Below are 114,291 nucleotides of genomic sequence, written 5' to 3' on the forward strand. Positions count from 1 at the left end.
CACCACAAGGGATATCCCGGCCTTCGCTGGGACGACGTGTTTCAGGTCAGGAGCGTGGCGGACGGCGCGTCTCGAACGCGACCCAGGCCCGGCAGAAAAAAGCGGGGCGACCATGACGATCGCCCCGTAGTTCAGGGAGGGACCGGGAGGGGGAACAACCCGGCCACGTCGCCGTCCACAGGGGGAGAGGGAGCGGCGACCCCCACCTCATCGCGCCGATATGTTGCACCAATGTGTCGGAGCCCACGGATCGCCGCAATTCTTCCGCCGATCACCGCACCCGGTGGCAAACCACCACCTCCCCCAACCGTCATCCTGACGAACGTCAGGACCCAGAGCCTCGTGCGTCACGCCGTCGCTAGAGCGCCCGCCCCGCCACCGCGTCGAGCTTAGCCACCAGCGCCGGATCGCGCGCGCCCCGCGCCGTAATGATCGCGCTGTCGAGACAGGTATCGATCGGCGACACCGGACGCTCCGCCGGCAGCCCGCGCAGCAACGCCATCACCATCGCGCGCGCCTTCGCCGCATTCGCACCGAGCTGCGCAATCACCTCCGCGACATCGACCCCCGCCGCCTCCTCGCGCCAGCAGTCATAGTCGGTCACCATCCCGACCAGCGCATAGGGCAGCTCCGCCTCGCGCGCGAGTTTCGCCTCGGGCATCGCGGTCATCCCGATCACGTCGCACCCCCATTGGCGGTACAACCGGCTTTCCGCGCGCGTCGAGAATTGCGGCCCCTCCATCGCCAGATAGGTGCCACGGTCGTCGACCTCGGCACCGGCCTGACGCGCGGCATCGGCGGCATAGCCCGACAGGCGCGGACACACCGGATCCGCCATCGAGACATGCGCGACCAGGCCCGTACCGAAGAAGCTCGACACCCGCCCTTTGGTCCGGTCGATGAACTGGTCGACAATCGTGAAGCTCCCCGGCGGCCGCGCCTCGACCAGCGACCCGACCGACGACACCGCGAGTACATCGGTCACCCCCAGCCGCTTCAGCGCATCGATGTTCGCGCGGGCGTTCAGGTCCGACGGCGCGATTCTGTGTCCGCGCCCGTGCCGCGGCAGGAACGCGACCCCGACAGGCCCGACGCGCCCGGTATAGATCGCATCCGACGGCGCACCCCAGGGCGTCTCCACCGTCTGCCAGCGCCCGTCCTCGATCCCTTCGACCGCATACAGCCCCGAGCCGCCGATGATCCCGATCGTCCAGCCGCTCATTCGGCAAGCGCCCGCGGTCGGGCGTAGGCGAAGTAGATCACCAGCCCGAGCAGGTTCCACAGCCCGAAATAGATCTGCGTCTTCGAAGGCAGGCTGAAGAACAGATACAGGCAGCCGAGGATGCCGATCGCGCCCACCAGCGTTGCCGCCGGCGCGCGAAACGTCCGCACCGCATCGGGCGCACGGCGACGCATCACCAGCATGCACGCACACACCGCGACGAACGCCGCGAGCGTCCCCGCATTGGCGAGCGCCGCGATCTCGGCGAGCGGCAACAGCCCCGCGATCACCGCGACGATCGCCGCGGTGATCCAGGTGATCCGTACCGGTGCACCACGCTTCGACACCTTGGCGAGGCCCAGCGGCAGCAAGCCGTCACGCGCCATCGTGAAGAAGATCCGGCTCTGCCCGAACAGAAAGGCGAGCAGCACGGTCGGCAGCGCGATGACCGCCGACGCGCCGAGGAAGGTCGCGAACCCCGGCCGCCCGATCTCGCGCAGGATCAGCGCGAGCGGCTCGGCCGAGCCCGCGAACCGCGTATAGGACAGCGCGCCCACCGCAGCGACCGCGACGAGGATATAGATCGCGATGCACGCCACCATCGACCCGAGGATACCGATCGCAAGATCGCGGCCGGGGTTCTTGGTCTCCTCCGCCGCGGTCGAGATCGCGTCGAACCCGTAAAATGCGAAGAAGATGATCGCCGCCGCCGCCATCACGCCGCGCTCCGCACCGTCGGGCTGAACGGCCTTGGGAAAGCCGTACGGCATGAACGGCTGCAGGTTCGCGCTGTTGAAATAATGGAGCGCGATGAACACGAAGACGGTCAGCGCGATCATCTTCACCGCCACCAGCACCGCGTTCAGCGTCGCACTCTCGCGCGTCCCGAACGACAGCACGCCCGCAACCACCGCGATGATGACGATCGCCGGCACGTTCAGGACGCCGCCCAGCTCGGGGCTGAGCGTCAGCGCCTCGGGAAACCCGAACGCGCCGCGCAGCAACGGCGCGGCATAACCCGACCAGCCGACCGCGACGGTCGACACGACCAGCGAATATTCGAGGATGAGACTCCAGCCGATCACCCAGGCGATCAGCTCGCCTAGCACGACATAGCTGTACGTATAGGCGCTGCCCGACGCCGGGATCATCGTCGCCATCTCGGCATAGGCGAGCGCCGCGCAGGCACAGATCCCGCCGGCGATGACGAACGACAGGATGACCGCGGGGCCCGCGAGTCCTGCCCCGACGCCGATCAGCGTCAGGATCCCCGTGCCGACGATCCCGCCCACACCCATCGCGACCAGATGCGGCCATGACAAAGTCCGCGCGAGCTGATGCTCGGGCGGCTGCTCGGTGACGATTTTTCGGCGAAACAGACTGGCCACGTAGATCCCCTCGTCATCTGGACGCGGATCATTCCGTTCGGTCCAGCGCGCCACCCCGGCAAGACGCCGGGGTCCAGTTGGCGCCGCCCTTGTAACGCGGTCCGTCCCGTCAGCAACCTTTGCCCGGCCGGGCGGCCGCATGACGGTAACGCCCCCAACCCCTACCGTCATTCCCGCGAAGGCGGGAATCCAGACTGGCAGACCTCGCGATCCATCACCACGGTCTGCCGTTATGGATCCCCGCCTCCGCGGGGATGACGATCAAGGATTCGGAGGCGGACGCCCCGTCAGCTCAAACCGTGAAGCTCTCCCCGCACCCACACGCACCCTTGGCGTTCGGGTTCTGGAACACGAACCCGGCCGTGAAGTCGTCCTCGACCCAGTCCATCGTCGAGCCGATCAGGTACAATATCGACCCGCCATCGACGAACAGCGTGCCGCCGGGCGTGTCGATCCGCTCGTCGAACGGCTTGGCCTCGCTCACATAATCGACCGAATAGGCGAGCCCCGAACAGCCGCGCTTGGGTGTCGACAGCTTGACCCCGATCGACTCCTCCGGCGCACGCGCCATCAGGTCCGCGATCCGCGCATGCGCGGTCGCGGTCAGGTTCAGCGCCGCGGGCCGTGCTCGTAATGTCGTCGCCATGGCTCGTTCCTTCCATCTAAAGCCCCTCCCCTTCAGGGGAGGGGTTGGGGTGGGGCGCCCGACCGGATCGCGCGCTCGCGGTGAGGCCCCACCCCCGTCCCCTCCCCTGAAGGGGAGGGGCAAGTCGTCACAGCATGCCCAGTTCGAGCTTCGCCTCGTCGGACATCTTCTGCGGATCCCACGCCGGATCCCAGACCAGGTTCACCTCGGCGACACCGACACCCGGCACCGCACCGACGCGCATCTCGACCTCCATCGGCATCGATTCCGCGACCGGACAGTTCGGCGTGGTCAGCGTCATCGTGACGACCGCATGCCCGTCCTCGGTCACCTCGACGCCGTAGATCAGCCCCAGGTCATAGATGTTCACCGGGATCTCGGGATCATAGATGTCCTTCAGCGCGTCGATGATCGCATCATAGACCGCACCACCCGGTTCGCCGGGGGAGTCCACCTGCGGCTTCTGCGCCAGGAACCCGGCGAGATAGTCACGCTTGCGCTCCGCATCGCCGTCGGTGTCGAGCACGACACGCGCCTTGGGCGGCGACTGCACCGCCTCGACTTCCTCGATCTCGAACCGATCGCTCATCCAAATATCCTCGTTACTCGCGCGATACCGCGCACCAGCGCATCCACGTCAGCAGGGCCGTTATAGACACCGAAGCTCGCCCGTGCTGTCGCCTCGACGCCCAGCATCTCCATCAGCGGCTGGGCGCAATGATGGCCCGCCCGGATCGCGACGCGCTCTTCGTCCAATATGGTACCGATGTCGTGCGGATGAACCCCCTCGATCGTGAACGAGACGATCCCGGCCGAATCCGCCGGCCCGTAGAGCCGCACCGAATTGATCCCCGACAGCGCCTCGCGCGTCGCGGTGACCAGCGCGGTCTCGTGCGCATGGATCGCGCCGAGCCCGATGCTCTCGACATAATCGATCGCCGCATGCAGCCCGAGCGCGCCGACGATATGCGGCGTTCCCGCCTCGAACCGTCCCGGCGCCGGCGCGTACGTCGTCTTCGCGAACGACACCTTGTCGATCATCGACCCGCCACCCTGATAGGGCGGCATCGCGTCGAGCAGCGCGGGCTTTGCCCACAGCACGCCGATCCCGGTCGGACCGTACAGCTTGTGCCCCGAGAACACGTAGAAATCGCAGCCGATCGCCGTCACGTCGACCGCGATCCGCGGCACCGACTGGCAGCCGTCGAGCAGGATCTTCGCGCCGACCGAATGCGCGATCTCCGTCGCGCGCTTCGCGTCGAGCACCGAGCCGAGCACGTTCGACACATGGCCGAGCGCGACCAGCTTATGCGCGGGCGTGATCATCCGCTCCATCGCGTCGAGATCGATGCAGTGGTCCGCGGTCAGCGGCAGCACGTCGATCGCGACACCGCGCGCCTCGGCGATCATCTGCCACGGCACGATGTTCGAATGATGCTCGAGCATCGACAGCAGGATGCGGTCGCCCGCCTTCAGCTGGGTCCCCGCCCAGCAGGTCGCGACCAGGTTGATCGCCTCGGTCGCGCCGCGCACGAACACGATCTCGTCGGGCGATCCCGCACCGATGAACCGCGCCACCGCCCGCCGCGCCGCCTCGTACGCGACCGTCATGTCGGCCGAGCGCTGGTACACGCCGCGGTGCACGGTCGCATAGGTCTCGCCATAAGCGCGCGTGATCGCGTCGACCACAGGCTGCGGCTTCTGCGCGGTGGCGGCGGTATCGAGATACGCCCAGCCCTCGGGAATAGCCGGAAAGTCCGACACCCGGTCGAGCGGGCGAGTTTCGAGCGTCAGGGTCACAGCGCTGCCTCCAGCCACGCATCCGCGTCCGCGACGAACGCATCGCGCACCGTCTCGTCCGCGATCTGCGCGAACGCATCGCCGACGAACGCACGCGTCAGCAGCGCCTGCGCCTTGGCATGCGGGATGCCGCGGCTCTGCATGTAGAACAGCGCGCGCTGGTCGAGCTCGCCGACCGTCGCGCCGTGCGCGCACTTCACGTCGTCGGCGAAGATCTCGAGCTCGGGCTTCAGATTGACCGTCGCGGTCCGCTTGAGCAGCAACCCGCGCAGCGACTGCACGCCGTCGGTCTTCTGCGCATCGCGTGCCACCTCGACGCGCGCCGCAAGGCTCGCGGTCGACGTGTCCGCCGCGACCGCGCGCCAGATCTGCTTGCTCTGCCCGTTGAGCGCAGCATGCCGCACCGACAGCGCGCATTCCTGCCGCTGGTCGCGCCGGGTCAGCAGGGCGCCGCCATATTCAGCAAACGCATCGTCGCCCGACACGGTGATCGCGCCATCGATCCGCGTCCCCGCATCGCCCGCGCCGAGCATCGTCACGATCAGGCTCGCCCCCGCACCGACATCCGCCTCGTCGCGCACCGACACGAAGCCGGCGGTCTGGAGCAACCGCACCGCACGCGTCAGCTTCGCGCCCGCGCCCAGCGTCATCCGCGTCGACCGGTTCGACCAGCCGGTCCCGACATAGGTCTCGACCACCGACGCCTGCGCGCCGTCCGCGAGGATGATCTCGGCGGGAACATGGTTCTCGCCGCCGGTCGCGATATGGACGATCTGGATCAGCTCGGCCGAAGCGTGCGCCTCGACGCGCAACGACCAGCCATGGCCGGTCGTCCGCGCGCCCAGCACGTGCGTGCCACCCTCGAGCGGCGCGATCGCGACATGCCGAAGATCGCTGCGACCCTCGTCGAGCACGCCATCGACGAATACCGCCCGCGCCCCCTCGAGCTCGAGGAACCACGCGCCCGCCAGCGCCTCACCGCGCGGCAACCCCGCCGCCGCCGCAATCGCCGCCGGATCACCCCAGCGCCACGACTCCTCGCGCGTCGAGGGAAGGTCGAGCAGCATCGTCATGCGGCGATCCCCACATAGCCTTCGCTCTCGAGCTGCTGCGCGAGTTCCTTGCCGCCCGAGCGGACGATGCGCCCGTCGGCGAGGACATGGACGAAGTCCGGCTCCACATAATCGAGCAGCCGCTGGTAATGCGTGATCAGCAGCACCGCCTTGTCGGGCGCGCGCATGATGCGGTTGATGCCGTCGCCGACGACGCGCAGCGCGTCGATGTCGAGGCCGGAATCCGTCTCGTCGAGGATCGCGAACTTCGGGTTGACGATGCCCATCTGCACCATCTCGTTGCGCTTCTTCTCGCCGCCCGAAAAGCCGACATTCACCGGCCGCTTGAGCATGTCGTAGTCCATGCCGAGCAGATCCGCCTGCCCGCGCGCGAGCTTCAGGAACTCACCGCCCGACAGCGCCTTCTCGTCCCGCGTCGCGCGCTGCGCGTTCAACGCCTCGCGCAGGAACTGGACGTTCGACACGCCGGGGATCTCGACCGGATACTGGAAGCCGAGGAACACGCCCGCCGCGGCGCGCTCATGCGCCTCGAGCTCGAGCAGGTCGACGCCGTCGAACGTCACCGAGCCCGACGTGACCTCGTAACCGGGCCGCCCGCCGAGCACATAGCCCAGCGTCGACTTGCCCGCGCCGTTCGGCCCCATGATCGCGTGCACCTCACCCGCATTCACCTCGAGCGAGAGCCCCTTGAGGATTTCCTTGCCGTCGATCTCGGCATGAAGGTTTTCAATTTTCAGCATCGTCATCTTTCTAGCCCCTCCCCTTCAGGGGAGGGGTTGGGGTGGGGGCTGGCAGCGGGCGCCGACCCTTCGTTAAAAGCAGAGGCGATCGCATGCGCGACGCCCTCGATATTCGTCATCACGTCGAAATTGGTCACGCGCACCGTGCGATATCCCCGCGTCAGCAGGAGATCGTCGCGCAGCCGGTCCTTGGCACCGTCATGAGTGTCACCATCAACCTCGACGATCAGTGCCTCGGACGGGCAGAGAAAGTCGGCGATGAACGGCGGCAGCACGGCCTGGCGGCGGAACTTGCGGCCTGAGAGCTGCGAACTGGACAGGATACGCCAGACGCGCTTCTCGGGTTCGGTGGGGTTGCGGCGCATGTCGGCAGCGCGGTCATGCAACGCCGCGATCGCGTTCGCGGAGAGCCCCCACCCCCGGCCCCTCCCCTGAAGGGGAGGGGAGTTGAGGCGCCGATCGGTGTCCTGCGCCGCCAGCATCAGCCGACCGAGCCTTCCAGCGAAATCCCGAGCAGCTTCTGCGCTTCGACCGCAAACTCCATCGGCAGCTGCTGCAGCACTTCACGCGCGAAACCATTCACGATCAGCGCGACCGCCGCCTCCGCATCCAGCCCGCGCGACATCGCGTAGAACAGCTGGTCCTCGGAGATCTTCGACGTCGTCGCCTCATGCTCGATCTGCGCGGACGGGTTGCGGACCTCGATATACGGCACGGTATGCGCGCCGCACTGGTCGCCGAGCAGCAGGCTGTCGCACTGGGTGAAGTTGCGCACGCCCTCCGCGGTCGGTGCGACGCGCACCAGCCCGCGATAGGTGTTGTCCGACCGCCCGGCCGAAATCCCCTTCGACACGATCGTCGAGCGCGTGTTCTTGCCGAGGTGGATCATCTTCGTGCCGGTATCGGCCTGCTGGCGATTGTTCGTCACCGCGACCGAATAGAATTCGCCGACCGAGCCGTCGCCCGCCAGCACGCACGACGGATATTTCCATGTGATCGCACTGCCGGTCTCGACCTGCGTCCAGCTGACCTTCGAGTTCTTGCCCTGGCACAGCGCGCGCTTGGTAACGAAATTGTAGATCCCGCCGACGCCGTTCTCGTCGCCCGGATACCAGTTCTGCACGGTCGAGTACTTGATCTCCGCATCGTCGAGCACGACGAGTTCGACGACCGCCGCGTGCAGCTGGTTCTCGTCGCGCATCGGCGCGGTGCAGCCCTCGAGATAGGAGACGTACGACCCCTTGTCGGCGACGATCAGAGTACGTTCGAACTGGCCGGTATTCTCGGCGTTGATCCGGAAATAGGTCGACAGCTCCATCGGGCAGCGGACGCCCTCGGGGATGTAGACGAACGTGCCGTCGGAGAAGACCGCCGAGTTCAGCGTCGCGAAGTAATTGTCACGCTGCGGCACGACCTTGCCGAGCCACTTCCGCACGAGATCGGGATATTCCTTGATCGCCTCGGAGATCGACCGGAAGATCACGCCCGCGGCCTCGAGCTCCTTGCGGAACGTGGTCGCGACCGAGACGCTGTCGAACACCGCGTCGACCGCGACGCGGCGCTTGGGGGTGCCGTCCTCGTTCAGCGGATCCTCGACCACGCCCGCGAGCATCTTCTGCTCGCCGATCGGGATGCCGAGCTTTTCGTAGACGCGCAGGATCTCGGGATCGACCTCGTCGAGGCTCCCCAGCTTCGGCTTCGCCTTGGGCTCCGCGTAATAATAGGCGTCCTGATAATCGATCGGCGGCACGTTGAGCTTCGACCAGTCGGGTGCCTCCATCGTCTGCCACAGCGCGAACGCCTTCAGCCGCCAGTCGAGCATCCACTGCGGTTCGCCCTTCTTGGCGGAAATGAAGCGCACCGTGTCTTCCGACAGCCCCTTGGGCGCGAATTCCTGTTCGATGTCCGAGGAGAAGCCCCACTCGTACGTCTTGTTCGCGGCGGCATAGGCCTCTGCGTTCCGGGTAGCCATCATTCCATCTCCGCCGCAACGCGGCTCTCTAAAAACTCTGCGATCTCTGCGTCTCTGCGCGAATATGAGATTTTGCGCGCGGAGGCGCAGAGATCGCGGAGAAAGGGGTAAGTCGCTGCACGCGTCATGCGGGCACCGGCGAATTCGGGACTTGCAAAAGGCTGGCGAGCGTCACGCCGGCGAGCGCGCCGCGGACTGCGCCGTTGACCGCGTTCCAGTGCGGCTTCACCTTGCACGTCTGGTCGATGCAGCAATCCTGCGCCGCACCGTCGACGCATGCGGTCAGCGCGATCGGGCCTTCGACCGCCTCGATGATGTCGGCGAGCGAGATCGACGCGGGCGGCCGCGACAGGCGGAAGCCGCCGCCGGTCCCGCGCGTGCTCTCGATCAGCCCCGCCGCCGACAACCGGCTGACCAGCTTCTGCACCGTCGGCAGCGGCACGCCAGTCTCCTCGCTCAGCAGCGTCGCGTTCAGCCGTGCGATACCACCGCAATGACGCGCCGCGGCGCTCATCATCACGACCGCATAGTCGGCTAGGCTGGAAAGACGCATGGTGGCTTGTGAGTCCAATCGGACCGATATGATCCGATTGACAAATGGGCTTTGCGACGGGCAGCGTCAACCCGTCCGCCAGTGCTAACGACTCGCAACTGAGTCCATTTCGCCATTCCCGCGGAGGCGGAAATCCACTCTACCTTTTGCCCCTGCGGACGGATGGATTCCCGCCTGCGCGGGAATGACGGAAGAAGGGTTTGGCCGCCCCAGCCGATCTGGGTAAGAGCGCGCATGGCCTTCTACCACCCGCTTCTCTTCCGCCTCGACGCCGAACGCGCGCATGGCCTGACGATCGCCGCGCTCGCCGCATGGGGCAAGGCGGGCACGCCGCTCGCGCCATCCGTCCCGCGGCTTGCGACCAGCGTGGCGGGGATCGCCTTCCCCAACCCGGTCGGCCTTGCCGCCGGCGTCGACAAGGACGGTCGCGCGATCGACGGGTTCTTCGGGCTCGGGCTCGGCAGCGTCGAGATCGGCACGCTCACCCCCCTGCCCCAGCCCGGCAACCCGAAGCCGCGCATCTTCCGCCTCCCCGAAGACCGCGCGGTCATCAACCGCCTCGGCTTCAACAATGGCGGCCTCGACGCGGCGCTCGACCGTGCGAAAGCCCATGCGCGCGGCAAGGGCGTGCTGGGCATCAATGTCGGCGCGAACAAGGACGCGACCGATCGCACCGCGGATTACGTCCACGGCGTCACCCGCGCCGCGCCGCACGCCGATTACATCACGATCAACATCAGCTCGCCCAACACCCCTGGCCTGCGCGACCTGCAACATGGCGCAGCACTGCGCGACCTGCTCGCCGCCTGCACCGCCGCCAAGGGCACCACGCCGATCTTCCTCAAGGTGGCGCCCGACCTCGAGCCCGCGGACATCGACGACATCGCCCGCGCCGCGATCGACAACCGGATCGACGCGCTGATCGTCAACAACACGACGATCGGCCGCCCCGGCCTGCGCTCGGCGAACGCGATGGAGACCGGCGGCCTGTCCGGCGCCCCGCTCGCCCCCCTCGCCCGCCAGCGCCTCACCGACTTCCGCAAGGCGACCGGCGCGGCGATCCCGCTGATCTCGGTCGGCGGCATCGGCAGCGGTGCGGAAGCCTATGCCCGGCTCCGCGCGGGCGCGAGCCTCGTCCAGCTCTACACGGCGCTGGTGTATGAAGGCCCCGGCCTCCCCGCACGGATGCTGCGCGAGCTCGACGCGCTGCTCACCCGCGACGGCTTTGCCACCATCGCCGACGCGATCGGCGTCGACGCCCGCTGACACATTTCGTCATCCCGGCAAAAGCTGGGATGACGGCGAGTTTGCGGCGGACGCCTTGCCTCGCACCCGATCCGCGCTAGGTTCGCACGCGATGAAGACTCCCCTCCTAGCGCTCGCCCTCCTCCTCCCCACCGCCACCGCCGAAGCCCGCCGGACCGCCCCCACCCCCGCCCCGGCGAAGGATCAGGGCATGGTCAGCGCCGCCGACCCCCGCGCCGCCGAGGCGGGGGTCGAGATCCTGCGCGCGGGCGGCAGCGCGACCGATGCGGCGATCGCGACGATGCTCGCGCTCAACGTCGTCGAGCCGCAAAGCTCGGGCATCGGCGGCGGCAGCTTCTGGGTCAGCCACGCGGCGAATGGCGGGCTCAGCACGATCGACGCTCGCGAAAAGGCGCCTGCCGCCGCCGATCCGCGCTGGTTCTACGCCGCCGACGGCACCCCGCTCAGCCACCGCGACGCGGTCCCCGGCGGTCGCAGCGTCGGCGTCCCCGGCGCGCTGCGCGGCATGGCGCTCGCGCACCGCGCGTCGGGCAGGCTCCCCTGGGCGCGGCTGTTCGACCCCGCGATCCGGCTCGCGACCACCGGCTTCAAGGCGTCGCCGCGGCTCGTCAACGGGATGAAGGCTTATGGCGGCCACATCACGCCCGAAACGCGCACGCTCTTCTCCGCCCCCGACGGATCGCCCGTCGCGATCGGCGCGATGATCAGGAATCCCGCCCAGGCTGCCTTGCTCCAGCGGATCGCCGCCCGCGGCGCCGACAGCTTCTATGTCGGACCCGAGGCACAGAAGATCGTCACCACGGTCAACACAGCCGCGCGCAACCCGTCGAAGATGACGACCGGCGACCTCGCCAGCTATGACGCGAAGACCCGCGCGCCGGTCTGCGTCACCTACCGCGTCCACCGCATCTGCGGCATGGGCCCGCCCTCCTCGGGGGGCATCACCGTGCTGATGATCCTGAAACAGCTCGAACGCTTCGACATGGCCAAGCTCGGCAAGGACAGTCCGCAGGCGTGGCACCTGTTCGCCGAAAGCTCGCGGCTCGCCTATGCCGACCGCGACCTCTATGTCGGCGATCCCGATTTCGTGTCGGTGCCGGTCAAGGGCATGCTCGACCCCGCCTATCTCGCCTCACGCTCGGCACTGATCCAGCCCACCACGACGATGGCCAGCGTCAGCGCAGGCTCGCCCCCCGGCGCCCCGGCCCGGCAATCCGCCCCGGTCAGCGAAGTCCCCGGCACCACCGACCTCGCGGTCGCCGATGCACGCGGCAACGTCGTCGAGGTGACGACCACGGTCGAGGGCTATTTCGGCTCGGGGCTGACCGTCGACGGCACCGTGCTCAACAACCAGCTCACCGACTTCGACACCGTGCCCGAAAAGGGCGGCTATCTCGTCGCCAACCGCGTCGAGGGCGGCAAGCGCCCGCGCAGCTCGATGTCGCCGACGATCGTCTACGGCCCCGACGGCAAGGTCCGGCTCGCGGTCGGCGCCGCGGGCGGCTCGACGATCATCGCGCAGGTCGCCAAGGCGATCATCGGCGTCGTCGACTGGAAACTGTCCGCGCAGGATTCGATCGCGCTCGGCCTGATCTACGCGCCCGGCCATGTCGCCGCGGTCGAGAAGGGCACCGAGCGCGAGGCGATGATCCCCGCGCTTCAGGCGCTCGGCGAGACGGTGCAGGTCACCGCGCTCGGCCTCAAGGCGAACGCGGTCGAGCGGGTGAACGGCCGCTGGGTCGGCGCGGCGGATCCGCGCAGCGAAGGCGTCGGAATCGCGCAGGACGGCACCGTGACCCAGATCCAGCGCGTCGGCGCCCTCCAGCGCGCACCGGAATAGCATGCCCCGCCCCTTTGTCGTCATCCCCGCGCAGGCAGGGATCCATTGGCGCTGACGTCGGTGATCCCACAGGCCGGTCAGCCAATATGGGTTCCCGCCTCCGCGGGAATGACGACGGACCGTTAGCAGACTATACCGCACCAAAGACCGAGCGGCCCCGCGAGGGGACACAGCTCGCAAGAGCGCCCCAGGAGAGACCATGCCCCGCCAGCTCGAACCCTTTCCCAACCTCGTCACCATGTTCTTCGCGCGCGCCGCGGAAAGGGGCGACTCACCGTTCCTCTGGACCAAGCAGAGCGGCGCCTGGGTGGCGACCAGCTGGGCCGACGCCGCGCGACAGGTGGCGAGCCTCGCCACGGCCCTCACCGCGATCGGGCTCAAACGCGGCGACCGGGTGATGCTGGTCAGCGAGAACCGCCCCGAATGGTGCCTCAGCGACCTTGCGATCATGGCGGCGGGCTGCGTGACGGTGCCGACCTATGTCACCAACACCGAACGCGATCACCTCCACATCATCGAGAATGCGGGCGCCTGCGCGATCATCGTCTCGACCGCGAAGCTGGCGAAGACGGTGCTCCCCGCCGTCCTGCGCTCGAACCAGGCGCAGATCGTGATCGGGCTCGAGGACATGCGAGTCCCCGCCGCGATCGACTTCCACAACTGGCACGCGCTGATCGCCGCGCACCCGACGAAGCCCGAGACCGCGGCGGCGCGCGCGACCTTCACCCGCGACGATCTCGCCTGCATCATCTACACCTCGGGCACCGGCGGCGCGCCGCGCGGCGTGATGCAGCATCACGGCGCGATCCTGCACAATTGCGCAGGCTGCGCCGCGGTCATCTCGGAGGATTTCGGCTGGGACGACGAGGTCTTCCTGTCGTTCCTCCCCTTGAGCCACGCCTATGAACATACCGGCGGCCAGCATTTCCCGATCTCCTTGGGCGGCCAGATCTATTATGCCGAAGGCCTCGAAAAGCTCGCCGCGAACATCGAGGAGACGCGCCCGACGATCATGTTCGTCGTCCCCCGCCTGTTCGAGGTGCTGCGCACGCGCATCTCGAAGACGATCGAGAAACAGGGCGGCGCGTCGGCCTATCTGCTCGCCCGCGCGCTCGACATCGGCGCCAGGCGCTATGCCGGCAAGCTCCGCCTGATCGACCGGCCGGCGCAGGCCGCCGTCGCGACGCTGTTCAAGCCCAAGATCGCGAAGAAGTTCGGCGGCCGGCTGAAGGCGATGATCTCGGGCGGCGCGCCGCTCAACCCGGAGGTCGGGCTGTTCTTCGAATCGATCGGCCTCACCTTCCTCCAGGGCTATGGCCAGACCGAGGCCGCGCCCGTCATCTCGTGCAACCGCCCCAAGGCGGGCGTGCGGATGGATTCGGTCGGCCCGCCGCTCAAGGATACCGAGGTACGGATCGCCGAGGATGGCGAGATCCTGGTCCGCGGCGAGCTCGTCATGCACGGCTATTGGCGCAACGACGCCGAGACCGCGAAGGTGCTGAAGGACGGGTGGCTGCACACCGGCGACGTCGGCGAGATCGACGCGCAGGGTCGCATCCGCATCACCGACCGCAAGAAGGACCTGATCATCAACGACAAGGGCGACAATGTCGCCCCGCAGAAGATCGAGGGGATGCTGACGCTCCAGCCCGAGATCGTCCAGGCGATGATCGCCGGCGACAAGCGCCCCTATATGGTCGCGCTGATCGTGCCCGATCCCGAATGGACGCAGCAATGGTGCGCGTCGAACGGCGATGCGTGCAATTTCAGCAGGCTGGCCGAGAACAGCGAGTTCCGGACCGCGCTGGGTCACGCGATCGAACGCGTGAACAAGGATCTGACCGTCACCGAACGCGTCCGCCGCTTCGTGTTGGCGGACGGGCCGTTCACGATCGAGAACGAACAGCTGACGCCCAGCCTCAAGATCCGCCGCCACGTCATTCGCCAGGCTTACGGCGGCCGGCTCGACGCGCTCTACCTCAAGGGCTGACGAACGGGGGGCCGCATCGGGCCCCCCGCCCCCTCAGGCTGCGCCCAGCGGAAGGTTGCTGCGCTTGCAGACATAGGTCGCCAGCTCCTCGCGCAGCGGCAGCCCGGCGATCGGCCGCAACGGACCGTCATAGGCGATGCTCGTCTCGACCAGCGAACGGCGCGGCGCGACGCCCAGGACATGGAACAGACGACGCTCGCAATCGACTTCGGTGCGGGCATAGGCGACGCGGCCGGCATGTTCCTGGCGGATGATCGCGATCACCGTGCCGCCGATCGCCCGGCGCTCGCGCAGCAGGAAATAGCGCGAGGCGGTATCCGACGGGGTCGGGATCAGGTCGCCCTTGACCGTCAGCGCGGGCGGCGCTGGCGCTGCGACCTCGGTTTCGCCCAGATTGCGCAGCGATACGCCCGCAGTGCTCATGGCATTGTTATCGACCGCATCGGTCGACGCCGCGCCCGAACAGGCGGACACGCCCAATCCGCCGGCAACCGCCAGCGCTAACCACGTCTTCTTCATCAATACACTCCCGGGTATGAATCAGGCTCAAACGCCCGCAGCATGACGATCGATCCGGTGGTGCGGATCGATCCCCGCCGCCCGACGTTGCGCGAGGAAATTTTCTTCGGCGAAGGGCGCGCACCGACCGGCACGCGCCCTCCCGGTCCGCTTATTTCGCCGCCGGCTTGGGCACCGCGGCGGGCACCACCGCCATCGTCCAGTCGCGGTCGGGGCGCAAATATTTTGCCGCGACCGCCTGCAGGTCGGCCGGCGTCGTCGACACCAGATCCTCGGCGATCCGCTTGGTCGCGTCGATCCGCCGCGGGTCATAGGTCGCCCCGCCGAGCTGCTGCATCCAGAACTGGTTCCCGGTCGAGGCGCGCATGATATACTGCCCCATCGGCCGCTTGATCCGCTGCAGCTCGTCATCCGCGATCGGCGTCGAGACGAGCTCGGCGGCGATCTTGCGCGCGGTCTCGAAGAAGAACGCGACCTTTTCCGGCGCGACCTGGCCGATCGCGACGAGGCGACCGCCGCTGTTCATCCCGGTCGGCCACTGGCTCTGCACGTTCGGGCTGTAGCTCGCGCCCGCCGCCTGGCGGAGCCGCTCGAACAGCCGGTCGGCGAACACCTGCGCCAGCACGTCGAGGCGACGGCTCTCCGTGATCGCCTCGATCCCGCCCCCGGTCGGCCAGGCGATGACCGCCGCCGCCTGGTTCTGCGGGCCGGTATGCGTGCGCATCACCGGGGTCGCGACATGCGCGGGGAAGCGCACCGGCGCCGCCACCGCGGTCGACGCGGAGCGCGCGGCGATCGCGCCGAAGCTCTTGGCGACCGCGGCGATCGCCTCCTCGCTCTTCACGTCGCCGAACACCGACACCTCGATCGGCCCGGTCTTGAGCAGCGGCTCCCAGAACTTGCGGAAGTCCTTGGCGTTGAGCGCCTCGACCGACTCGCGCGACGGCGTGCCCCAGCGCGGATCGCCCGCACGCAACAGCTTCTCCAGATCACGCGACAGCACGCCGTCGGGCGACGACCCATAGCCCGCAAACGCCGCCAGCGCCGCGACCCGCGCCCGCGCGACCGGGGCCGCATCCCATGCCGGGAAAGCGAGCTTGGCGGCCATCAGCGTCAGCTGGTCGGCATAATCCGCAGGCGAGGTCAGCGCGCCCAGCGTGAACGCGTCGTCGTCGATCCCGAAGTCGAGGCCGATACGACGCCCGGCGGTCAGCTGATCGAGATCGCCCTGATCGAGCTTGCCGATCCCGCCCGCGACCAGCGCGAGGTCGCCCGCCCAGGCCGGACTCGGCTTGTTCGCCGGGATCGCGCTGTAACCGCGCCCGAACCGGACGCGGACATAGACGCGGCCGGTCTCGCCCGTATTGGGGAACAGCAGCAGGCGGGTGCCATTGGCATAGGTCACCTGCTCCATGTCGAACGCGGCGATCTTTTCGCGCGACGCCACGACGCCGGGCTTGCCCAGCGTCGGCAGCGCGGCGAACGTCACCGCATTCTGCTGGCGACGCAGCCCCGCGAGACCCGAGACATCGGCCTTCAGCGCGGTCTCGAGCTTGGCCACAGCGGCGGGGTCAGGCGTGATCGTGTTGACCAGCGCGCGCGTCGCGGTCCCCTCGAAGATCCGCTTCGACGCCGCGAGCAGCGTGGCGGGGGTGAACATGCCCTTCGCCTTGGCGTCCTGCAGGATCTTGTACGACGTCTCGGGTCCCGCGACGGTCTCGCGGATGTCGAGCGCACCGACCATGTCGTCGGCCTGGCGCGCGCCCGCCTCGACCCGCGCGGTCTCGACCTGGGTACGCATGATCGTGTCGAAATCGGCATATTCGCGGTCGACCTCGGCCTGGCTCGGCGCATTGGTCTGCGCGTCGGCGATCACCGCGCGCACGTCCTTCAGCGCCGCTTCCCAGTCGGTCCCGATCGGCACGATGTTGACGCTGGTCAGGTTCGCCGACCGCGACACGTCGTCGATCGACACCCCCGCCTGGAGATAGCTGCCACCGGCGCGCGCGCGCGTCTCGAGCCGCCGGCTGATCAGCCGCGTCGCCAGCACGTCGACCAGCCGCGTCTGGTTCATGATCGCGGTGTCGTCCTTGTACACCCAGGGCCGGACCACGCCGAGCGTGACGACCGCGGGCAGCGACGGCTCGGCGATCGCCTGTGCGGCGGGGGCGGCGGGATCGGGCTTGCCGAAATCGGGCGCCGCGGTGAACGCGCCGACCGGCTTCCAGTCCGCGAAGTTCTTGACGATCAGCCGTCCGAACAGCGCCGGGTCCATGTCACCTGAAATGATGACGACGGTGTTCTCGGGCCGGTACCAGCGATCGTGGAACGCCTTGATGCTCGCGCCGGTCGCCGCCTCGAGCGTCTTGATGCTGCCGATCGGCGACCTGTCCGCGAGCGGCTGGCCGGCGAAGAAGGTCGACCGGATCGCATCGCCGATCCGCACCTGGGGTCCGGGCTGCTCGCGCTGTTCGGCGAGCACCACCGGGCGCTCGGCGGTGACCGTCGCATCGGTCAGCACCGGCTGCTCCATCATCCCCGACAGGATCTTCAGGCTGTCGTCGAGCCCCGCCTCGCTCGCCGAGGGCAGGTCGAGCTTGTACGTCGTCGAGACGGGCGTGGTCTGCGCGTTGGTATCCGATCCGAACGTCGCGCCGAACCGCTGCCAGACGCGCTTGGCCTCGCCGTCGGGGACGTATTTCGAGCCGCGGAACGACAGATGCTCGATGAAATGCGCATAGCCGCGCTCGGCATCGCTCTCGTTCAGCGATCCGGCATCGACGCGCACGCGGACCGACACCTGACCCGGCGGAACGCCGTTCTTGCGCACGGCAAAGCGCAGCCCGTTGGGCAGCGTGCCGAACTTCCACTCGGGGTCGCGGGTGAGATCGCTGCCCTTGTACAGCCACGCGGTCGTGTCGATGCCGGGCAGCCCGGGCAGGGTCGGCGCCTCGCCGGGCATCGCCACGGTCTGCGGCTGGACGGGTGCAGCAGGTGCCGCCGCGGGCGGCTTGGCGCGAGACGCGGGCCGCGTCCCCGATTGGCCGATGGCAGGGATCGCCAGGCACAGCACGAGCGACAGGAAGACGGGAGCGCCGAGCGCGCGGGGGGTAAACGCCATGCCGTCCTGTAGCGCCCCCGGCCGCCGACCGCCAGCGCCGTGCCGTCGCGCGTCCGGCGCCATCATTTCGTCCCATAGCCGCGCTATCTCAATCACCTGCAAGCGCGGATACGGGCGCGCGGTACGAGCGAACGACGAAGAGTGGAGTGCGAATGCAAGCCGAAGTCAGGGCGAAGACCGGGACCGCGACGGGTCCGGCAATGTGGCGAAATTCTGGTCGTGATCACCGCAGCACCCCCCACCGCACCCCCGATCTGACGGTCATTTCGGGTGCGCCCCGGCCCGGCGCGCCGCTCGCGGCGGAACCCGGCCGGCCGCTGATCATCCGCGTCGGCAAGCATCTCCGCGGCGTGTTCGACCGGCTGATCGCGAGCTCGTCGCTCGTCTCGAACGACCCGGTGCTCGACGTCCGCGACTTCGCCTGGACGCAGCTGCTGCGCGAGCATTGGCGCGATATCCGTGACGAGGCGGTCGCGGTCGCGCTGCGCGGCGAGGCCTCGCCCAGTCTCGCGACGATCTCGCCCGATCACCGCGCGATCGCCGAGATCGACAAGTGGCGCTCGTTCTTCCTCTGGGGCTATGGCTATCCGATCGACGAGAATCTGGTGCGCTGCCCGCGGACGCGTGATCTCGTCGCGCAGATTCCCGGCCTCAACAGCGCCTTCTTCTCGATCCTCGCGCCCGGCACGCACATCCCCGAGCATCGCGGCGTGACCAAGGGGCTGATCACCTGTCACCTCGGCCTGATCGTGCCGCGCGACGGCGACGTCCGGATGCGCGTCCACGACCGCACCGTGCGCTGGTCGGAGGGCGAGACCCTGGTGTTCGACGACACCTATAATCACGCGGTCTGGAACGACACGAGCGGCACGCGCGTCGTCCTGCTCATCCAGTTCGAACGGCCACTGCGCAATCCCGGCAAGTGGATCGCCGACGCCTTCCTGAACGTCGTCCGCCGCTCGGCCTTCGTCCAGGACGCGGTCCGCAACATCGGCGACTGGAACGCCGCGGTGAAACAGCTCGACGTCTGACCCGTGCGCCATGCGAGGCGCACCGCCTGTACGATGCGGCAAAGAAGAGTTTGCTTGATCCCTCCGCCCCCCGTCGCCACATGCACCCCATGCTGATCGAAACGGAATCCACCCCGAACCCCGCGACGTTGAAGTTCCTGCCGGGACGCACCGTCATGGAGTCCGGCACCCGCGACTTCGCCACCCCCGAGGAGGCGGAGGCGAGTTCGCTCGCCGATGCGATCTTCCGGCTCGGCGACGTGACCGGCGTGTTCTTCGGGCGCGACTTCGTCTCGGTGACCGCCGCGCCCGGCGTCGCCTGGTCGGATCTGAAGCCCGACGTGCTGGCGATCATGCTCGACCACTTCTCCGCTGCGATGCCGCTGTTCCGCCCCGCGAGCGCAGGCTTCTCGGTGCCGTCCGACGATACCGTGCTGACCGACGACCCCGCCGATGCCGATATCGTCGCGCAGATCCGCGACCTGATCGAGACGCGCGTCCGCCCCGCAGTCGCGAATGACGGCGGCGACATCGTCTATCGCGGTTTCGATAAGGGCAAGGTGTTCCTCCAGCTCCAGGGCGCATGCGCCGGCTGCCCCTCGTCGAGCGCGACGCTCAAGAACGGCATCGAGCAGTTGCTGAAATATTACGTCCCCGAAGTCACCGAAGTGCGCGCCGTCTGATGACCCCGCGCGGTCCCCAGCCCGACGCCGTGCTCGACGCGGTCTTCCGTGAGGCGCGCAGCTATAACGGCTATACCGACCGCCCGGTCGCGACGGCCGATCTGCACGCGATCTGGGATCTGATGAAATGGGGTCCGACGTCCGCCAACCAGCTGCCCGCGCGGCTGGTCTGGTGCGTCAGCGACGAGTCCAAGCAGAAGCTTGCCGACGCGTGCAGCGCGCAGAACCAGCCCAAGATCCTGAACGCCCCCGTCTCGGTGATCATCGGCATGGACACCGAATTTCACGAGCATCTGCCCGAACTGTTTCCGCACGCCGATGCGAAGTCCTGGTTCACGGGCAGTGCCGAACTGCGCGCGACCTCCGCGTTCCGCAATTCGACGCTGCAGGGCGCCTATTTCATCATCGCTGCGCGGATGCTCGGGCTCGACACCGGACCGATGTCGGGGTTCGACGCGGACAAGGTCGATGCCGCGTTCTTCGCCGACACGCCTGCGGTCCGCACTAACTTCATCGCGACGCTCGGCTATGGCGATCCCGCGACGATCTTCGCCAGGTCGCCACGCCCCGACTTCGCGAAGTTCAACAGCATCGCCTGACATGACGCCCTCTTCCCGGAGGGGAGAGGGACTAAAGATATGCGTACGCTGATCATAGAGACGTCCACCGCCGCCTGTTCGGTCGCGCTCGCCGATGATGGCGTGATCGTCGCGCGCACGCATGACGTCGTCGGGCGCGGCCATGCCGAACGGCTCGTGCCGATGATCGCCGCGCTCCCCGGCGGCGGCCGCGCCGACCGCATCCTCGTCGATGTCGGCCCCGGCAGCTTCACCGGCGTCCGCGTCGGCATCGCCGCCGCGCGCGGGCTGGCACTCGGCTGGTCGGCGACGGTCACCGGCTTCTCGTCGCTGCCTTTGGTCGCCGCGGCGGGATTCGACGATCGCTTAACCGATGATATTGCAGTAGTTTTAGAGGGCGGGCATGGCGAGGTCTTCATGCAGTGCTTTGCCGCCGATCTGTCGCCGCGCACCGACATGGTGTCGCTGAAGCCCGACGCGGCGCTCGCGGCGCTGGCGGGGCGGCGCGCGGTCGGCAATGGCGTGCGCTGGCTCGCCGCGCTCGCCGATGATCTCGACCTGACCGAGGCGCTGCCCGATGCGGGCGCCGCGATCCTGCTGCCCGAGACGCTCACCGCGCTGCCGCCCGTCCCGATCTATGGCCGCGCGCCCGATGCGAAGCCTGCCGCGGTCCGTCCGGCGGTGCCGCGCTGATGGCGACCCGCGCCGTGCCCCCGCCCTCCGACGAAGACGCGGCGTCCGCGGTCGTGCTGCGCGCGGGCGACGCGCGCGACCTCGCCATCGTCGACGCGCTGATGGGCGACGCGTTCGACCCCGCGTATGGCGAGGCGTGGACGCGCACCCAGTGCCTCGGCGTGCTCGCGCTGCCCGGCATCCAGCTCGTCCTCGCCTTTGTCGACGATCGTCCCGCGGGCTTCGCGATGACGCGAACCGTGCTCGACGAGGCGGAGCTGTTGCTGATCGCGGTCGCGACCGATGCGCGCCGCCGCGGCATCGGCACCGCGCTGGTCGGCGCGGTGATCGCCGACTGCATCGCCGCGAACGTCGCCACGCTGCATCTCGAGGTCCGCGCGGGCAATGAGGCCGTCGAACTCTACACCGCGCATGGCTTTGCCAAGGTCGGCGAACGCCGTGCCTATTACCGTGGCCGGTCGGGGGTGGCGCATGACGCGCACACCTATTCGCGCGCGATCGGCAGCTGAGGCTTATTGCGAGTCACTATCCCTTTTCGCAACAGCGTTAACCGCCTACATGGGGGTTTACCAAGGGAATGACACATGCCGCGCAAGATCGATCTGGAAGCCCTCTGTAACGAGAAGGGCCTGCGCATTACCGAGCAGCGCCGCGTCATCGCGCGCGTCCTGTCGGAAGCGGATGATCATCCCGATGTCGAAAAGGTCTATGAGCGCGCCTCGGCGATCGACCCCGGCATCTCGATCGCGACCGTCTATCGCACCGTGCGTCTCTTCGAGGAGGCAGGCATTCTCGACCGTCACGATTTCGGTGACGGCCGCGCGCGCTACGAACCCGCGCCCGAGGCGCATCACGACCATCTGATCGACGTCGAGAGCGGCAAGGTGATCGAATTCGTCGATCCCGAGCTTGAGCAGCTTCAGAAGGCGATCGCCGAGAAGCTCGGCTTCCGGCTCGTCGATCACCGCATGGAACTCTACGGCGTCGCGCTGACCCGCAAGGACTGATCCGATCGGGCGCCTGCGTCTCGTCGCGCGGCTCGCGGCGCTGCTGATCGCGCTGCTGATCGCGCTGCCGGTCCACGGGCTGTGGCGGCTGTTCGGCCGGCGATCGCCCTGGCCGCCGCGCTTTCTCGGGCTGGTCGGCCGGATCGTCGGCGCGCGGCGACGGATCGTCGGCACGCCGCTGCGCCATGACGTGGTGTTCGTCGCCAATCATCTCAGCTGGATCGACATCCTGCTGCTGTCGGGCGCGACCGGCACCGCGTTCATCGCCAAGGCCGAGTTGCGCGGCGTACCGCTGGTCGGCTGGCTCTGCACGCTGAACGCGACCATCTTCGTCAGCCGCGCCGATCGCATGGCGGTGACCGCGCAGATCGCGCAGCTTCGCGACACGCTCGCGCGCGACTGGCCCGTTACGCTCTTCCCTGAGGGCACCACCGGCGACGGCGTCACGCTCCTCCCCTTCAAGGCCGCGCTGCTCGCCGCGCTCGACCCGCCCCCGCCCGGCGTCCGCGTCCAGCCGGTCCGCATCGACTATGGCCCCGCCACGCACGAGCTCGCCTGGGTCGGCGACGAACCCGGCCAGCACCACGCCGCCCGCGTCCTGAAACGCCGCGGCAGCTTCGTCGCGACCCTCCACTTCGCCGAACCCTTCGCCCCTGCCGACCACGGCAACCGCAAAGCCATCGCCACCGAAGCCCGCCGCCGCATCGAAGCCCTCTAACTGTACTGTAAGGGGGAGCGCGCTGCCCCCTCCCAGCCCTCAAACACCACCCCGGCGAAGGCCGGGGCCCAGTTGGCAAGGTCGCAGTAACAAAGCGCTGCCCTAAGTCAGCAACGTCCCCCAACTGGACCCCGGCCTCCGCCGGGGAGGTACCCTTGGTGCCGGGGAGCTACTCTTGGTGCCCGGGAGACACCCTCGGACACCACCCCCGAAGACGCCCCTCCCCCCACGCACACAAATTTGGTACGGCGCGCGCATGACCTCGAAACCCAAGACCTATCACGTCAAGTCGTTCGGCTGCCAGATGAACGTCTATGACGGCGAGCGCATGGCCGAACTGATGGCCGCCGACGGGCTGACCCAGGCCGATGCGGTCGATGCCGACATCGTCGTGCTCAACACCTGCCACATCCGCGAGCGCGCGACCGAAAAAGTCTATTCGGACATCGGCCGGCTGCGCAAGGATCAGCTGCGCAAGAACGGCAAGACGCCGATGATCGCGGTCGCCGGCTGCGTGGCGCAGGCCGAGGGTCAGGAGATCTTCACCCGCGCCAAGGTCGACGTCGTCGTCGGCCCGCAGGCCTATCACAACCTCCCCGACCTCGTCGCAAAGGCCGCGGCGGGCACGCCGTCGCTCGACACCGACATGCCGCTGCTGTCGAAGTTCGGCGCGCTCCCGACCCGCCGCAAGGTCGCGCCGTCCGCGTTCCTGACCGTGCAGGAAGGCTGCGACAAGTTCTGCACCTATTGCGTCGTCCCCTATACCCGCGGCGCCGAGATCAGCCGGCCCTTCGCGGCGATCGTCGACGAGGCCAAGGCCCTGGTCGACGCAGGCGCGCGCGAGATCACGCTGCTCGGCCAGAACGTCAACGCCTGGAGCGAGGATGAGCGCGGCCTCCACGACCTGATCCGCGACCTCGATCGCATCCCCGGTCTTGCGCGGATCCGCTACACCACCAGCCACCCCAACGACATGACGCAGGGGCTGATCGACGCGCACCGCGACGTCGAGAGCCTGATGCCGTTCCTCCACCTTCCCGTCCAGGCGGGCAGCGACCGCGTGCTCAAGGCGATGAACCGCAGCCACACTCGCGACTCCTATCTCCGCATGCTCGACCGCGTCCGCGCGGTGCGCCCCGACATCGCGCTGTCGGGCGACTTCATCGTCGGCTTCCCCGGCGAGACCGATGCCGAATTCGAGGACACGCTGAGCCTGGTCGACGCGGTCGGCTATGCGCAGGCCTACAGCTTCAAATACAGCCCGCGCCCCGGCACCCCCGCCGCCGCGATCGTCGAGCAGGTCCCCGAGGCTGTGATGGACGAGCGTCTCCAGCGCCTCCAGGCCGCGCTCAACCGCGACCAGCACGCGTTCAACGCCGCCACCGTCGGCCGCACCTGCACCGTGCTGCTCGAACGCCCCGGCAAGCTCCCCGGCCAGCTGATCGGCAAGTCGCCCTGGCTGCAATCGGTCCACCTGATCGGCGACCACGCGATCGGCGATCTGGTGGAGGTCACGCTCGCGGCGGCCGGGCCCAATTCGCTGACGGGCATCGAACGCATCGCGCAGGCCGCCTGAAAAACCGCCCCCACCTTTTACCACCACCCCGGCGAAGGCCGGGGCCCAGTTGGGGGACGGGCATAACGACGGACGATCCTCCGTTACATCGACCTTCCCAACTGGGCCCCGGCCTCCGCCGGGGTGGTATGGTGATCGTGGCAATTGCGCGCGCCCCGCCCACCCGCTGAGGCTTTCAGGCAACGCCAATCAGCCTTCGCACACCACACCAAAACTACCGCTGTCCCACACCCGAATCCCCTGCCACACTCCCCCTCGATGCAGCTTCGCCCACGCGACTCGAATCATCGCCAGCCAGGCGCCCCGGTGCCGCTTGAACGCGCGGGCTCTCATGCTCATCTCTGGTCGAACGCCATCCCAGGCGTGATGCGTGCCGGCCCGACCATACCCAATCACCGATCCGACACGTCTGCCCCCGAAAGGACCGCATGAGCCGTAAACCCGTTCCCGCCCAGTCCGGTGACCGCGCCCGAGTCGAACTGCTGTTCGACAAGCCCCAACTCCTCGTCCGGCTCTTCGGCCAGTACGACCAGAATCTGGTAGCGCTCGAAAACCGCCTCGGTGTGTACATCACCGCGCGCGGCAACAAGATTGGTCTGGAGGGCACCGCGGAACAGGTCGCCAAGGCGCGCGACGTGCTCCACGATCTCTACGCCCGGATCCAGCGCGGCGAGGATGTCGACACCGGCCTCGTCGACGCGTCGATCGCGATGGCGGACGAACCCGTGCTCGAAGGCATCATCCGCGCCGATGCCGGCGGCGGCGCTGCTCCGCCGATTATGATCCGCACGCGCAAGAAGACGATCGTCCCGCGCACGCCGGCACAGGCGCATTACATGCGCGAGCTGACCAACAACGACATGATCTTCGCGCTCGGGCCAGCAGGCACCGGCAAGACCTATGTCGCGGTCGCACAGGCGGTCCAGCAGCTCATCACCGGCAGCGTCCAGCGCCTGATCCTGTCGCGCCCCGCGGTCGAGGCGGGCGAGCGGCTGGGCTTCCTCCCCGGCGACATGAAGGAGAAGGTCGATCCCTATCTCCGTCCCTTGTACGATGCGCTCTACGACTGCCTCCCCGCCGAGCAGGTCGAACGCCGCATCGCGAGCGGCGAGATCGAGGTCGCGCCGATCGCCTTCATGCGCGGCCGCACGCTGGCCGACGCGTTCGTCATCCTCGACGAGGCGCAGAACACCACGCCCGCGCAGATGAAGATGTTCCTCACCCGCTTCGGTCAGAACAGCCGGATGGTGATTTGCGGCGATCCCAAGCAGGTCGACATCCCCGGCGGCGTCGCCGCCTCGGGTCTGGCCGACGCGGTCCGCCGGCTGGAGGGGGTCGAGAGCATCTCGATGTGCCGCTTCACCGTCGGCGACGTCGTCCGCCACCCGATCGTCGGCCGCGTCGTCGAAGCCTATGAGGGCAGCGACGCCTGATCCCCGCGGCTATCCCGGACGTCCTGGGATAGCCGCCGGGCCGTCCGCATACCGTAAGGGGTGCGGAACTTTGCCACCTGTGTAATGATTTCGTCCTGACGTTTCCGCCGGAAGGACCCGCATGCTCGAAATCGCGCTCTCTTCGGAGGCTCCCTGGCCCGACCAGGACTGGGACGGCCTTGCCCAGCGCGCCGCGACCGCGGCGATCGAACGCACCCCGCACGGCCAGCTGCTGACCGGCGCCGCCACGGTCGAGATCTCGTTCCGGCTCGCGTCCGACGACGAGGTCCACACGCTCAACAAGCAATATCGCCAGAAGGACAAGCCGACCAACGTCCTGTCCTTCCCGATGGTGCAGGCCGATCTGCTCGAGACGATCGCGCAGAATTCGGACGATGGCGAGGTGCTGCTCGGCGACATCATCCTCGCGCACGGCGTCTGCGTCGCGGAAGCCGCGGAGCGCAGCATCTCGGTCGAGGATCATGCGATGCATCTGATGGTGCACGGCACGCTGCATCTGCTAGGCTATGACCATATGGACGACGACGAGGCGGAGGGTATGGAGCAGATCGAACGCGACGCGCTCGCCGCGCTCGGGCTCCACGATCCCTATCTCATCACAGAGGACTGACGACCACGATGGCCGATGGCCCCAATGCCGGAAACGGCGATAGTACCGACAGTATCTGGCGCGGGCTGAAAGGCCTGATCTTCGGCGCTCCCGACGAATCGCTGCGCGACCAGCTCGAGGATGCGATCGACCGGCACGAGGGCGATCCCGCCCCCGATGCCAAGGGCGATCTCACCCCGCTCGAACGCCAGATGGTCCGCAACCTGCTGCATTTCAGCGAGCGGGACGCAGGCGATGTCGGCGTGCCGCGCGCCGACATCATCGCGGTCGAGGAGGAGACGTCGTTCGCCGACCTCGTCAAGCTGTTCGCCGAGGCCGGCCACAGCCGCCTGCCGGTCTATCGCGACAATCTCGATACGATCATCGGCATGGTCCATATCAAGGACGTCTTCACGATCCTCGCGACCGGCGCCGAGCATCCGACGACGCTCGCCGGGCTGATCCGCGAGCCGCTCTACGCGCCGATGTCGCGCGGCGCGCTCGATCTGCTCGCCGACATGCGGCAGAAGCACGTCCATCTGACGATCGTGCTCGACGAATATTCAGGCACCGAGGGCCTCGTCACGTTCGAGGACCTGATCGAGGAGATCGTCGGCGATATCGAGGACGAGCATGACGACGCGCCACAGGTGCTGATGACGCCGATCGACGGCGGCGCCTGGGACGCGGACGCGCGCGCCGAGCTCGAGGATGCCGCCGAACTGATCGACCCGCGGCTCGCCGAGGTCGATGGTGATATCGACACTTTGGGCGGTCTCGCCGCCTTGCTCGCAGGCCATGTCCCGCAGATCGGCGAATGCGTCGATCATCCGAGCGGCTGGAAGCTCGAAGTGACCGAAGCCGACGAACGCCGCGTCAACCGCCTCCGCCTCCACCCCCCGGTGGTGCTGGTAGAGGACGACGACTGACACGAAGGGGGCGGTGCGTCGGCCGACACACGACCCGCCCCCCTTCGTCATTCCCGCGCAGGCGGGAACCCATACTGGCTGACCATCTAACAGCACACAGGCCCTGCCGCTCTGGACTCCCGCCTCCGCGAATGACGAAGCTCGCGGGATACCCAACCGCAATCACGCCATTGCCCCCGCCCGCACTCCCGCCTAACTCTCCTGCATGCGCAAACACATCCTCATCGTGCTCGGGCTGATCATCCTGGTCGGGATCGCCGGGTTCACCTGGCTCGCCTGGCCCGATACCGCCCGGCTCGACGTCAACCAGGTCACCGGCAAGCGGCCCGACATCACCGCGCCGCGGATCCAGATGCTGCCGACGATCGGCGTCGCCAAGGCGGTCGGCTGGCCCAAGGGCGCGATGCCGACCGCGGCGGCGGGGATGAAGGTCCAGCCGTTCGCGGCCGGGCTCGATCATCCGCGCTGGCTCTACCGCCTGCCCAATGGCGACGTGCTGGTCGCCGAGACCAATTCGCCACCGCGTAAAGGTCCCGGCGTCGTCACGACGGTGATGAACTTCCTGATGGGCCGCGCGGGTGCGGGCGTGCCCTCGGCCAACCGCATCACGCTGCTGCGCGACGCGGATGGCGACGGCGTCGCGGAGACGCGCTCGGCCTTCATGACCGGGCTCAACTCGCCCTTCGGCATGACGCTGATGGATGGCCAGCTCTATATCGGCAACACCGACGCGCTCGTCCGCGTGCCCTATACCGAGGGCGCGACCCGGATCACTGCGAAGCCGGAACGTGTCATCCCGCTCAACGGCGGCGGCAACCACTGGGCGCGCAACGTGATCGCCGCCCCCGACGGCAAGACGCTCTATGTCGGCGTCGGCTCGGCGTCGAACATCGCCGAAAACGGCATGGACGCGGAGAAATACCGCGCCAACATCCTGCAGGTCTGGCCGAAGGACAAGAACTGGCGGATCTACGCCGCCGGTCTGCGCAACCCCAACGGCATGGCGATCAACCCCAAGTCGGGCCAGCTCTGGACCGTCGTCAACGAACGCGACATGCTCGGCTCCGATCTCGCGCCCGACTATCTGACCCAGGTCGAATTCGGCGATCACTTCGGCTGGCCCTGGTATTATTGGGGCGGCTATCCCGACGATCGCGTCGAGCCGAAGAACCCCGCGCTCCAGCAATATGCCAAGCGTCCCGACTATGCGCTCGGACCGCATGTCGCCGCGCTCGGCCTGACCTTCGCGAGCGACGCGAAACTCGGCGACCGCTTCACCAACGGCGTGTTCGTAGGCGAGCACGGCTCGTGGAACCGCAAGCCGCTCTCGGGCTACAAGGTCGTCTATATCCCGTTCGGCGACACCGGCTTCCCGGCGGCGAACGCGAAGCCCGTCGACGTGCTCGGCGGCTTCCTCAACAAGGACGGCGAAGCACAGGGCCGCCCGGTCGGCGTCATCACCGACAAGAGCGGCGCGCTGCTCGTCGCCGACGACGTCGGCAACACGATCTGGCGCGTCAGTACGAAGTAAGCGCGGGGAGGCATGAGAACGCCTCCCCTCCCCCCGTCATCCTGACGAAAGTCAGGATCCAGAGTAACACAAGACACCGCCCGCGACCCTGGGTCCTGACCTTCGTCAGGATGACGGACGGGGCCGTATCGACTGGGTGCCACGTAGGGCAAACCCCGCCCCGCAAACCCTCAGCGCAGCAGCTTCGGCCCTTCCTTGCGGATCATGTCCTGCACCTTGCCCGCGAACAGCCCGAGCAGCCCCGGCAGGTCGACGATCGCATGGACATTGTCCTCGAACACCGTGACCTTGCTGCCGATCACCTGCCCCATCGCGCTGACGGTGAAGTGCAGCGTATCGCCTTCCCAGCGGCGATCGGTCACCGATCCGCCGGGGATCTTCGACCCGATCGTGTCGATGCCGCTGTCGAGCCGCGAGCGCACCCCCGCCTTGCCGAGCTTGTGGGGGATATCGACCGAAATGGGATTGGACATTCTTTGATCCTCAGTGTGCGAACAGCATCGCGTCCTGTGCGAACGCCTTGAACTCGAGCGCGTTGCCGCTGGGGTCGCAAAAGAACATCGTCGCCTGCTCGCCGACTTCGCCCTTGAAGCGGACATGCGGCGCGATCCCGAACCGGACCCCCGCCGCCGCGACGCGCGCGGACAGGCTGGTCCAGTCGTCCATCGTCAGCACGACGCCGAAATGCGGCACCGGCACCTGATGCCCGTCGACCGCATTCTCGACCGCGACCGCCTTCGCCGCCGGATCGAGATGCGCGACGATCTGATGCCCGAACAGGTCGAAATCGATCCAGTGGTCACTCGACCGCCCCTCGGGACAGCCGAGCGTCCCCCCGTAAAAGGCCCGCGCGGCGGCGAGGTCATGGACGGGAAAGGCGAGATGAAAGGGGCGCAGCGTCATGCGGGCAGGATAGAGCGGATGATCCCCTGCGTCACCCCGCCCCCGCTATGCGATGATCGCCGACCGTCTGCGGCTCTCCTTCAAAGTATCCCGCCCCCGCTCTTCCCAAGCACCGCCCCCCCTTGTTCTCCCGCGAAGGCGGGAGCCCAGACTGGATCCCCGCCTTCGCGGGGAAACAACTCCACGTGCGTTGCCAGGACGTCACCCCACCACCCCACAACCACCCCGGCGAAGGCCGGGGCCCAGTTGGGGGACGGTGGTAACGAAGGACAGCGCGCCGTCACGGCGACCTTACCAGCTGGACCCCGGCCTTCGCCGGGGAGGTGCAAGGGATGCGGCCTGCACGATGCTATTTGTCGATATAGTACAGGCCGCCCGCAAAGGAGATGGCACCACCCCGGCGAAGGCCGGGGCCCAATTGGGGGACGGTGGTAACAAAGGACATCGCGTCGTCACAGCGACCTCCCCACCTGGGCCCCGGCCTCCGCCGGGGAGGTGCAAGGGATGCGGTCTGCACGATGCTATTTGTCGATATAGTACCAGCTGCCCGCAAGGAGATGGCACCACCCCGGCGAGGGCCGGGGCCCAGTTGGGAGACGGTGGTAACGAACGACAGCGCGCCGTCACTGCGACCTTCCCATCTGGGCCCCGGCCTCCGCCGGGGTGGTGAGAGGGATGCGGCCTGCACGATGCTAATTGTCGATATAGTACCAGCTGCCCGCAAGGAGATGGCACCACCCCGGCGAAGGCCGGGGCCCAGTTGGGGGACGGTGGTAATGAAGGGTTGCACGTCGTCACGGCAGCCTCCCCAATTGGACCCCGGCCTTCGCCGGGGTGGTCATGTGTGGGGGGAGACCCAGGAGTTAGTACCGAGGCCAACGAAAGCTCCCCACCGCCCCACCGCCCCACCGCCCCACCGCACCAACCCCGGCACCCCCATCCAGCCCCGCCGCCACGTCAGATGCAGCCTCAGATATTGCCCGCCCCCCGCCGCCACGCCATAGCGCAGGCGTGACCCGCTCTCCCGCCCGTTCCGCCCTCACCTCCCCCGCGCTCGCCTGCGTCCTGCTCGGCGCGATCGCCGCGACGGGGTTTGCGCCGCTCGATCTCTGGCCGCTTGCGCTCGTCGCAGTCGCCGCGTGGCTCGCGCTCGTCCACGATGCACCGATGCTGCGCCAGGCGCTGTGGCGCGGCTGGCTGTTCGGGCTCGGGCATTTCACCGTGAACAACAACTGGTTCCAGCACGCGTTCGACTTTCAGGACGCGATGCCGCCGGTGCTCGGCTATTTCGCCGCGGTCGGGCTCGCGCTCTATCTCGCGGTGTTCCCGATGGTCGCCGCAGCGCTGGCCTGGCGGTTCGGACGCCGCGCGACCACAACGCCCGACCCCGCCTTCGTCCTCGTCTTCGCCGCCGCATGGATCGCGACCGAGTGGCTGCGCAGCGTGCTGTTCACCGGCTATGCCTGGGATCCGCTGGGGGTGATGTGGCTGCCCGCGATCGGCATCGCGCGGCTGTCCGCCTGGATCGGCACCTATGCGCTGTCGGGGGTGACGATCGTCGCGGCGGGATCGCTGTGGATGCTCAGCCGTCGCCGCGTCGCGATGCCCGCGATCGTGGTGCCCCTGCTCGCGCTCGCCGCGCTGTCGGCGCTGTGGACCGACGCCCCCGCCGCCGCCCCCAACGCCCCGCGCGTCCGCGTCGTCCAGCCCGATATCGGCCAGGAGGATCGCAGCGAATCGGACGGCGAACGCGTGCTGTCCGCACTCGAAAAGCTGTCGGGCACCCCCGGCGCCACCCCCCGCCTCGTCGTCTGGCCGGAGGGCGTGGTGCGCGACTATCTCGAGGATGGCTATCCCTTCTACGCCTATGACTGGTCGAGCCCGGCCTATCTGCGCCGCCGGATCGCGCGGCTGCTCGGTCCCGACGACATCTTGCTGACCGGCGGCACGTCACTGTCGTTCGACCGCGAGGACCGGATCGCGGGCGCGACCAATTCGGTGTTCGCGATCGACGCACAGGCGCGGCTGCGCGGTCGCTATGACAAGGCGCATCTCGTCCCTTACGGCGAATATCTGCCGATGCCGTGGCTGCTGAAACCGCTCGGGCTCGCGCGGCTCGTCCCCGGCGACATCGACTTCACCTCGGGCGAGGGGCCGGGCAACCTGACGCTCGCGGGCTTCGGGTCGATCGGCATCCAGATCTGCTACGAGATCATCTTCTCAGGGCAGACGGTCGACCGCGCGCATCGCCCGCGGCTGTTGTTCAACCCCTCGAACGATGCCTGGTTCGGCAGCTGGGGCCCGCCGCAGCATCTGGCCCAGGCGCGGATGCGCGCGATCGAGGAGGGGCTGCCGATCGTCCGCGCCACCCCGACCGGCATCTCCGCAATCATCGCCGCGGACGGCCGCCTGCTTGCCACCGTCGCGCATGAGACCGCAGGTGCGGCCGAGCTGCCGATGCCGACCGCGCTGCCCGTGACGCTGTTCGCGCGGCTCGGCAATCTGGCGGCGGGGCTGGTCATGGCGGCGATGATCGCCTTGGCCGTTGCCCTGCGCCGCCGCGAACGCTAGAAGGACATATAAAGCTTTCCTTATATGATGCTCCGCGGTGCCCCACCGCCGGGCCTTTTGCGAAGAGGTTTCATGCGCAAGTCCTTTCTCTTCACCTCCGAGTCGGTCTCCGAAGGCCATCCCGACAAGGTCGCCGACCAGATCAGCGACACGATCGTCGACCTGTTCCTCGCCAAGGATCCGCAGGCACGCATCGCCTGCGAGACGCTGACGACCACGCAGCTCGTCGTCCTCGCCGGCGAGATCCGCGGCAAGGGCATCTACGAGAACGACCAGTGGGCCGACGGCGTGCTCGACGAGATCGAGGCGGCCGTCCGCAACACCGTCAAGGAAATCGGCTACGAGCAGTCGGGCTTCCACTGGAACGAGTTCCGCTTCGAGAACAACCTCCACGGCCAGTCCGCGGAGATCGCGATGGGCGTCGATGAGAGCGGCAACAAGGACGAGGGTGCCGGCGATCAGGGCATCATGTTCGGTTACGCGACCGACGAGACGCCGGGCCTGATGCCCGCGACGCTCTACTACAGCCACAAGATCCTCGAGCGCATGGCCGCCGATCGCCATTCGGGCGCAGCCCCGTTCCTCGAGCCCGACGCCAAGAGCCAGGTGACGCTCGCCTATGAGAACGAGAAGCCGGTCCGCGCGACCGCGCTCGTCGTCTCGACCCAGCACGCGCCGGGCTATTCGGAAAAGGGCAAGAACCCCGATCCTGCCAAGTACGCCGAGCTGCGCGACTATGTCATGGGCGTGTTCACCGACGTGCTGCCCGCGGGTTTCATCTCGGACGAGACCGCGATCTACATCAACCCGACCGGCGCGTTCGAGATCGGTGGCCCTGACGGCGACGCAGGCGTCACCGGCCGCAAGATCATCGTCGACACCTACGGCGGCGCAGCCCCGCATGGCGGCGGCGCGTTCTCGGGCAAGGATCCGACCAAGGTCGATCGCTCGGCCGCCTATGTCGCGCGCTATCTCGCCAAGAACGTCGTCGCCGCCGGGCTCGCCCGCCGCTGCACGATCCAGCTGAGCTACGCGATCGGCATCGCCGAGCCGCTGTCGGTCTATGTCGACACGCACGGCACCGGCACGGTGGAAGAGGCCAAGCTCGAGGCGGTCCTGCCCAAGCTCGTCCGCCTGACGCCCAAGGGCATCCGCGAGCACCTCAAGCTCAACGCGCCGATCTACAAGAAGACCGCGGCCTACGGCCATTTCGGCCGCGAGCCCGAGGGTGACAGCTTCACCTGGGAGCGTACCGATCTGGTCGACAAGCTGAAGGCCGCAACCGCCTGACGCACCTCGCCGGATAGGTGATACAGAAAAGCCTCCCCCGGACCGTCCGGGGGAGGCTTTTTTCATGTCCGCTACGACAAATCGGAAACGATCAGCCGGGTGGCGACCGGTCGGTCCCCGCCGCGTCGCCGACCATCGGCGCGCTCGCGCGCTGCCGATGCCGCTGCTCGGTCAGGATCTGCCACGACGCCAGGAACAGCGCCGCGACCATCGGCCCGACGACGATGCCGCTCAGGCCGATCAGCTCGATCCCGCCCAGCGTCGTGACCAGCACGACGAAATCGGGAATCCCCGTGTCGCGCCCGACCAGAATCGGCCGCAGGATATTGTCCGCCATGCCGATCACGACGACGCCCGAGATGATCACCACCAGCCCCTGCCAGATCGCGGTGGTCGCCAGCAGATAGACCGCGACAGGGACCCAGACGATCGCCGGCCCGAGCGCGGGCAGCAGCGAGGTCAGCGCCATCAGCAGGCCCCAGAGCAGGGCCGCGGGCAGCCCGACGATCCAGAAGGTCGCCGCCCCCAGCCCGCCCTGGACCAATGCAACGATCACCGTGCCCTTGATCGTCGCACGCACGACCGACACAAACTTGTCGACCAGCGCGGCGGTGACCGACCGCTCGAGCGGCAGCGCATCGCAGATCTTGGGCCCGATCGTCTCGCCGTCGCGCAGCAGGAAGAACATCACGTACAGCGCGATACCGAAGGCGAGCAGGAAGGCGGCGGCGTTGCGCCCGATCGACAGCGCCTGGCTGGCGATCGTCCGCACGCTGTTGCCCATCGTCTGCGACAGCCGCGCCTGGATCCGCTCGATCGAATCGAACCCGGCCTTGTCGAGCAGCGTCTGCAGACGCGTCGGCAGCGCATCATGCACCTGGTTGAAATAGGCGGCGAAATTGATCTCGCCATTCTGGATGCGGGTATACACCGTGCCCGCCTGGTCGACGATCATCCCGCCGATGATCATGCTCGGCACGACGACCGCGAACAGGATGATCAGCAGCGTCAGCGCAGCGGCGGTGTTGCGACGCGTCGGCATCCGCTCCAGCAGACGCTGGAACAGCGGCTGGAACAGGATCGCGGCGAGCGCGGCCCACAGCAGCGCCAGGGCATACGACCAGACGACCACGACGAGCGCGATCGTGATCACCACCAGGAATATCAGGAATCCGCCCGTTTCGAGCCGGCGCCGGTTGATCATCATGCATCCCCCCCAACATCGTCAGTCGGCCCCAGACGCCGCCGACGATACCGCCCCCGCCCGAATCGGCGGGGACGGCATCATTCTACTTAGCGCAGCGCGGCGCTGCCGTTGACGAGGGCCGCCTTCTGCTCGTTCGACATCGCGGCGGCGTTCACGTCCGCGTCGTCGACCGCCTCGCCCTGCTTCTCGCCCTGATCGCGAACCGCCTCGGCGCGATCCTCGAGGTTGTCGGCAGCCGCCTCGAGCGCGTCGGCGCGGTTCTCTGCGGCGCCTTCGACCTGGCTGCCCAGCTTGTCGTCACCCTTGCCGCCACAGGCTGCGAGCGGAATGGTCAGCGTTGCGAGCATGAGCGCGGTAGCAATGGTCTTCATGAATAAATCCCTCTTGTGAGGCCATCCAAACCGTCACGCAGGCGGAACGGTTCCCTCGGCCCTGGTCGGTACCGTCGCGGGGTCGTGATTCGCGGATCTTTCCGTGTTTTCAGTGACATGCTCGACGACCGGCGCGACACGGTCGAACAGTGCGCTGACCGCCGCCTCGGCGATCCAGCCGACCGCCGCGCCGACGACCAGGTCGGACAGATAATGCTTGCCGTTGACCGGTTGCGCCGCCGCCACCGCGACCGTCGCCAGCGCCGACGGCATCGCCGCGCCGTCGATGTCGCGCGACGCCGCACGCGCCACCGCCACCGCGCCCGCGGTATGGCCCGACGGGAAGGACGTCTGCTTGTGGTCCTGGCTGTCGCCCGTCTCGAACCGCGCCTTGCCGGTGTCGAGCGCATGGCCCGGCCGCGTCCGGTCGACCGAATGCTTGATCACCGATTTCGCCGCGGTCGCCGCCAGGTGCGAGGCGAGCATCCGCGCGCCGCCGCGGATCAGGTCGGGCCGCCGCGCGACCAGCCCGATCACCAGCGTGCCGATCGACGTCGCGATCAGCTGCGGCTGGTCGGCGACCTCGGCGAGAAAGCCGGTCGCCTTCACCACCGGCGCATCGCGGTGTTCGGCCAGCTTGTAGGTCGCCTTGCGGTCGGCTTCGGCGATCTTGGCCGCCGCACTCTTGCTCTTGCCCGTCATCATCAGTCCTTCTGTCGCATTTCGCCGCGCACCTGCGCATGCGCCAGCAGCGCGAACACCCCCGCACCACCAACGAGATTCCCCATGATCGCCGGCAGCAACAGCCCGGCAAAGGTCCGGACCAGGTCGACATGCCCGGTGAACAGCAGCAGGAACGCCTCGTCCGATCCGACGATCGAATGGCTGAAGCCGCCGATCGCCACCACATAGGTCACCGCGAAGATCACCATGAACGCCTCGCCGCGCGCATTGGGCAGCGACCAGGCGAGGATCGCGATCATGAACCCCGCCGGGATCGCGTTGACGAACGTCGCCCAGGCGCCAAGCTCGGTGATCCGCATCGACACCGCGATCATCGCTTCGCGCAGCTCCGCCCCGCCGAGCACACCGCCCGCGATCGCCGCCGCGGTCAGCGCGGTGCCGAGCAGGTTGGCGCCCAGCACGATGCCCCACAGCCGCAACGTCCGCCGCAGCGCCCAGCGCGACGGCGTGGTCACCAGCGGCAGCATCGCGCTGATCGTGCTCTCGGTGAACAATTGCATCCGCCCGAGAATGACGACCAGGAACCCCGCCGGATAGCCGAGCGACACGACCAGCTCGCGCCAGGGCGTATCGGGCAGCGCGGCGTGAAGCGCACCCTCGGCGACCAGCGACGCGGTGATCGCCAGTCCCGCCGCGAGCGCGGAGAAGAACAGCGAAACCCCCGGGCGCGCGAGTTCGTCCTCGCCCGCCTCGCGCACCGCGCGGTGGAGATCGCCCGCGTCCGCCGCCTTCAGTTCCTCGACGTCCTGCTCGGGCCCCTCGGGCGCGGACCCGGTGTCCGACGTGGTGGTGCTGTTTTCGGCCATTACGGCCTTGTAACGGACCGCTACGTGCTTTGCTCCCACGCAATCGACCGCTAGAGCGCGCGGCGATGAACGATCCCGCCACCATTCGCCGCCTCTATGGCCGTCGCCAGGGCCACAAGCTTCGCCAGGGCCAGTCCGCGCTCGTCGAGGAGATGCTCCCGCGGCTCTCGGTTCCCGAGACGGGGATCGTCGACGCCGCCACCCTGTTTGGCGACGACCGTCCGCTGCATGTCGAGATCGGCTTCGGCGCGGGCGAACATCTCGCCGGCCAAGCATCGGCCAATCCGGATGTCGGCTTCATCGGCTGCGAACCGTTCCTCAACGGCGTCGTCGGCGCGCTCGGCCATATCCGCGACGGCGGGCTGACCAATGTCCGGCTCTATATGGGCGACGCGCTCGAGGTGATCGAGCGGCTGCCCGATGCCAGCCTCGACCGGCTCTACCTCCTCCACCCCGATCCCTGGCGCAAGGCGCGGCATGCCAAGCGGCGCATGGTCAATCACGGCCCGCTCGACACGATCGCCGCCAAGCTGAAGCCCGGCGCCGAATTCCGGCTCGGCACCGACGATCCGACCTATTGCCGCTGGTCGATGATGATCATGGACCAGCGCCGCGACTTCACCTGGCAGGCGCGCACCCCGCAGGACTTCCTGACCCGCCCCGACGACTGGCCCGAGACGCGCTATGAGCGGAAAGCCCGGCGCCAGGGCCATGAGGTCTGGTATTTCCGCTATATCCGCGACTAGCGCCCGCCGCTGCGCCGCCACCAGCCGGCCAGCGCGCGACCGGCGAGCGCGGGCAGCCCGGGCCTGAGCAACAGCCAGTCGCGGATCGGTGCGCCCTCCGCCGCGCCGATCACCCGCTTGTAGCCGCTGTCGCCCGCGCCCCAGTCGACCCTGGTCGCGCCGCGCGCCATCGCCGCGACCAGGTTGCGCCAGTAGAGCAGCTTGCCCGGCGAATGCTTGGCGAAACGCGGATCGTAGCTGTTGGCGATCGCGTAGATCAGCGCCCCCGTGTCGATGTCGAACGAGAAGGCGGCGGGCACGCCGTCGACGCGGAGCAGCGCCGCGCGGAACATCCCCGCCAGCACCGGATCGACCGCCGCCGCCTGCCAGAAGGCGAGATGCCCGTCGGTCGTGAACTTCATGTCGCGGCGATCGGTCTCCTTGGCGACCCAGCTCGTCTGCTCGACCGCGCCCAGATCGGCGAACCGCGCCGGCCAGTCCGCCCCCGCCAGCGCCTGCCAGTCGAGCGCGCCATGCTCGGCCAGATGCTTTTCGTGAAACCGGTTCTTGCGCAGCGTCGAGTTGCGCGGCCAGCGCTCGCCATCGACGCTCGGCACGAGGTCGAGCACCCAGGCGTCGCCGACATGCCGGTCGATCGCGCACCATCCCGCCGCCCGCGCGCTCGCGATCAGCGCGTCCGCGGCCGGATCGCCGTCCTGGACCGGCCCGATCCGCAGGCCGTTGCACTGCGCGGATAGTCCGCGCAGCGCCGCCGCGCGTGCTGCCTCGCTTGCCCCCATCGCCATGCCGAAACTGCGGAACGGCCAGTAGCAGCCCGGCACCGTCGCCAGCCGCAGCCACGCCGGGCCGAGCGCGACGAACGGCAACGCGATCGCCGCGACACCGTCCTCCTCGACCACCAGGGTCTTGGCGCGGCCGCCATAGGCACTCAGCGCGGCCGCATACCAGCCATAGCGCAGGAACCGGTGGCTCGGCGCCGCGCGCGCGGCGACCGCGTCGATCGCGATGCTCAGGCCCTCGACCACGCTTGCCTGCGCGCTCGGTGGCACCGGCACGCGGTCGGACAGGAGCATCGGCTTCGACATCGCACGCCCCCTAGCAGCAATCCCTTACCAGGTAGTGCAGGATCGCACCGGGCGCCGCGGGGCTTCAGGCGGGGGGCGGGATTGGCTTCCCTCCGGCGCGGTTATTCCGCATGATGATCAGGATGATACCCCTTCCCGCCGTTTCGACGATCGCGCAGACGATCCAGTTGTCGCTCGCGCCCGTCTTCATGCTCGCGGGCATCGGCCAGCTGCTCAACGTTCTCGCCGGTCGCCTCTCGCGCGTCATCGACCGCGCCCGACAGCTCGAAAAGCTCCATCCCAGCAGCGCGGGGCCCGAACGCATCCGCCATATCTGGGAGTTGCGGCTGCTCGACCGGCGGATGACGATCATCAACGCCTCGCTCTTCCTCGCGGTGTCGAGCGCGATCATGACCTGTATCGTCATCGCTTTGCTGTTCATCGCCGAACTCGCCAAGCTGCACTTCGGGACCTATGTCGCGGTCTCGTTCATCCTTGCGATGATCCTGCTGATCGCCGCCTTTGCCAGCTTCATGATCGAGGTCCGGATCTCGCTGGTCGCCTTCCGCATCCGCCCCGAACTGCTCGACAACCCCGAACTGCTCGACAAGCTGACATGACGCTCGAACACCGCCTGCTGCAGGGCGTCGTCGCGCTCGCCTGCCTCCTGCCGCTGCTCGTCGGCGGTCAGGGAATCGTCCACGGCCCCGCGCCGTTCGGCCACCTCGCCGACGTGCCGCGCGATCTCGACAGCCATTTCCGCTATATCTCGGGCATCTTCTTCGCGACCGGGCTCGGCTTTCTCAGCTGCATTCCGCACATCGAGACCAAGGGCCCGCGCTTCCGCCTGCTCGGCGGGCTGATCGTGGTCGGCGGCCTCGCGCGGCTCGTCTCGCTGATCGATGTCGGCATGCCGTCGCGCGGGCATGTGCTCGGGCTCGGCATGGAAATCCTCGTCGTGCCGCTGCTGATGCTCTGGCAGGCGCGCCTCGCCCGGCGGGCTCTTTCCAACACCGGACCGAATCCCTAGACGACGCGTGACCATACCCGGTCCTCGAAAGGTCTAAGCATGCGTGAAGCCGCCATCGTCTCGACTGCCCGTACCGCCATCGGCAAAGCCTATCGCGGCGCGTTCAACGCGACCGAGGCACCGGTGCTCGGCGGACACGTCATGAACGCGGCGGTCGAGCGCGCCGGGATCGACCCCGCGCGCATCGACGAGGTGTTCTGGGGCGTCGGCAACCAATGGGGGACGCAGGGCGGCAATGCCGGACGCATGGCGCTCTTCGCCGGCGGCCTGCCCGAATCGGTCCCCGCGGTCACGCTTGACCGCAAATGCGGCTCGGGACTGACCGCGGTCGCGCTCGCTGCCCGCACGATCATCTGCGACGAGGCCGATGTCGCGCTGGCGGGCGGGATGGAATCGATCAGCTACACCGTGACCAAGGACGCGCCGCGCTACGTCAACCAGAGCGTCACCGCGCGCGAGCCCGCCGCCTATATCCCGATGATCGAGACCGCCGAGATCGTCGCGCGCAAATATGGCATCAGCCGCGAGGCGCAGGACGCCTATGCCGCGATGAGCCAGCAGCGCGCCGCCGCCGGCCTCGCGAGCGGCGCGTTCGCCGAGGAGATCGTGCCGATCACCGTCGAGAAGGCGCTGTTCGACAAGCAGGGCACGCGCACCGGCAGCGATAACGTCACGCTGACCCAGGACGAGGGGATCCGCGCGGGCACTACCGCGGAGGCGCTCGCCGGGCTCAAGACCGTCTGGCCGGGCGGCGATTTCTCCAGCCCGGGGACCAGCGTCACCGCGGGCAATGCCAGCCAGCTGTCCGACGGCGCGTCCGCACAGCTGCTGATGGACCGCCGGACCGCGGAGGCCGAGGGCAAGGAGATCCTCGGCATCTATCGCGGCTTCCAGTCCGCGGGCTGCAATCCTGCCGAAATGGGCATCGGCCCGGTCTTCGCGATCCCCAAGCTGCTCGACCGCGCCGGGCTGACCGTCGCGGACATCGGCCTGTGGGAGCTGAACGAGGCGTTCGCGTCGCAATGCCTCTATTGCCGCGACCATCTCGGCATCGATCCGGAGCGGTACAACGTCAATGGCGGCGCGATCGCGGTCGGCCACCCCTTCGGCATGACCGGCTCGCGCCTCGTCGGCCACGCACTGATCGAAGGGCGCAAGCGCGGCGTCCGCTATGTGGTGGTCTCGATGTGCACCGCCGGCGGCATGGGCGCCGCGGGCCTGTTCGAGATCGTCTGACGCGACGGGGGCGGGAGGGATGACACACCCTCCCGTCGCTCCGCACCATCCACCCTGCCCCCTCCCGTCATCCTGACGAAAGTCAGGATCCAGGGTAACAGGCCACAGCGCTCCTGGCTCTGGATCCTGACTTTCGTCAGGATGACGGCAGGTATAGAGGCTCAGCCTGTCCGCGATCGCCGACCCGGCGAAGGCCCCGAATGACAAAGGTCGTGCCCTGCACATGCGTTTCCTCCTCCTACCGGCACTCGCCCTGCTGGCCACCCCGGCCGCCGCCGCCCCCCAGAAACCCACCCCCGCGAAACCCGGCACCGTCCGCGTCCGCCTCACCACCTCCGAAGGCCCGATCACGCTCGCGCTCGACACGCGCCGCGCGCCCAAGACCAGCGCGAACTTCCTCGCCTATGTCGATGACGGCCGCTTCGACGGCACCGATTTCTACCGCGCCGCGCGCGGCAAGAAGGCGCCGAAATTCGGCTTCATCCAGGGCGGCATCCGCACCGACGCGCGGCGCATCCTGCCCGCCTTCCCGCTCGAGACGACGACGCAAACCGGCATCCGCCATCTCGACGCGACGATCTCGATGGCGCGCGGCAGCGAGCCCGGCTCGGCGGGCGGCAATTTCTTCATCACCGTGGGCCCGACCCCCGCGATGGACGCGCGCCCGGGCTATCTCGGCTATGCGGCCTTCGGCCATGTCGTCGGCGGCATGGACACGGTCCGCCGCATCCTCGCCAAGCCGACCGGTGGCGGGCTCGACGCGTTCAAGGGCCAGATGATCCTCAACCGCGTCGCGCTGATCAGCGCCAAGCGGCTCGACGGCACGCCCCGCCCGACCAGCGGCCCGCGACCATGGCTGTTGAAGACCCGCCCCACCCCGCCACGGCCGCGCTGACGTCTCAGTCCGCGAACAGCAGGACCGGCGTCTCGAGATACTTTTTCAGCCCCTGAACGAAGCTCGCCGCGTCCCAGCCATCGACGACGCGGTGGTCGCAGCTGATCGACAGGTTCATCAGCTTCGCGCGGACCACCTCGTCGCCCTTAAACACGGGGCGTTCGACGATCTTGTTCGGCCCGATGATCGCGACCTCCGGCCGGTTGATCACCGGCGTCGTCGCGATCCCGCCGAGCGGCCCGAGCGAGGTGACGGTAATCGTCCCGCCACCCATCTCGTTCGGCGCGAGCTTGCCCGCCCGCGCCGCCTCGGCGAGCCGCGTGATCTCGGTCGCGAGCTGCCAGACGTTGCGATCCTGCGCGTCGCGGATCACGGGGACGGTCAGCCCCGCATCGGTCTGCGCCGCCATGCCCAGATGGATCGCCCCGTGCCGCGTCACCACGCCCGCCTCGTCATCGTAGCGCGCGTTGAGCATCGGAAAATCGGGGATCGTCTTGCAGATCGCGACGATCATCAGCGGCAGCATCGTCAGCTTGGGCCGCCCGCCGCGATTGGCGTTCAGATCCGCACGCATCGCCTCCAGCGCGGTGACGTCGATCTCGTCGACATAGGTGAAATGCGGGATCGCGCGCTTCGACGCGGCCATGTTCTCGGCGATCTTGCGCCGCATGCCGATGACCTTGATCGGCTGGTCCGCGCGCGCCCGGCTCGCCCCCGGCGCCTGATAGCCCTGACCCGCGCCGTACCGCAGATACGCGTCGAGATCGGCATGACGGACCCGATCGGACTCGGTCTTCACCGACGCCAGATCAATCCCCAGATCCCGCGCCCGCGCCCGCACCGCAGGCGATGCCAGCGCATGCGCCTTGGCAGCAGCGACCTGCTCGTCACTCCCCCCCGGCGAAGGCCGGGGTCCAGTTGGAGAGGTCGTCGTGATGACGGACTGCGCGTCGTTACCGGCGCCCCCCACCTGGGCCCCGGCCTCCGCCGGGGTGGTGGCGGTCGGCGTTTCGACCACCTCCTCAACCCCCGGATTCTCCGCCTCATACTGCTCCGCCGTCTCCGCCTGCGCCGCCGTCAACGGCGCCGCCACGACCTCGCCCCCGGCGTCGACCGCATCCGTCTCGATCACCACCAGCGCGGCCCCGATCGACACCTGATCGCCGACCTCGCCCGCCAGCTCGACGACGACGCCCGACACGGGCGACTCCATCTCGACCGTCGCCTTGTCGGTCATCATGTCCGCGACCGGCGAATCCTCCTCGACGCGGTCGCCGATCGCGACGTGCCATGCGACGATCTCGGCCTCCGAGATGCCTTCGCCGATATCCGGCAGTTTGAAGGTAAAGCGAGCCATTATGCGTCCTTCATGATCTTCTTGAGGGCCTCGGTGATACGGACCGGCCCCGGGAAATAGGCCCATTCCAGGCTGTGCGGGTAGGGCGTGTCGAACCCGGTCACGCGCTCGATCGGCGCCTCAAGATGGTAGAAACAGCGTTCCTGCACCAGCGCCGACAGCTCGGCGCCGAACCCGCTGGTCCGCGTCGCCTCGTGGACGATCATGCAGCGCCCGGTCTTCTTCACCGACGCCTCGATCGTCTCGATGTCGAGCGGGACGAGCGTGCGCAGGTCGACGATCTCGGCGTCGATCCCCGTCTCGGCGATCACCGCCGCGCAGACATGCACCATCGTGCCATAGGCGAGGATCGTCAGCGCCTCGCCCGCCCGGACGATCTTCGCCTTGCCGAGCTCGATCTTGTAGTACCCGGTCGGCACCTCGCCCGCGGGATGCTTCGACCAGTTCTGCGACGGCCGATCCCAATATCCGTCGAACGGCCCGTTATAGATGCGCTTGGGCTCGAAGAAGAGCGTCGGGTCATTGTCCTCGATCGCCGCGATCAGCAGGCCCTTGGCGTCATAGGGCGTCGACGGGATGACCGTCTTGATCCCCGACATGTGCGTGAACAGCCCCTCGGGGCTCTGGCTGTGAGTCTGCCCGCCGAAGATGCCGCCGCCGAACGGCGATCGCACCGTGATCGGCGAGGTGAACTCGCCCGCCGAGCGATAGCGCAGCCGCGCGGCTTCCGACACCAGCTGGTCGAGCGCGGGATAGATGTAATCCGCGAACTGGATCTCGGGGACGGGACGCAGGCCGTACGCGCCCATGCCCACCGCGACGCCGATGATCCCGCATTCGGTGATCGGCGTGTCGAACACGCGCGTCTTGCCGTGTTTCGCCTGCAACCCCGCAGTCGCGCGGAACACGCCGCCGAAATAGCCGACATCCTCGCCCATCACGATCACGTCGGGATCGCGCGTCATCATGACGTCCATCGCGGAGTTGATCGCCTGGATCATGTTCATCCGGCTGGTCTCGCCGCCGTCCGCTGTTTCGGACCCGGGTGCCTCGATCATGTCGCTCATGCCTTGCGATCCCATGGACGGCCGCTTGCCGTCTCCTCATCGAGCATCTGCTGACGCTGCTCCTTCAGATGCCAGGGCAGTTCCTCGAACACGCCGTCGAACAGCGATTCGAGCGGCTGATGAAGCCCGTGGCCGAGGATGCCGTTCTTCTCGGCCTCCTTCTGCGCGGCCTTGACCTGCTCGGCGAGCTCCTTGTCCTGCGCGGCGTGGCGCTCATCGTCCCATTCGCCGATCGCGATCAGGTGGTCCTTGAGGCGCTTGATCGGATCGCCGAGCGGCCACGCATTGGGCTCGCCCTCGCTGCGATACTGGCCGGGATCGTCCGAAGTGGAATGGCCCTCCGCGCGATAGGTGAAATGCTCGATCAGCGTCGGCCCCTGGTTGGTCCGCGCCCGCTCGGCCGCCCATTCAGTGGCTGCGTACACGGCCAGCGCATCGTTACCGTCGACGCGCAGGCCCGCGATGCCGTACCCGACCGCCCGCGCCGCGAACGTCGTCGCCTCGGCGCCCGCGAACCCGGAGAAGCTCGAAATCGCCCACTGGTTGTTGACGACGTTGAAGATCACCGGCGCGCGGTAGACCGCAGCAAAGGTGCACGCCGAATGGAAGTCGCCCTCCGCAGTCGATCCCTCGCCGCACCAGGTCGCCGCGATCCGCGTGTCGCCCTTCGCCGCCGACGCCATCGCCCAGCCCACGGCTTGCGGATATTGCGTCGTGAGGTTGCCCGAGATCGAGAAGAACCCGGCTTCCTTGACCGAATACATGATCGGCAGCTGCTTGCCGCCGAGCCGGTCCGCGGTGTTCGAATAGATCTGGTTCATCATGTCGACGAGGCTCCAGCCCCGTGCGATCAGCAGCCCCTGCTGGCGGTAGGAGGGGAAGCACATGTCCTCGTAATCAAGTGCATAGGCCGCCGCGACCGCGACCGCCTCCTCGCCCAGCGCCTTCATGTAGAAGCTCGTCTTGCCCTGCCGCTGCGCGCGGAACATGCGTTCGTCGAACGCGCGGAGCAGCGCCATGCTGCGCAGCATACGCCGCAGCATATCGGGCGAAAGCTTGGGATCCCATGGCCCGACTGCGTTGCCCTCGTCGTCGAGAACGCGGACCAGCGTATAGGCGAGATCAGTGAAATCGCTCGCCTTGTCCGCGGTATCGGGGCGCCGCGCCTGCCCCGCGGGCGGCACGTCGACCTCGGCGAAATCGACCGGATCGCCGGGTCGAAACTTCGGTTCGGGCACATGCAGCGTCAATCCGGGTAGATTGCGCAGCGGCTGCGAATCGGCGCGAGGGTGCTCGCTGGCCATCGTCACTCCATCTCCATCGCCCGGCGGCGTACGCGCCGGATCGCTCTTCGCGGCCTTGTTATAAAATTTCAACGGCATTGGCGAGAGGGAGTTTTGCCCGGTTGCCGCATTCGCACCGACCGCGTGCAACGCCGTGCGATCAATGCGATAGCAGCACCCTGCGGACGCGGGCAGACAGGGGGGAGACGGGGCGACATGCTGCAAGACTGGAACGCCGTCGTCGCGATCGGATGCACGCTGCCAGGTGTCGAGCCGGGCACCAGCTATGGCCGGCCCGCACTCAGGTTCCGCGGCAAGACGCTCGCGTCCACCACCGCGCCCGATCCCGGCAGCTTCGTGCTCCATATCGGCCTCGACGAGAAGGACATCCTGCTCGACACCGACCCCGCGACCTTTTGGCAGACCGATCATTATGACGGCTGGCCGGCGGTGCTGGTCCGCTACGGCACCGGCGCGGGGGAGCGGATCGCGCATCTGCTCGCCCGCGCCTGGTGGGACCGCGCTACCGCGGCTCAGCGCAAGGCCTATGGCGAGCGCCCCTAGCCGGCTCGCGCGCTACTCTACCGTCTGCTCGATCACGCCGAAGATCGGGCGATGCCTGTCGTCCTCCGCCCAGATCCGCACCGTGTCGCCCTTTTTCAGGAACGGGGTCACCGCCGCGCCGCCCGCGATCGTCTCGATCGTCCGCACTTCGGCGAGGCAGGAATAGCCGACGCCGCCGTCCGCGATCGGCTTGCCCGGCCCGCCATCCGCGCCGCGGTTCGACACCGTGCCCGACCCGACGATCGTCCCCGCGCCCAGCTTGCGCGTCTTGGCGGCATGCGCGATCAGCGTGCCGAAATCGAACGTCATGTCCTCGCCCGCCTCGGCGCGGCCAAAGGGCTGGCCGTTCAGGTCGACCATCAGCTTGCGGTGCAGCTTGCCGTCCTGCCACCAGTCGCCAAGCGACTCGGGCGTCACGAACACCGGTGAAAACGCGCTGGCGGGCTTCGACTGGAAGAAGCCGAATCCCTTGCCGAGCTCGCCCGGGATCAGGTTGCGCAGCGACACGTCGTTGGTCAGCCCGACCAGCCGCACCGCCGCCAGCGCCTCCTCGCGGCTCGCGCCCATCGCCACGTCGCCGGTGACGACGACGACCTCGCCCTCCATGTCGCAGCCCCAGCTCTCGTCGGCGAGCGGGATCGGGTCGCGCGGCCCGAGAAACCCGTCCGATCCCCCCTGATACATCAGCGGATCGTGCCAGAAGCTGTCGGGCATCTCGGCCGCACGCGCCTGCCGGACCAGCGCGACATGGTTCACATAGGCCGAGCCATCCGCCCATTGATAGGCGCGCGGCAAGGGCGACGCCGCGTCATGCTCGTGGAACCGCCGCATCGGGATCATCTCGTGCTCGAGATCGGTCGACAGGTTCTCGAGCGCAGGCGCCAGCCGGTCCCAGTCGTCGAGCGCGGCCTGCAGCGTCGGCGCGATATGCGTCGCATCGGCATACCAGGCGAGGTCGTTCGACACGACGACGAGCCGGCCGTCACGGCCCCGGGCTGGATCTGCGTCCTTCAGGCTGGCCAGTTTCATTGCGGATCCTCTCAATGTTTTCACCACCCTACGCCCGCCCGCCGCAGGAAGTCGAGACTCCCGGTCACGCGCGCCCCCCGACCAGCCGCTCATGCGTTATCCTTGCATCCCCCCGACCCCGGCGCCACACCTGGCCACCGCCTTCGAAAGCTCCGCCATGCCCCTCGATATCGTCCGCGTGCCCGTCCTCAGCGACAATTACGCCTGGCTGATCCACGATCCCGACAGCGGCACGACGGTCGCGCTCGATCCGGGCGAGGCGGATCCGGTGATCGCCGCGGCGACCGCGCGCGGCTGGCGGATCGATCAGGTCTGGACGACGCACTGGCATCCCGATCACACCGGCGGCAACGCCGCGATCCGCGCTCGGGGCGCGACCGTCACCGGCCCCGCCGCCGAAGCCGCGAAGATCCCGACGCTCGACCGCACCGTGACCGAGGGCGACGTCGTCACGCTCGGCACGCACGCCGCGCAGGTGATGATCGTACCCGGCCATACGCAGGGCCATATCGCCTTCCACTTCGCCGACGACGCAGTGATCTTCACCGGCGACACGCTGTTCGCGATGGGCTGCGGCCGGCTGTTCGAGGGCACCCCCGCCGACATGTTCGCCAACATGCAGCGCTACGCCACGCTGCCCGACGAGACGCGCGTCTATTGCGGGCATGAATATACCCAGTCGAACGGTCGCTACGCGCTGGTCGCCGAGCCCGACAATGCCGCGATCCGCGACCGGATGGCCGAGGTCGACGCGGCCCGCGCGCGCGGCGAGGCGACCGTGCCGACGACGATCGGGCTCGAACGCGCGACCAATCCGTTCCTCCGTGCAACCTCGGCCGCCGAGCTCGGCGAACGCCGCGCGGCAAAGGATGCGTTCAAGGGCTGAATAGGCTATGCCGTACGCTTGGGGGCGCAAAGGAAACCGCATGCGCATCATGACACGCTTATCGCTGCTCTGCCTGACGATCGCCGCCACCGCCTGTACGGCCACCCCGCGCGAACAGGCACAGATCGCGCAGCGCGAAACCGAAACGCAGCAAAAGCTCGCGACCGCGCTCAAGGGGCTGACCCCCGGCGAGCCGACCCTGTGCCTCAACGCCCTCGGCCAGAAGCAGGTGACCAGCTACGGCTCGACCTTCCTCTACCGCGTCAACAACGGCACGATCTACCGGACCGAGACCAATGGCGGGTGCGGCGATCTCGACCGCAACATCCTGATCACGCGGACGCCCTCGGGGCAGCTCTGCCGCGGCGACATCGCCAACACGATCGACCGCGCCAGCCGCTTCCCCAGCGGCAGCTGCAGCTTCGGCGAATTCGTCCCCTATCGGAAGGTTCGGTGACGATGCCGCGCTCCGGCCGGATCGCCGCCTTCGCCGCGCTCGCGCTGACGCTCGTCGCCGGTCGCGACGATCCGCTCGCGGGGCGCATCGCTGGCGCACCGGTCCGTTGCATCGGCATCGGTCTGGTCCAGGGGCCGACGATCCTCGACGCGACCACCATCCTCTATCGCCAGTCGGGCAAGCGCGTCTGGCGCACCGGCCCGGTCGGCCCCTGTCCGCAATTGCGCCCGCTGTCGACGATCATCGTCGACATCTATGGCGGCCAGCTCTGCCGCAACGACCGGTTCCGGCTGATCGAACCCGGCCTGTCGATCCCCTCACCCTCCTGCCGCTTCACCGACTTCACCCCTTACGACAAACCCTGACGCCCGGCCGTCCCGGATGATATGTTGCATCATGGCAACAACCAGCCATCCAATTTTCCGCAGCTGCGAACATCTTCTTTGATATGATACATCATTCGCGCTAGGCGGCAGCTCCGGGGTTCAAGGAGCGTTTCTATGCGTAAGACTTTCATCGGGATCAGCGCGCTGGCGGTCTTCGCCGCGACCGCCGCGACCGCCCAGACTGACACGCCGCCGACCGGCGCACCGGCCGATACGCCTGCCGCAGCCCCAGCCCCAGCCCCGACCCGCACCCCCGCCCCGCGCGCGGCCGCCGAGATCCTCGTCACCGCCCCCGTCCGCCAGAGCGAGACCGACGTCCTCCAGGGCACCTCGATCCTCTCGGGCGCCGAGCTCACCCGCAACCTGCGCCCGACCATCGGCGAGACGCTCGCGCGCCAGCCCGGCGTGTCCGCCACCTCGTTCGGCCCCAGCGCCTCGCGCCCGATCCTGCGCGGCTTCCAGGGCGAGCGCATCCGCGTGCTGACCGACGGGATCGGCTCGATCGACGTCTCGAACACCTCGGTCGATCACGCGGTCATCATCGACCCGCTGCTCGCCGAGCGGATCGAGGTGCTGCGCGGCCCCTCCGCCCTCCTGTTCGGCTCGTCCGCAGTCGGCGGCGTCGTCAACGTTATCGACACGCGCATCCCGCGCACCGTCCCCGAAAACGGCTACCGCGTGAACGGCATCGCCACCTACGGCTCGGCCGCGAACGAGCGCTCGGGCGGCGCCGCCGGCGACGTCGCGGTCGGCCAGCACCTCGTCCTCCACGCCGACGGCTCCTATCTGAAGTCGGGCAATCTGCGCACCGGCGGCAACATCCTGTCGTCGCAGGCGCGCGCCGCCGCGCTCAGCCAGGTCGGCCTGCCGCAGGACACCGACGAACCGATCGACTTCGCCGGCTCCGCCGCGCTCCGCGGCAAGCTGCCCAACACCCAGTCCGAGACCTGGACCGCCGGCCTCGGCGCCGCGATCATCACCGACGGCGGCAATCTCGGCGTGTCGTACAGCCATTATGACAGCCTCTACGGCGTGCCGATCCGCTACGCGACCGCGGTCGGCCAGGAGCAGGAGGCGCCCCGCCTCGACGTCGTCCAGAACCGCGTCGACCTGCGCGGCGAGATCAACACCGGCGGCGGTTTCCTCGACAAGATCCGCGTCCGCGCGGGCCACGCGACCTATCGCCATTTCGAGCTCGAACCCGATGGCGGCGTCGGCACCGCCTTCTTCAACAACGGCACCGAAGGCCGGATCGAGCTCGTCCAGGCCAATCGCGGCGGATGGCAGGGCGCGTCCGGCGTGCAATATTTCAACCGCCTGTTCGACGTGAACGGCGACGAAGCCTTCCTGCCGCGCAACGAGACCAACCAGACCGGCCTCTTCACGCTCCAGCAATATAGCGCCGGCGCGTTCCGGGCCGAGGGCGGGCTGCGCTACGAGACGACGTCGCTCTCCGCCAAGACGCCGCTCGACGACCTCCGCTTCTTCCGCGGCAGTCGCAGCTTTGACGCGGTCTCGGGCTCGCTCGGCGCCTCCTACGGCGTGACCGACGCGGTCCGCTTGGGCGTCAACCTCTCGCACACCGAGCGCGCGCCGTCGGCCGAGGAGCTGTTCGCGAACGGCGGCCATGCCGGCACCCAGGCCTATGAATTCGGCAGCCCCGATTTCAAGCTCGAGAAGAGCTGGGGCATCGAGGGCACGCTCCACGCGCATGGCGACGGCTTCAGCTTCGACGCGTCCGCCTATTACAACGACTTCTCCAACTATATCTCGGAGAACCAGGTCGCGCAGAGCGTCTGCCAGACCGCCGCCGATCCGTCGGGGCGCGAGGTCGACCTGCCCTGCTTCCAGTATCAGCAGGCCGATGCGCGCTATTACGGGTTCGAGGCCAATGCCTCGGTCCGGCTCGCGCAGATCGGCGGCTATGTGCTGAACGCCGACCTGCTCGGCGATTATGTCCGCGCGACGATCGTCGACAACGGCCCCGTCCCCCGCATCCCGCCGATGCGCGTGCTCGGCGGGATCGAGGCACAGGGCGACCGCGTCAACGGCCGGCTCGAGGTCGAGCACGTCTTCGACCAGGACCGCATTGCCGCGTTCGAGACGACCACCAACGGCTACACGATGGTCAACGCGACCTTGGGCTTCAACCCGTTCGGCAAGGACAGCAAGACCTCGATCCTGCTCAGCGCGAACAACCTGTTCGACGTCGAAGCCCGCCGCCACGCCAGCTTCCTCAAGGACTTCGCCCCCCTAGCCGGCCGCGACATCCGCGCGACGCTCCGCTTCGGGCTGTAAGGGGGCGGCGGTCCCCACGCCCAGAAAAGGAGCACCACCCCGGCGAAGGCCGGGGCCCAGTTGGAGGGACCAAAGTAACCCCGCGCCGCCCGCCATCACGAAAGCCTACCCAACTGGACCCCGGCCTCCGCCGGGGTGGTAGGCAGAGGCGCACCCACCCCCCAACCCACCCCGGCGAAGGCCGGGGCCCAGTTGGGAGGACCTGAGTAATCAGCCCCAGCCCGCCGTCACGACCGCCTTCCCAACTGGGCCCCGGCCTCCGCCGGGGTGGGGCGAGCGCGAGGTGCCCGCAGATAACCACGCGAGCGACGGCGCGCGAACCAGCCCCCAAGACGCGCCGTCCCCCGCCCCCTATACCCCCGCAAATGCTCCCCATCCTCTACAGCTTCCGCCGCTGCCCCTACGCAATCCGCGCCCGCAGCGCGGTCGTCGCCAGCGGCGTCGCGGTCGAGCTCCGCGAGATCGTCCTGCGCGACAAGCCCGCCGCGATGCTCGCCGCCTCCCCCAAGGGCACCGTCCCCGTCCTCGTCCTCCCCGACGGCCGCGTCATCGACCAGAGCCTCGCCATCATGCACTGGGCGCTCGCCACGGCCGACCCGCTCGACTGGCTGGCCGGACACGACGCCGACCTGATCGCGACCAACGACGGCGCGTTCAAGCATCATCTCGACCGCTATAAATATGCCGATCGCCACGGCACCGACCCGCTCGAGCACCGCGCCGCCGCCACCGCGATCCTCGCCGATCTCGACACGCGGCTGCACGCCACCGGCCACCTCGCCGGCCCCCGCGTCACGCTGACCGACATCGCGATCCTACCGTTCGTCCGCCAGTTCGCGCAGACCGATCGCGGCTGGTTCGACACGCTCCCCCTCCCCGCGCTCCACGACTGGCTGGGGCGCTATCTCGCAAGCCCGCTCTTCGCCGCCGTCATGCCCAAATTCGCGCCGTGGCAGCCGGGCGCGCCGACTGTCATTTTTCCAACATGATCCGCGGCTAGCGCGTCCCCCGGGGGGCATTGCGACAGCATGAGCCGCGCGACGGCGATCACGGTCCACGGGGGTGGCCGCGACCGGCGCGCGCGGCTCGTCGGGTGTCCCTTCGGTAAAACCAAGAAGATCATCCAGGGAATATCACCGTGACACGCACCCGTCTGACCACGTCGCTCCTGCGCGGCATCGCGCCCGCGACATTGCTGCTCGCCGCACTGCCCGCCGCCGCCCAGGACACGACCACCGCCCCTGCTGCCGCCCCCGCTGAAGACGGCCTGGGCGAGATCGTCGTCACCGCCGAACGCCGCTCGGAAAACCTCCAGCGCGTGCCGCTGTCGGTCGGCGTCGCCTCGGGCGATGCGTTGCGTGCGTTCCAGGCGGGTGGCGACGATACGCTGCTGTCGCTGTCGGGCCGCGTCCCCGGCCTCTATGTCGAGACCACCACCGGCCGCATCTTCCCGCGCTTCTACATCCGCGGTCTCGGCAACATCGATTTCTACCTCGGCGCGTCGCAGCCGGTCACGATCATCCAGGACGACGTGATCCTCGAGCATGTCGTGCTGAAGTCGAACCCGGTCTATGACGTCCGCCAGGTCGAGGTGCTGCGCGGCCCGCAGGGCTCGCTGTTCGGCCGCAACACGACCGCGGGCATCATCAAGTTCGACACGATCAAGCCGACCAACGACTTCGACAGCCGCGCCTCGGCCTCGGTCGGCACCTATGGCAGCGTCAGCGTCGACGCGGGCGTCGGCGGCCCGCTGATCAAGGACCTGCTGTCGATCCGCGTCTCGACTCTGCTCCAGCACCGCGAAAACTATGTCGACAACGTCTATGCCGGCGTCACGCAGGACAGCACCGCGACCCCGCGCAAGAACGCGATGGGCGGCTTCGACGACCGCAACGTCCGCGTCCAGCTCGCGCTGACCCCGGGCAACGCCTTCTCGCTCGACCTGTCGGGCCATGCGCGCTGGTATGACGGCACCTCGACGCTGTTCCACCGCGCCGCGCTGAAGAAGGGCTCGAACGACGTCCAGGCCGAACCGCGCAACGTCGTCGCGCTCGACGAAGGCAATGACAATCCGCAGAGCTACACCACCTATGGCGGCTCGGTCCGCGCGACCTACGACTTCGGTCCTGCCGCGCTCACCTCGATCACCGCGTACGAGACGACCTCGGGGTTCAGCCGCGGCGACACCGATGGCGGCGCGGGCGCGAACTTCCCGGTCCGCGGCACCCCGAACGGCTTCGGCCAGTCGCAGGGCCAGATCCGCGATCTCGACCAGTGGTCGCAGGAACTGCGTCTGTCGGGCACGCAGGGCGGTCGCTTCAACTGGCAGGTCGGCGGCCTGTATTTCGACACGCGCGACATCACCGATTTCTACCAGCGGACCTTCTTCCTGACGACCGCACAGCGCAACCCGAACAACTGGGTCCGCCTCCACGACGTCAACACCTCCTGGGCCGGCTTCGGCCAGGTCAGCTACGAGCTGATGGACCGGCTGACGCTCACCGCCGGCGGCCGCATCACCGAGGACAAGAAGCGCACGCAGCTGCTCAAGCCCGTCCAGAATGTCGCCGGTGTCAGCCAGTATCCGGCCAACTTCCGCACCGACGTCACGCTGAAGGCGACCAAGCCGAGCTGGGACGCGAGCCTCCTCTACCAGGCGAGCCCCGACATCAGCCTCTACTCGCGGATCGCGCAGGGCTTCCGCGGACCGACGATCCAGGGCCGCTCGGCGGTGTTCAACTCGGACTTCTCGACCGCTAATTCGGAGACGATCCTGTCGTGGGAGACGGGCATCAAGACGCGCCTGCTCGACAACACGCTCAGCCTCAACGCGACCGTGTTCGGCTACCGCGTCAACGACATCCAGCTCAACGGCAACGATCTCAACGGCAACGGCATCCTGTTCAACGGCAACAAGGCCGAGGCGTACGGCATGGAGGCCGAGGCGAACTGGAAGCCCGTTCCCAACCTCACGCTCGGCGCCGGGCTCAGCCTGCTCCACAGCGCGATTCGCGACAAGACGACCGAGGTGCAGATCTGCGCGCTCAACAACGCGGTCGTCTGCACGCCCTCCGCGGCGGTCCGCCCCGTCCCCGGCGCGTTCGGCACGACCTTCCTCGTCAAGATCGACGGCGAGCCTTTGCCCAATGCCCCTGAGTATAATGTCGACCTGACCGCACGCTACGACCAGCCGCTCGGCAATGGCGGTCGCGCGTTCATCGCGGGCGACTTCAACATCCAGGGCTATACGCAGTTCGTGCTCTACAAGACCAAGGAGTTCACCGCGAACGGCAACTTCGAAGGTGGTCTGAAGATCGGCTATGCCGCGCCCGACGACGCCTATGAACTCGCGGTGTTCGCACGCAACATCACCGGCGAGAAGAACCTGAAGGGCGTGATCGAGAACTACATGGCCGCGGTGTTCAACGAACCGCGGATCATCGGTGTCTCGCTCAGCGGCAAGTTCCGCTGACAAGGCCGGCGTGGCGGTAACCCCGCCACGCCATCCCCTTGCGGATCGTGGCGGTTCATCCGCCACGCCACCTTTGCGGAGCGTCTGGCGCTCGCGCGCGGTGCGTGTCAGACATCGGGTTTGACCTTGCCCGAGGACCCGACCGATCCGTCAGATCGCCGCCCTGCCCTACCGGATCACCGCCGACGGATCCGCCGAGATCCTGCTCATCACCTCGCGCGAGACGCGCCGCTGGGTGATTCCCAAGGGCAATCCGATTGCCGGCCTCGCCTCGCACGAGGCCGCCGCGCAGGAAGCGTTCGAGGAAGCCGGGATTCGCGGCATCCCCTGCCCCAGCGCGGTCGGCGATTTCTGCTACGACAAGCGGCGCCGCAGCGGGCGTCTCCGGCCGATGATCGTCAGCGTCTATCCGATGCAGGTCGTCGAACAGGTCGCGGACTGGCCCGAGCGGGATCAGCGCGAGACACGGTGGTTTCCGCCTGATAAGGCCGCCGCCGCGGTCGACGAGCCCGAACTCAAGGCTCTGATCCGAGGATTCCGAAAGCCACCGATCCCGGTGGCGTTCGAACAACGCGTGCTGCCGGTGCTGCGGTCACGAATGAGGAGGCGTTTTCCGATGCTGGGCTGGTTCCAGGCACTCATGCCCAAGCAGGGGCGGTTCTTCGAGCTGTTCGACGCGCATGCCGCGACGCTCGTCGCGGGCGCCGACGCGCTCGCCCGGCTGCTCCACGGCGAAGGCTCGATCGAAAGCCAGATCGCCGAGATCGTGCGCCGCGAACACGAGGCCGACGACATCACGCGCGAGGTCCTGCAGGACGTCCGCCGGGTGTTCGTGACGCCGTTCGACCGCAGCGCGATCACCGACCTGATCGGCGTGATGGACGATGCGATCGACCAGATGAACGGCACCGCCAACGCGATCGCGCTGTACGAGGTGACCGAGTTCGCGCCCGAGATGCGCGACATGGCGGGCATCGTCGTCGAGGCCGCGCGAATCACCGCCGAGGCGATCCCGCTGCTCCGCTCGCTCGGCAGCAACGCCGGCCGCCTCCACGACCTGACCGCCCGGCTGATCCAGATCGAGGGTCACGCCGACGACATCCACGACACCGGCCTGCGCGCGCTCTTCGCCGCGTCGAAGACCCATGCCGACCCGATGGCCTTCATCATCGGCCGCGAAATCTATTCGAGCCTCGAAAAGATCGTCGACCGCTTCGAAGACGTCGCCAACGAGATCCAGGGACTCGTCATCGACCATGCGTGACGTGTCGTTTCGGCCCGAAGCCTCTCCCGTGACACCCCCCCGGCGAAGGCCGGGGCCCAGTTGGGGGACGGCCATGGCTGAAGGCAGCGCAATGTTACTGCGACCTCTCCAACTGGACCCCGGCCTCCGCCGGGGCGGTAAACTGGTGGGACGCGCCGCGATGACGCCAATGCAGGCTCGGGGGAGCATCCCCGCATGATCCTCTCGCTCCCGGTCCTCATCGGCCTGATCGGCATCGCGCTGCTGTTCGATTTCCTCAACGGCCTGCACGACGCTGCGAACTCGATCGCGACAGTCGTCTCGACGCGCGTGCTCAAACCCCAATATGCCGTGCTCTGGGCGGCGTTCTTCAACTTCATCGCCTTCGCCGTCTTCGGCCTCCACGTCGCGCAGACCGTCGGCACCGGCATCGTCCATGCGCAGGTGATCGACGCGCAGGTAATCTTCGCCGCGCTGATCGGCGCGATCGCGTGGAACGTCATCACCTGGGTGCTCGGCATCCCCTCGAGCAGCAGCCATGCGCTGATCGGCGGGCTGCTCGGCGCGGGCGTCGCCAAGATCGGCTTCGGCGCGATCGTCTGGAGCGGCGTGATCAAGACCGTCAGCGCGATCTTCGTCTCGCCCGCGGTCGGGCTGCTGCTCGCGCTGCTGCTCGTCCTGCTCGTCGCCTGGACCAGCCTCAAGCTCACCCCGCTCGGCGTCGACAAGCGCTTCCGCAAGCTCCAGCTGATCTCCGCCGCGCTCTATTCGCTCGGCCACGGCGGCAACGACGCGCAGAAGACGATGGGGATCATCGCGGTGCTGCTCTATTCGCAGGGGCTGCTCGGCGGCGAGTTCCACGTGCCCTTCTGGGTCGTGCTGTCCTGCCAGGCGGCGATGGCGCTCGGCACGCTGTCGGGCGGCTGGCGGATCGTCCACACCATGGGGTCGAAGATCACCCGGCTGACCCCCGCGCAGGGCTTCTGCGCGGAGACCGGCGGCGCGATCACGCTGTTCGCGGCGACCTTCTGGGGCGTGCCGGTCTCGTCGACGCACACGATCACCGGCGCGATCGTCGGCGTCGGCGCCGCGCGCCGCCTGTCCGCGGTGCGCTGGAACGTCGCCAGCAACATCATCATCGCCTGGACGGTGACGCTGCCCGCCGCCGCCGCGATCGGTGCGGCGACCTATTGGCTGACCGGGCTGTTTATCTGATAAATGCAGACGCTTACGGTCTGTTAAGCATGATCGGAGGGCAATTGCGCAACCGCTGATGCGGTACGCTTGCGGGATGTTCTCGCGCTCTCCCGCCATTCCCCTCCGCGATCATCCCGACGCCACGAGCCTCATCCTGTTCGGGCTCGTCGAAAGCGACGAGGATGCGTGGAGCGCCGCGCAGCATGTCCGCCTCGCCAAGGTCGGCGCGGTCTGGCCGGTCGCGCTGATCGCGCATCTGGTCGCCGCGGCGATCGTCTTCGGCGTCTCGCTGGCGGCACGGCCGGCGCTGATCGCGGCGGTGGCGGTGCATGCGGGGGTGATCGCCCTGCTGTCCGGCGCGGCCTTTGCAACGGTGCGCAGCAAGACGCTGCGCGAATGGCCGATCCATCGCCGCAATGCGGTGCTCGCGACCTGCGCCGCCGGGCTGTCCGCCGCGCTCCTGTCCTTGCTCTGGGTCACCGTCGAGCTGCCGGGCGGGCCGATCGAGCTCGCCGGGCTGGTTGCGATCGTCGGTGCGATCAGCGTGACCGCGATCACGCTTTACGCCGTGCGCGCCGCGACCCTGGGGTTCGGCATCGGCCTGGCGCTGATGCTGACCTTGCTGTCGGGCGTGGGGATCGCGCCGGTCGTTGCGATCGCCGCCTTTGCCGGCTTTGCCGCGGTCGCCTACCGGATGGCGCGGATCGACTATGCGCTCGCGCTCGATCATGCGGACCAGTCGAGCGAGGGCCGGCTCGCGATGAAGCTGATGGCGGAGTTCGAGAATTACGGCCCCGGCTGGTTCTGGGAAGCCGACCGGCGCGGCCGCATCACCTATATCTCGCCCAAGATGGCGCACGCGCTCCCGCCACCGTCGGATCCGGAGGAGGGGTGCGACCCATCGTCCGGGCTGGTCGGCTGCATCCTCACCGACCTGTTCCGCATGGACAGCGAGGCGCCCGGCACCGAACGCACGCTCGCCTTCCATTTGTCGTCGCGCACCTCCTTCTCGGACTATTCGGTCTGCGCCGCCGCCGACCCCGCGCCCGAGCGCTGGTGGTCGATGTCGGGCCGCCCGGTGATCGACGAGATCGGCCGCTTCCAGGGCTTTATCGGCACCGGCTTCGACCTCACCGAAAAGCGCAAGGCCGATGCCGAGATCAACCGCCTCGCGCTGTTCGACGGGCTGACCGGGCTCGCCAACCGCCAGCGGATGCGGCTCTCGCTTGACAAGACGCTCGCGCAGCAGGCCGGGCCCTACCGCCCGACCGCGCTCTTCCTGATGGATCTCGACCGGTTCAAGGCGGTCAACGACACGCTCGGCCACCAGGCGGGCGACCTGCTGCTCAAGCAGGTCGCGCAGCGGCTCACGCGCGTGGTCGGTGACGCAGGGCTCGTCGGCCGGCTCGGCGGCGACGAGTTCCAGGTCGTGCTCCCCGGTGTCGACAACCGCGACACGCTCAGCACCCTGTCGCGCGAGCTCATCCTCGCGCTGTCGCAACCCTATTTCATCAGCGGCGCGTCGGTCTCGATCGGCTGTTCGATCGGCATCGCGATCACCCCGCAGCACGGCAAGGATTCGGAGACGCTGATCCGCAACGCCGATCTCGCGCTCTATGCGGCCAAGGCCGATGGCCGCGGCGTCCACCGCTTCTATTCGGACGACATGCTGGCGGGGGCGAAATCGCGCAAGCAGCTCGAGGACGATCTGCGCATCGCGGTGACCGAGGGCGCGTTCCACCTCTGCTACCAGCCCGTCGTCAGCACGAAATCGACGCGGATCGTCGGCTATGAGGCGCTGATCCGCTGGAACCACCCGACGCGCGGCCCCGTGTCGCCCGCCGACTTCATTCCGATCGCCGAGGAATGCGGGCTGATCGAGGCGATCGGCACCTGGGTCCTGCGCACCGCGTGCAACGCCGCCGCGCGCTGGCCCGCCGACGTCCGCGTCGCGGTCAACGTCTCGCCGATCCAGTTCGCCAATCCCGCACTGCCAGCCCTCGTCACCAGCGCGCTCGCCCAGTCCGGGCTGCCCGCCAACCGGCTCGAACTCGAGATTACCGAGGGCGTCTTCCTCGACGAGAGCGCGTCCTCGGACCAGATGTTCAAGGCGCTGAAAGGGATCGGCGTCCGGCTCGCGCTCGACGATTTCGGCACCGGCTATTCGTCGCTCGGCTACTTACGCACCGCGCCGTTCGACAAGATCAAGATCGACCAGTCGTTCGTGAAGGGCGCGGCCGAACCGGGCAATCGCAACGCCGCGATCATCAAGGCGATCGTCATGCTCGCCGACACGCTCGGCATGGAGACGACGGCGGAAGGCGTCGAGCTTCAGGACGAGATCGCGCTCGTCCGCGATCTCGGCTGCAGCCATATCCAGGGCTATGTCTATGGCCGCCCGGTCCTCAACGAAGTGGTGATGGAACAGCTTTCCACCGCCGCGGGGGTGGCGACCGCCGCCGGGTTCAAGACCAGCCGCGCGCCGCGCGTGCGGATGCTGCGCTCCGCACGGCTGCTGGTCGAGGATACGCTCGTCGATGTCCGCGTCCGCGACATCTCGACCAGCGGCGCGATGGTCGAGGGGCTGATGGTCCGCGGCGATCCGACCCGCGCCGGCGTCTCGATCGAGCTCGTCGATGGGCAGATGATCGGCGCGCAGATTCGCTGGCTGCGCGATGGCCGCGCCGGGCTCGCCTTCGACCATCCGGTCGATATCGAACGGCTCGGCCCCCCGCCGCTGGTCCGCGGGATGCGCCGCGCGGGCTGACCGCGGGCGCGCGCGGCTCGCTCGAAAATATTTCGAAAGGCGCGAAATCCGCTTGCGTATCGCGAACCCGGCGCAGATCCACGCGTCGCGCCGCCGCCGCCGCGTCGGGATACCCCCATCGACCCCGGGCAGGGCCGCAACGGGCCAACTAGCGGCTTGCACCCGCTGCGGGATTGGCACAGTATCTGGGGGCTACTTACAGCGGCAGGCCCTATCTCTGGTAGAACATGGTGCGCCCCTCGGGCTGCCACCCTGGTTGTCGACAGGCGTGACCACGCGCTGCCGATCAGTTTTTGTTCTGCTTTTGATCTGCCCGATGATAGCATGGGATATGCTCCCGATTCGAACGATTACAGAATTTTAGGAGCGGTCTTTTGGATTTCAGAGACAGCAGCCGGGATAGCGACATGACGACCGACACCATCGAACAGACCCTCGACACGCCCGCAGCAGAGGCCCCCAAGGCGCCGCGTCAGGCGCAGGACAGCCATTCCGTGCGCGCGCAGATTTACCCGGTCGAGGTCGATCACAGCCGCGACGCGCTGCTGACCGAATTCGGCAAGGAGACGCTGAAGGACCGCTATCTGCTCCCGGGCGAGAGCTATCAGGATCTGTTCGTCCGCGTCGCGTCTGCGTACGCCGATGACGCCGGCCACGCGCAGCGCCTCTACGACGCGATCTCGAAGCTCTGGTTCATGCCCGCCACCCCCGTTCTCTCGAACGGCGGCACCGGTCGCGGCCTGCCGATCTCCTGCTATCTCAACTCGGTCCCCGACAGCCTCGGCGGCATCGTCGACACCTGGAACGAGAATGTCTGGCTCGCCTCGCGCGGCGGCGGCATCGGCACCTATTGGGGCAATGTCCGCGGCATCGGCGAGCCGGTCGGCCTCAACGGCAAGACCAGCGGCATCATCCCGTTCGTCCGCGTCATGGATTCGCTCACCCTCGCCATCTCGCAGGGCTCGCTGCGCCGTGGCTCGGCCGCCGTCTATCTCGACGTCTCGCATCCCGAGATCGAGGAATTCCTCGAGATCCGCAAACCCTCGGGCGATTTCAACCGCAAGGCGCTGAACCTCCACCACGGCGTGCTGATCACCGACGCCTTCATGGAGGCGGTGCGCAACGGCGAGGAATGGCACCTCCGCTCGCCGAAGGATCAGGCGATCCGCGCCACGGTCGACGCGCGCTCGCTGTTCCAGAAGCTCGTCGAGACGCGTCTCCAGACCGGCGAGCCCTACATCGTCTTTGCCGATCACGTGAACAAGGCGATGCCCAAGCATCACCGCGAGCTCGGCCTCAAGGTCTCGACCTCGAACCTGTGCTCGGAAATCACGCTGCCGACCGGCAAGGATCACCTCGGCAACGAGCGGACCGCGGTCTGCTGCCTGTCGTCGCTGAACCTCGAAACCTGGGATCAGTGGAAGGACGAGAAGGGCCTGATCGAGGACGTCATGCGCTTCCTCGACAACGTGCTGCAGGACTATATCGACCGCCATGAGCCCGGCATGGAACGCGCCGCCTATTCGGCGGGCCGCGAGCGTTCGGTCGGCCTTGGCGTCATGGGCTTCCACAGCTTCCTTCAAGCACGTGGCATCCCGTTCGAAGGCGCGATGGCCAAGTCGTGGAACCTGCGGATGTTCAAGCACATCAACGCGCAGGCCAACGAAGCCTCGATGCAGCTCGCGATCGAGCGCGGGCCCTGCCCCGACGCCGCCGATGTCGGCGCGATGGAGCGGTTCAGCTGCAAGATGGCGATTGCGCCGACCGCGTCGATCAGCATCATCTGCGGCGGCACGTCGGCGTGCATCGAGCCGATCCCGGCGAACATCTACACGCACAAGACGCTCTCGGGCAGCTTCTCGATCAAGAACCCGTATCTCGAGAAGATGCTCGCCGAAAAGTCGAAGAACTCGGACGCGGTGTGGAATTCGATCCTCGAACAGGGCGGTTCGGTCCAGCATCTCGACTTCCTCTCGACCGAGGAAAAGGACTGCTACAAGACCAGCTTCGAGATCGACCAGCGCTGGCTGCTTGAACTCGCCGCGGACCGCACGCCGTACATCGACCAGGCGCAGTCGCTGAACCTGTTCATCCCCGCGGACGTCGAGAAGTGGGATCTGCTGATGCTCCACTTCCGCGCCTGGGAGCTCGGCATCAAGTCGCTCTACTATCTCCGCTCCAAGTCGGTGCAGCGCGCCGGCTTTGCGGGCGGGGTCGAGGCGGACAACACCATCGACCTGCGTCAAATCGACGTCGAGTCGAAGGATTATGACGAGTGCCTCGCCTGCCAGTAAGCCCCCGACCCATCACCGTGGCGGGCCCGCCCGCCGCCTGATCGAACAGCCTGTCGCGCCGCTAGCGCGACAGGCTTTTTCGTGCGCGCGCGGGCTAGGTCCAAAGCGGGCCGGTCTGCGGCTTGTCGCCCCCGTGCGCGCGGCCTAGCCCGGTCACCGGGACAGCGCGCTGGGGGGCGTCGATGGGGACAAGGCTCGCGACGCGTCTGGCGATCATGCTGCTGGCCCTCACGCCAGCGCCACCCGCCGCCGCCCGCCAGAAAAGCGCGCAGAAGACCGGCTTCACCCTGCCCGCCGGCAGCGGCAGGACCATCCTCCTGATCCGCCCGAGCATCCGCGTCGGCGCGCGCTCGACCGGCGGGATGTTCGAACCCAATGGCGACTGGACCGACCAGGCCCGCCGCAACATCGAAACCGCACTCGCCGCGCAGCAACAGGCGCTCGGCAACCGCGTGATCCCCGCGCCCGTAGCGGACGGCGATGCGGCACGGCTGGTGGCGGACTATGCCGCGCTGTTCGCCGCGGTCTCGCAATCGGTGATCCGCTATCAGTTCTTCGCCGGCGACCGCCTGCCGACCAAGAAGCTGGCGACGCAGGCCGGACGGTTCGACTGGACGCTCGGGCCCGGCATCGCGCGGCTGCCCGGCGCGAGCGACGCCGATTACGCGCTCTTCCTCAGCACCAGCGACGCCTATGGCTCGACCGGGCGCAAGCTGCTGCAGATCGTCGCGATGCTCGGGCCGGGCATCCCGCTCCGCGCTGGCGAACATGCGGGCTATGCCGGGCTGGTCGATCTGCGGACGGGCGACCTGCTCTGGCTCAACGCCGACCGCGCGATGGGCGGCGACCTGCGCACCCCCGAAGGCGCCGCCCGCCGCGTCCAGCAACTGCTCGCCGATTTCCCCGGCAGCACTCCCGCCCCCCGATGACCGTCACCGCGCTCGCCCTCGCCCTGCTTGCGGCCACCGCCCCCGCCCCGCCCCCCTATGCCGGCGCCTATCAACCGGTCGGCGTCGACGAGATCGGCGCCTGGGCCGAGGCGGACGAGGATGAGCGCCAGCTCGCGCTGTCGCCGTTGCTGATCCGCGACGCCGCGCTCGACGCCTATGTCCGCCGCGCGCTCTGCGACACGGTCGGCGCGGCGCGCTGCGCCGGCGTGCGCGTCTATGTCCTGCGCGTGCCTTTGTTCAACGCGAGCATGGCGGCGAACGGGACGATGCGCGTGTTCAGCGGGCTGCTGCTCCGCGCCCGCAGCGAGGCGGAGCTCGGCGCGGTGCTCGGGCATGAATTCGGCCATTTCGAACGCCGCCACACGCTTGCGCAGTTCCGGGCGCAGCGTACCGGCTCCGACCTGCTCGGCTGGGGCGCGGTGCTCGCCGCAATGGTCCCCGATGCCGATCTGCGCCGCCGCTTCGCCACGCTCGGCCGATCGGTCTACGGCGCACTCTACCGCTTCTCGCGCGATCAGGAACGCGAGGCCGACCGGCTCGGGATCGGCTATCTCAACGCCAGCCGCCTCCGCCCCCAGGCCGCCGCGCAGCTGTGGCAGAGCGCGATCGCCGAGGCCGGGGCCTCCGCGGTCGCGCGCGGCGCGCACCGCCCGCGGCTCGACCGCATCGGCTTCTACGCCTCGCATCCGCCCGAGGCCGAACGCGCCGCCACGCTGACCGCGCTCGCTTTGCCCGACGCGGCGGACCGCGACGACGGCGCCGACCGCCATGCCGACGCGCTCGCGCCCTGGCTGCCGCTGTTCCTCGACGACCAGATCAAGCTCAACGACTTCGGCGCCAGCGCCTATCTGATCGCCGCCTGCGCCGCGCGCGGCTGGACCGCAGCACTCTGGCGCGCACGCGGCGACCTGTACCGCGCCCGCGGCAACCCGCGCGACCTTGTCAACGCCGCGAACTTCTATGCGCAGGCCACCGCGCTCGACCCTAGCCTCGCCGCCGCACAGCGCGGGCTGGGGCTGGCGCTGGTCCGGACCGGTCGCCTCGCGGAGGGACAGGCCGCACTACGCCGCTATCTCGCGCTCGACCCCGCCGCCGGCGATGCGACCATGATCGCGGCCCTGATCGCCGCCCCGGAGGACCGCTGATGCGCTACCCGCTGCTCCCCGCCCTCCTCATGCTCCTGCCCGCACCCGCCGACGCCAACGCCTATCGCGCGCAGGGCAAGCCCGTCCGCGTCGCCCGGACGATGACCGTCACCCCGCCGCGCGACTGGAACCAGCTCTCCGCCCGACCGGGCCGCAAGGCCGAGGTCTGGACGCTCGACGGTGAGCGGCTCAACGCGGTCACCTGGTTCGGCGGGATCGCACCCGGCGAGCCGCTGCTGCGCGAACCCCGGCGCCGCAGGACGCTCCCCCGGTACAGCGACGCGATGCTGCTCGCCGAAATCCCCGAACTGCTCGAATCGACCTATCGCAGCGCGGGCGGGATTGCGGATTTCAGGCTCACCACCGCGGCGCCCGACCCGTTTCTCGGCCATGCCGGGATCCGCTTCGGCTATGCCTATGTCGACGCCGACGACCTGCCCCGCCGGGGCGAGGCACGCGCGGCGATCGTCGCGGGGCTGCTCTACATCGTCACCTTCGACGCGCCGCGCACCGACTATTTCGACCGGCTGCTCGGCGACGTCCACCGCCTCACCGACAGCGCCGCGCTCTAGAATGCGCCCGCCACAAGCGGCCGGTCCGCCTCCATCACCGCATGCAGCGCGCGCGCGAGCTCCGCCATCGAATAGGGTTTGTGCAACAGCGCAAAGCCCTGCGCGCCGTCCTTCGAGATCACGTCGCTATACCCGCTGGTCAGCAGCACGCGCATCGCGGGAAAGTCCCGGCGGACATATTGCGCCAGCGCGACGCCGTTCATCCCCGGCATCACCACGTCGGAGAACATCACGTCGAACGCGTCCACCTCCCGCGCCAGGATCGCCAGCGCCTCCTCGGCATCGCGCGCGAACACGATCGCGTGCCCCAGATCGGCGAGCGCGGACATCGCGAAGTCGCCGACCGCGGCATTGTCCTCGACCACCAGGATCCGCAGCGACGGCCCGTCGCCGCGCGCCTCCGCCGCGATGCCGACCCCCGCCGGCACGCCGGTCGGGTCATGCGGCAGATACAGCGTGAAGGTCGCACCCGCGCCGGGCGTGCTCTCGACGATCACCTCGCCGCCCGACTGCTTCACGAAGCCGAACACCTGCGACAGCCCCAGCCCCGTGCCATGGCCGATCGCCTTCGACGTGAAGAACGGCTCGAAGATATGCTCGATATGCGCCGGATCGATCCCGCTGCCCGTGTCGCGCACGCCGATCGTCACGAAATCCCCGTCGCGCGCGACATGGCCGCGCACCGCCGGGATCCGCGCCGCGCGTCCGACCACGATCCGCAGCGCGCCGCGCCCCGCCATCGCATCGCGCGCATTGACCGCCAGATTGACGATCGCGGTCTCGAGCTGGCTCGCATCCGCATGCGTCAGGCACGGCGTGTCGGGCAGGCTCAGCGCGATGTCGATGAACGATCCCGACAGCGTCGCCAGCATGTCGGTCATCCCGCTGACGACGGCGCGGACGTCGAGCACCTCGGGGGTCAGCGACGATCGCCGGGCAAAGGCGAGCAGCTGGTTGGTCAGCTTGGTCGCGCGGTCGGCGGTATCGGCGATTGCGGTGATATAGCGGTCGCGCCGATCCGCGCTCAGGTCGGGACGCCGCAACAGGTCGGTCGATCCGCGGATCACCGTCAGCAGATTGTTGAAATCATGCGCGATACCCCCGGTCAGCTGGCCCAGCGTCTCCATCTTCTGCGCCTGGCGCAGCGCCTCGTGCGCCTGGGTCAGCTCCGCGGTCCGCTCTGCCACGCGCTGTTCGAGCGTGTCGTTGACCTCCTGCACCGCCTTGAACAATTGCGCATTGTCGATCGCGATCGCCGCCTGCGCCGCGACGCCGACCAGCAGCCGCTCGTGCCGCTCGCCAAAGCGGCCGGGCTCGGAATGGCCGAACAACAACCCGCCCAGCACCACCCCGGTGCGCGACGTGACCGGCACCGACAGATAGCTGCGCACCGGCAGATGCCCGCGCGGCATCCCGTAATGCGGCGCGCTCTTGCCGTAGCGCGGGTCGGTGCGGATGTCGTCCGAGCGGATCACGCCCTCGTTGCGGAAGGTCGGCCCGAACACCGCGGTCGCGCGCGGCCGCCCGAGCTTCTCGAACGCCGCCCGCTCCGCCCCGGCCAGCGTGAACAGGTGCAGCCGCTCGCCGGTCTCGTCCATCAAATTGTGGAAATAGGCCCCGAACTCCGCCCCGGTCAGCTTGACCCCCGCATCGGTGACCATCTGGATCAGCGGCTCGAGTTCCAGCTCCGCGACCAGCGCCGCACCGGTGACGTTCAGCGTCTCGAGGCTGTGCGTCTCCCAGCGCAGGCTGCGCTCGGCGAGCACCGCGTCGGTCGTCTCGATCACCACCGCCAGCACGCCCGCGGGCACCCCGTCCGCATCGAGCACGGGCGAGTAATTGAGGTCGAGGAACACCGTCTCGGCCTCGCCGTGGCGGTACAGCGTCAGCTCCTGCCGCGCATAGCTCCGCGTCTTGCCGGCCATCCCGGCGCGCACCACGCCGTCGTTGAACGCCGCCGCCTCCGTCCAGGCCTCGCGCACCGGCATGCCGAGAATCGCGGGATGCTTGTCCTGCGCGATCGTCGCATAGCGCGCATTGTAGAGCAGGATCCCCTCCTCGCCCCACAGCAGCGCCATCGGCACCGGCGCGCGCAACAGGATCGACACCACGGTTCGCAGATGCGGCGGCCAGCGCTCGATCGGGCCGAGCGGGGTCGCCGACCAGTCGAACGCAGCGATCAGCACCGCGAGCGGTCCGTCGCCCAGGAATCCATGCCGCTCAGTCACGCTGCCCCACCTTGCCCCCACCCCGGGTCCGAAATCCTGCGTCCCTGATCACCCTACACGCACGGGCCTTAACCCCATCCTATACACCGCACCGCCACCGCGAAACGCTGCAATGTCCGTCACCTGCGCTACTGCGCCGACTCCGCCGACAGTGCGTCGCCGATCCGCGCCGCGACCTCGCCGATGCGATAGGGCTTCTTCAGCACCGTCTCCGCCGCCAATTCGTCGCCGAACGTCGCGACATCGGCATAGCCGCTCGCGAACAAGAGCGGCATGGCGGGCGCGACCGCACGGATCCGCCGCGCCAGGTCGACGCCCGACATGCCCGGCATCACCACGTCGGTCAGCACCAGGTCGAACGACGCGCGCCCGAATTCGGTCAGCGCCTCGGTCCCGCTCGCCGCCGCGACCACCTGATAGCCGATCTCCTCGATCATCTGCGCCGCGACCCCGCGGACGTCATTGTCGTCGTCGACCACCAGGATCCGCTGCCGCGACCCGGTCGCCTGGGCCAGCCGCTCGATCGCGACCGGATCGGCGACCTCGGTCGTCCGCGGCAGGTACAAGGTGATCACCGTCCCCTCATTCTCCGCGCTGACGATCCGGACCGTGCCGCCCGACTGGCGGGCAAAGCCGTACACCTGCGCGAGCCCCAGGCCCGTGCCCTTACCCTGCCCCTTGGTGGTGAAGAACGGCTCGAACGCGCGCGCGAGCACGGCGGGCGTCATCCCCGCACCGGTATCGGCGACCTCGATCGAAACATAAGCGCCCGGGTTCAGCTCGGCGGTCAGCGCGTCGGGCACCGCGGCCAGGTTGCGCGTCGCGATCCGCACCACCCCGCCCGACGGCATCGCGTCGCGCGCGTTGATCGCCAGGTTGAGCAGCACGACCTCGAGCTGCGTCGGATCGACCATCGCCCGCCAGACATCGTCCGCCAGGTCGAGCTCGACCGTCACCGCCGCACCGATCGACCGCGCGAGCAGGTCCGCCATCGACGCGACGACCTGGTTGGGCTCGACCGGCACCGGCGACAGATGCTGGCGCCGCGAAAAGGACAGGAGCTGCGCGGTCAGCGTCGCGCCGCGCTCGCCCGCCTGCAACGCCATGCTCGCCAGCCGCCGGATCTTCTCGTCGTCGGTCCGCCGCAGCAACAGGTCGAGCGAGCCGATCACTGCGGTCAGCAGATTGTTGAAATCATGCGCGATGCCCCCGGTCAGCTGGCCGATCGCCTCCATCTTCTGCGCCTGGACCAGCCGCGCCTCGGCGCGCTCGCGCTCGGCGATCTCCGCGGTCAGCCGGTCGTTCGCCGCCGCCAGTTCGCGCGTCCGCGCCTCGACCTTCGCCTCCAGCGTGTCGGCCAGATCGCGCAGCTCGGCGCGCGCCTTTTCGCGGTCCTCGAAATGCCGCGCCGCCAGCCGCTGGCGTTGCCGCGCGCGCAGCGCCGCCCGCGCCGCACTGACCAGCGACGCAGGATGCAGCGGGCGTTCGAGCAGCGTGACATTGGCGACCGCCTCGACCTCGCGCGCGCCGCGCCGCGGTTCGCCGCGCTTGCTCAGTAGGATGAACGGAAAGTCGGACCAGGGCGCCTGCGCCGCGATCGCCGCGAGCAGCCGCTCCTGGTCGAGCCGCGACAGCGCATCGTCGGTCAGGATCGCGCCGGCATGCGTGCCCCCCGCGATCGCCGCGAACAGCGCGGTCCCGTCGGCATCCGCCACCGCGGCGATATCGGCAGAGCGCAGCACCTGCGCGGTCACATCGGCGTCGCGGCCGGTCGGCGCGACCACCAGAAAATCGTCGGTCATCATCGCCGGTCGGTCAGTTATCGTCACGGTTCGTCAGCAGGGCGACGCTGCCCCCATATTCGGGCGTCCCGGTCAGGACACCGCGAAACCCGGTCAGCTGCGGCCCGACGCGGATCCCGCCGCTGTCGATCCGGAACTCGCGCAAGGTCCCCTCATGCGGACCCATACGGCGTTTCAGGAACGACATCACCCGCCGGATCGCGCCATCCGCCTCGAAGAAGCGCAGCAGCATCACCGAATCCGCCAGATAGGTCAGGTCGACCGGCGACTGCATCGTCCCGATCATCCCGGTCTGCGTCAGCACCAGCAGCCCCAGCACGCCCTGCTGGTTCAGATAGGTCACGACCTCGTGCATCTGCAGCAGCATGTGCTGCTCCTCGGGCATGGCGAGCTGATAGCCCGACAGCGAATCGAGCACGACCACCGTCGCGCCGACCCGCTCGACCTGGTCGCGGATGATCCCGGTCAGCTCGCCCGGCGACAATTCGCCCGGATCGACCTGGCGGAAACACAGCCGCCCCGCCGCGACATGGTCGCTCAGGTCGAGGTCCATCCCCGCCGCGCGGCGCATGAACACGCGCTCGGTCTCGTCGAAGCTGACGAACAGCGCCTTTTCCCCGCGTTCGAGCGCGGCGAAGACATATTGCAGCGACAGCGTCGTCTTGCCCGATCCCGACGGCCCGATGATCAGCGTCGTCGTCCCGTAATCCAGCCCGCCGCCCGACAGCGTGTCGAGCTCTTCGATCCCGCTCGACGCCAGCCGGTCGACGAAACCCGTATCGGGATGCGCGACCGCGGTCAGCCGCGGAAAGATCTGCAGCCCGCCGCGCCGGATCACGAAATCATGAAAGCCGCCGCGAAACGCGCGCGCACGCATCTTGTAGACGCGCAGCCGCCGCCGCTCGGATCCATAGGGCAGCGCGATCTGTTCGAGCCGGACGACGCCGTGCGCCAGGCTGTGCAGGCTGAGATCGTCCTCGGTCTGCGTCAGGTCGTCGAGGAACAAGGCGGTGCAGCCGCGCTGCGCGAAATAATGCTTGAGCGCGAGCAGCTGCCGGCGGAACCGCAGCGGCCCCTGCGCGAGCAGGCGGATCTCGGACAGGCTGTCGAACACGATCCGCGTCGGCTCGACCTTGCTGACCGCCTCCATCACCATGTTGACCGTCTCGCCGAGTTCGAGATCGGAGGAATAGACGATCGACTGTTCGCGATCGACGTCGAGGCTGAGCTCGGGCGGCACCAGTTCGAAGATGTCGACCCCGGTCATGTCCCAGCCATGCGTCTTGGCGACATGGAGCAGCTCGTCGCGGCTTTCCGACAGCGTGATGTACAGGCACCGCTCGCCCGCATCGCGCCCGGCGAGCAGGAACTGCAGCCCGAGCGTGGTCTTGCCCGACCCCGGCTCACCCTCGATCAGGTGGACGCGGTTATACGCATAGCCGCCGTCGAGGATGTAGTTCAGCGGGTCGAGGCCGGTCGATACGACGCTCCCGTCGGAGGGTGATGACGGTTCTTGACGCACGCGACATTTCTCCAGGCCAGTCCGGGCGCCGCGCCGGACCATGTCCGGTTCAAGAGCCCCCGCCCAACAACCCCCCGGCAACGCACAAGTTTCCGCTGCGGAATTTTTGCAAAAGTCACCGCGGTCCGGCCGCGTCGGCGGGGGGGGGGCGGGCTCTAGGACTGGGGGGCCTTAAGCCCCCGCCCCCGTCCGGCGCACCACGCGTTCGAGGATCGCGAGCGGCATCGCCCCCTTCAGCAGCACCGCATGGAAGCCCTTCGGCGTATATCCCGGCCGCGCCTTCGCCTCGTCGCGCAGGCGGGTCCACACCGTGTGGCCGATCTTGTAGCTGCACGCCTGACCGGGCCACACGGTGTAGCGGTCGATCTCGCCCTGGCTGCGACCCCGCGCGATCCCGGTCGTCGCGATCAGGTAATCGGTCGCCTTTTCGCGGCTCCAGCGTTTCGCGTGCATCCCGCTGTCGACCACCAGCCGCGTCGCGCGGAACAGCAGCGACTGGAGATAGCCGACCTGCCCCAGCGGATCGCCCTCATACATCCCCATCTCGTCGGCGAGCTGTTCGGCATAGAGCGCCCAGCCCTCCGAATAGCCGCTGAAGAACCCGCGCCGGCGGATCAGCGGGATCTGCTCGCTTTCGAGCGCGAGGCTGACCTGGAGATGATGCCCCGGCACCGCCTCGTGATGCGTCAGCGTGGCGAGCCCGAATTTCGGCCGGTCGAACGTGTCGCGCAGGTTGATATAGTAGATCGCCGGTCGCGACCCGTCGAGCGAGGCGTTCTGGTAATAGCCCCCCGGTGCGCCGGCCTGGATCGTCGGCGGCACGCGGCGCACCTCGACCGGCGCCTTGGGCAGGCTGGCGAACGCCTCGGGCAGCCGCGCCTGCATCGCGACGATCTGCCGGTTGAGATGCGCGAGCAGCGCGTCACGGCCCGCATCGGTGTTGGGATAAAGCTGGTCGGGCCGCTTGTTGAGCGCCACCAGCCGCTCGCCGACGGTCCCTTGCGTCATCCCCTGCGTCTTCAAAATGCCGTCGATCCGCGCGCCGATCTCGGCGACCTGCGCAAGGCCGAGCCGGTGGATCTCGTCCCCGCTCATCGCCACCGTCGTCGCGGCTTCCGCCGCCGCGGCATAATAGGCGTCGCCATCGGGCAGCCGCCAGCACCCCGCATCGTGCACCGCCTTGGCACGCAACTCCGCGACCAGCGCACGCTGCCGTTCGAGCGCGGGGCGGACGTCGCGCTCGACGATCGCGGTCGCGCGCGCGACGCGGTCGTCGGGCAGCCCCGCGGCCTTCAGCTTGGTGGCGAAGCTCGTCACCATCACGCTCTGCGCCGCCGCGCCCTCCATCGCGCTGCCCAGCTGTTTCAGCGTCGTGTCGAGGATATAGTCGGGCGCGAACACGCCGCGCGCCGCGTCGCTGCGCTGCTGCTCGCTGCTGTCGTCGATCGCCTTGGGCAGCGCGGACAGTCGCTGCAGATACGCATCCGCCTCGCCCGCATCGCGCACCCGCGTCTGCGATTCGAGGAAATCGGGCACGTCGCGATACGGCCCGGTCAGCTGGCTCAGCACATAGGGCGCGAACCGCCCGAGGCTGCTGCCATAGGTGAACCGCTTCGCGCCCGCGACCGCGCGCGTCAGCTGATAGGTCACGATCTCGTGATCGAGCGCGGCGTCGCTCGACAGCCCGCTCGTCCCGAACGCGCGCAGCTCGGCGAGTTCCTTGGTCGCCTGCGCCAGCTCGCGCGCACGTCCCGCCGCCGACTGGTCGTCGAGCCGCGCCTTCAGCCCGCTGCGCGTTCCCGTGTCGAGCCCCAGCCGCGTCGCCTGTTCGGGCGAATCGTCGAGCCGCGCATAGAAGAACCGGTCGAGCATCGTGCGCAGCGCCGCATCGCGCGATCCCGCCGCGGCGGCCCCCTTCAGCGGGACCGCGCCGATGACGGACGCGGCAGCGGCACTCGTTAGAAACCGACGACGATGCATGGACTACTCCCCTGATTCGGGGAGGGGTGTAGCATCCGGGCGGTCTCGATCCACCCCGGGCCCCATGCTATCTGGGACTTACGCTCTCAGACCGGCGAGACGCCGTCCGCATTCACCAGGTCGTCGCCGACCAGCGTGCCGACCAGCCGCACGCGCTTCTCGACCAGGTCGACCGGCGTGCGGTGGAGCTCGAGCTCATAGCGCCCGCCCATGTCGCGGCGCAGATAGAACGCACCGCCGTCACGGATCAGCGTCCCCGTCTCGTCGATCTTGGTTCCGATGGTCGTCATGGCGCGCGGCCTCCTGCCAGCGGCGATACCGCAGGTGACGCGCGACGCAACCCCCGGCGGCGTCGGCCCGTCGGCAGAAGTGTCCCACGTGCCCAAGGGATACGGCAAGGGATACGACAGGCGGTCTGCACCGTTATACCCGCACGCGCGTCCTGCCGACGCGATCCTGGAACATCATGGCCCTCACCCCCCGTCTCTCCGGCAAGCTGGCGGCGCGCGCGCATCATTCGCCCGCCGCCGCCGGTTTCCTCCACCGCCTCGCACCGTTCTTCGCCGCCGATCAGGTCGTTGGCGGGCCGTTGCTCATCGCCACGATCGTCGCCTTGGTCTGCACCAACCTGCCGATCGCGCATGATTACCAGACGATGTGGGACAGCACGCTCGAAATCCGGCTCGGCAGCTTCCGCGCCGCGCACCCGCTCGCCGACTGGGTGAACGAGGCGCTGCTGCCGCTGTTTTTCCTGATCATCGGCGCGGAGGTGAAGCGCGAATTCACCAAGGGCGCGCTGTCGACCGTGCGCACCGCGATGTTCCCGCTTGCCGGCGCGATCGGCGGGATCCTCGTTCCCGTCGCGGTCTATCTCGCCTTCAACTACGGCACAGAAGCCGCGAGCGGCTGGGGCACCGTCATCACCTCGGACACCGCGTTCGCGCTGGCGATCATCGGCATGTTCGCGACCCGCCTGCCCGCGTCGATCCGCGCGGTGCTGCTGGCGTTCGCGGCGATCGACGATGTCGGCGGGCTGCTCGTCATCGCGGTCGCCTATACCGGCACTTTGGTCCTGCCGATGCTCGTCGTCGCGGCGGTCGCCTATGTCGCGATCTTCGTGCTGCTGCGGCTGAAGCTCGTCTCGCCCATCCCCTATGTGCTGCTCGGGCTGATCGTCTGGGCGGGCGTCTATGCGTCTGGCATCCATGCGACGATAGCCGGCGTGATGCTGGGGCTGTTGTCGCCGACCCAGTCGCGGCTGTCCGAACGCCGCTTCGCCGAGCGCGTCCAGGCCCCGATCGACCGCTTCAAGCAGGCGGTCGACGAGGCGGAGTCGGGCGACCCCGAGGAAAACGAGGAAATCCAGCGCAAGGCGCAGCAACAGCTCGGCTATATCCAGGAAATGACCGAGGCGACCGACGAACCCGCCGAACGCCTCGTCCAGATGCTCAACCCCTGGGTGTCCTATGTCGTCCTGCCGCTGTTCGCGCTGTCGGCGGTGCGGATCCACTTCTCGTCCGACCTGCTCGCCGACGCCGCGGGATCGCTGCTCGGCATCGGCGTGTTCGCCGGGCTCGCATTCGGCAAGCCGCTCGGCTTCGTCACCGCGACGTGGCTGGCGGTCAAGGCGGGCGCCGCCGAGCTGCCCGACGCGGTCACCTGGCGGATGGTGCTCGCGATCGGCGCGCTGTCGGGGATCGGCTTCACCATCTCGCTGTTCATCGCCAATCTCGCCTTTCCCGATGCGCAGCGGACGGAAATGGCGTCGCTGGCGGTGCTCGCCGCGTCGCTCGCCTCGGGTGCGCTCGGCTATCTCCTGCTCCGCACCGCCGCGGCGCGGACCGAGGCCGGCTGACCACGGAACCTCCGCCGCCCACCGGGCGCTTCCATCTGGATCCCGCATGATGGAGGTATGACGATGACCGAAGCCTATTGGGGCGACACGACGCCGCCCGACATCGACTGGCGGATGAGCGCCGCGCTCGAAAACGTACCCCGCGGCGACACCGACGTCGCCGAGGTGACCAGCCTCGAGACCGCGGTCCGCACTTGGACCACGCTCGATCCCGAGCATCAGCGCGCTGCGACGCTGACGCCCGAGCATGCGCTCCAGGTCGGGCCCGAGGGCGCGGTCCAGCACTTCAGCGGCGATGCGATCGCAGCACTCGCCGCGCTGCTCCCGACCGCCGGTCGCGCGGCCCCGGTCGACGACGATCCCGAAGCCGCCTGATCGCGTCGTTTCGTGGCCCGGACAGCGCCTGTCCGGCCCCGAAACCCGCGGAATTCCGCGGCCCGGCGGGGGTCTCGACCACCCGACCGCCTCCCGACGCCCGATCCCCTATCTGGTGTCGGAACACCCCCGACCACACCATCCCTAGGTGCAAGTCGGATAATTCGCGGCTCTTATCGAAATAAGTGCATAGCGATATCCGGCCCGATCATGTAGATAAATGGCGTCACGCAGCGCCGCCCATCGGCGACGCCGGGCCCAGCTAGGACGGAGACGACATGCGCAGCAAATCGCACTCTGCCGCCGGGCGAACACCGGCCGACGCCACCCCGATTCGGGTGGCTGGTGCAGCAGCGCGCAGCCGTGCACGCACGACGCGAAAAGGGCGCCCCGGATCGCTCCGGAACGCCCCTGTCGTGCACTCGGCGCGCCCCCTCCGCTCGGGAGAGGGCGCCGCGCGGTTACTCGCTCTCTTCGAACGTCAGCGCGTTTGCGCCGGTCGCGCTCAGGCGGACCTTGTCACCCTCGATCTCGGCGACGAGGCCGAGCGAGATGTAGTGATGCTTGGCGCCCTGCCCGTCCTGCGACTGCGGCGAATCATTCTTGGTCAGCTTGATGCGGTCGCCGTCGACATGATCGACGGTACCGACATGAACGCCGTCCGCGCCGATGACTTCAGCGTGTTCCTTGATCTGGGTTGCGTCGACCATTTTGCGTCTCCTGTGGTGGGTCCGGGTGCAGAACGCGCGTCGCGGGCATTGGTCGCATGACCTATGGCAGCGCCATCATGTTTGTCGTCGCGGCCCTGCTCGGGATCATCGGCGTCGCGATGCTGTTGCGGCTGCGCAGCCCCGACGTCAGCGACAAGCAGGTCTATGCCTTCCGGATGATCGGCATCATGCTCACCTCGGGCGCGATCGTGCTCGCGCTGTCGGCGGGCGCGATGTGGCAATGGACGCTCGAATCGTGAACACGCTCGTCCTGATCCTCGCGGTCGTCGGCATCTGCGCGGCGAACATGATCCTCGGCCGTCACTGGAGCCGGCTCGACCATAATCCCTGGTCGGGCGACTTTCGCGGCGAGACCTTCTGGGGTCCGACCCCCGGCTGGAACCCCGGCGCGCTCGACATCGGCAAGATCCGCCAGCGCGGCCGCGTGCTGATGATCGCCGCACCGATCGCGTCGCTGCTGTTCCTCGTCGTCGTCATCACCAGTTCAAGCCGTTTCTAGCTTCACCAGTTTCCTCAATTTCCCAAATTTGTCCCGGAGTATCCCATGTCCCTCCTCGAAGCCCGCAAGCAGTACAAGCCGTTCGAATACCCCTGGGCGTTCGAATTCTGGAAGCGCCAGCAGCAGCTCCACTGGCTGCCCGAGGAAGTGCCCTTGGGCGAGGATTGCCGCGACTGGGCGCAGAAGCTCAGCGATCACGAGCGCAACCTGCTGACGCAGATCTTCCGCTTCTTCACCCAGGCGGACGTCGAGGTGCAGGATTGCTACCACGAGAAGTACGGCCGCGTGTTCAAGCCGACCGAGATCAAGATGATGCTGGCCGCGTTCAGCAACATGGAGACGGTGCACATCGCCGCCTACAGCCATCTGCTCGACACCATCGGCATGCCCGAGAGCGAATATGGCGCCTTCCTCGAATATGCCGAGCTGAAGGACAAGCATGACTATATGCAGAGCTTCGGCGTCGACAATGACGAGGATATCGCGCGCACGCTCGCGATGTTCGGCGGCTTCACCGAGGGTGTCCAGCTCTTCGCCTCGTTCGCGATGCTGATGAACTTCCCGCGCTTCAACAAGATGAAGGGCATGGGCCAGATCGTCACCTGGTCGATCCGCGACGAGTCCCTGCACTGCGAGGGCATCATCAAGATGTTCCACACCTTCTGTGCGGAGCGTCAGTGCCTCACCAAGGCGGTCAAGGACGACATCGCCGATGTCTGCCAGACGACGATCCGCCTCGAGGACAATTTCATCGATCTCGCCTTCGAGATGGGTCCGGTCAACGGCATGACCCCCAAGGAGATCAAGAAGTACATCCGCTTCATCGCCGACTGGCGCATGACTCAGCTCGGCCTGAAGCCGATCTACATGATCGACGAGCACCCGCTGCCCTGGCTCGCCCCGATGCTCAACGGCGTCGAGCACGCCAACTTCTTCGAACAGCGCGCCACCGAATATTCGAAGGCCGCGACCAAGGGCCAGTGGAACGACGTCTGGGACAGCTTCGACAAGCGCCAGACCGCCAAGAAGGGCCCCGCCGCCAACGAGGACCTCGCCGACGGCGGCGACATGTTCTCGCTGGCTGGTGTTGCGGCTGAATAGGAGTGTAGAATATGGTGGCGGTATTTCGACTCCCTGCAAGCATTCAGCCTGATGACGACGGACAGGGGACGCTCGCGTTAGGCAACAATGACGGTAGCCGTGTAGACCCATTGGGAATGGGGGTGCTAAGTGATGGCACCCCGTTTCTTACCCAACGCGGGCTATCGGTACTTTGCGGGGTCGAAAACGCCCATATTGGAACGATAAGCAGTCAATGGCGGGAGCCGCTTTCTAAACCTCGCATTAACAAGATTCGCGACATTCTTCTTAGGAATGGTCATGAATTAAGCGATGCTCATGTAGAGGTAAAAGTAGGCGGGCGCACCGTTTATGCATATCGTGAAGAAATTTCGCTGGCAGTTATCGAGTACTACGCGTTCGATGCTGGTCAGTTTTGCCAGGAAGAAGCGAGAGATAATTTTCGGATACTTGCTCGCAAAGGCTTCCGCGATGCAATCTATGAGTCAGTTGGATACCAACCAACACGAGACATCAACGATCAATGGCGGCCATTCCACGACCGCATATCCTTGAGCTATCAAAGCGCTCCAGACGGGTTCTTCAGCATCTTTCGAGAAAGCGTGGATATAACTGTTACGCTCGGCGAAAATGGCATTTTCTCAAATGAGTCGATAATCCCGGACATTAGCATAGGGCAATGCTGGAGCCGCTATTGGACCGATAACAAACTTGAATCACGATTCGGCGTGAGACTTGAATATAAGCACTATTACCCGGGTTACTTTCCCCAATCTGTTTCGAATCCGCAAACCCCTTGGTGCTATCCCGAGTCTGCGCTTGGCGATTTTAAGAAATGGCTGAGAGAGGAATATATCCGCGGGGGAAAGTTCCGAGCATATCTCGGCGGCCAAATACAGAAAAAACAGATAAGCGGATCTGCCGCACAGCGAGCGCTAGAGGCATACAAACTGCCGACATTGGTAAAAAACCACTAAGTCAGCTGCGAATCTCCGCTTAAAATGATCGTCGGTCCCAACTCAATGATTAATCCCGTACGGGCCGCAGCCGAGTCGAACGCAGATACATAGCTGATGATCGCCTCGAGATTGGCGACGGCGTCGTCCGTCCAGACGATCCTCAACTACTCGCCGACACGCGGTCGGGGGAGCGGCGCCGCCGAGCCCAGGGATGACAGCCAGCGCCTGACCGCGTCGTGGCTGATCAATCGCCCGTCCCGCACATCGGCGTCCGCCCGCGCATTGGCCTCAGCCTCGGCGGCGGACTCCGGCGTGTCGAACGGGACGGTCTCGTGCGTCATGCACCGGATCGTACAGGATCCGCGTTCCGACGACGAGAGCCCCCCTCAGCACCAGGGCGACCGCTTCCCCCCGCCATAACGCCGCGCCAGCCCCTCGCGGACCAGCGTGTCGCCCAGCGACCGCCCGTCGCGCTGCACCAGCCGCAGTTTCCGCCCATATTTGTCGACGTCGCGCTTGATCCGCGTCAGCGTGAACGGCCCGGCATTGAGCAGCGCCTGCATCCGCAGCGTCGCGCGCTGGCCCGCGCGTGCCTCGGCCTTGCAGCGCGGCGGGTGCGTTTCGGGGGTGTCGATATCGGCGATGCGGATCTTGGTGCGGTTCATCCAGAAGGTGTCGCCGTCGACCATGCAGTTGACCCGCTTCGCCCGGCCGCAGATCGTGAAGCGCGCCGATACCGCCTTCCCCGCCCCCACCGCGCCGGCCCCAGCGCCAGACCCGGCCCCAGCCCCAGACCCGGCCCCGACGATCAGCCCGCCCGCCGCGCCCGCCGCCGCAGCGGCGGCGGTCGCGGCCGCGCTGCCCAGGCCTGCGGCGGAGGGCGCGACGTCGGCGGCGGTGTCGCGCAGCCGCCCCCAGCCGCCCGGCACGTGGAGCTGCCCCGCGGGCCAGGTCACGCCGAACCCGGTCGGCCATTCGACCTTCAGACCCGGCGGGACGAGCGGCGACCAGTCGATCTTGCGCAGCGTCGGCACCATCAGCCCGATCAGCACGCCGTAGAACACCAAGCGGAGCTGGAGCGCGAGACCCGGACCGCTCCGACGCCGGGCGCCACCCGTCCCGCGATTGCCGCTCAGCAACCGCATAAAATCAAACACATACTCCATCGCCTTTCGCGCCTACGCGGCCACGAGTCGATGTCACTCGCCCGTCGACTCACATGCGGCGAAGCGAGTCGGAAATGCGCCAGAACGCATCGGGAACATCAGGAGGACGTCATGGCACCGCCCGACGCCTCTCCACGCGGCCCGGCCGATCCGCGCCGGACACAAAAAAGGGCGGGGTGCGATCGCTCGCACCCCGCCCGATTTCACGTGTCCAAGCGCAAGGCTCAGAAGTGCGTGACGATACCCAGCATCGGGCGGAAGCTCTGGGCGTCGCCGAAGGTGTTGACCTCGGCGCGGATGCGGAAGCCTGCGTTGCCGGTGATGCCCTTCAGGCCGATGCTCTGCGGACCGACTTCGGCGCCGATGCCGTAGGTGATCGCGCTATAGTCGCGGTTCGTGTTGGGAACCGTGTTCGACAGGCCCGAGAAATGGTCGAAGTTGACCCACTGGTAGCCGACCTTGCCGTAGATCAGGCCGCTGTCGCCAGCGCGAAGACCGAAACGGCCTGCTGCGCCATACTGCCAGTCGATGTTGCCATCGATGCCCTTGATCACGTTACCTTCTGCGCCGACGAAGACCGGGCCCAGCGGAACGTTGACGCCCAGGACGCCCTGAACGAGCGAACCCGAGGGCTTGTAGCCGCGACGCAGCGTGCCGTTGGCGTTCAGCGCCTGCGGGATGCCGTGGCCGGCTTCGTTGTCGAACTGCTCCCAACCGCCCATGACGCCGAAATACGGCTCGATCCCGAAGGCCTTCGAGCCGTCCGGTGCAGCGGCTTCGCCGGGCGCTGCGCTGTTGTCGGTGGGGGCAGGAGCCGACATGTCCTGCGCGAACGCCGGAGCGGCGAGGGCGGCTGCTGCGATGGCGACTGCGATGGAAAGCTTACGCATATTCGAATGACCTTCTTGTTTCGTTCTGGGTCCCGCCGCCCCGGACAACCCGTGGCGCGTGACACTCAGGCCCTCCAAACAGGTCGATGACGAAAATGTTGCACCGCCGTGCGTCGATTTCGGGAACAATCGCCGGCTGTGGCAAGATGGCAACGGTTTCTGACGGTCGGATGAACGAACATGGGCGAAACGGCGGCCATCATGGCGGCTTCGTGGCTTTTCCCGGGCGGCGGCAAGACGCTACGGATAGCCGGGTTTCAGCGGCTTAGCGGCGTCCGGGCGCGCTGGTGGCGGGCGCGCGCGGCGGCGGGATCACCGGGTCGACCGAGGTGGATTCGATCCGCCAGAGATGTGCCTCGGCACTCGCGGTCTCGATCCCGTCATTGACGCGGTGCAGCAGAACCATGCCGTCATCGGCAAAGCGCGTCCCGTCGCTCAGCGTCCCCGTCACGCGCACCGGGACCGAGATGTGCAGCTGGCCCGCGCCTGCATCGACGCTGCCCGGCGCCGCGATGTTCGCGTCATAACGCGCATAGCGCGCAAAGCGGTTCGCAAACCCCGCCCGGTCGAGCGTCGAGGATTCGCCATCGCGACACCAGAGCGCCCGCGCCCCGGCAAAATCATGCGCCGCGATCCGCTGGTAATAGCGTCGCACTACCGCCGCCGCCGCCTCGGGCAACGTCTCGGGCGCGGCGGCCGCAATCTTGGTGGTGCCGACGGGATGCCGGCCGGGGCGGCTGTCCGCCGCATAGCGTGCGATATTCTGCTGCGCGCGCGCCGCCGCCCCGGTGACGTCGAGCTGCTGCTGCTTTGGGTCCGAGCAGCCGCCAAGGCCGCATCCCAGGAGGATCGGCATCACGCCGCCGGTTGCGATCACGATACGCACGCGCGCCTCCTACATCGAAGCGGGACGCGCGCGCGGGGATCGCTGCCGCACGCGCGTCGGGGGATCGCAGGGATCAGGGCTTCAGCGCGACGTCGTCGGCATCGTCCAGCTCGTCATCGTCGATGCTGCCATCGTCGAGCTCGTCCTGGACGTCGTCCTCGTCGATATCGTCCTCGTCCATCGTCACGGTCGAATCGGTCTGGCCGACCGCTTCCGAATCCATGTCGATGTCGTCGATCGGCTCGTCCTCGTCGTCGTCCGTGCCCAGATCGGGGCTCAGATCGGTGACGATCGCGCCGTCGACCGGGCCGCTGCGTGTCGCCTCGAGGATCTCGGCGCGCTGGCTCTCGTCATAGCCGTCCTCGTCATACCCGTCGTCGCCCGTGCCCATGCCGGGAACCTGATGTCCGCCCATGCTATCGCTCCTGCTCAGGCCGCGTCGTGCGGTCTCGCGTCAAGGAACGGCGGGCACGCATGCCCGGTTCCGTCACTCCGCCGGTTTGACGACGATCGCAGGCCGGAACAGGCGGCCCCGTTCCGTCAGCGCGACGACTGCCAGCGCCGCGAGCCCCGCGAGCAGGAAGCCGAGCACCAGCGGCACCGTCGTCCCGTCGAACGCCTGGCCGATCACCGCGCCGATCACCGCGCCCGCGGTGACGCTGACGAACCCCTGCACGCTCGACGCGGTGCCGGCGATCCGCCCCATATTCTCCATCGCCATCGCCGAGAAATTCGACGTCGCCAGCCCGAAACAGCCGAGCGTCAGCGCCTGGAACACCGCAAAGCTGGTGAGCGACTCCCAGTTCGCCTCGATCGCGCCCAGATGCACCAGCGACACCAGGATCAGCCCCGACAGCGCGCAGTGGCTGATCAGTCGCGTGCCGAGCTTCATCACGATCCGCGAATTCATCAGATTGGCCGCCGCCATCGTCACCGAGGTGACCGCGAAGATCAGCGCGAGCAGGTCGGGCTTTGCGAAAACGTCCGCCATGATCTGCTGGATCGAGTTGAGATACCCGTAGAGCGATCCCATCAGCGCGGTCGCCGCCAGCGTATAGCCGAGCGACAGCCGGTCGCCGAGCGTCTGCCGCCAGTCCGACAGGATCCGCGCCGGCGTGATCGGCAGGACGTTCTCGGGCGCCAGCGTCTCGGGCATCCGGACCCAGAACCAGGCGAGCACGACCAGCGTCAGGCCTGCGATCACCCAGAAGATCGCACGCCAGTCGCCGAACTGCAGCACGCTCCAGCCAAAGGTCGGCGCCAGGATCGGCACGATCATGAACACCATGAAAGCGATCGACATCACCCGCGCCATCGCCCGCCCGTGATAACAGTCGCGCACCAGCGCGATCGTCGCGACCCGCGCCGCCGCGATCACCGCACCCCCTGCGACCCGCGCGATCAGCAGCAATGTGAAGCTTCCCGCCAGCGCGCAGGCGACATTGGCGAGCGCGTACAGCCCCAGCGACCAGAGCAGCACCGTGCGGCGCCCGAACCGGTCGGCGAGCGGCCCGTGGACGAGCTGCGCGACGCCGAAGCCGATGACGAACGCGGTCACGATATATTGCCGGCTGTTCTCGCTCGCGATCCCCAGCGACTCGCCGATCGCGGGCAGCGCGGGCAGCATCGAATCGATCCCCAGCGCGGTCAGCGACATTAGGGCTGCGACCAGCGCCACGAACTCGACAAAGCCGATCGGCGCGCCGCGCATCGCGGGCGCGTCGGATACTGGGGTTTCTGCGGTCATGATGCGGCGCCCTACCGCGTTATCGCTACCTACGAAACCCGCTATTCACCCCGCCACGCGCACGAATCCCACGCGCCCAATCCCCCGGGAGGCCACGCCCCCAATCCCCCCCACAGCAACGCCCCCCAATCCCCCGGCAGCAACGCCCCCAACCTCCCGACAGCAACGCCCCCCAACCGTCATCCCCGCGAAGGCGGGGATTCATACCGGCAACCCTCACGACTCCATCACCGACGTCCGAACATCTGGATCCCCGCCTCCGCGGGCATGACGAAACCAAGTGCCCCATCCCAAGGCCCGTCATCCCCGCCTCCCCGGGGATGACGGCAAGAGAGGTGCCGGAATCGCTCCGCCACCACGCGAAATCCCGCCAGGCAATTGGCACCGCCCCCCCGCGTCGCTATATCGGCGCTCCCCTATCCGGACATCCTTCCATGCTCGACAGCCCCGCCGCCCAGGTTCCCACACTCAGCCTCGCCGATCAGGCGCGCGACCCCGATGGCTTTGCTGCCGCGCTCGGCAACTCGTTCGAACGCTTCGGTTTTGCGATCGTCGCCGATCACGGCATCCCGACCGAGCTGATCGACCAGGCCTGGGCTGAGACCAAGGCGCTGTTCGAGCTGCCCGAGGACGAGAAACGCGGCTATTTCGCCCCCGGCGGCGGCGGCGCGCGCGGCTACACCCCGTTCAAGACCGAGATCGCCAAGGACGCCAAGGTCGTCGACCTCAAGGAATTCTGGCATGTCGGCCGCGAGCTCCCCGCCGGCCACCGCTACGAGGCGCAGATGTCGCCGAACGTCTGGCCGACCCGTCCCGAGGGCTTCAAGCCGGTCTTCCTCGACCTATTCAAGGCGTTCGACACCGCGGGCGACAAATTGCTCTCCGCGATCGCGCGCCACCTGAAGCTCGCGCCCGACTGGTTCGACCCCGCGGTCAAGGACGGCAACAGCGTCCTGCGCCTGCTCCACTACCCGCCGATCCCCGCCGATGCCGAGGGCGTCCGCGCCGGCGCGCATGAGGACATCAACCTCATCACCCTGCTGCTCGGTGCGGAAGAGGCGGGCCTCGAACTGCTCGACCGCGCCAACGGCCGCTGGCTGTCGATCAAGCCGCCCGAGGGCGCGATGGTCGTCAATGTCGGAGACATGCTCCAGCGGCTGACCAACCACGTCCTGCCCTCGACCACGCACCGCGTCGTCAACCCGCCCCCCGAACGCCGCGGCCATTCGCGCTACTCGATGCCCTTCTTTCTGCATCCCGCGCCGGATTTCCTAATTCAGACGCTGCCGGCGACGGTCACCGCGGAAAACCCCAACCGCTACCCCACCCCGATCACCGCGCACGACTATCTCTACGAACGCCTGGTAGAGATCGGCCTGATCAAGAAGTAACCGCCCCCGCGCGCTACCACCCCGGCGAAGGCCGGGGCCCAGTTGGGGAACGGCAATAACCGCGGACACCGCTCCGTTACGCCGACCTCTCCACCTGGACCCCGGCCTCCGCCGGGGAGGGGCAACAGGGTGGCGCGCCCGCTCCCCCGGATCAGTCCGGCGGAGCGCACGCCCCAACCTCAACCGAACCCGTTCGCCAGAAACCGCTCCGCCACCGCGCAGTGCACCGCGATCCCGTGCGCCATCACCCGCTCGTCGATCGTCATCTTCGTATTGTGCAGCGGCGGATTGGTCCGCGGGTCGCTCCCCTCGGGCGCCGCGCCGATGAACGCCATCGCCCCCGGCAGCTTCTGCAGCACGTAGGAGAAATCCTCCGCCCCCATCATCGGCGGCATCACCTGATACGCGCCCTCGCCGCCGATCGTGGTCGCCACCGCCTTGATCAGATCGGTCGCGCGCGGATCGTTCACGGTGACCGGATAGCCCTGCTCGATCGTCGGCGTCCCGACCGCGCCGTGCGCCGCGGCGATCCCCTCGACCATCCGCACGAACGCCGCGCGCAGCTGTTCGCGTGTCCGCTCGGACAAGGTCCGCATCGTCCCCAGCATCTCGACGCTCGACGGGATGACGTTGTGCGCCGACCCCGCATTCAGCTTGGTGATCGACAGCACCGCCGGATCGGTCACCGCCACCTGTCGCGCGACATAGGTCTGCAGCGCGGTGACGATCTCGCACGCGATCGGCAGCGGATCGAGGCAGTCGTGCGGCATCGCCGCATGCCCGCCGCGCCCGGTGATCGTCGCGCGCAGCGTGTCGGTCGACGCCATCAGCGTCCCCGACCGGCTGACGACATGCCCCATCGGCATGTTGGGCGAGATATGCAGCGCGAACCCCGCCTCGGGCAATGGCGCGTCGAGCAGCCCGTCGGCGATCATGTGCCGCGCACCGTGATGCCCCTCCTCGCCCGGCTGGAACATGAACACGACCGTCCCCGGCAGATCGTCCCGCCGCGCGCACAGCGCCTTGGCCGCGCCGACCAGCATCGCGGTATGCGAATCATGCCCGCACGCATGCATCGCCCCGTCGATCTTCGATGCGAACGGCAGCCCGGTCTCCTCCTGCATCGGCAACGCATCCATGTCGCCGCGCAGCAGCACGGTCCGCCCATTACCCCCCGCGGTACCACCGCCCCGCCCGCCACGCAGGATCGCGACGAACCCGGTCGTGGACGTCCCCTCGCGAATTTCCAGCGGCAGCCCGGCCAGCGCCGCCTTCACCTTGTCCGAGGTGCGCGGACAGTGCAGCCCCACCTCGGGATCCGCATGGATCGCGCGCCGCAACTCGATCGCCGCATCGAGGCTTTCCTCACCGATCGCGGCCCAGTCGGTGGTGGATTCGAAATCGAGCGACATGATCGGGTACCTTTGCAAGACGTGGTGCACCGGCTCGGCCAACGCCCGGCCCGTGCCGATGCCGCCCTATACCACAGCACCCCACCCCCTCCACCACCCCGGCAAAGACCGGGGGAGGTGCAAGCGAGATCGGACCCGCCAGCCCCCACACCGCCCACCACCCCGGCGAAGGCCGGGGCCCAGTTGGGGAACGCCAGTGATGCAGGACAGCGCCCCGTTACCGCGACCTCCCCAACTGGGCCCCGGCCTCCGCCGGGGTGGTATGCGCGAGATCACACGCCCCCGCTTCCCTTGTGTCCCCGCGAAGGCGGGGACCCAGTCTGGGCACCCGCCGTCGCGGGTGACCATGGAGAAGGACACGCCAGTCCACCAAATAGTGCCCCCACCCCGGCGAAGGCCGGGGCCCAGTTGGGGGACGCCAGTGATGCAGGACAGCGCTCCGTTACTCCAACCTCCCCAACTGGGCCCCGGCCTCCGCCGGGGTGGTATGCGCGGAAGCAGGAGCGTCCGCCCCACCCCCATCACCCCCGAAACAACCCCCCCAGCACCCCGCGCAGCACGCTCCCCACAAGCCCACCCCCCGACGCCCCGCCGCGCGACCGGCTCCGGCTGGTCGTCCCGAACACCTGTTTCCCGATCTCGTTCGCCACCTGCCGCCCGATCGACGAGCTCGCCGCGCGCGTCGCGGACGACGCCATCTTCGCCCAGGGCGAATCCGCCGCCTCGCGCTCGGCCGCGCGCTCCACCCGCTCCGCCTCACGCTCCGCCGCCCGCGCCTCGCGCGCCGCCTTCGCGTCGAGCTTTGCCTGCGCCACCGCCGCCTTCTCCGCCGCGGTCGTCGCCTTCGCCTCGGCCGCCGCCGCGCTCGCCGCCTCGGTCTTCGCCGCGAGCAGTTCCTCCGCCGACTCGCGATCCACCAGCGTGTCGTATTTCGCCCCGATCGCATCGGTCTCGATCATCACCGCGCGCTCGGCGGGCGTGATCGGCGCGACCCGCGACACCGGCGGCTTGATCAGCGTGCGCGCGACCGGCGTCGGCGACCCGTCCGCCTGCAACAGCGACACCAGCGCCTCCCCCACCTTCAGCTCGGTGATCGCGGTCGCGACATCGACCCCCGGATTCGCCCGGAACGTCTCCGCCGCGGAGCGCACCGCCGCCTGGTCGCGCGGCGTGAACGCGCGCAGCGCATGCTGCACCCGGTTGCCGAGCTGCCCGGCGATCGTCTCGGGAATGTCGATCGGGTTCTGCGTGATGAAATACACGCCCACGCCCTTCGACCGGATCAGCCGCACGACCTGCGCGATCGTGTCGAGCAGCGCCTTGGGTGCGGCATCGAACAGCAGATGCGCCTCGTCGAAGAAGAAGCACAGCACCGGCTTGTCGGGATCGCCGATCTCGGGAAGCTGCTCGAACAGTTCGCTCATCAGCCACAACAGGAACGTCGAATAGAGCTTGGGGCTCGCCATCAGCTTGTCCGCGGCGAGGATGTTGACCAAACCCCGCCCGCGATCGTCGACGCCGATAAAGTCACGCAATTCGAGCGCGGGCTCGCCGAAGAAATGCTCCGCGCCCTGGCTGCGCAACTGGAGCAGCGCCCGCTGGATCGCACCGATCGACTGTTTCGACACGTTGCCATAGGTCGTCGTCAGCTCGTCCGCCCGCCCCGCGCATTCGCTCAGCATCGCCTGCAGATCGTCGAGATCGATCAGCAACAGCCCTTCGGTATCCGCGACATGGAAGGCGATCGTCAGCACCCCCTCCTGCACCTCATTGAGATCCAGCAGCCGCGCGAGCAGCACCGGCCCCATCTCGCTGATCGTCGTGCGGATCGGATGCCCCTGCTCGCCGAACAGGTCCCAGAATTGCACCGGCGTGTCGGCATAGGCCCAGCCGTCATCGCCGATCGCGCTCGCACGCTCGGCAAAGATCGCATGCGTCTTCGCGGTCGGCGACCCCGCCATGGCGAGCCCCGACAGGTCGCCCTTCACGTCGGCGACGAAGCACGGCACGCCGTTCGCCGAAAATCCCTCGATGATCCCCTGCACGGTCACGGTCTTGCCCGTCCCCGTCGCGCCCGCGATCAGCCCGTGCCGGTTCGCGCGTCTGAGCTCGAGCGTCTGCCGCGTACCGTCCGCGCTCGCGCCGATGAAGATGCCGTCGCCCATGCTGCTATGTCCTCGCTGTCGATCCCGATCCTAACCCCGCGCCCCGCAAAGAAAAAGGACCGCCGCTCGGGTGAGCGACGGTCCTTCGGGACACGCGAGTGTCGGGTGGATTACTTGATCTTGACCGGCAGGAACTGCGCCGGCCCGCGCCCGCGCTTGACCTGCAACAGCACCTGCGGACGCCCGGCGGCCTTGGCCGTCGTGACCGCGCCCTGCAGCTCGGTTGCGCTGCGCACCGGCGTACCGTTGACCGAGATGATCACGTCGCCGCGCTTGAGCTTGCCGAACGCATCGCTCGTCTGCGCGACGGCCGCGATCACCACGCCCTGCGTGCCCGCCTCGACGCCGACCGCCTGCGCGATCGCCGGGGTCAGCGGCTGGACGCCGATCCCGAGCGCCGCACCCGCGGTGGGTGCCGCGCCGGTCGCGGCATCATCGTCATCGCCGTCGTCGGTGCCAAAGCCCTGCGCGTCGCCGCCCAGCGTCGCCGCCAGCTTGTCCGCGCTCGGCCGCGGTACCACGACCACGTTCGCGCTCGTCGGCTTACCGTTGCGCAGGATGTCGAGCCGCGCGGTCTGGCCGGGCTTCACGTTCGACACGAGATAGGACAGCGACTGGTCGACCGTGACCACCTGGCCGTTGACCTTGGTTACCACGTCGCCCGCGCGCACCCCGGCGCGCGCCGCGGGCCCGCCCGCGGTGACGTCGTTGATCAGCTCGCCCTGGTTCTTGGCGATGCCGAGCGCCGCTGCGGTATCCTCGTCGATCGTACCGCCACGGCCCAGCGTCACGCCGATATAGCCGCGCTCGATCGTGCCACCCTTCATGAAGGTCGCGATGATCGGCTTGGCGGTCGCCGCGGGGATTGCGAAACCGATGCCGATATTGCCGCCCGACTGGCTGAAGATCTGCGAATTCACGCCGATCACATTGCCGTTCAGGTCGAACATCGGCCCGCCCGAATTGCCCTGGTTGATCGACGCGTCGGTCTGGATGAAGCGGTCATACGCGCCGCCCTGTCCGGTGACGCGGTTGATCGCCGAGATGATCCCCGCGGTCACCGTGCCGCCCAGCCCGAACGGCTCGCCGATTGCGACGACCCAGTCGCCGACGCGCGCGCCGTTCGAATCGCCGAACTTGACGAAGGGCAGGTTGGGCGCGTCGATCTTCAGCAACGCCAGGTCCGATTCCTGGTCCTTGCCGATGACCTTGGCGACATATTCCTTCTTGTTGCTCAGCGTCACCGTGATCGAATCGACCGTCGCGCCCTGCGCGCCCGGCGAGATCACGTGATTGTTGGTAACGACATAGCCGTCCGCCGAGATCAGGAAGCCCGAACCGAGCGACGCGCCCTCGCGCTTGACCGGCGGGCCACCCTGCGGACCGCCGCCCATGCCGCCGAACAGCTCGCCGAACGGCGTGCCCGCGAACGGGTTGGCCTGCTGCTTCTGGACGATCGTCTGCTTTGTCGAGATGTTCACGACCGCGGGCTGGAGCCGCGCGACCATGTCGGCAAAGCTCATCGGCGCGCCGGGCTTGGGCACGACCGCCTGGATCGCACCGGGTTCGTTCTGGGCGACCTGGCCGGTCCCCGAAGCGGTGCCGGGCTGGAGCGCGAGCGTCGCGGTCGCGCCGCCGAGCAGTAGAGCGCTGGTAATGGCGTAGGCGTAACGCACTGGATATTGTCCTCTCGTTTCATCGTCCGAAACCGGGGTTTCATCGCCGATTACGGCTGAACGACGCTTGAATATGAACGGGTGTTCAGAGCAAGCTCACGGGCTTTAACGCCCGCGGCCCTCGAATTCCCGCAGATAGCTGTTGTTCGGCGAAAGAATTATCGACGTCGATCCTTCCGGTGCCGGACCGCCATCTGCCCCGAACGTGTGCCGGTAGGACTGCATAGCCCGGTAGAAGTCGTAGAAGTCGGCATCCTTGCCAAAGCTCTCGGCATAGATCTTCGCCGAATCGGCATCCGCCTGCGCACGGACGATCTGCGCCTGCTTCTGGCCCTCGGCGCGGATCGTGATCGCCTCCTGCTGGCGTGCGCTCGACATGCGCTTGAGCGCGCTTTCGAGCGGCAGGCCGACAGGCAGGTTCGCCTGCTTGATCCGCACGTCGACGATCTCGACGCCATACTGGCTCGCCACGCGCTGCAACCCGGTCTGGATATTGTCCATCAGCTCGGACCGCTCGGGGCTGAGCAGCTCGACGAAGCGCCGCTTGCCCAGCTCGTTGCGCAGCGCCGAGCCCAGGATCGGGCGCAGCTGGTCGGGGATGCGTTCCTCGCTGCCGACCGCGTTGCGCATCTTGCGCGGGTCGACGACGCGGTAGCGCGCATAGGCATCGACCTCGAGCCGCAGCTGGTCGGTCGACAGCACCAGCGTGTTGTCGAGCTCGATGTCCTGCACGCGCTTGTCGATCCACACGATGCGGTCGATGAACGGCACGCGCGCGATCAGCCCCGCGCCGGTCTGGCCGAAGGGCTGGCCGGGCGCATAGGCGTTGACTGTCCGGATCGGCTGGCCGAACCGCAGGATCACCGCCTGCTGCGTTTCCGGCACGATCGCAAAGCTCGCCGCGGCAAGGATCACGAGCACCAGCGCGATCGCGCCCGCGACCAGCGGGTTACGCCAGGTCAGGCCGTTCACTGGGCGGCTCCCGGCTGGGCGGCGGCGGCGGCCGGCGCGGGCGTCGCCGGCTGGGCGGCGCGCGGCGCGACCTCCGGATCGGCGAGCCGCTTGCCGTTGCGCAACGGCAGATAGGGGACGACGCCGCCCGGGGTCTCGACGATCGTCTTGTCGCTCTTGGCCAATACCGCTTCCATGGTCTCGTAATACATCCGTCGACGCGTCACCTCGGGGGCGAGGCGATATTGCTCATAGACCTTGTCGAACGATGCGGCCTCGCCTTGTGCGCGCGCCACGACCTGCTGCGCATAGGAGCGCGACTGGTTGAGGTTGGCGATCGCTTCCTGCTGCGCCGCGGTCACCGCGTTGAAGTCCTCGACGATCTGCGCGGGCGCGGCGGCCTGCTTGATCGCGACGCCCTGGATGCGGACGCCCGACTTATAGTCGTTGAGGATCTGCTGGGTCAGCTCGGCGACGCGCTGCTCGATCACCGTGCGGCCCGTGCCGATCGCCTGCTCCAGCGTCGTCGTCGCGACCACCGCGCGCATCGCGCTCTCGGCCGCGGCGCGTACCGTGGTGTTCGGCTCGGCGAGCTGGAACACGTAATCGCGCGGATCGGCGATGTCCCAGCGCACCGAATAGGCCAGATCGATGATGTTCTGGTCGCCGGTCAGTGTCAGATTCTCGCCGTCGCCGACGGGGAAATTGTCGGTGCGGATATTCTGCACGTCGACCACCTCGACGCTCGCGATCGGCGCGGGCGGGGTCAGGCGGATGCCCGGATCGAGCGTGCCGGCATATTTGCCGAAATAGGTCACCACGCCGCGCTGCTGCGGCCCGATCTGGTGGAACGAGGTGAACAGCAGCCACAGCACCACGATCACCGCGACCGCGATTGCCCACAGCGCGCGCGCATTGGCGCCCGTCGGCAGGCCGCCGAACCCGCCGCCGCTGCTGCCGCCGCCGCCACCGCCGCCCGAGACCCGCGCCTTTTTCAGGAATTCGTCGAGCGCGCTCGGCTTGCCGGTCGGCTTGCGACCGCCGGGGGGCAGCGCCCAGGGATTGCGGGGGCCGCCGCCCTCGCCGGCATTGTCGTCACCCGAGCCGCCCCAGGGACCCTTTGGCGTTTCGACGGCGAGAATGGGGGGACGCCGGAGCCAGCGCGTAAAGATCGTCATCCAACCTTTATAGGTGTGCCATCGCGGAAAAACAGTGCCAAGCGCCCGCCACGGGCCTATCTGGCGGCGATGATCGACATTGAAGCGGTAAAGGCGGCGATTGCCGCAGTGGCGGGCGCGCGCGCCACGGTGCGACTCGAAGGAACGCGGCTCGGCGTGGTGGTCGATGCGACCGGCCTCGACCCGAAGGCGCGCGACGCGCTCGAGGCGACGGTGAAGATGGCCGCGACGACGCCGGGCGTCGGCGAGGTGCGCGTGGTCATGACCGCCGAACGCACCACCCGCCGGCTGATCGCGGTCGCCAGCGGCAAGGGCGGGGTCGGCAAGTCGACGCTGTCCGCCAACCTCGCCATCGCGCTGTCCAGGGCCGGGCGCCGCGTCGGCCTCGTCGACGCGGACATCTACGGCCCGTCGCAGCCGCGGCTGATGGGGGTCGAGGGCACCCGCCCGACCGCCAAGGACAAGGTGCTCGACCCGGTCCCCACCCCCTACGGCGTCCCCCTCCTGTCGATGGGCCAGCTCGTCGATCCCGGTCGCGCGCTCGCCTGGCGCGGACCGATGGCGGCGGGCGCGCTCGGCCAGCTGGTCGAGGCGGACTGGGGCGCGACCGACACGCTCGTGCTCGACCTTCCCCCCGGCACCGGCGACGTCCAGCTGACGATGGTCCAGAAATACCGTCCCGCAGGCGCGATCATCGTCTCGACCCCGCAGGATCTCGCGCTGATCGACGCCCGCCGCGCGATCGACCTGTTCGAGAAAGCCGGTATCCCGATCATCGGGCTGGTCGAGAACATGGCGGGCTATGTCTGCCCGCATTGCGGCGAGAGTTCGGATCCGTTCGGCAACGGCGGCGCCGAGGCGGCGGCGCGTGAGCTCGGCATCGCGTTCCTTGGCCGCGTCCCGCTGACGCTGTCGATCCGCACCGCCTCCGATGCGGGAACGCCCCCCGCGGCCGAGCCCGACGACGTGATCTTCGCCGCCCTCGCCGCTCAGGTCGTCGCATGGATTGGAAAAATGTGAAACGTTTTGGGGCCCGCGCCGTTGTGCTGTTACCGGTCGTGCCTGGCGCGTAGAGCTACGACACGAGCGGACCAGGATTCCAGCCACCCGACCGGTCTATGTACAGACCCGGACGGGTGCTCCACGAAGAGGACGCCGAGATGCCTCTTACCGCCGATTCCGATATCAAGACACTGCTAGAAAACGCGCGCACGATCGCGCTGGTCGGCGCCTCCGACCGCCCCGACCGCCCCTCCTACGGCGTGATGGCGCGGATGCAGGCGCATGGCTACCGCGTCATCCCGGTCAATCCGCAGATCACCGGCGAGCACATCCACGGCGAATTCGTCTTCCGCGAACTTGCCCAGCTCGGCGACCAAATCGACATCGTCGACATCTTCCGCAATTCCGCCGCCGCCGGCGAGGCCGTCGACCAGGCGATCGCAATCGGTGCCAAGGCGGTCTGGCTCCAGCTCGGCGTGATCAACGAGGCTGCCGCCGCCCGCGCCGAAGCCGCCGGGCTTCAGGTCGTCATGGACCGCTGCCCCGCGATCGAGATCCCCCGACTCGGCGTCGCCAGGATAGATCGGGATCCGACCGACTGACGCTTGCCGCTCGCCTGCGCGTGCGTCACCCTCGCGACGAGCTTCGTATCGGCCCATCGCGTATCAGGGACAGGTCATGTTCGCTTTGCTTCTGGTTCTCGCTCAGGATCCGCTGCTCGCCAAGGCCAGCGAGCGACTCGCCGCCGAACCCCGCTGCGTCGTCGATCCCGCCTCGACCGACATCACCGTCTGCGGCCTGCGCCAGGCGGATCGGTTCCGCGTGCCGTTCGTCGTCCACGACCCCGGCGATCCGCGCCACGAAAGCCTCGCCGCGGAACGCGTCCGGCTGCTCAACGCGCGCACCCCGGTCCAGGACATGGGCCCGTTCCAGGTCGGCGGCGGCATGGCCGGCGTGTCGGTCGGCGTCGGCGCGGCGGGCGTCACCGCCGGCGGCCTCCGCAAACCCGCACCCTGACCCCCGCGCCATCACGCCCCCGCCATCAGCCCCCCGCCATCTGGACAGTGGCAAGACGCCCCGATCGGGTCCATGCTCGGGCGACGCTCATGATCACCGCAAACCGTTGAGGCGCCGTCGATGATTCTCGTCACACTGCTCGCGCTCGCACAGGCCGGCGCCATACCTGCGGCTCAGCCTGCCGCCACATCGACCTCGTCGGCTCCGACCGAAAAGAGCTGGTCGATCCTCAATCCCCCCGACTGCCCGGTGGTGAAGGAGGGCGACAAGACGATTACCGTCTGCGCGCCCGGCACCCAATCGGGCCCGCGCCTCCCGCTCCCCGACTGGGGCCCGCCCGACCGCCCCGTCGCCTCCAACCCGAACATGACCGCGATCCGCGCGCTGTCGCTCGAGGGAACGCCCTGCGCCGCGACCCAGAGCGGCTGCCAGTCCGGCTTCGGCCCGCCAATCGCCCCGCTCGTCGCCGGCGCCGTCGCGCTCGCCAAAAGCGCCTTCGCCAAGAAACCCGACAAGACCGGCCGCATCGCCATCGACCTGTCCGACCCCGCACCCCCGGCCCCCGCGCGGCCGTAACCCACCCCGTCATTCTGACGAAAGCCAGGACCCAGGGCCAAGCAGCGCAGCGCCCCGCAACTCTGGATCCTGGGTCAAGCCCAGGATGACGAGAGGAGGCAGCCGCCGTCCCCACACACCCCCGTCATCCTGACGAAAGTCAGGATCCAGAGCCAAGCAGCACACCGCCCCGCAACCCTGGATCCTGGGTCAAGCCCAGGATGACGGAAGGGAGGGGCCGTCATCCCCACCCAACCCCGTCATCCTGACGAAAGTCAGGATCCAGAGCCACACAGCGCAGCCATCCGCCACACTGGATCCTGACCTTCGTCAGGATGACGGCAAAACGTGGCACACCCGCATGCCCACCCCAAAAATCACCCCAAAATATGCATCCACAACGGCTGCCCCACCAGACTCTGCGACCCCCGCAATTTCTCCAGCGCCTGCGCGACAGACCGTTCCGGCCCCTCATGCGTCACGATCGCGACCAGCACGCTGCCGTCCGCCATCGCGCCGCGCTGGATCAGGCTCTCGATCGAGACGCCCGCGTCGCGCATCGCCGCGGCGATCTCGGCCAGCACGCCGACCCGGTCCGCGACCGTGAAGCGCAGATAGGCGCGCCCGCGCCGCTCGCCGCTGTCCGCGGTCGCCGCCGCGACCAGCGACGCCGCCGGCATCGCATAGGGCGGCCCATATTCGCCGCGCGCGATGTCGATCAGGTCCGCGACCACCGCGCTCGCGGTCGGCCCGTCGCCCGCGCCGGCGCCCTGGAACAGCAACCGCCCGACGAAATTGCCCTCCGCTACCACGGCATTGAGCGACCCCGTGACATGCGCGAGCGGATGGTCGACCGGCACCAGATGCGCATGCACGCGCTGGAACAGCCCGTCCGGCCCGTCCTCCGCCAGCCCGAGCAGCCGCACGCGGTAGCCGAGCGCCGCCGCCTCGGCGATGTCCGCGCCCAGCAGGTGCCGGATGCCGCTCGCCGCGACTGCGTCGAACGCCGGCCGCGTCCCGAACGCGATCGAGGCGAGGATCGACAGCTTGTGCGCCGCATCCACCCCGTCGATGTCGAAGCTCGGATCCGCCTCGGCAAAGCCCAGCGCCTGCGCCTCGGCGAGGATCTCGGCGAAATCGCGCCCCTCCGCCTCCATCTTGCTCAGGATGAAATTGCACGTCCCGTTGAGGATGCCGTAGACGCGCCCGATCGCGTTGGCGGCGGCGCCCTCGCGCAGCCCCTTGATGACCGGGATCCCGCCCGCGACCGCCGCCTCGAACTTCAGCGCGACGCGCGCCGCCTCCGCCGCGGTCGCCAGCTCATAGCCGTGATGCGCGAGCATCGCCTTGTTCGCTGTCACGAACGACTTGCCCGCGGCGAGCGTCGAGCGCGCGAGCGTCAGCGCGGGGCCGTCCGATCCGCCGATCAGCTCGACGACGACATCGACGTCCGCCTGCTGCGCCAGCGCGGTCGTGTCGTCGACCCAGGCGAACCGCGTCAGATCGACGCCGCGATCCTTGTAGCGATCGCGTGCCGACACCGCGACGACCTCGATCGCGCGGCCGGCCCGTCGGGCGATCAGCTCGCGGTTCGCGTCGAGCAGCCGGATGACGCCGCCCCCCACGGTTCCCAGGCCCGCCAGTCCCACGCGCAACGCTTCGCTCATCGTCTTCCTTTCGCCAAACCCGCGCGAAGACCTAGGGTCCGACGGCCAATCCCGCAATCAGGATGACGAATGGCGCCGCGCGCCCTATCTGGTCCCGCATGACCGGCCGCTTCGATCACCTGCCCAACCGCCGCGCGATCATCGATCGCCGCGCGGTCGCCGACACCATCGCCGCGCTGGACGAGACCGATCCGGTCGCGCTCGGCCGCCAGGCGACGATCCTGCTCAAGGCCGCGCTCGACGCGGGCCGGGTCGAGGTCGCCAAGCGGCTCGCCGAACATCCCAGCCGCGGGCTCGAGGTGTCGAGCGCGCAGGCCTATCTGATCGACCAGCTGCTCCGCCTGCTCTTCGACTTTACGACCACCCGGTTGCACCCCGCGCCCGCCCCCACCCCCGACGACCGGCTCACGCTGATCGCGGTCGGCGGCTATGGCCGCGGCGAGATGGCGCCGCATTCGGATGTCGATATCGGCTTCCTCACACCGGGCAAGCAGACCCCGCGGGTCGAACGCATCATCGAATCGATGCTCTACACGCTCTGGGATCTCGGGCTGAAGCTCGGCCAGTCCAGCCGCTCGCTCGACGAGATGATCCGCCAGGCCAAGGCCGACATCACCGTCCGCACCGCTTTGCTGGAGGCGCGCTACGTCACCGGCGACATGGATCTCTACGAAGAGGCGTCGCGCCGGTTCAAGGTCGAGGTCCAGGCGGATACCGCGCGCGCGTTCATCGCCGACAAGCTCGTCGAGCGCGACCTGCGCCACCGCAAGATGGGCGACACGCGCTATGTCGTCGAACCCAACGTCAAGGAGGGCAAGGGCGGCCTGCGCGATCTCCACGCGCTCTTCTGGATCGGCAAGTACATCTACGACGTCCAGCGCGCGGCACAGCTCGTCGATGTCGGGCTGTTCACCAAGGCCGAATATCGCCTCTTCCACCGCGCCGACAATTTCTTTCAGGCGGTGCGCTGCCACCTGCACAGCATCACCGGTCGCGCCGAGGACCGGCTGACCTTCGACGTCCAGCGCGAGATCGCCGACCGGATGCGCTTCTCCGACCGTCCGGGCAAGCCGAAGGTCGAACGCTTCATGCACTTCTACTTTCTCCAGGCGAAGACCGTCGGCGACCTGACCGGCGTCTTCCTAGCGCATCTCGACGAGAAGTTCGCCGCGCGCGGCCGCCGCTTCGGCCTGCCGACGATCCGCCGCAGCCCGCGACGGCTGAACGGCTTCGTCCTCGACCGCGGCCGGCTCGCCCTGCCCGACGACGACTTCTTCCGCGCAAGTCCGGTCCGGCTGATCGAGATCTTCCAGCTCGCCGACCGCAATACGCTCGAGATCCACCCGCTCGCGATGCGCGCGGCCGCACGCGACGTGAAGCTGGTCGACGACATCCGCGACGATCCGACCGCCAACGCGCTGTTCCTCGACGTCCTCAGCTCGCCGCGCGATCCCGAACTCGTCCTGCGCTGGATGAACGAGACCGGCGTCTTCGGCCGCTTCGTGCCCGATTTCGGCCGCGTCGTCGCGCAGATGCAGTTCGACATGTATCATCACTACACCGTCGACGAACACACGATCCGCGCACTCGGCCTGCTCGCGCGGATCGAGAATGGCGCTTTGAAGGACGACCATCCGCTCGCCAGCGCGATCTTCCGCCAGATCGTCTCGCGCCGCGTCCTCTATGTCGCGGTGCTGCTCCACGACATCGCCAAGGGCCGCGGCGGCGATCATTCGATCCTCGGCGCCGAGGTCGCGCAGCGCCTCTGCCCGCGCTTCGGCCTGTCGCCGGCGGAGACCGAGACCGTCGCCTGGCTCGTCCGCTGGCATCTGCTGATGTCCGCGACCGCGTTCAAGCGCGACCTGTCGGACTTCAAGACGATCCTCGATTTCTGCGACGTGGTGCAGAGCCCCGAGCGACTCCGCCTCCTGCTCGTCCTCACCATCGTCGATATCCGCGCGGTCGGCCCCGGCGTCTGGAACGGCTGGAAGCGGCAGCTGCTCGGCGACCTCTACGAATCTGCCGAGGAGGTGCTCCGGCTCGGCCACAAGCAGAAGGGCCGCGCCGAACGCATCGCCGCCAAGCACGAGACGCTCCACGCCGATCTCGGCTGGAGCGACGCCGAATTCGCCGCGTTCGTCCGCCGCATGCCCGAGGCCTATTGGATCGCCGAGCCCGAGGACGTGCTCGTCCACAACGCCCGCTTCCTCGCCGGCACCGGCGACGCGCAGCTCGCGATCGACGCGCATGTCTATCCCGGCCGCGGCGCCACGCTCGTGACGATCTACGCCGCGGATCATCCCGGGCTCTTCTACCGCATCGCCGGCGCGATCCATGTCGCGGGCGGGAACATCATCGACGCGCGGATCCACACCACGCGCGACGGCATGGCGGTCGACAATTTCCTCGTCCAGGACCCGTTCGGCCGCCCGTTCGACGGCAGCGAACAGCTCGCCCGGCTGAAGACCGCGATCGAGGATGCGCTCGCCAACCGCGGCAAGCTCGCCGACCGCCTCGTCGCCAAGCCGCTCCCGCGCGCGCGCGCCGAGGCGTTCGACATCGTCCCCAACGCGATGATCGACAACCGCGCCTCGAACCGCTTCACCGTGGTCGAGGTCAACGCCCGCGACGGCCCCGCCTTGCTCAACCGGCTCGCCCAGGCGCTCTTCCAGTCGAAGGTGACGATCCACTCCGCGCATGTCGCCACCTATGGCGAACGCGCGGTCGACACCTTCTACATCACCGACCTCACCGGCGACCGCATCACCGCCCCCGCCCGGCTGAAGACCCTCGAACGCCGCCTGCTCGCGGCGGCCGCCGGCAAGCAACTCGACCTCGCCGCCTGACTAATCGTCATCCTGACGAAAGTCAGGATCCAGAGCCACGAACGTCTCGCTGAGTTATCCTGGATCCTGACTTTCGTCAGGATGACGGACGTGAACGAAGGCCCGCCACAAACGAAAAAGGCCGGCCCGCTCTCCCGAGCGGACCGGCCTTCCCTAGCGACGTTGAACGATCAGAATCGCGTGCGCACCGTCAGCCCATAGGTCCGCGGCTCGGCAAGGTACGAGGTGAAGATCTGGTTCCCCACACCACCAAACGCCTTCACCTGATCGAGATTGCCAGCACCCTGGAACGGCGCGTTGAACCCGACCTGCTGGTAATCGGTGTCGAGCAGGTTCTGCGCCCACAATTCGACCGCCCATCTCTGCGCCGGCCCGCGGATGCCGATCCGCGCGTTCATCAGGAAGAAGCCGTCCTGCGTCTTCTCGGTGAACAGGTCCGACCCGGTATTATAATCGCTGGTCATGCGGCCATCGATGTAGAACAGCCCGGTGATCCCCGACGACCCCAGCTCGGGCGTCCACGTCCCCGACGCGGTGACCGTATGCTTGGGCGCGTTCGACAGCGTGTTGCCCGACAGCAGGAACAGCGCGGGGTCGAGGGCCTCGCCCGTCTCCGACCCGACCAGGTTGTTCTTGAAGGTCGTGTCGACATAGGTGTAGCCGAGGCTCACCGCGACGTCGCGGACCGGGAACAGCCCCGCCTCGAGCTCGACGCCCTGCGACCGCACGCCATATTTCACGTCGCCGGTGCACGCGCCCGTCGCCGCACTCGCATCGCGATCCGCGCCGTTCAGGCTGGTGTCGCACGAGCTGATGTTCTGGACGATGAAGTTGGTGCCGTTGAACGTGTTGAGCTGGAAGTTCTTGAACTCCTGGCGGAAGCCCGCGACGTTGAAGGTGAACTGCGCGGAGGTGAACTTCAGCCCGAGCTCGTAGGAATTGACCGTCTCGGGATCGAACCGCAGCCGGCTCGCGCTCGCATTGGTCGGCGACGAGAACACGTTCGCGGTCAGGTCCGACCGGTCGAGGTTGTAGCCGCCCGCCTTGTAGCCGCGCGAATAGGACGCATAGAGCAGCGTGTCGGTACGCGGCTTGTACGACACGATCCCCGTGCCGCTGAACTCGCCTTCCTTGAACCCGTCGTTCAGATCGAGCCCGTTCAGCGCCGAGGTCGAATTGCCCGTGCAGGTCAGCGTGACGATCCCGCCGACCAGAGTCTTCAGGCTGGCGGGCACCGCCGCACTCGCCAGCAGCGGGCTCAGCGCCGCCTGCTGCGCGGGGCAGACGGTGTTGTTGTTGTTGAAGTCGGCGTGGAAATCCTTCGCCTCATGCGTGTAGCGAAGCCCGCCGGTGATCGACAGCTTGTCGGTGACCTTGAAGATGTTGTGCGTGAAGAACGCGTAATTCTCGCTGTCCTGATAATAGGTCGACCGCTGGTCGCCCAGATTGTTGAGCGTGCTCAGCCGGTCGATGCCGCTCAGGATGGTACCGGTCAGCGCGCCGAAGGCGGGCTGCGTGCCCGGAACCTGTCCCGACAGGACCGCACGTCCCGTCGCGCTGAGGCAGCCCGGATTGGCCGGATTGCGCAGCGCCGCCGCCGGGTTGACCGTCGCGACGATCCGGCACGCGGCGAACGCGCCGTACTGCGTCCCGAACTTCAGATTGTCCGCAACGACCAGGTCTTCCTTCGAATAATAGCCGCCGACCAGCCAGTCGAGCTTGTCGTCGAACAGCGACCCGTTCAGCCGGACTTCCTGGCTGAAGGTGTGGAACTGGCGATAGCTGTTGCCGTCGTCCGCGCGGTACCCGATGTCGAGATTGCCGTAATCGATGTCGGCCGCGCCGCCCGACTTGTATTCGCGGTACGCGGTGATCGAGGTCAGCTGCGCAAAGCCGAGGTTCGCGTCGATCTGGCCCGAGCCGCCATAATCCTTGGTGATGTTCGAATAGGCGCGGCCCAGCGTGTTGGCGATGCGGCGGTTATACGGGTCGCCCTGGCTCGGGAACACCGCGCCCATGCTCTGCATGACCTGCTGGATGCGGTTGCCCGCGGGGTTGATCGCGAAGTCGCCCGCGACGCCGGGCGTCGGATCGATCTTCTCGCGCGTGTCGATATAGACCGCGCCGCAGCACTTTTCGTCACGCCGCGTGTAATCGCCGATCAGCCGCACCGACACGTCGCTGCTCGGCTCGAACAGCAGTTGCCCGCGCACGAAATAGCGGTTGCGGTCGTTATAATCGGTCTGGTTGATGACGTCGTAATAATAGCCGTCGCGCTTGCCGAACACGCCGTCGAGCCGGAACGCCAGCTTGTCCTTGATGATCGGCCCGGTCAGCCCGCCCGCGATGCGGATATTGTTGTAATTGCCATAGGTCGCGTCGCCGTAACCGCCGAACTGGTAGGACGGCAGCTTGGTCAGGATGTTGATCGTGCCCGCCGATGCGTTGCGCCCGGCCAGCGTCCCCTGCGGCCCGCGCAGCACCTCGATCCGGTCGACTTCGCCCAGATCGTTCAGCCCCGACCCCGTGCGGCTGCGATAGACGCCGTCGATGAACACCGCGACCGAGCTTTCGAGGCCGGGATTGTCGCCGACCGTGCCGATGCCACGGATACGCGCCGAGGCGTTCGCCTCCGAGCCCGTCGACGAGATCAGCAGCGACGGCGCGAGCTGGGTCATCTGGCGGATGTCGGTCGCACCCGAATTCTGCAGCGCGGCCTGGCCGACCGCGGACACCGCGATCGGAACGTTCGACAGCCGCTCGGAACGGCGCGTCGCGGTGATGACGATGTCGCCCGCATTGATCGGCTGAGGATTCGCGTTCTCGGCAACCGGCTGCTGCTGCGCATCGACCGACGCGGCGGCGGTACCCGATGTATTTGAGGGTACGGTCTGCGCCTCGGGCTGCGTCGTCGGGACATCCTGTGCGAAGGCCGGCGCCGCGATCGCGATCGTCGCGGCGGCAGACAACAGATATGCGGTCATGCGCATGGGCATCTCTCCTGGCGGCTTCGAATTATTTCGAATTTCCGGTTTGGTCAGGAGGTAATTGGAATTTTCATGCAGCGTCCACCGATTTCCGTATGCGGAAGTAACTTTCCGGTCGCTGTGTCGCACTTCCGCAACACCGAGCAATAACACCGCGTGATAGCCCCGAAATCGATGCATCGCGCAGGGGCGGTTCGACCGCGGCGGTTGACGCTACGGAAAGGGTCATGGTGACCTGCACCCCAACGCAAACGGCCCACCGCCCCGGACAGGGGGCGATGGGCCGGTCGCTATCGTCGTATCGCGTCCCGCATCGCGGGCCGCGTCGTCACGCCGTTACTTGGGCGCGAGCACCATCAGCATCTGACGGCCTTCCATGCGCGGATACGCCTCGATCTTGGCGATCTCCGCGACGTCGTCCTGCACGCGCTTCAACAGGTTCATGCCCAGCTGGCCATGGCTCAGCTCGCGGCCACGGAAGCGCAGCGTGATCTTGACCTTGTCGCCCTCGCCGATGAAGTCGTTCACCTTCTTCATCTTCGTGTCGTAATCATGGTCGTCGATGTTCGGACGCATCTTGATCTCCTTGATCTCCTGCGTCTTCTGCGACTTGCGTGCGAGGTTCGCCTTCTTTTGCGCCTCGTACTTGAACTTGCCGACATCGAGGAACTTAGCGACGGGCGGATCGGCGTTGGGCGAGACCTCAACCAGGTCCAGGCCATGCTCGGCCGCCTGCTCGATCGCTTCGCGCGTGTACATCACGCCCAGATTCTCGCCCTCGTGATCGATCACGCGGACCTTCTGGCTCTGGATGAATTCGTTGAATCGCGGGCCGTTCATCGCGGGCGTCTGCATGGGCCGGCGCATCGTGGGAGGACGTATGGGGGTTGCTCCTGTTGTTTCTGACGAAGTATTTGGGCCGGCTTATAGCGCAGAAAGCTCTGCGCGGAAAGCCGGCCTCGTCCATCACATATCGGGAGCGCGCGCCTCGATCGCAAGGCGTGCCACCGCCTCGTCGAGCGACAGCATCTCCTGCCCCTGGCTGCCCAGCCGGCGAATCGCGACCGTCGCCTCGTCCGCCTCGCGCTTGCCGACCACGAACAGCACCGGCACCTTGGCCAGGCTGTGCTCGCGCACCTTGTAGTTGATCTTCTCGTTGCGCAGGTCGGTCTCGACGCGGATCCCCGCCTTGCGCAGCGCGGCGACGACCTTCATCGCATAGTCGTCCGCATCCGACACGATCGTCGCGACCACCACCTGCACCGGTGCCAGCCATAGCGGAAAGCGCCCGGCATGATGCTCGATCAGGATACCGATGAACCGCTCGAACGTGCCGAGAATCGCGCGGTGGAGCATCACCGGCCGATGCCGCTCGCCATCCGCGCCCACGTACGACGCATCGAGTCGCTCGGGCAGCACGCGGTCCGACTGGATCGTGCCAACCTGCCACGTCCGCCCGATCGCATCGGTCAGATGGAATTCGAGCTTCGGCGCATAGAACGCCCCCTCGCCCGGCAGCTCCTCGAACTTGTCCTTGATCGTGTCGGACAAGGTCGACTGCATCACCGCCTCGCGCAGCTCCGCCTCCGCCTTGTCCCACATCGCATCGTCGCCGAACCGCTTTTCGGGGCGCAGCGCGAGCTTCACCGCATAATCCTCGAAGCCCAGATGCTTGTACACGCTGTCGAGCAGCTCGCAGAATTTCCGGACCTCCTCGACCAGCTGGTCCTCGCGGACGAAGATATGCGCGTCGTCCTGCGTGAACTGGCGGACGCGCATGATGCCGTGCAGCGCGCCATGCGGCTCGTTGCGGTGGCAGCAGCCGAACTCCGCCATCCGGATCGGCAGGTCGCGGTACGACTTGATCCCCTGCTTGAAGATCAGGACGTGCGCCGGGCAGTTCATCGGTTTCAGCGCCATCAGGTCGCCCTCGCCCGACAGGACCGCGCCCTCGTCTTCCACATTGGGGATCTCGTCGGGCACCACGAACATGTTCTCGCGATACTTGCCCCAGTGGCCCGACTGTTCCCACTGTTTGGCGTCCATCAGCTGCGGCGTCTTCACTTCGGCATAGTCCGCCGCATCGAGCCGCCGGCGCATATACGCCTCCAGCTGGCGCCACAGCACGAAGCCGTTGGGATGCCAGAACACCGAGCCCTGCGCCTCGGACTGGAGGTGGAACAGGTCCATCTCCTGCCCGATCTTGCGGTGATCGCGCTTGGCCGCCTCTTCCAGCCGGAACAGATGCTGGTCGAGCTGCTTCTTGTTGAGCCAGCCGGTGCCGTAGATCCGGCTCAGCATCGCGTTCTTCTGGTCGCCGCGCCAATAGGCTCCGCTCACGCGCGTCAGCTTGAACGCAGCCGGGTCCAGCTTGCCGGTCGACACCATGTGCGGCCCGCGGCACATGTCGAGCCACTCGCCCTGGCGATAGATCGTCAGTTCCTCGCCCTCGGGCAGCTCGGCGGCCCATTCGGCCTTGAACGTCTCGCCCTGCTCGGTCCACCGGTCGATCAGCTGCTGACGCGACCAGACCTCGCGCAGGAACGACTCGTTCCGCGCGATGATCGCGCGCATCTCGGCCTCGATCGCGGGCAGGTCCTCGTCGGTGAACGGGCGATCCTTGGGCGCAAAGTCGTAATAGAAGCCGTCATCGGTCGCCGGCCCGAAGGTGATCTGCGTGCCCGGGAACAGATGCTGCACCGCTTCGGCCATCACATGCGCCAGGTCATGCCGCACCAGCTCGAGCGCATCCGCCTCGTCGCGCGCGGTGACGAGCGCCAGCTGCGTATCGCCCTCGAACGGCCGGCTCAGATCCCGCACCTGCCCATCGATCCGCGCGGCGAGCGCCGCCTTGGCCAGCCCCGGCCCGATCGCCGCGGCGACATCCGCGGGCGTAGTCCCGGGCGCAACCTCGCGGACGGAGCCGTCGGGAAGCGTAATGCGGAACATGGCAGACATGAGGAACTTTCTCGTGATGGAAGAACGGCGCTTATGCCGTCGCCCAGCCGATATAGGCAACCCGCCACGCACCGACACCCCACGAACCGCCCCCATGTTCCCCGGCGAAGGCCGGGGCCCAGTTGGGAAACGCCGCCAACAAAGGACCGCGCCCAGTTACGCCGACCTCACCACCTGGACCCCGGCCTCCGCCGGGGTGGAAGCAATCCGCCCCCTCACCCCACCCCAAACGGCACCACATGGTTCCCCTGCGTGTGCCCCACCTCGGCCCGCCCCAGATACGGCACCCCCATATCCCGCGCCCACCGCACCATCATGTAATCGAGCGTCTCCCCCCAGGCCGGCTCGTTCGCCTGCACCGCGGTCACCGCCCCGAGCCGCAAGCCCGCAATCCCTTTCAGCTGCGTCGCGTTCGCCACCTTGAACAGCATCCGGTCGATCGCATACATCGGCTCCGACACCTCCTCGACGATCAGCACATGATCGGTCAGATCGGGCAGCCACGGCGTCCCGATCAGCGACGTCAGGATCGACAGGTTGAACGCCGCCGAGGGCTGCCCCCCCAGCCCCGGCTCGAGTCCCGAACGATCCCCCCGCGCCATCCACCCGAGCGACCGCGCCACCGTCGCCTCGCCGTCATGCCGGTTGATGTCGCTGACCATCGGCCCGTGCGCCACCCGCCCGATCCGCCGCGCGTACAGCGCCCCCAGCAGAAACCCGACGTCCGAATAGCCCAGATAAATCTTGTGCCGCGCCGCGCGCCCCAGCTCGGGCATCACCATCTGCAGGATCCGGTTCGCGCCATAGCCCCCGCGCAGGAACCAGATTGCGTCGAACGCCGGATCATTGGCGTATTCAAGAAACGCCGCCGCCCGCGCGAAATCCGACCCCGCGAAATGCCCGTCGGTCGCGGTGCACTGCGGATGGAACACCAGCTCGACCTCGGGAAACGCGCGCGCCGCATAGGCGGTGACCACGGGGATCGCCGAAGGATTGGTCCGGCTCGACGCGGCGAGAACACCGATGCGCATGGTTCGTCCTGTCTTGCCCCGTTACGCAACCGCCGATAGCGCGAGCACATGGATATCACCAACCCCTCCGACCAGACCGCCGCCGACCAGCCCGCCTATTTCTTCATCGGCATCGGCGGGTCGGGCATGATGCCGCTCGCGATGATCCTCGCGGGCCGCGGCGCGACCGTCGCAGGCTCGGACCGCAATCTCGACCAGGGCCGCGTCCCCGCCAAGTTCGACGATCTCGCCGCCAAGGGGGTCGCGCTCTTCCCGCAGGACGGCAGCGGCATCGTTTCCGCGGACCAGCACGTCGTCGCCTCCGCCGCGATCGAGCCGACCGTCCCCGACATGATCGCCGCCGCCGCGCTCGGCTGCCCGCGCGCCACCCGCGCCGAGCTGCTCGCCTCCTTGTTCAACGACAGCCGCCTGCCGATCGGCGTGGCGGGCACCAGCGGCAAGTCGACCGTCACCGGCATGATCGGCTGGATCCTCCACACCGCCGGCCGCGACCCCACCGTGATGAACGGCGCGGTCATGAAGAACTTCGCAGGGCCCGACGCCCCCTTCGCGAGTGCCTTAGTCGGCGAGGGCGACACCTTCGTCAGCGAGGTCGACGAAAGCGACGGTTCGATCGCGCATTACGCGCCGAAGATCGCCGTGCTCAACAATGTCAGCCTCGACCACAAGTCGCTCGACGAACTCCGCGCCCTCTTCGGCACCTTCATCGCCAAGGCTGAGACCGCGGTGGTCAACGCCAACGACCCCGACGCCGCCGCGCTCGCCGCCCGCCTCCCCCGCGGCCAGGTCACCACCTTCGCGATCGACGCCTCCGCTGACCTCCGCGCCGAAAACCTGAAGCCCGAACCCTTCGCGATAACCTTCGACCTCGTCTCGCGCGGCGCCCGCACGCGCGTGACGCTCGCCGTCCCCGGCCGCCACAATGTCGCGAACGCGCTCGCCGCGATCGGCGCGGCAATGGCCGCCGACGTGTCGCTCCCCGACGCGGTCAAGGCGCTCGCGAGCTTCACCGGCCTGCGCCGCCGCTTCGATCTCGTCGGCGAAGCGAACGGCGTCGCGGTGATCGACGATTTCGGCCACAACCCCGACAAGATCGCCGCCACGCTCGACACGCTCCACGCCTTTCCGGGCCGTCTGCTGATCCTGTTCCAGCCGCACGGCTATGGCCCCTTGAAGGTCATGGGCACCGAACTCGTCGCCACCTTCGTCGAACGCATGGCCCCCGAAGACCTGCTCGTTCTTCCCGACCCGGCCTATTATGGCGGCACCGTCACCCGCGAGGTCACCAGCGCCGACATCGTCGCGCAGATCGCCGCCGGCGGCCGCGACGCCCGCCACATCGCCGACCGCGCCGACGCCGCCGCGCTGCTGGTCGCCGAGGCGCGCCCCGGCGACCGCATCGTCGTGATGGGCGCGCGCGACGACACGCTCAGCCTGCTCGCGGCGACCATGGTCGAATCCCTCGCCGGCTGATAGGATAAGCCCGATCCCCCGTCCGGAGACCCGCCGATGTTCCGCCGCCTCTTCCTCGACCATCCCGCCACCGTCGGCGAAAGCTATGCCGAGCATTTCGGCGTCGCCAGCCGGTTCGGCGTGACGATGATCGCCGGCGGCCTCGGCGCCCTCGTCCACGCGGTCGTCCCCGCTTTGTGCAAGACCAGCGGCAGCGACACGGTCCGCGAACTCCACCGCCAGATGGTCGCCAAACGCGGCGCCGTCGCCGCCGACCAGACCCAGATGAAAACGGTAGAATTCATCATCTGACCCCGTCCCCCCGCGAAAGCGGGGGCCCAGGACGGCGGCAGTAAAGCGCCGCCCACCCCCCACCCGTCATCCTGACGAAAGTCACTACCCAGAGCCCAGCAGCGCTGCGCCCCATAACCCTGGATCCTGGGTCAAGCCCAGGATGACGGCGGTGAAGTGCAGCCCCCCACCCGTCATCCCGACAACGAGGAAGCGCCGCCCTCCCCACCCGTCATCCCGACGACGAGGAAGCGCCGCCCCCCTCCCCCCGTCATCCTGACGAAAGTCAGGATCCAGAGCCAAGCAGCGCCGAGCCCTGCCACCCTGGACTCCCGCCTACGTGGGAGAACGGACAGTCGTGATCGCATCCCCTCAACCCCGCCCCCGCTGTAAAGCCACCTTGACTCCGACACCCCCAGATGACAAGCTTCCTTTACCGATTCGAAAGGACGCTTGACCATGCACAAGAGCCCCGCGCTGCGCCGCTACAACGCCACCGTTCTCGGTCTCAGCCTTGCGTACATGGGCACGCTGTTCGGCGCGGTGGCGCTGTTCCGCAGCCATCCGCCGACCGGCCCGCTCGCCTATCTCCTCGCGGTGCTGCCCGCGCTCCCGCTGCTCGGCGTCTTCCTCGCCTGGGGGCGCTATCTGCGCGACGAGCCCGACGAATATATCCGCACGATGAACGTCCGCCAGACGCTGATCGCCACCGTCTTCATGCTCTGCGCGACGACGATCTGGGGCTTTCTCGAAAGCTTCGGCCTCGCCCCGCATGTCCCGGCCTATTCGGCGGGTGTGCTCTGGTTTGCCGGCCTGATGCTCGGCGGGTGCCTCAACATCGCCGCGGTTCGCGCAGGGACCGTATGAAGAACCGCCTGAAAGTCCTGCGCGCCGAACGCGACTGGAGCCAGGGCGACCTCGCCGACCGCCTCGACGTCTCGCGCCAGAGCGTCAACGCGATCGAGACCGGCCGCTACGACCCCTCGCTCCCGCTCGCCTTCCGCATCGCCGAGCTGTTCGGTCTTGCGATCGAGGACATCTTCACCAGCCCCTCCGCCCCCGTCTGAACTCGCCGCCTGACCTAGCCCCACCCGCCCGCTTTGGCTAAAGCCCCGCGCATGACCGACACCACCACCCCCGCGCCGGACCGCCCCCGCCTCGCCTATCACCACACGACCGGCACCGGCCCGACGATCGTCTTCCTGTCGGGCTATGGCTCGGACATGACGGGCACCAAGGCGGTCACGCTCGAGGCCTGGGCGAAATCGCAGGGCCGCGCCTATCTCCGCTTCGACTATGGCGGCTGCGGCCGGAGCGAGGGCGCGTTCGAGGATCAGACGCTCGTCGACTGGCGCGACGACGTGATCGCGATGCTCGAGGCCTTGGCGGACGGCCCCGCAGTGCTCGTCGGCTCGTCGCTCGGCGGCTGGCTGATGCTGCTGGTGGCGAAGGCCCGCCCCGATCTGGTCGCAGCCCTCGTCGGCATCGCCCCCGCACCCGACTTCACCGACTGGGGCTTCACCCCTGAGGAAAAGCTGACGCTGCTCAGCGCGGGCCGGCTCGAACGCGCCAACGACTACGGCCCCGAACCCACGGTCTACACCCGCGGCTTCTGGGCGTCGGGCGAGGCGAACCGGCTGATGTTCGGCTGGATCGAGATCCGCTGCCCCGTCCGCCTGATCCAAGGCCAGCGCGACAAGGCGGTGCCGTGGCTGCGCACCACCCGGCTCGCCGAGCTGCTTCGTTCAGCCGATGTGCAGACACTGCTCGTCAAGGACGGCGATCACCGCCTGTCACGCGATTCCGACATCGCGCTGATCATCCGCGCGGTCGAGGATGTGATCGCCCGCTTATGATCCTGATGCTGCTCGCCCCCGCGCTGCTCCTGTCCCAGGCCGCCAGCCCCGCCGCAAAACCTGCCGCGCCCCCTGCTGCCAAGCCCGCCGCCGCCGGCCCCGCCGACGATGCCACCCGGCTCCAGCGCTGCATCGCGACGATCGCGACCGATCCGGTCGCCGCGCGGGCCGAGGCGGGTCGCTGGCGGATGGCGGGCGGCGGCGCCGCGGCGCGCGACTGTGGCGGGCTCGCCTTTGCCGCGGAAAAGAACTGGGCCGCCGCCGCCGCCGAATTCGAGAGCGCGGCGCGCGACGCACAGCTCGCGCACGACGATCGCGCCGCGACCTATTGGGCGCAGGGCGGCAATGCCTGGCTCGCCGCGGGCGACGCGACCAAGGCGCGCACCGCGCTCGATTCGGCGCTCACCGCGGGGACGCTGACCGGGCTCCAGCTCGGCGAGGCACGGCTCGATCATGCGCGCGCGCTCGTCGCGGCGGACGATCTCGCCTCCGCGCGCACCGATATCGATCTCGCACTGACCACCGCGGGCGACGATCCGCTCGCCTGGCTCCTGTCCGCGACGCTCGCGCGGCGGATGGGCAATCTGCCCCGCGCACGCGGCGACATCGCCGAGGCGCTCAAGCGCTCCCCCGACGACGCCTCGGTCCAGCTCGAGGCGGGCAACATCGCCGCCCGCGACGGCGACGAGACCCGCGCCCGCGCCGCCTGGGCCGAAGCCGCCCGCCTCGCCCCCGACACCCCCACCGCCCGCAACGCCATCGCCGCGCTCCGCCAGTTCGACCCGCCCAAACCCTGATCCGCCCAAACCCTGATCGACCGTGAGAGCCGCACCCGCCCCAAACGTCATTCCCGCGAAGGCGGGAACCCAGACTGGCAACCCTCACGGCCCGGCCACCACGTCCGCCCCTCTGGATCCCCGCCGCCGCGGGGATGACGGACGGAGGATAGGGACACGGCGACAGCCTCCACGGCGAATGCCCCATCCGCCACGCCCGCCCCTCTGGAACCCTGCCGGGGCGCCGCCTATCTACCGGCGATCCAACCCGAAAAGGCCGTCCATGAAATATCTGCACACGATGATCCGGGTCACCGATCCGGCCAAGACGATCGCGTTCTTCGAGCTGCTCGGGCTGAAGGAGGCCCGCCGCCTCGAAAACGAGCAGGGTCGCTTCACGCTGATCTTCCTCTCCGCGCCCGGTGACGAGAGCGCCGAGGTCGAGCTGACGCACAACTGGGATCCCGAAGAGTATGGCGAAGGCCGCAATTTCGGCCACCTCGCCTACCGCGTCGACAATATCTACGAGACCTGCCAGCGGCTCCAAGACGCCGGCGTGACGATCAACCGGCCGCCGCGCGACGGCCACATGGCGTTCGTCCGCACCCCCGACAACATCTCGATCGAGCTGTTGCAGGACGGCCGGCTCGACCCCGCCGAGCCCTGGGCGTCGATGCCCAACACCGGCCACTGGTAAGGGCCACTGGTAAGGATCGTCGGCCCGCCGCCGCGCCTCACGCGCGGCGGCGGGCCGGCATCGTCCCGGCCGCCATCGCCTCGGCACAGTCGGCGACGTGGACCGTCGCACCGCAACCCTCGATGATCTCGATCCGCATTGTCAGGTCGACACAGCCCTGGCGGATGTCCTCCGCCAGCATCTCGCGCATCGCGACGATCGCATGCTCGATCGCCGCCGCGCGATGCGCGAGCTCGATCCCCTCGTGATCCTCGATCACCTCGCCGCGCAGGGCGATCTGAAATCTGTATCGCGGCATCAGCGACATCCTGTGCGTTCGACGCGACGGCCGGGGTGACCGGCGCTGCCGCGCCCATCGTTCGCCCCTGTTTCTCGCAAGGCGTCTACGCCCCTGCGCGACGATCGGTTCCGCGCCACTCGTGCAGCGCCAGGTGCTCGACATTTTCTTGCAATAACCGACAATTTCCGAAATGCGCGTCTAACCTATGTTTGAGCGAGACTATAACGCCTGTGATAGTGCAGGGCGCCTCTGGGCAAGCTATGCTTAACCCGGCGACTGAGAGTTCGATATGCTCCCGCCCGAGCGGAGCCTGCATGTGGATTACCCCATCGTCGTCACCGATCATCTGATTGCCAAGCTCGCGACCCGGGTCGAGCTGAGCGCGGCGGATCGCGTGGCGATCGCGGCGCTGCCGTGCAAGCTGCGCACGATCGACCAGTCGACCTATATGCTGCGCGAGGGGCAGCGCCCGCTGCGCTGCGCGTTCGTGATCGACGGCTTCGCCTATCGCCAGAAGCTCACCCCGGACGGCGAGCGCGAGATCGTCTCGATCCTGATGCCCGGCGACTTCATCGATCTTCAGAACCTCTTCCTCGAGGAATCGGATCACGACGTCCAGGCGCTGACCCGGATCACCGTCGCCGAGATCCCGATCCCCGCACTGCGCGAGATCGTCGCGGTCTCGCCGAAGATCGCCACCGCCTTGTGGATCGAGGCGCTGGTCGAGGCGTCGATCCACCGCGAATGGCTGCTCAACGTCGGTCGCCGCAATGCCAAGATGCGGCTCGCGCACCTGCTCTGCGAATTCTCCGCCCGGCTGCGCGCCTCCTCGCTCAGCGACGCGGACGGCAGCTACGAACTGCCGATGACTCAGGAACAGATGGGCGATGCGCTCGGCCTGACCCCGGTCCACGTCAACCGCGTGCTGCGCGCGCTCGAGACCGACGGGCTGATCACGCGGCGCAAGCGGCAGATCGGCGTCGTCGACTGGTGCGCGCTGCGCGACGCCGCCGAATTCAACGAACGCTATCTCCACCTGACCCAGACGCGCCCCTGACGCCCTGGGCCAACGCCCCCAACCCGGCCACTCTTGACTTTTCGGCCGGTCGCGCGCATCTGACCGCCATCGAGGTGTCATGCAGCGTGATCGGACCTGAACAAGGTCCAGGCTCCGCCTCGGTCGTTTCTAACGGGCTTCCCTTTTCACGCGGGGTGTCAAAACACCACGCCCCTCGCGCGTCCTCCTGTGGATTCGCGAGCCCGGCACATTTGAGAGACTATTCATGTCCTTTTCCAACCTCGGCCTCGCCGAGCCCCTCGTCCGCGCGCTCGAAGCCAAGGGCTATACCGAGCCGACGCCGATCCAGGCCCAGTCGATCCCGATCCTGCTCGAGGGCGGCGATCTGCTCGGCATCGCGCAGACCGGCACCGGCAAGACCGCCGCGTTCGTGCTTCCCTCGATCCAGCGCCTGACCGAGACGCAGAAGCGCGTCCTGCCGACGCATTGCCGCATGCTCGTCCTCGCGCCGACCCGCGAACTCGCCAGCCAGATCGCCGACAGCGCACGTGCTTACGGCCAGTTCAGCAAGATGTCGGTGACCACCGTGTTCGGCGGCACCAGCATCAACAAGAACCGCCAGGACCTCAGCCGCGGCGTCGACATCCTCGTCGCCACGCCGGGCCGCCTGATCGACCTGATCGAGCAGGGCTTCTGCAACCTGTCGATGATCGAGATCCTCGTGCTCGACGAAGCCGACCAGATGATGGATCTCGGCTTCATCCACGCGCTGAAGAAGATCGTCCGCATGCTGCCGAAGAAGCGCCAGACGCTGTTCTTCTCGGCGACGATGCCGACCGCGATCCGCGATCTCGCCTCGCAGTTCCTGCTCGATCCGAAGACCGTCTCCGTCAAGCCCGCCGCGACCACCGCGGAGCGCGTCGACCAGTATGTCACCTTCTGCAACCAGTCGGAAAAGCAGGCGCTGCTGACGATCACGCTGGGTGATCCCGCGATCGACCGCGCGCTCGTCTTCACGCGCACCAAGCACGGCGCCGACCGCGTCGTGAAGCTGCTCGCGGGCAACGGCATCGCCTCGAACGCGATCCACGGCAACAAGAGCCAGGGCCAGCGCGAGCGTGCCCTCGGCGAGTTCAAGCAGGGCAAGGTCAAGGTCCTGATCGCGACCGACATCGCCGCACGCGGCATCGACGTCTCGGGCGTCAGCCACGTCATCAACTTCGAGCTGCCCAACGTCGCCGAGCAATATGTCCACCGCATCGGCCGTACCGCACGGGCGGGCGCCAGCGGCATCGCCGTCGCGTTCTGCGCGGATGACGAGAAGGCCTATCTGCGCGACATCGAGCGGATCACCCGCCAGAAGGTGACGGTCCGCCCGCTGCCCGACGATTTCGTCAACCTGTCGAACCAGATCAAGCAGACGCGCGTCAAGACGATGGGCGCCGATCCCGAAGTCCGGATCGACCGCCCGCGCGATCCCGCGCGTCCCCGCGCCACCCACGCCCCCCGCGCGACCGGCACCACCGGCCGCAACTATGCGGGCGCGAGCCGTGGCGGTCAGGGTGGCGGCGGCCAGGGTGGCGGCGGCGGTCGTCCCCAGGGCGGCGGCGGCGGTCGTCCCGGCGGCCAGGGCGGTGGTCGCCCGGCCGGTGGCGGTCGCCCCGGCGGCCAGGGCCGCGGCGCCGGCCCCAGCTCGGCACGCTAAGGCCCCATGTCTTTGCCTCGCGGGTTTGCTATAGGCAGACCTGCGAGGAGAAGACTGATGGACGTCTCGAATACCCCGATCGCCGAACGCATCGCCCGCGTCCTGGCGGGCCAGCGGATCAGCGCCAACGCCGGCGGCGACGCCGCCTCCGCGTCGCGCCTGATCGACGACGCCTGGACCGACTATCTCCCCGACGCGCTCGCGGTCCTGCGCACCCTGCGCGAACCCGACCAGACCATGGCCGCCGCCGGCGACCCCGCCATCTGGGAAACCATGGTCCTCGCCGCGCTCAAGGCCGCCCGCCCGCAGACGGTGGTGCTGTAGCGCCCGCCCTTACTCCCCCTCGTCATCCTGACGAAAGTCAGGACCCAGAGCCAAAAGCACCACCGCCCGTAACCTGGGTCCTGGGTCAAGCCCAAGATGACGAAGAGGGCGAGAACCGCCCCCCATCCGTTCGCCCTGAGCGAAGTCGAAGGGCCTGCGCCCCCTCCCGTTCGCCCTGAGCGAAGTCGAAGGGCCGGCGCCCAAGTGCTTCGACTACGCTCAGCACGAACGGACCGGGGGCGCGTACCTCACCCCCCGCTCACCCCCAGACTAAAGCACGAACCGGCTGAGATCCGTATTCCGCGCAATCTCCTTCAGCTGGCTGTCCACATACGCCCCGTCGATCACCACGCTCGACCCGCCGCGATCCTCGGCATTGTAGCTGACGTCCTCGAGCAGCTTCTCCATCACCGTCTGCAGCCGCCGCGCGCCGATATTCTCGACCTCGGCATTCACTTCGGCCGCGATCCGCGCGACCGCGGCGATGCCGTCCTCGGTGAAGCGGATCTCGACGCCTTCCGTCGCGATCAGCGCCTTGTACTGCAGCGGCAGCGACGCCTTGGTGTCCGACAGGATCGCGACGAAATCCCCCTCGGTCAGGCCCTTGA

General features: G+C 68.1%; 105 protein-coding genes (1 of these 105 only partly in view). 58 read left to right on the forward strand and 47 right to left on the reverse strand.

The genetic code is table 11. The features are described from left to right. Positions 1–358 precede the first annotated feature (358 nt). The 10 genes from mtnP to NEF64_RS16115 all read right to left on the reverse strand — a co-directional run bounded on the left by mtnP (position 359) and on the right by NEF64_RS16115 (position 9,394). On the reverse strand, positions 359–1,222 hold the full coding sequence (gene mtnP / locus NEF64_RS16070) for an S-methyl-5'-thioadenosine phosphorylase (RefSeq protein WP_056409165.1): 864 nt from the start codon (positions 1,220–1,222) through the stop codon (positions 359–361). Continuing rightward, entirely contained in the window at positions 1,219–2,610 is a 1,392-nt protein-coding gene (locus tag NEF64_RS16075) for an amino acid permease (RefSeq protein WP_056409305.1), read from the reverse strand. Before NEF64_RS16075 ends, mtnP begins: the two co-directional genes overlap by 4 nt. 292 nt (positions 2,611–2,902) lie before the next feature. Further along, positions 2,903–3,256 carry a HesB/IscA family protein gene (locus tag NEF64_RS16080; RefSeq protein WP_031441054.1) on the reverse strand — a complete coding sequence of 118 codons (354 nt, stop codon included), beginning with the start codon at positions 3,254–3,256 and terminating at the stop codon, positions 2,903–2,905. 127 nt (positions 3,257–3,383) lie between these two features. Next, a complete protein-coding gene (locus NEF64_RS16085) occupies positions 3,384–3,845 on the reverse strand; it encodes an SUF system Fe-S cluster assembly protein (RefSeq protein ID WP_031395029.1) in 462 nt (153 codons plus the stop codon). After that, positions 3,842–5,050 carry a cysteine desulfurase gene (locus tag NEF64_RS16090; protein WP_414711862.1) on the reverse strand — a complete coding sequence of 403 codons (1,209 nt, stop codon included), beginning with the start codon at positions 5,048–5,050 and terminating at the stop codon, positions 3,842–3,844. Before NEF64_RS16090 ends, NEF64_RS16085 begins: the two co-directional genes overlap by 4 nt. Before the next feature lie 2 nt (positions 5,051–5,052). Then, positions 5,053–6,129, reverse strand: coding sequence for a SufD family Fe-S cluster assembly protein (locus NEF64_RS16095; protein ID WP_200912210.1), 1,077 nt, complete (start codon positions 6,127–6,129; stop codon positions 5,053–5,055). Beyond that, on the reverse strand, positions 6,126–6,869 hold the full coding sequence (gene sufC, locus NEF64_RS16100) for a Fe-S cluster assembly ATPase SufC (RefSeq protein ID WP_031441058.1): 744 nt from the start codon (positions 6,867–6,869) through the stop codon (positions 6,126–6,128). Before sufC ends, NEF64_RS16095 begins: the two co-directional genes overlap by 4 nt. Positions 6,870–6,871: 2 nt before the next feature. Beyond that, positions 6,872–7,351: an endonuclease domain-containing protein gene (locus tag NEF64_RS16105; protein ID WP_082447047.1), complete on the reverse strand. Its 480-nt coding sequence runs from the start codon at positions 7,349–7,351 to the stop codon at positions 6,872–6,874. Next, the gene (gene sufB, locus NEF64_RS16110; RefSeq protein WP_056020496.1) at positions 7,351–8,841 is read right to left on the reverse strand and encodes a Fe-S cluster assembly protein SufB; all 1,491 of its coding nucleotides are present in this window, start codon (positions 8,839–8,841) and stop codon (positions 7,351–7,353) included. Before sufB ends, NEF64_RS16105 begins: the two co-directional genes overlap by 1 nt. 124 nt (positions 8,842–8,965) lie before the next feature. Further along, on the reverse strand, positions 8,966–9,394 hold the full coding sequence (locus NEF64_RS16115) for an SUF system Fe-S cluster assembly regulator (RefSeq protein ID WP_031441060.1): 429 nt from the start codon (positions 9,392–9,394) through the stop codon (positions 8,966–8,968). Positions 9,395–9,628: 234 nt separating this feature from the next. Between NEF64_RS16115 and NEF64_RS16120 the strand changes: the two genes are divergently transcribed. From NEF64_RS16120 to NEF64_RS16130, 3 genes are all read left to right on the forward strand, one after another. Continuing rightward, positions 9,629–10,660 carry a quinone-dependent dihydroorotate dehydrogenase gene (locus NEF64_RS16120; RefSeq protein WP_056409160.1) on the forward strand — a complete coding sequence of 344 codons (1,032 nt, stop codon included), beginning with the start codon at positions 9,629–9,631 and terminating at the stop codon, positions 10,658–10,660. 91 nt (positions 10,661–10,751) lie between these two features. Next, positions 10,752–12,500, forward strand: a complete 1,749-nt coding sequence (ggt, locus tag NEF64_RS16125; RefSeq protein ID WP_056409158.1) for a gamma-glutamyltransferase — start codon at positions 10,752–10,754, stop codon at positions 12,498–12,500. A 199-nt stretch (positions 12,501–12,699) separates the two neighbouring features. After that, a complete protein-coding gene (locus NEF64_RS16130) occupies positions 12,700–14,490 on the forward strand; it encodes an AMP-dependent synthetase/ligase (protein ID WP_056409156.1) in 1,791 nt (596 codons plus the stop codon). 33 nt (positions 14,491–14,523) lie between these two features. On the opposite strand, the gene NEF64_RS16135 is transcribed toward NEF64_RS16130, so the two are convergent. Then, positions 14,524–15,009 (reverse strand): hypothetical protein, encoded by a 486-nt coding sequence (locus tag NEF64_RS16135; protein ID WP_031395720.1) that lies wholly within the window; start codon positions 15,007–15,009, stop codon positions 14,524–14,526. 151 nt (positions 15,010–15,160) lie between these two features. After that, entirely contained in the window at positions 15,161–18,130 is a 2,970-nt protein-coding gene (locus tag NEF64_RS16140) for a M16 family metallopeptidase (protein WP_056409298.1), read from the reverse strand. Between the two features lie 152 nt (positions 18,131–18,282). Here NEF64_RS16140 and NEF64_RS16145 point away from each other — a divergent pair, with 152 nt between their 5' ends. From NEF64_RS16145 to NEF64_RS16200, 12 genes are all read left to right on the forward strand, one after another. Next, positions 18,283–19,161: an aspartyl/asparaginyl beta-hydroxylase domain-containing protein gene (locus NEF64_RS16145; RefSeq protein WP_082447046.1), complete on the forward strand. Its 879-nt coding sequence runs from the start codon at positions 18,283–18,285 to the stop codon at positions 19,159–19,161. An 89-nt stretch (positions 19,162–19,250) separates the two neighbouring features. Beyond that, positions 19,251–19,823 (forward strand): NifU family protein, encoded by a 573-nt coding sequence (locus NEF64_RS16150; protein WP_031396534.1) that lies wholly within the window; start codon positions 19,251–19,253, stop codon positions 19,821–19,823. Then, positions 19,823–20,422 (forward strand): malonic semialdehyde reductase, encoded by a 600-nt coding sequence (locus NEF64_RS16155; protein ID WP_056409154.1) that lies wholly within the window; start codon positions 19,823–19,825, stop codon positions 20,420–20,422. The genes NEF64_RS16150 and NEF64_RS16155 overlap by 1 nt, the downstream gene beginning before the upstream one ends. A gap of 39 nt (positions 20,423–20,461) precedes the next feature. After that, positions 20,462–21,094 (forward strand): tRNA (adenosine(37)-N6)-threonylcarbamoyltransferase complex dimerization subunit type 1 TsaB, encoded by a 633-nt coding sequence (gene tsaB / locus NEF64_RS16160; RefSeq protein WP_056409152.1) that lies wholly within the window; start codon positions 20,462–20,464, stop codon positions 21,092–21,094. Then, on the forward strand, positions 21,094–21,603 hold the full coding sequence (locus NEF64_RS16165) for a GNAT family N-acetyltransferase (protein ID WP_042466253.1): 510 nt from the start codon (positions 21,094–21,096) through the stop codon (positions 21,601–21,603). Before tsaB ends, NEF64_RS16165 begins: the two co-directional genes overlap by 1 nt. A 75-nt stretch (positions 21,604–21,678) precedes the next feature. Continuing rightward, on the forward strand, positions 21,679–22,101 hold the full coding sequence (locus tag NEF64_RS16170; protein ID WP_031394622.1) for a Fur family transcriptional regulator: 423 nt from the start codon (positions 21,679–21,681) through the stop codon (positions 22,099–22,101). Between the two features lie 190 nt (positions 22,102–22,291). Further along, entirely contained in the window at positions 22,292–22,819 is a 528-nt protein-coding gene (locus tag NEF64_RS16175) for a lysophospholipid acyltransferase family protein (protein WP_252574139.1), read from the forward strand. Positions 22,820–23,075: 256 nt separating this feature from the next. Next, positions 23,076–24,395 (forward strand): tRNA (N6-isopentenyl adenosine(37)-C2)-methylthiotransferase MiaB, encoded by a 1,320-nt coding sequence (gene miaB, locus NEF64_RS16180; RefSeq protein ID WP_252574141.1) that lies wholly within the window; start codon positions 23,076–23,078, stop codon positions 24,393–24,395. 428 nt (positions 24,396–24,823) lie between these two features. After that, on the forward strand, positions 24,824–25,828 hold the full coding sequence (locus tag NEF64_RS16185) for a PhoH family protein (RefSeq protein ID WP_056409148.1): 1,005 nt from the start codon (positions 24,824–24,826) through the stop codon (positions 25,826–25,828). A gap of 121 nt (positions 25,829–25,949) precedes the next feature. Next, on the forward strand, positions 25,950–26,459 hold the full coding sequence (gene ybeY / locus NEF64_RS16190) for an rRNA maturation RNase YbeY (RefSeq protein ID WP_056409146.1): 510 nt from the start codon (positions 25,950–25,952) through the stop codon (positions 26,457–26,459). Between the two features lie 8 nt (positions 26,460–26,467). Beyond that, positions 26,468–27,367, forward strand: coding sequence for a hemolysin family protein (locus tag NEF64_RS16195; protein ID WP_056409144.1), 900 nt, complete (start codon positions 26,468–26,470; stop codon positions 27,365–27,367). A 205-nt stretch (positions 27,368–27,572) separates the two neighbouring features. Further along, on the forward strand, positions 27,573–28,898 hold the full coding sequence (locus NEF64_RS16200; protein ID WP_056409142.1) for a PQQ-dependent sugar dehydrogenase: 1,326 nt from the start codon (positions 27,573–27,575) through the stop codon (positions 28,896–28,898). A 170-nt stretch (positions 28,899–29,068) separates the two neighbouring features. Here the strand turns inward: NEF64_RS16200 and NEF64_RS16205 are convergent, their stop codons facing one another. Together NEF64_RS16205 and NEF64_RS16210 are read right to left on the reverse strand one after the other, a co-directional pair. Beyond that, on the reverse strand, positions 29,069–29,371 hold the full coding sequence (locus tag NEF64_RS16205; RefSeq protein ID WP_031396320.1) for a polyhydroxyalkanoic acid system family protein: 303 nt from the start codon (positions 29,369–29,371) through the stop codon (positions 29,069–29,071). A gap of 10 nt (positions 29,372–29,381) precedes the next feature. Next, positions 29,382–29,801, reverse strand: a complete 420-nt coding sequence (locus NEF64_RS16210; protein ID WP_056409140.1) for a VOC family protein — start codon at positions 29,799–29,801, stop codon at positions 29,382–29,384. Between the two features lie 1,011 nt (positions 29,802–30,812). On the opposite strand from NEF64_RS16210, the gene lnt reads away from it, so the two are divergent. Both lnt and metK read left to right on the forward strand, forming a co-directional pair. Further along, on the forward strand, positions 30,813–32,372 hold the full coding sequence (gene lnt, locus NEF64_RS16215; protein ID WP_056409138.1) for an apolipoprotein N-acyltransferase: 1,560 nt from the start codon (positions 30,813–30,815) through the stop codon (positions 32,370–32,372). A 72-nt stretch (positions 32,373–32,444) separates the two neighbouring features. After that, positions 32,445–33,662, forward strand: a complete 1,218-nt coding sequence (metK, locus tag NEF64_RS16220) for a methionine adenosyltransferase (RefSeq protein WP_031395305.1) — start codon at positions 32,445–32,447, stop codon at positions 33,660–33,662. Positions 33,663–33,753: 91 nt separating this feature from the next. On the opposite strand, the gene NEF64_RS16225 is transcribed toward metK, so the two are convergent. The 4 genes from NEF64_RS16225 to NEF64_RS16240 form a co-directional block, all read right to left on the reverse strand. Then, positions 33,754–34,866 (reverse strand): AI-2E family transporter, encoded by a 1,113-nt coding sequence (locus NEF64_RS16225; RefSeq protein WP_056409291.1) that lies wholly within the window; start codon positions 34,864–34,866, stop codon positions 33,754–33,756. 89 nt (positions 34,867–34,955) lie between these two features. Continuing rightward, positions 34,956–35,240 carry a hypothetical protein gene (locus NEF64_RS16230; RefSeq protein ID WP_042466252.1) on the reverse strand — a complete coding sequence of 95 codons (285 nt, stop codon included), beginning with the start codon at positions 35,238–35,240 and terminating at the stop codon, positions 34,956–34,958. Between the two features lie 33 nt (positions 35,241–35,273). Next, positions 35,274–35,945: a phosphatase PAP2 family protein gene (locus tag NEF64_RS16235; protein ID WP_056409136.1), complete on the reverse strand. Its 672-nt coding sequence runs from the start codon at positions 35,943–35,945 to the stop codon at positions 35,274–35,276. Further along, complete coding sequence (locus tag NEF64_RS16240; protein WP_056409134.1) at positions 35,945–36,790, reverse strand: formate/nitrite transporter family protein; 846 nt, start codon at positions 36,788–36,790, stop codon at positions 35,945–35,947. Before NEF64_RS16240 ends, NEF64_RS16235 begins: the two co-directional genes overlap by 1 nt. 65 nt (positions 36,791–36,855) lie before the next feature. Between NEF64_RS16240 and trmB the strand changes: the two genes are divergently transcribed. After that, on the forward strand, positions 36,856–37,536 hold the full coding sequence (gene trmB, locus NEF64_RS16245) for a tRNA (guanosine(46)-N7)-methyltransferase TrmB (RefSeq protein ID WP_056409132.1): 681 nt from the start codon (positions 36,856–36,858) through the stop codon (positions 37,534–37,536). On the opposite strand, the gene NEF64_RS16250 is transcribed toward trmB, so the two are convergent. Then, complete coding sequence (locus tag NEF64_RS16250; protein ID WP_056409130.1) at positions 37,533–38,621, reverse strand: GNAT family N-acetyltransferase; 1,089 nt, start codon at positions 38,619–38,621, stop codon at positions 37,533–37,535. The two genes, trmB and NEF64_RS16250, sit on opposite strands and share 4 nt — an antisense overlap. Before the next feature lie 122 nt (positions 38,622–38,743). On the opposite strand from NEF64_RS16250, the gene NEF64_RS16255 reads away from it, so the two are divergent. The 4 genes from NEF64_RS16255 (at position 38,744) to NEF64_RS16270 (ending at position 41,761) form a co-directional block, all read left to right on the forward strand. Then, positions 38,744–39,220, forward strand: a complete 477-nt coding sequence (locus NEF64_RS16255) for a DUF2721 domain-containing protein (RefSeq protein WP_031440529.1) — start codon at positions 38,744–38,746, stop codon at positions 39,218–39,220. Beyond that, positions 39,217–39,630: a DUF4345 domain-containing protein gene (locus NEF64_RS16260; RefSeq protein WP_056409128.1), complete on the forward strand. Its 414-nt coding sequence runs from the start codon at positions 39,217–39,219 to the stop codon at positions 39,628–39,630. The genes NEF64_RS16255 and NEF64_RS16260 overlap by 4 nt, the downstream gene beginning before the upstream one ends. Before the next feature lie 39 nt (positions 39,631–39,669). Continuing rightward, the gene (locus NEF64_RS16265) at positions 39,670–40,866 is read left to right on the forward strand and encodes a thiolase family protein (protein WP_056409126.1); all 1,197 of its coding nucleotides are present in this window, start codon (positions 39,670–39,672) and stop codon (positions 40,864–40,866) included. Between the two features lie 223 nt (positions 40,867–41,089). Next, the gene (locus NEF64_RS16270) at positions 41,090–41,761 is read left to right on the forward strand and encodes a peptidylprolyl isomerase (protein WP_056409124.1); all 672 of its coding nucleotides are present in this window, start codon (positions 41,090–41,092) and stop codon (positions 41,759–41,761) included. 4 nt (positions 41,762–41,765) lie between these two features. Here NEF64_RS16270 and NEF64_RS16275 read toward each other — a convergent pair whose 3' ends face one another. The 3 genes from NEF64_RS16275 to NEF64_RS16285 are packed head-to-tail and all read right to left on the reverse strand — an operon-like array spanning position 41,766 to position 45,489. After that, complete coding sequence (locus NEF64_RS16275; protein ID WP_056409122.1) at positions 41,766–43,118, reverse strand: dihydrolipoamide acetyltransferase family protein; 1,353 nt, start codon at positions 43,116–43,118, stop codon at positions 41,766–41,768. After that, complete coding sequence (locus tag NEF64_RS16280; protein WP_056409290.1) at positions 43,118–44,125, reverse strand: alpha-ketoacid dehydrogenase subunit beta; 1,008 nt, start codon at positions 44,123–44,125, stop codon at positions 43,118–43,120. Before NEF64_RS16280 ends, NEF64_RS16275 begins: the two co-directional genes overlap by 1 nt. 56 nt (positions 44,126–44,181) lie before the next feature. Further along, positions 44,182–45,489, reverse strand: coding sequence for a thiamine pyrophosphate-dependent enzyme (locus NEF64_RS16285; RefSeq protein ID WP_056409288.1), 1,308 nt, complete (start codon positions 45,487–45,489; stop codon positions 44,182–44,184). 195 nt (positions 45,490–45,684) lie between these two features. On the opposite strand from NEF64_RS16285, the gene NEF64_RS16290 reads away from it, so the two are divergent. Beyond that, a complete protein-coding gene (locus NEF64_RS16290; protein ID WP_056409120.1) occupies positions 45,685–46,032 on the forward strand; it encodes an MmcQ/YjbR family DNA-binding protein in 348 nt (115 codons plus the stop codon). A 12-nt stretch (positions 46,033–46,044) separates the two neighbouring features. Here the strand turns inward: NEF64_RS16290 and NEF64_RS16295 are convergent, their stop codons facing one another. Continuing rightward, positions 46,045–47,061, reverse strand: coding sequence for a fumarylacetoacetate hydrolase family protein (locus NEF64_RS16295; RefSeq protein ID WP_056409118.1), 1,017 nt, complete (start codon positions 47,059–47,061; stop codon positions 46,045–46,047). 157 nt (positions 47,062–47,218) lie between these two features. Here NEF64_RS16295 and gloB point away from each other — a divergent pair, with 157 nt between their 5' ends. The 13 genes from gloB (at position 47,219) to NEF64_RS16360 (ending at position 64,728) form a co-directional block, all read left to right on the forward strand. After that, entirely contained in the window at positions 47,219–47,947 is a 729-nt protein-coding gene (gene gloB, locus NEF64_RS16300; protein ID WP_056409116.1) for a hydroxyacylglutathione hydrolase, read from the forward strand. Between the two features lie 49 nt (positions 47,948–47,996). Then, complete coding sequence (locus tag NEF64_RS16305; protein WP_156360474.1) at positions 47,997–48,404, forward strand: hypothetical protein; 408 nt, start codon at positions 47,997–47,999, stop codon at positions 48,402–48,404. 2 nt (positions 48,405–48,406) lie between these two features. After that, positions 48,407–48,769: a hypothetical protein gene (locus NEF64_RS16310; protein ID WP_056409114.1), complete on the forward strand. Its 363-nt coding sequence runs from the start codon at positions 48,407–48,409 to the stop codon at positions 48,767–48,769. A 135-nt stretch (positions 48,770–48,904) separates the two neighbouring features. Further along, on the forward strand, positions 48,905–51,088 hold the full coding sequence (locus NEF64_RS16315; protein WP_056409112.1) for a TonB-dependent receptor: 2,184 nt from the start codon (positions 48,905–48,907) through the stop codon (positions 51,086–51,088). Between the two features lie 365 nt (positions 51,089–51,453). Continuing rightward, positions 51,454–52,077 carry a glutathione S-transferase gene (locus NEF64_RS16320; RefSeq protein ID WP_056409110.1) on the forward strand — a complete coding sequence of 208 codons (624 nt, stop codon included), beginning with the start codon at positions 51,454–51,456 and terminating at the stop codon, positions 52,075–52,077. Positions 52,078–52,220: 143 nt separating this feature from the next. Next, positions 52,221–54,560, forward strand: coding sequence for a TonB-dependent receptor (locus tag NEF64_RS16325; protein WP_056409108.1), 2,340 nt, complete (start codon positions 52,221–52,223; stop codon positions 54,558–54,560). 145 nt (positions 54,561–54,705) lie between these two features. Further along, entirely contained in the window at positions 54,706–55,824 is a 1,119-nt protein-coding gene (locus NEF64_RS16330) for a DUF47 family protein (protein WP_056409106.1), read from the forward strand. Between the two features lie 195 nt (positions 55,825–56,019). After that, positions 56,020–57,018 (forward strand): inorganic phosphate transporter, encoded by a 999-nt coding sequence (locus tag NEF64_RS16335; protein ID WP_031394897.1) that lies wholly within the window; start codon positions 56,020–56,022, stop codon positions 57,016–57,018. A 76-nt stretch (positions 57,019–57,094) separates the two neighbouring features. Beyond that, entirely contained in the window at positions 57,095–59,767 is a 2,673-nt protein-coding gene (locus NEF64_RS16340) for an EAL domain-containing protein (RefSeq protein WP_056409104.1), read from the forward strand. A gap of 407 nt (positions 59,768–60,174) precedes the next feature. Then, positions 60,175–62,061 (forward strand): ribonucleoside-diphosphate reductase subunit alpha, encoded by a 1,887-nt coding sequence (locus NEF64_RS16345; protein WP_409349135.1) that lies wholly within the window; start codon positions 60,175–60,177, stop codon positions 62,059–62,061. A gap of 182 nt (positions 62,062–62,243) precedes the next feature. Further along, complete coding sequence (locus NEF64_RS16350) at positions 62,244–62,990, forward strand: hypothetical protein (RefSeq protein ID WP_056409102.1); 747 nt, start codon at positions 62,244–62,246, stop codon at positions 62,988–62,990. After that, complete coding sequence (locus NEF64_RS16355) at positions 62,987–64,156, forward strand: M48 family metallopeptidase (protein ID WP_252574144.1); 1,170 nt, start codon at positions 62,987–62,989, stop codon at positions 64,154–64,156. The genes NEF64_RS16350 and NEF64_RS16355 overlap by 4 nt, the downstream gene beginning before the upstream one ends. After that, positions 64,156–64,728 (forward strand): hypothetical protein, encoded by a 573-nt coding sequence (locus tag NEF64_RS16360; RefSeq protein ID WP_056409100.1) that lies wholly within the window; start codon positions 64,156–64,158, stop codon positions 64,726–64,728. The genes NEF64_RS16355 and NEF64_RS16360 overlap by 1 nt, the downstream gene beginning before the upstream one ends. On the opposite strand, the gene NEF64_RS16365 is transcribed toward NEF64_RS16360, so the two are convergent. The 5 genes from NEF64_RS16365 to NEF64_RS16385 form a co-directional block, all read right to left on the reverse strand. After that, positions 64,725–66,956, reverse strand: coding sequence for a hybrid sensor histidine kinase/response regulator (locus NEF64_RS16365; protein ID WP_056409098.1), 2,232 nt, complete (start codon positions 66,954–66,956; stop codon positions 64,725–64,727). The genes NEF64_RS16360 and NEF64_RS16365 overlap by 4 nt on opposite strands. Before the next feature lie 128 nt (positions 66,957–67,084). Continuing rightward, the gene (locus NEF64_RS16370; protein WP_156360473.1) at positions 67,085–68,758 is read right to left on the reverse strand and encodes a response regulator; all 1,674 of its coding nucleotides are present in this window, start codon (positions 68,756–68,758) and stop codon (positions 67,085–67,087) included. 13 nt (positions 68,759–68,771) lie between these two features. After that, positions 68,772–70,280: an ATPase domain-containing protein gene (locus NEF64_RS16375; RefSeq protein WP_056409284.1), complete on the reverse strand. Its 1,509-nt coding sequence runs from the start codon at positions 70,278–70,280 to the stop codon at positions 68,772–68,774. A 171-nt stretch (positions 70,281–70,451) separates the two neighbouring features. Continuing rightward, complete coding sequence (locus NEF64_RS16380; RefSeq protein WP_252574146.1) at positions 70,452–72,260, reverse strand: DUF885 domain-containing protein; 1,809 nt, start codon at positions 72,258–72,260, stop codon at positions 70,452–70,454. Positions 72,261–72,346: 86 nt separating this feature from the next. Further along, the gene (locus tag NEF64_RS16385) at positions 72,347–72,550 is read right to left on the reverse strand and encodes a DUF5818 domain-containing protein (RefSeq protein ID WP_031440577.1); all 204 of its coding nucleotides are present in this window, start codon (positions 72,548–72,550) and stop codon (positions 72,347–72,349) included. A gap of 176 nt (positions 72,551–72,726) precedes the next feature. Between NEF64_RS16385 and nhaA the strand changes: the two genes are divergently transcribed. Beyond that, on the forward strand, positions 72,727–74,115 hold the full coding sequence (nhaA, locus tag NEF64_RS16390; RefSeq protein WP_056409092.1) for a Na+/H+ antiporter NhaA: 1,389 nt from the start codon (positions 72,727–72,729) through the stop codon (positions 74,113–74,115). Between the two features lie 63 nt (positions 74,116–74,178). Then, complete coding sequence (locus NEF64_RS16395; protein WP_252574157.1) at positions 74,179–74,490, forward strand: hypothetical protein; 312 nt, start codon at positions 74,179–74,181, stop codon at positions 74,488–74,490. Positions 74,491–74,951: 461 nt separating this feature from the next. Here the strand turns inward: NEF64_RS16395 and NEF64_RS16400 are convergent, their stop codons facing one another. Next, a complete protein-coding gene (locus NEF64_RS16400) occupies positions 74,952–75,200 on the reverse strand; it encodes a DUF2171 domain-containing protein (protein ID WP_031396615.1) in 249 nt (82 codons plus the stop codon). A gap of 56 nt (positions 75,201–75,256) precedes the next feature. Here NEF64_RS16400 and NEF64_RS16405 point away from each other — a divergent pair, with 56 nt between their 5' ends. From NEF64_RS16405 to NEF64_RS16420, 4 genes are read left to right on the forward strand one after another with little or no spacing between them, the layout of a single operon-like run. Continuing rightward, positions 75,257–75,460 carry a hypothetical protein gene (locus tag NEF64_RS16405; protein ID WP_031396614.1) on the forward strand — a complete coding sequence of 68 codons (204 nt, stop codon included), beginning with the start codon at positions 75,257–75,259 and terminating at the stop codon, positions 75,458–75,460. Next, positions 75,457–75,720, forward strand: a complete 264-nt coding sequence (locus tag NEF64_RS16410; protein WP_031396613.1) for a hypothetical protein — start codon at positions 75,457–75,459, stop codon at positions 75,718–75,720. Before NEF64_RS16405 ends, NEF64_RS16410 begins: the two co-directional genes overlap by 4 nt. Positions 75,721–75,765: 45 nt before the next feature. Then, complete coding sequence (locus NEF64_RS16415; protein WP_056409090.1) at positions 75,766–76,821, forward strand: ribonucleotide-diphosphate reductase subunit beta; 1,056 nt, start codon at positions 75,766–75,768, stop codon at positions 76,819–76,821. Between the two features lie 11 nt (positions 76,822–76,832). Then, positions 76,833–77,777 carry a BstA C-terminal domain-containing protein gene (locus NEF64_RS16420; RefSeq protein ID WP_252574160.1) on the forward strand — a complete coding sequence of 315 codons (945 nt, stop codon included), beginning with the start codon at positions 76,833–76,835 and terminating at the stop codon, positions 77,775–77,777. A 146-nt stretch (positions 77,778–77,923) separates the two neighbouring features. On the opposite strand, the gene NEF64_RS16425 is transcribed toward NEF64_RS16420, so the two are convergent. From NEF64_RS16425 to NEF64_RS16450, 6 genes are all read right to left on the reverse strand, one after another. Beyond that, positions 77,924–78,100, reverse strand: coding sequence for a CopG family transcriptional regulator (locus NEF64_RS16425; protein WP_156360471.1), 177 nt, complete (start codon positions 78,098–78,100; stop codon positions 77,924–77,926). A 45-nt stretch (positions 78,101–78,145) separates the two neighbouring features. Further along, positions 78,146–78,916, reverse strand: a complete 771-nt coding sequence (locus tag NEF64_RS16430; RefSeq protein WP_235516510.1) for a thermonuclease family protein — start codon at positions 78,914–78,916, stop codon at positions 78,146–78,148. A gap of 233 nt (positions 78,917–79,149) precedes the next feature. Continuing rightward, positions 79,150–79,815 (reverse strand): hypothetical protein, encoded by a 666-nt coding sequence (locus NEF64_RS16435; protein ID WP_056409088.1) that lies wholly within the window; start codon positions 79,813–79,815, stop codon positions 79,150–79,152. Positions 79,816–80,080: 265 nt separating this feature from the next. Beyond that, the gene (locus NEF64_RS16440) at positions 80,081–80,701 is read right to left on the reverse strand and encodes a nuclear transport factor 2 family protein (RefSeq protein WP_056409086.1); all 621 of its coding nucleotides are present in this window, start codon (positions 80,699–80,701) and stop codon (positions 80,081–80,083) included. 73 nt (positions 80,702–80,774) lie between these two features. After that, a complete protein-coding gene (locus tag NEF64_RS16445) occupies positions 80,775–81,116 on the reverse strand; it encodes a hypothetical protein (protein WP_037530490.1) in 342 nt (113 codons plus the stop codon). 72 nt (positions 81,117–81,188) lie between these two features. Next, a complete protein-coding gene (locus NEF64_RS16450; protein WP_056409084.1) occupies positions 81,189–82,448 on the reverse strand; it encodes a multidrug effflux MFS transporter in 1,260 nt (419 codons plus the stop codon). Between the two features lie 434 nt (positions 82,449–82,882). On the opposite strand from NEF64_RS16450, the gene NEF64_RS16455 reads away from it, so the two are divergent. Continuing rightward, a complete protein-coding gene (locus NEF64_RS16455) occupies positions 82,883–83,839 on the forward strand; it encodes an isopenicillin N synthase family dioxygenase (protein WP_056409082.1) in 957 nt (318 codons plus the stop codon). Positions 83,840–84,018: 179 nt separating this feature from the next. On the opposite strand, the gene NEF64_RS16460 is transcribed toward NEF64_RS16455, so the two are convergent. The 5 genes from NEF64_RS16460 to hflK all read right to left on the reverse strand — a co-directional run bounded on the left by NEF64_RS16460 (position 84,019) and on the right by hflK (position 91,221). After that, positions 84,019–85,251 carry a M20 metallopeptidase family protein gene (locus NEF64_RS16460; RefSeq protein ID WP_056409080.1) on the reverse strand — a complete coding sequence of 411 codons (1,233 nt, stop codon included), beginning with the start codon at positions 85,249–85,251 and terminating at the stop codon, positions 84,019–84,021. A 521-nt stretch (positions 85,252–85,772) separates the two neighbouring features. Next, positions 85,773–87,416, reverse strand: coding sequence for a helicase HerA-like domain-containing protein (locus NEF64_RS16465; protein WP_056409078.1), 1,644 nt, complete (start codon positions 87,414–87,416; stop codon positions 85,773–85,775). Between the two features lie 110 nt (positions 87,417–87,526). Continuing rightward, complete coding sequence (locus NEF64_RS16470; RefSeq protein ID WP_031439387.1) at positions 87,527–89,092, reverse strand: Do family serine endopeptidase; 1,566 nt, start codon at positions 89,090–89,092, stop codon at positions 87,527–87,529. Positions 89,093–89,197: 105 nt separating this feature from the next. After that, positions 89,198–90,064, reverse strand: coding sequence for a protease modulator HflC (gene hflC, locus NEF64_RS16475; protein WP_056409075.1), 867 nt, complete (start codon positions 90,062–90,064; stop codon positions 89,198–89,200). Further along, positions 90,061–91,221, reverse strand: coding sequence for a protease modulator HflK (gene hflK, locus NEF64_RS16480; protein WP_056409072.1), 1,161 nt, complete (start codon positions 91,219–91,221; stop codon positions 90,061–90,063). The genes hflC and hflK overlap by 4 nt, the downstream gene beginning before the upstream one ends. A 69-nt stretch (positions 91,222–91,290) precedes the next feature. Between hflK and NEF64_RS16485 the strand changes: the two genes are divergently transcribed. The 4 genes from NEF64_RS16485 to NEF64_RS16500 all read left to right on the forward strand — a co-directional run bounded on the left by NEF64_RS16485 (position 91,291) and on the right by NEF64_RS16500 (position 93,816). Continuing rightward, entirely contained in the window at positions 91,291–92,241 is a 951-nt protein-coding gene (locus NEF64_RS16485; RefSeq protein WP_056409070.1) for an Mrp/NBP35 family ATP-binding protein, read from the forward strand. 140 nt (positions 92,242–92,381) lie between these two features. Beyond that, positions 92,382–92,825, forward strand: a complete 444-nt coding sequence (locus NEF64_RS16490) for a CoA-binding protein (RefSeq protein ID WP_056409281.1) — start codon at positions 92,382–92,384, stop codon at positions 92,823–92,825. A gap of 76 nt (positions 92,826–92,901) precedes the next feature. Further along, positions 92,902–93,240 carry a hypothetical protein gene (locus NEF64_RS16495; RefSeq protein ID WP_056409069.1) on the forward strand — a complete coding sequence of 113 codons (339 nt, stop codon included), beginning with the start codon at positions 92,902–92,904 and terminating at the stop codon, positions 93,238–93,240. A gap of 120 nt (positions 93,241–93,360) precedes the next feature. Then, a complete protein-coding gene (locus NEF64_RS16500) occupies positions 93,361–93,816 on the forward strand; it encodes a hypothetical protein (protein ID WP_056409067.1) in 456 nt (151 codons plus the stop codon). A gap of 356 nt (positions 93,817–94,172) precedes the next feature. On the opposite strand, the gene NEF64_RS16505 is transcribed toward NEF64_RS16500, so the two are convergent. Beyond that, entirely contained in the window at positions 94,173–95,462 is a 1,290-nt protein-coding gene (locus NEF64_RS16505; protein ID WP_056409065.1) for a homoserine dehydrogenase, read from the reverse strand. A 98-nt stretch (positions 95,463–95,560) separates the two neighbouring features. Here NEF64_RS16505 and NEF64_RS16510 point away from each other — a divergent pair, with 98 nt between their 5' ends. Beyond that, a complete protein-coding gene (locus NEF64_RS16510; RefSeq protein WP_056409063.1) occupies positions 95,561–98,308 on the forward strand; it encodes a [protein-PII] uridylyltransferase in 2,748 nt (915 codons plus the stop codon). A 170-nt stretch (positions 98,309–98,478) separates the two neighbouring features. Here the strand turns inward: NEF64_RS16510 and NEF64_RS16515 are convergent, their stop codons facing one another. The 4 genes from NEF64_RS16515 to NEF64_RS16530 all read right to left on the reverse strand — a co-directional run bounded on the left by NEF64_RS16515 (position 98,479) and on the right by NEF64_RS16530 (position 105,284). Continuing rightward, positions 98,479–101,298 (reverse strand): TonB-dependent receptor, encoded by a 2,820-nt coding sequence (locus NEF64_RS16515; protein ID WP_056409061.1) that lies wholly within the window; start codon positions 101,296–101,298, stop codon positions 98,479–98,481. A gap of 333 nt (positions 101,299–101,631) precedes the next feature. Continuing rightward, positions 101,632–102,162 (reverse strand): translation initiation factor IF-3, encoded by a 531-nt coding sequence (infC, locus tag NEF64_RS16520; RefSeq protein ID WP_031396176.1) that lies wholly within the window; start codon positions 102,160–102,162, stop codon positions 101,632–101,634. A gap of 99 nt (positions 102,163–102,261) precedes the next feature. Beyond that, positions 102,262–104,253, reverse strand: coding sequence for a threonine--tRNA ligase (thrS, locus tag NEF64_RS16525; protein WP_056409059.1), 1,992 nt, complete (start codon positions 104,251–104,253; stop codon positions 102,262–102,264). A gap of 215 nt (positions 104,254–104,468) precedes the next feature. After that, entirely contained in the window at positions 104,469–105,284 is an 816-nt protein-coding gene (locus NEF64_RS16530; RefSeq protein ID WP_056409056.1) for an LD-carboxypeptidase, read from the reverse strand. 48 nt (positions 105,285–105,332) lie between these two features. Between NEF64_RS16530 and NEF64_RS16535 the strand changes: the two genes are divergently transcribed. The 7 genes from NEF64_RS16535 (at position 105,333) to NEF64_RS16565 (ending at position 110,356) form a co-directional block, all read left to right on the forward strand. Continuing rightward, on the forward strand, positions 105,333–106,757 hold the full coding sequence (locus tag NEF64_RS16535) for a Mur ligase family protein (protein WP_056409054.1): 1,425 nt from the start codon (positions 105,333–105,335) through the stop codon (positions 106,755–106,757). Between the two features lie 36 nt (positions 106,758–106,793). Next, positions 106,794–107,048: a DUF6356 family protein gene (locus NEF64_RS16540; protein ID WP_031395112.1), complete on the forward strand. Its 255-nt coding sequence runs from the start codon at positions 106,794–106,796 to the stop codon at positions 107,046–107,048. A gap of 438 nt (positions 107,049–107,486) precedes the next feature. Further along, a complete protein-coding gene (locus NEF64_RS16545) occupies positions 107,487–107,894 on the forward strand; it encodes a hypothetical protein (RefSeq protein ID WP_056409053.1) in 408 nt (135 codons plus the stop codon). Beyond that, entirely contained in the window at positions 107,891–108,094 is a 204-nt protein-coding gene (locus NEF64_RS16550; protein WP_056409051.1) for a helix-turn-helix transcriptional regulator, read from the forward strand. Before NEF64_RS16545 ends, NEF64_RS16550 begins: the two co-directional genes overlap by 4 nt. 51 nt (positions 108,095–108,145) lie before the next feature. Next, a complete protein-coding gene (locus tag NEF64_RS16555) occupies positions 108,146–108,883 on the forward strand; it encodes an alpha/beta fold hydrolase (RefSeq protein WP_056409048.1) in 738 nt (245 codons plus the stop codon). Next, entirely contained in the window at positions 108,880–109,680 is an 801-nt protein-coding gene (locus tag NEF64_RS16560; protein WP_414711858.1) for a hypothetical protein, read from the forward strand. The genes NEF64_RS16555 and NEF64_RS16560 overlap by 4 nt, the downstream gene beginning before the upstream one ends. A gap of 262 nt (positions 109,681–109,942) precedes the next feature. Further along, positions 109,943–110,356, forward strand: a complete 414-nt coding sequence (locus tag NEF64_RS16565) for a VOC family protein (protein ID WP_037531709.1) — start codon at positions 109,943–109,945, stop codon at positions 110,354–110,356. Between the two features lie 37 nt (positions 110,357–110,393). Here NEF64_RS16565 and NEF64_RS16570 read toward each other — a convergent pair whose 3' ends face one another. Next, entirely contained in the window at positions 110,394–110,654 is a 261-nt protein-coding gene (locus tag NEF64_RS16570) for a DUF6894 family protein (RefSeq protein ID WP_056409046.1), read from the reverse strand. Between the two features lie 298 nt (positions 110,655–110,952). On the opposite strand from NEF64_RS16570, the gene NEF64_RS16575 reads away from it, so the two are divergent. The 3 genes from NEF64_RS16575 to NEF64_RS16585 all read left to right on the forward strand — a co-directional run bounded on the left by NEF64_RS16575 (position 110,953) and on the right by NEF64_RS16585 (position 113,683). Next, positions 110,953–111,693, forward strand: coding sequence for a Crp/Fnr family transcriptional regulator (locus NEF64_RS16575; protein ID WP_235516509.1), 741 nt, complete (start codon positions 110,953–110,955; stop codon positions 111,691–111,693). A gap of 226 nt (positions 111,694–111,919) precedes the next feature. Then, entirely contained in the window at positions 111,920–113,359 is a 1,440-nt protein-coding gene (locus NEF64_RS16580; RefSeq protein ID WP_056409044.1) for a DEAD/DEAH box helicase, read from the forward strand. A gap of 57 nt (positions 113,360–113,416) precedes the next feature. After that, entirely contained in the window at positions 113,417–113,683 is a 267-nt protein-coding gene (locus tag NEF64_RS16585) for a hypothetical protein (protein ID WP_037530941.1), read from the forward strand. Positions 113,684–113,953: 270 nt separating this feature from the next. Here NEF64_RS16585 and hslU read toward each other — a convergent pair whose 3' ends face one another. Beyond that, positions 113,954–114,291, reverse strand: the 3' portion of a protein-coding gene (hslU, locus tag NEF64_RS16590; RefSeq protein WP_037530944.1) for an ATP-dependent protease ATPase subunit HslU. 958 nt of this gene lie beyond the right edge of the window; the window shows 338 of its 1,296 coding nt (coding positions 959–1,296); the start codon falls outside the window, past its right edge; the stop codon is at positions 113,954–113,956.

It is taken from the genome of Sphingomonas aerolata, assembly GCF_023935825.1.
GTDB lineage: Bacteria > Pseudomonadota > Alphaproteobacteria > Sphingomonadales > Sphingomonadaceae > Sphingomonas > Sphingomonas aerolata.

Bases quoted from the DNA above. Each gene is read 5' to 3' on its own strand.
- mtnP (WP_056409165.1), bottom strand. From the start codon at position 1,222: ATGAGCGGCTGGACGATCGGGATCATCGGCGGCTCGGGGCTGTATGCG.
- NEF64_RS16080 (WP_031441054.1), bottom strand. From the start codon at position 3,256: ATGGCGACGACATTACGAGCACGGCCCGCGGCGCTGAACCTGACCGCG.
- NEF64_RS16085 (WP_031395029.1), bottom strand. From the start codon at position 3,845: ATGAGCGATCGGTTCGAGATCGAGGAAGTCGAGGCGGTGCAGTCGCCG.
- NEF64_RS16095 (WP_200912210.1), bottom strand. From the start codon at position 6,129: ATGACGATGCTGCTCGACCTTCCCTCGACGCGCGAGGAGTCGTGGCGC.
- sufC (WP_031441058.1), bottom strand. From the start codon at position 6,869: ATGCTGAAAATTGAAAACCTTCATGCCGAGATCGACGGCAAGGAAATC.
- NEF64_RS16105 (WP_082447047.1), bottom strand. From the start codon at position 7,351: ATGCTGGCGGCGCAGGACACCGATCGGCGCCTCAACTCCCCTCCCCTT.
- sufB (WP_056020496.1), bottom strand. From the start codon at position 8,841: ATGGCTACCCGGAACGCAGAGGCCTATGCCGCCGCGAACAAGACGTAC.
- NEF64_RS16115 (WP_031441060.1), bottom strand. From the start codon at position 9,394: ATGCGTCTTTCCAGCCTAGCCGACTATGCGGTCGTGATGATGAGCGCC.
- NEF64_RS16120 (WP_056409160.1), top strand. From the start codon at position 9,629: ATGGCCTTCTACCACCCGCTTCTCTTCCGCCTCGACGCCGAACGCGCG.
- ggt (WP_056409158.1), top strand. From the start codon at position 10,752: ATGAAGACTCCCCTCCTAGCGCTCGCCCTCCTCCTCCCCACCGCCACC.
- NEF64_RS16130 (WP_056409156.1), top strand. From the start codon at position 12,700: ATGCCCCGCCAGCTCGAACCCTTTCCCAACCTCGTCACCATGTTCTTC.
- NEF64_RS16135 (WP_031395720.1), bottom strand. From the start codon at position 15,009: ATGAAGAAGACGTGGTTAGCGCTGGCGGTTGCCGGCGGATTGGGCGTG.
- NEF64_RS16140 (WP_056409298.1), bottom strand. From the start codon at position 18,130: ATGGCGTTTACCCCCCGCGCGCTCGGCGCTCCCGTCTTCCTGTCGCTC.
- NEF64_RS16145 (WP_082447046.1), top strand. From the start codon at position 18,283: ATGCAAGCCGAAGTCAGGGCGAAGACCGGGACCGCGACGGGTCCGGCA.
- NEF64_RS16150 (WP_031396534.1), top strand. From the start codon at position 19,251: ATGCTGATCGAAACGGAATCCACCCCGAACCCCGCGACGTTGAAGTTC.
- NEF64_RS16155 (WP_056409154.1), top strand. From the start codon at position 19,823: ATGACCCCGCGCGGTCCCCAGCCCGACGCCGTGCTCGACGCGGTCTTC.
- tsaB (WP_056409152.1), top strand. From the start codon at position 20,462: ATGCGTACGCTGATCATAGAGACGTCCACCGCCGCCTGTTCGGTCGCG.
- NEF64_RS16165 (WP_042466253.1), top strand. From the start codon at position 21,094: ATGGCGACCCGCGCCGTGCCCCCGCCCTCCGACGAAGACGCGGCGTCC.
- NEF64_RS16170 (WP_031394622.1), top strand. From the start codon at position 21,679: ATGCCGCGCAAGATCGATCTGGAAGCCCTCTGTAACGAGAAGGGCCTG.
- miaB (WP_252574141.1), top strand. From the start codon at position 23,076: ATGACCTCGAAACCCAAGACCTATCACGTCAAGTCGTTCGGCTGCCAG.
- NEF64_RS16185 (WP_056409148.1), top strand. From the start codon at position 24,824: ATGAGCCGTAAACCCGTTCCCGCCCAGTCCGGTGACCGCGCCCGAGTC.
- ybeY (WP_056409146.1), top strand. From the start codon at position 25,950: ATGCTCGAAATCGCGCTCTCTTCGGAGGCTCCCTGGCCCGACCAGGAC.
- NEF64_RS16195 (WP_056409144.1), top strand. From the start codon at position 26,468: ATGGCCGATGGCCCCAATGCCGGAAACGGCGATAGTACCGACAGTATC.
- NEF64_RS16200 (WP_056409142.1), top strand. From the start codon at position 27,573: ATGCGCAAACACATCCTCATCGTGCTCGGGCTGATCATCCTGGTCGGG.
- NEF64_RS16205 (WP_031396320.1), bottom strand. From the start codon at position 29,371: ATGTCCAATCCCATTTCGGTCGATATCCCCCACAAGCTCGGCAAGGCG.
- NEF64_RS16210 (WP_056409140.1), bottom strand. From the start codon at position 29,801: ATGACGCTGCGCCCCTTTCATCTCGCCTTTCCCGTCCATGACCTCGCC.
- metK (WP_031395305.1), top strand. From the start codon at position 32,445: ATGCGCAAGTCCTTTCTCTTCACCTCCGAGTCGGTCTCCGAAGGCCAT.
- NEF64_RS16225 (WP_056409291.1), bottom strand. From the start codon at position 34,866: ATGATCAACCGGCGCCGGCTCGAAACGGGCGGATTCCTGATATTCCTG.
- NEF64_RS16230 (WP_042466252.1), bottom strand. From the start codon at position 35,240: ATGAAGACCATTGCTACCGCGCTCATGCTCGCAACGCTGACCATTCCG.
- NEF64_RS16235 (WP_056409136.1), bottom strand. From the start codon at position 35,945: ATGATGACGGGCAAGAGCAAGAGTGCGGCGGCCAAGATCGCCGAAGCC.
- NEF64_RS16240 (WP_056409134.1), bottom strand. From the start codon at position 36,790: ATGGCCGAAAACAGCACCACCACGTCGGACACCGGGTCCGCGCCCGAG.
- trmB (WP_056409132.1), top strand. From the start codon at position 36,856: ATGAACGATCCCGCCACCATTCGCCGCCTCTATGGCCGTCGCCAGGGC.
- NEF64_RS16250 (WP_056409130.1), bottom strand. From the start codon at position 38,621: ATGTCGAAGCCGATGCTCCTGTCCGACCGCGTGCCGGTGCCACCGAGC.
- NEF64_RS16255 (WP_031440529.1), top strand. From the start codon at position 38,744: ATGATACCCCTTCCCGCCGTTTCGACGATCGCGCAGACGATCCAGTTG.
- NEF64_RS16260 (WP_056409128.1), top strand. From the start codon at position 39,217: ATGACGCTCGAACACCGCCTGCTGCAGGGCGTCGTCGCGCTCGCCTGC.
- NEF64_RS16265 (WP_056409126.1), top strand. From the start codon at position 39,670: ATGCGTGAAGCCGCCATCGTCTCGACTGCCCGTACCGCCATCGGCAAA.
- NEF64_RS16270 (WP_056409124.1), top strand. From the start codon at position 41,090: ATGCGTTTCCTCCTCCTACCGGCACTCGCCCTGCTGGCCACCCCGGCC.
- NEF64_RS16275 (WP_056409122.1), bottom strand. From the start codon at position 43,118: ATGGCTCGCTTTACCTTCAAACTGCCGGATATCGGCGAAGGCATCTCG.
- NEF64_RS16280 (WP_056409290.1), bottom strand. From the start codon at position 44,125: ATGAACATGATCCAGGCGATCAACTCCGCGATGGACGTCATGATGACG.
- NEF64_RS16285 (WP_056409288.1), bottom strand. From the start codon at position 45,489: ATGGCCAGCGAGCACCCTCGCGCCGATTCGCAGCCGCTGCGCAATCTA.
- NEF64_RS16290 (WP_056409120.1), top strand. From the start codon at position 45,685: ATGCTGCAAGACTGGAACGCCGTCGTCGCGATCGGATGCACGCTGCCA.
- NEF64_RS16295 (WP_056409118.1), bottom strand. From the start codon at position 47,061: ATGAAACTGGCCAGCCTGAAGGACGCAGATCCAGCCCGGGGCCGTGAC.
- gloB (WP_056409116.1), top strand. From the start codon at position 47,219: ATGCCCCTCGATATCGTCCGCGTGCCCGTCCTCAGCGACAATTACGCC.
- NEF64_RS16305 (WP_156360474.1), top strand. From the start codon at position 47,997: ATGACACGCTTATCGCTGCTCTGCCTGACGATCGCCGCCACCGCCTGT.
- NEF64_RS16310 (WP_056409114.1), top strand. From the start codon at position 48,407: ATGCCGCGCTCCGGCCGGATCGCCGCCTTCGCCGCGCTCGCGCTGACG.
- NEF64_RS16315 (WP_056409112.1), top strand. From the start codon at position 48,905: ATGCGTAAGACTTTCATCGGGATCAGCGCGCTGGCGGTCTTCGCCGCG.
- NEF64_RS16320 (WP_056409110.1), top strand. From the start codon at position 51,454: ATGCTCCCCATCCTCTACAGCTTCCGCCGCTGCCCCTACGCAATCCGC.
- NEF64_RS16335 (WP_031394897.1), top strand. From the start codon at position 56,020: ATGATCCTCTCGCTCCCGGTCCTCATCGGCCTGATCGGCATCGCGCTG.
- NEF64_RS16340 (WP_056409104.1), top strand. From the start codon at position 57,095: ATGTTCTCGCGCTCTCCCGCCATTCCCCTCCGCGATCATCCCGACGCC.
- NEF64_RS16345 (WP_409349135.1), top strand. From the start codon at position 60,175: ATGACGACCGACACCATCGAACAGACCCTCGACACGCCCGCAGCAGAG.
- NEF64_RS16350 (WP_056409102.1), top strand. From the start codon at position 62,244: ATGGGGACAAGGCTCGCGACGCGTCTGGCGATCATGCTGCTGGCCCTC.
- NEF64_RS16355 (WP_252574144.1), top strand. From the start codon at position 62,987: ATGACCGTCACCGCGCTCGCCCTCGCCCTGCTTGCGGCCACCGCCCCC.
- NEF64_RS16360 (WP_056409100.1), top strand. From the start codon at position 64,156: ATGCGCTACCCGCTGCTCCCCGCCCTCCTCATGCTCCTGCCCGCACCC.
- NEF64_RS16370 (WP_156360473.1), bottom strand. From the start codon at position 68,758: ATGACCGACGATTTTCTGGTGGTCGCGCCGACCGGCCGCGACGCCGAT.
- NEF64_RS16380 (WP_252574146.1), bottom strand. From the start codon at position 72,260: ATGCATCGTCGTCGGTTTCTAACGAGTGCCGCTGCCGCGTCCGTCATC.
- NEF64_RS16385 (WP_031440577.1), bottom strand. From the start codon at position 72,550: ATGACGACCATCGGAACCAAGATCGACGAGACGGGGACGCTGATCCGT.
- nhaA (WP_056409092.1), top strand. From the start codon at position 72,727: ATGGCCCTCACCCCCCGTCTCTCCGGCAAGCTGGCGGCGCGCGCGCAT.
- NEF64_RS16395 (WP_252574157.1), top strand. From the start codon at position 74,179: ATGACCGAAGCCTATTGGGGCGACACGACGCCGCCCGACATCGACTGG.
- NEF64_RS16400 (WP_031396615.1), bottom strand. From the start codon at position 75,200: ATGGTCGACGCAACCCAGATCAAGGAACACGCTGAAGTCATCGGCGCG.
- NEF64_RS16405 (WP_031396614.1), top strand. From the start codon at position 75,257: ATGACCTATGGCAGCGCCATCATGTTTGTCGTCGCGGCCCTGCTCGGG.
- NEF64_RS16415 (WP_056409090.1), top strand. From the start codon at position 75,766: ATGTCCCTCCTCGAAGCCCGCAAGCAGTACAAGCCGTTCGAATACCCC.
- NEF64_RS16420 (WP_252574160.1), top strand. From the start codon at position 76,833: ATGGTGGCGGTATTTCGACTCCCTGCAAGCATTCAGCCTGATGACGAC.
- NEF64_RS16425 (WP_156360471.1), bottom strand. From the start codon at position 78,100: ATGACGCACGAGACCGTCCCGTTCGACACGCCGGAGTCCGCCGCCGAG.
- NEF64_RS16435 (WP_056409088.1), bottom strand. From the start codon at position 79,815: ATGCGTAAGCTTTCCATCGCAGTCGCCATCGCAGCAGCCGCCCTCGCC.
- NEF64_RS16445 (WP_037530490.1), bottom strand. From the start codon at position 81,116: ATGGGCGGACATCAGGTTCCCGGCATGGGCACGGGCGACGACGGGTAT.
- NEF64_RS16450 (WP_056409084.1), bottom strand. From the start codon at position 82,448: ATGACCGCAGAAACCCCAGTATCCGACGCGCCCGCGATGCGCGGCGCG.
- NEF64_RS16455 (WP_056409082.1), top strand. From the start codon at position 82,883: ATGCTCGACAGCCCCGCCGCCCAGGTTCCCACACTCAGCCTCGCCGAT.
- NEF64_RS16460 (WP_056409080.1), bottom strand. From the start codon at position 85,251: ATGTCGCTCGATTTCGAATCCACCACCGACTGGGCCGCGATCGGTGAG.
- NEF64_RS16465 (WP_056409078.1), bottom strand. From the start codon at position 87,416: ATGGGCGACGGCATCTTCATCGGCGCGAGCGCGGACGGTACGCGGCAG.
- hflK (WP_056409072.1), bottom strand. From the start codon at position 91,221: ATGACGATCTTTACGCGCTGGCTCCGGCGTCCCCCCATTCTCGCCGTC.
- NEF64_RS16485 (WP_056409070.1), top strand. From the start codon at position 91,291: ATGATCGACATTGAAGCGGTAAAGGCGGCGATTGCCGCAGTGGCGGGC.
- NEF64_RS16490 (WP_056409281.1), top strand. From the start codon at position 92,382: ATGCCTCTTACCGCCGATTCCGATATCAAGACACTGCTAGAAAACGCG.
- NEF64_RS16495 (WP_056409069.1), top strand. From the start codon at position 92,902: ATGTTCGCTTTGCTTCTGGTTCTCGCTCAGGATCCGCTGCTCGCCAAG.
- NEF64_RS16500 (WP_056409067.1), top strand. From the start codon at position 93,361: ATGATTCTCGTCACACTGCTCGCGCTCGCACAGGCCGGCGCCATACCT.
- NEF64_RS16505 (WP_056409065.1), bottom strand. From the start codon at position 95,462: ATGAGCGAAGCGTTGCGCGTGGGACTGGCGGGCCTGGGAACCGTGGGG.
- NEF64_RS16510 (WP_056409063.1), top strand. From the start codon at position 95,561: ATGACCGGCCGCTTCGATCACCTGCCCAACCGCCGCGCGATCATCGAT.
- NEF64_RS16515 (WP_056409061.1), bottom strand. From the start codon at position 101,298: ATGCGCATGACCGCATATCTGTTGTCTGCCGCCGCGACGATCGCGATC.
- infC (WP_031396176.1), bottom strand. From the start codon at position 102,162: ATGCGCCGGCCCATGCAGACGCCCGCGATGAACGGCCCGCGATTCAAC.
- thrS (WP_056409059.1), bottom strand. From the start codon at position 104,253: ATGTCTGCCATGTTCCGCATTACGCTTCCCGACGGCTCCGTCCGCGAG.
- NEF64_RS16530 (WP_056409056.1), bottom strand. From the start codon at position 105,284: ATGCGCATCGGTGTTCTCGCCGCGTCGAGCCGGACCAATCCTTCGGCG.
- NEF64_RS16535 (WP_056409054.1), top strand. From the start codon at position 105,333: ATGGATATCACCAACCCCTCCGACCAGACCGCCGCCGACCAGCCCGCC.
- NEF64_RS16540 (WP_031395112.1), top strand. From the start codon at position 106,794: ATGTTCCGCCGCCTCTTCCTCGACCATCCCGCCACCGTCGGCGAAAGC.
- NEF64_RS16545 (WP_056409053.1), top strand. From the start codon at position 107,487: ATGCACAAGAGCCCCGCGCTGCGCCGCTACAACGCCACCGTTCTCGGT.
- NEF64_RS16550 (WP_056409051.1), top strand. From the start codon at position 107,891: ATGAAGAACCGCCTGAAAGTCCTGCGCGCCGAACGCGACTGGAGCCAG.
- NEF64_RS16555 (WP_056409048.1), top strand. From the start codon at position 108,146: ATGACCGACACCACCACCCCCGCGCCGGACCGCCCCCGCCTCGCCTAT.
- NEF64_RS16560 (WP_414711858.1), top strand. From the start codon at position 108,880: ATGATCCTGATGCTGCTCGCCCCCGCGCTGCTCCTGTCCCAGGCCGCC.
- NEF64_RS16565 (WP_037531709.1), top strand. From the start codon at position 109,943: ATGAAATATCTGCACACGATGATCCGGGTCACCGATCCGGCCAAGACG.
- NEF64_RS16570 (WP_056409046.1), bottom strand. From the start codon at position 110,654: ATGCCGCGATACAGATTTCAGATCGCCCTGCGCGGCGAGGTGATCGAG.
- NEF64_RS16580 (WP_056409044.1), top strand. From the start codon at position 111,920: ATGTCCTTTTCCAACCTCGGCCTCGCCGAGCCCCTCGTCCGCGCGCTC.
- NEF64_RS16585 (WP_037530941.1), top strand. From the start codon at position 113,417: ATGGACGTCTCGAATACCCCGATCGCCGAACGCATCGCCCGCGTCCTG.